Below are 109,616 nucleotides of genomic sequence, written 5' to 3' on the forward strand. Positions count from 1 at the left end.
ATCCGCACCTCGCCCGACCACGGCACCGGTTTCGACATCGCCGGCAAGGGGGTGGCGCGGGCCGACAGCCTGATCGCGGCCATCCGTCTGGCCGGACAGATGGCGGCGACGCGCGCGGCGCTGTAAGCAGCGCGTGTGACCGATCTCCCCAGCCTCCGCGAAACCCTCGACGCCCACGGGCTGTCGGCCAAGAAGAGCTTCGGTCAGCATTTCCTGCTGGACCTGAACGTGACGCGGAAGATCGTCCGTCTGGCCGGCCCGTTCGAGGGTCGCGCGGTCATTGAAGTCGGCCCCGGACCTGGCGGCCTGACTCGCGCCCTGCTTGAGAGCGACGCCGGCAAGGTGGTGCTGGTCGAGAAGGATCCCCGCTTCCTCCCCCTGCTGGCCGAGCTGGACGACAGTTCGGGGCGGTTGACCGTGGTCGAGGCCGACGCGCTGAAAGTGCGCGAGGCCGAACTGGTCGAGGGGCCGGCGCATGTCGTCTCCAACCTGCCCTACAACGTCGGCACGCCGCTGCTGATCAAATGGCTTACGGGCCCGTGGACGCCCCACGCCCTGACCCTGATGTTCCAGAAGGAAGTGGCCGAGCGGATTGTCGCCGCCCCGGGCGACGACGCCTATGGCCGGCTGGCGGTGATCAGCCAGGCGGTGTGCGAGGCGCGTCTGGTCATGCACCTGCCCGCCGCCGCCTTCACCCCGCCGCCCAAGGTGGCGAGCGCGGTGGTGCATCTGGTCCCCCGCGCGGATCGCCCGGACGCGGAGACGTTGAAGCGGCTGGAACGGGTCACGGCGGCGGCGTTCGGGCAGAGGCGCAAGATGCTGCGGTCGAGCCTGAAGACGCTGGGCGGGGCGGCGCTCTGCGAGGCGGCGGGGATCGAGCCGGACGCGCGGGCGGAGGTGGTGGACGGGGCGGGGTTTTTGAGGCTCGCAAGAGCGCTAGCCTAGTCGGTCCGAACCCTGGAAACGAGTGGCCGCGCCGCAACCGGTAAAGAGCCGCTACATCCGGGGCGCCGCGGTCATCGGGCACGCACCGACACCCGCACGAGGACCGCTTCCCTTCGCATCCGCAACGTATCTGCCCCCGAGAGTTCACAAACCATCGAAACTTGACGACTGCAGAGCTTCGTCGGAGGGTGTCGCGCAACAGGGAGACAACGAATGCGTGTTGGTCTGGCTATCGCGTCGGCATGCCTATTGGCTACTGGTTCCACCGCTCTGGCTCAGGTGCCCCCGAACTCGCTAGAGCGAAGGGTGCAGGGGTTTTATGAACAGGTCAGCCCGACCCGACTGACCGAGTACAGCATCGTCGGCTTCGCGCAGCCGCTGAATGCGGGCTCCCCTACCGTACCCCCACGTATGTATTTGATGCCCTCGTTTACGATCGCGACCGACGGGGTGCGGTTCATCAACGACGTTGGCAATACGTACACGCCGAGCGACTGCTCCGTGCAGCCGGCGCAATCCATAGTTTTCACGGTGCGGGTCAGGGCGGCCCTGCCGAACGCGACCCAGAAAGTCGCGGTCGGAGCCGCCCTCTCAGGCGAGAACCCGCAATACTTCTATCCGGACTGGCCCGTTGACGGGATGGGCAATCCCGCGATGTGGGGGCCCGGTGCGACCATGCCGGGGGTCTACGCCGCCGTCAGATCCCTGCGCGAAGGCCAGTACAAGGGCTTCCTCGATCAACAGAACCTCTGGCGAGCAACGTACGACAGATACAACGTCTCGTTCGCCACACTGAATGAACTGGCGCTTGATCTGTACGTCGACGGCGAACGGGTCGCGATCTCGGAGTACCCCGGGTCAACGGTGGGCAATAACGGCAATCTTAATCTCACCTACAGACGCCCAAGTATCTACAACTGCAATCTTGTCAGGGGCGGCAACTACGAAGTCCGGGCCCGATACAAGTTCAATGATACACTCAACAGAACAGTCAACGCCCGGTTCGACAGCAGACAATCTGTCCAGACCTTCCTGCGAGAGACGCAGAAGGCCACAGCGAAATCCAGAAGCTCGGGATGGCGGGTTCTCGGCATAGGTAGCCGGAAATCGCGGATGAAGAGTTCTCTCGATCAAACCTTGCGATTGAACGAGGACCGGGAGGTTATCGAAGGGACCAGCATCGTTACTTTCGACGCGGACGATTCGATGATCGCCGACTTCGAAAACCTGTTCTTCCCGACCCTGTCGAAGCAGCGGGCTATCGAAAATCACAGGGAGGCCGCCGTCGCTGCAGAAGCCAACGGAAACACGGCGCTGGCCGAAGCCCATCGCAAATATGCCGACGCGCTCACCAATGGTTCAGAAGATCTGGAGACGGACGCAGTAGGGGCAGCCGCAGCCCTGAACGAGGGGGACTATGCGACCTTCATGGCGAAGGGCGTCAGATTCTCGCAGAATAACGACTCACGGACAGACAACTTCAGACGGACTGTCGACTTCGAAGTCGTCACGACTGAGATGCGGACGTGGGACCAGTCGAAGACGGTCACGGTGCAGCGCGAGTCCGTCACCGCGGTACGCATTCTCGGGCATGAAATCGACGAGCCCACCTTGGGCGCCTATGCCGGGTTGCCCTATACGTTCCCGTTCGTCCGCAGCGCCTATCCTCTCAATGTCACCAACGAAACCGGCCTGCTGCTCGGTGGAATCATACCGAACAGCCCACTGGGCCAGGCTGGCCTGCAGCCTGGAATGATCATTACCGAGGTTGACGGTGTCAGCGTCAGTTCAAGAGCTGACCTGGACGATGTGATCGCCAATCGATCGCCGGGAGACCGCATCGAGGTTCGAACCCTCCAATACACCGGCATGGCGCCGCCCTACGCGCCTACGGTCACCCTGGGAAGCGAAGCCTCGCATTGGGTCACGGTCGGTTCCAGACCAAAGCTCCGGGAGGACTGAACCGCCTCCAAGGGCTGACGGCGTCTGTCTGCTTGCCCGCCGCGGTCAGCCTCTTGGCCGGCAACCGCGCACGCGTCCGGCCGGGGCCGGATTGGCTTGGAGCGCTCTGCGGCAATCGCCGGATGTGGCGTGCTCACTTACCGTGACGCACCCCATATAATTTGTCCCGCAGTCCTCAAGGAGCCAGACAGAGGCAGCCGGAGCGCGGCTCTGCAAGGCAGCAGACGTTTCAATCCGTTCGGAACCGGGGTTGGCGCATCCGACAAGCAGAACGCCAACAGCCAATGAGGCGACCGTGTTGCGCATACTCTCTCCTGACAGCAGCATGCCGACTGGTATCGGCTGCAGAATCTGATCCGGGGGGCGCCACCACAATCGCACCCCGCCGCTCATTAGTAGCGGTGGCGGACCCGAGAGCAAGACTCAGCCCTCCTGTACGACCATTCCTCACGCCGCTCCGTAGGCAAAAGAGCCGCTCCCTCGCGGGAGCGCCCTCTATTGTCAGCCTTCAAACGGCTTCTCAGGCGACAGACGATGCCCGGTTCGACGAGCGCACCGGGGCGAGCCGGTGGCGGGACCGGGCCGATGCGCTGGTCTCGGCGGTGACGGACCTGCTGATCGACGGCGCCGGGCTTGGGCCCAGTTCCAGGGTGTTGTGACCCGCGCGCCTAGACCGCCTCTTCCAGCAGGGCGTTGCGATAGGCCTCGACCCAGACGTTGCGGAACCGCTTCGAGCGTTCGGCGTGATAGATGTGCGCCAGTTCGGCATAGCTGCGGTCGAAGTCGTCGTTGACGAAGATGTAGTCGAAGTCCCCGCAGTGCTCGATCTCGCCCTTGGCGTTGGCGATGCGGCGTTCGATGACTTCTTCCGCGTCCTGCGAGCGGGTCACCAGACGGCGGCGCAGTTCCTCGAGGCTGGGCGGCAGGATGAAGACGCGGACAGCATCCTCAGGGCATTTCACAGCGATGTCGCGCGCGCCCTGCCAGTCGATGTCGAACAGGACGTCGCGGCCCTCGGACAGGGCCTTGTCGATCGGGGCGCGCGGCGAGCCGTAACGGGCGCCGTGGACATCGGCCCATTCGAGGAAGGCGTCGGCGTCGATCAGGCGCTGGAATTCAGCGTCGTCGACGAAGTGGTAGTCGCGGTCGGCGACCTCGCCCGGGCGGATGCCGCGGGTGGTCATGGAGATGGAGAGCTCAAGCCCGCCGTGGTCGGCCATCAGGCGGCGGCACAGGCTGGTCTTGCCGGCGCCTGACGGGCTGGCGACGATCAGGAGGACGCCGCGGCGGGGCGTGCGTTCATTCGACATTAGCTCGAGGCCGATTCCGGTGAGCGCGGTCGTAGCCGATTTCGAGCAGAGGGTGTTCGCCTCTCTCATGAATTCCTGCATCAGGAAGTCGAGTTTTCGGCCGGCGGGGGGTTGCTGCAACAGGGTGCGGGCCGAGGCGACGTGGGCGGTCAGCCGGTCCAGCTCCTCGCGGACGTCGGCCTTGGTCGCCAGGGCGGCGGCCTCGAGGAAGATGCGGTCCTGAAGGCCCGGCGCATCGGGGGCCAGTTCGGTCATGCGGCGGGTGAAGCGTTCGCGGATGGCGTCGGTCTGGGCGACGGCCTCGGTTTCAGCCTGCGCGGTCAGGGCGTCGATACGGTCGATGAAGTCGGTGATCACGGGGAGAAGCTGGCCGCCCTCCCGGTCGCGAGACAGCTTCAGGGCGTCCAGCGCCTGATCGATGGTGGTCGCCATGGCGGCCTCGACGGCGGCGCGGGCGTCGGCGTCGTCGGCCTCCTCCGGCGCTTCCAGCACGCCGCGCAGCGACAGCAGGCCATCGGCCGAAGGCGGCGTCGCCCCCTCCTCCGCCAGCTCGTTGGCCAGGGCGAGGTAGCGGGCGAGGATGTCCTGGTTGACCTTCAGCGAGGCGGCGCCCTGTTCGGCGCGCTTTGCCTGAATGCCCAAGGTCACCTGACCACGGTTCAGGCGGGTCTGGGCCGAGGCCTTGGCGTGGCGCTCCAGCGTGTCGAAGCCGGGCGGGCCGCGGAAGCGGACCTCCAGGTTGCGGCCGTTGACCGAGCGAGCCTCGACGGACCATGTCCAGTCGCCTTGGGCGCCGTCCGCCCGCCCGAAGCCGGTCATGCCGGAGATCTGGCTCATCGGGCGGGCGCCGGGGTCGCTTGCGGGATGGTGATGACCCGCGCGCCCGGGGGAACCGCGACACCCGCAGGAGCAGCCGCGCCCGATGCGGCGTCGGTCGGAGCGTTGGGAACGCCGGGAACCGTACCGGGCACAGCGGGCGGTGCGGCTTCCGGGGGAAGGCCGGCCTTGCGCCGCTCGATCTCGCGCCAGCGCGCGACATTCGTCAGGTGTTCGTCATAGGTGCGGGCGAAGACGTGTCCGCCAGTACCGTCGGCGACGAAGAACAGTTCGTCGCTGCGGGGCGGGTTGAGGACGGCGGCGACGGCGTCGCGGCCGGGGTTGGCGATGGGCGTCGGGGGCAGGCCGTCGATCTGGTAGGTGTTCCACGCCGTCGCGCGGTCCAGTTCCGAGCGCCGGATGCCCCGGCCCAGCGGGCGGCCGCGGGTGATGCCGTAGACGATGGTGGGATCGCTCTCGAGCCGCATGCCGGCGCGCAGGCGATTGGTGAAGACGGCGGCGACGCGCGGACGTTCGGCCGCCAGACCGGTTTCCTTCTCGACGATCGAGGCCAGCACCATGGCCTCCTCGGGCGTGCGCACGACCGTTGTCGGGCTGCGGGCGGCCCACAGGCGGGCGAGATTCTCGTCGCGGGCGCGGCGCATGCGGGCGACCACGGCATTGCGGGTCTCGCCCCGGCTGACTTCATAGGTGTCGGGCCACAGGGAACCTTCATCCGGGGTGACGTCGACGGTGCCGATCAGGATCGGCTGCCGGTTGAGAATGTCTACCGCCTGGGCCGAGGACCAGCCCTCCGGCAGGGTCACGTAGTGGCGGACGACCCGACCCTCGACCAGCAGAACGATGACGGAGCGCAGGGACGCCTTGCTGGGCACCTCATATTCACCCGCCCGCAGCTTGCGGTCAGCGCCGGTCATGGTGGCGGCGGCCTTGAACATGTCGGTGGAGCGGATCACGCCCGCCGACTTGAGCGTCGCGGCGATGGCCGAAACGCCCGCGCCGCTGGGCAGGGTGACGATGGTGGTCTCGCGACCATCGCGCGCAGCAGGCCCGGGTGCGTAGAAGACGCTCCAAGCCGCGACCAAGGCGGCGATGATGAACAGACTGAGGGTGGCCGTGGCGGCCAGGAAGGCGGTCCTGCGGCCCGATCTCCGTTCGACCCCCACCTAGCTCACCTTGCGGAAGATGACGGTGGCGTTGGTGCCGCCGAAGCCGAAGCTGTTCGACATGGCGACGTCGATCTCCATCGGCTGGCCCTTGTCGCGGACCATGTTCAGGGCGGTTTCCTGCTCGGGATTGTCGAGGTTGATCGTCGGCGGCGCGATCTGGTCACGGATGGCCAGGATGCAGAAGATGGCCTCGATAGCCCCGGCGGCGCCCAGCAGGTGGCCGGTCATGGACTTGGTCGAGGACAGGGCCACGTTGGGGGCGTGATCCCCCATCAGCTTCTCGATGGCGCCGGCCTCGATCCAGTCGGCCATGGTCGAGGTGCCGTGGGCGTTGACGTAGTCGATGTCGGAGACCTCGATGCCGGCCCGCTTCACCGCCATCTGCATGGCGCGATAGCCGCCGTTGCCGTCCTCGGCCGGGGCGGTGATGTGGTAGGCGTCGCCGCTCAGGCCATAACCGATGACCTCGGCGTAGATGGTCGCGCCGCGCGCCTTCGCGTGCTCGTACTCTTCCAGCACCACGATGCCCGCGCCCTCGCCCATGACGAAGCCGGAGTGGTCCTTGTCCCATGGCCGCGAGGCTTTCTCCGGCTGGTCATTATAGGCGGTGCACAGGGCCTTGCAGGCCAGGAAGCCGGCGATGCCGATGGGAACGATGGAGCTTTCCGCCCCGCCGGCCACCATGACGTCGGCGTCGTCCATCATGATCATCCGGGCCGCGTCGCCGATGGCGTGGGCGCCGGTGGCGCAGGCCGTGACCACCGAGTGGTTGGGGCCCTTGAGGCCGTGGCGGATCGAGATCTGGCCACTGGTCAGGTTGATCAGGGCCGAGGGGATGAAGAAGGGGCTGACGCGGCGCGGGCCCTGTTCCTTGAGGATGATGGCGGTGTCGGCGATGGGGCCCAGGCCGCCGATGCCCGACCCGACCATGACGCCGGTCCGTTCGCGCTGTTCCTCTGTCTCGGGCTTCCAGCCGGAATCGGCCAGGGCCTCGTCCGCGGCGGCGATGGCGTAGACGATGAAGTCGTCGACGCGCTTGCGGTCCTTGGGCGACATCACCTTTTCATGGTCGAAGACGCCGGGCTGGCCGGGCGCGCCGCCGCCGCGGCCGTCCACGGACGGGATTTCACCCGCGATGGTGCAGCCGTAGCCTTCGGTGTCGAAGCTGGTGATCGGGCCGATGCCCGAGCGACCCTCGAGAATGCCCTTCCAGTTGTGGTCCACGCCCCAGCCCAGGGGCGTAAGCAGACCGAGACCGGTGACGACGACGCGGCGCATGAGCGCTCCTCGCTACAGAATCCTGACCCCAAACAGTAATGGCCGCCGGGCGGCCCCGCTAGGGGCGCGCCACGGCGGCCATCAAAGCCGTATCGAAGGTGGCGGCGATCAGCCGGCCAGCTTCTCGTCGATGAACTTCACGGCGTCGCCGACCGTCTGGATGTGTTCGGCGGCGTCGTCCGGGATTTCGATGTCGAATTCTTCTTCGAAGGCCATCACCAGCTCGACGTTGTCGAGCGAGTCGGCGCCCAGATCGTCGATGAAGCTGGCTTTTTCAACGACCTTTTCCGGATCGGCGTCCAGGTGGTCGATGACGATCTTGCGGACGCGTTCCAGGGTGTCGGACATGGGAGTCTCTGCTTTTAGGGCCGCCGGGGCGGCTGTTGTCTCAGTCACTGCCGTATGACGACAGCGGCGACGGCGCAAGCCTTCAACGAAGACTCAGGCCTGTCGGTTGCGTGGCCTTTAGCACAGCCGAGCTGGCGGGAAATAGCCCCGCCAGGATCAGATCATCGCCATGCCGCCGTTCACGTGCAGCGTCTGGCCCGTGACATAGGCGGCTTCGTCCGAGGACAGATAGACGGCGGCGGCGGCGATCTCGTCGCCCGTGCCGAGGCGGCCGGACGGGATGTTCTTGAGAATGGTCTCGCGCTGGGCGTCGTTGAGGACGTCCGTCATCGGCGAGGCGATGAAGCCCGGGGCGATGCAGTTCACGGTGATGCCCCTGGAGCCCACCTCTTGGGCCAGCGACTTGGAAAACCCGATCATGCCGGCCTTGGAGGCGGCATAGTTGGTCTGGCCGGGGTTGCCGGTGACGCCGACCACCGAGGTCACGCCGATGATCCGGCCCGAGCGGCGCTTCATCATCCCCTTCATCGCGGCGCGCGACAGGCGGAAATAGCTCTCCAGATTGACCTTGATGACGTCCTGGAAGTCCTCGTCCTTCATCCGCATCAGCAGGCCGTCCTTGGTGATGCCGGCGTTAGCGATCAGGATGTCCAGCGGAGCGCCGGCGGCTTCCTCGGCGCGGGCGATCAGGCCGTCGACCGATTCGGCGTCGGACAGGTTGGCGGCGGCTGCGAAGGCGCGTTCACCGAGCTCCTTCGCCAGATCCTGCAGCACCGCCTCACGCGTGCCGGACAGGACGACGGTCGCCCCCTGTGCGTGCAGGGCGCGAGCAACAGCGCCGCCGATGCCGCCCGTCGCGCCGGTGACAAGCGCAGTCTTTCCAGTGAGATCGAACATCTTCTTTTCCTTGTGTCTCAGAACGACGTGGCGAAGGCTTCCAGCTCTTCGGGCGTATTCAGGGCGGTGCTTTCGGCGTCGGGGGCGATGCGCTTGGCCATGCCGGTCAGGACCTTGCCCGAGCCGATCTCGGCGAAGCGGGTGACGCCGCCTTCGCCCGCCATCCATTCCATGCTTTCGCGCCAGCGGACGCGGCCGGTGACCTGTTCGACCAGCAGGCGCCGGATGACCTCGGGATCGGTTTCCGGGCGAGCGGTGATATTCGCGACCACGGCGACCGAGGGCGCGACGATGGTCGCCGAGGCCAGGGCCGTGGCCATTTCATCGGCGGCAGGCTGCATGAGCGGGCAGTGGAAGGGCGCCGAAACGTTCAGCGGAATGGCCCGCGCGCCCAGCTCCTTGGCCTTCTCGATGGCGCGGTCCACGGCGGCCTTGTCGCCCGAGATGACGACATTGCCGTTGTTGTTGTCATTGGCCACGACGCAGACGCCGACCTCGGAGCCGGCCTTCGCCGCCTCTTCCGCCAGCGCGAGGTCGGTTTTCGGTCCGATCAGCGAGGCCATGGCGCCCCGGCCCACGGGCACGGCGCGCTGCATGGCCTGACCGCGCAGCTTCAGCAGGCGCGCCGTATCCGCCAGCGAGATCGCTCCAACCGCGCACAGGGCCGAATATTCGCCGAGGGAATGGCCGGCGGCGTACGTTGCCTTCGCCAGATCGAAGTCGAACTCGGTCCTCAGCACCCGCATCGCCGCCACCGAGACCGACATCAGGGCCGGCTGGGCGTTCTCGGTCAGGGTCAACTGGTCCTCGGGACCCTCGCGCATCAGCTGGCTGAGATTCTGGCCCAGGGCCTCATCGACCTCGGCGAAGACGGAGCGGGCCGAGGGGAAGGCGTCGGCCAGGGCCGCGCCCATGCCGACCGACTGGCTGCCTTGTCCCGGGAACAGGAGGGCGAGGGTCATGAGCGGGCTCCGGCGGTGTTGAATCGAGGCGGCATGGCTAGGCCGAACAGGTTGTGCGGGCAAGCCGGGCGATCAGAACAGAACGCCCGGGTTCATGATGCGGTTCGGATCGAAGGCGGCGCGTATGCCCTGCATGGCCGCGATTTCCAGCGGAGACTTGTAGCGGCGAGCCTCCTCGGTCTTCAGCCGGCCCAGCCCGTGTTCGGCCGAGATGGAGCCATCGTAGCGGGCCACTATGTCGTGGACGATCTGCGAGCCCTCGGCCCAGCGGGCGAGGAAGGCCGGAAGGTCGCCGCCGAGGGGACACAGCACGTCGTAGTGCATATTGCCGTCGCCGACATGGCCGAAGGCGCTGACCCGAGCGCCCGGATGGAAGCGCTCCACGGCTGTGGTCGCCTCCTCGAGGAAGTCGGCGATGCGCGAGACCGGCACGGACACGTCGTGCTTCCAGCCGCCGCCTTCGGGCTTCTGGGCCGCCGACTGCTCCTCGCGCACCTTCCAGAAGGCGGCGCGTTGGGCGTCGTTCTGGGAAATGGCGGCGTCGGTGATCAGGCCGGTTTCGAAGGCGTGGGTCAGCAGCCGCTCCATGGCGGCGTCGGCGGCGCCGGGTTCGCCCGAGACCAGCTCGATGAGCACGTACCAGGGCGGGGTGCTGTCCAGCGGCTCGGGGGTGTCCGGAATGTTGGCCAGGACGAAGCCCATGCCGATCCGCTTCATCAGTTCGAAGGCCTCCACGCCCCCGCCGGTCTCGGCCTTGGCTCGGGCCAGCAGGTCGATGGCGGCGGCCGGCGTCTCCAGCCCGACCATGGCGGTGGCCCGGCTGCGCATGACGGGAAACAGCTTCACGGTCGCGGCGGTGACGACCCCCAGCGTGCCCTCGGCGCCGATCAGCAGCTGTTTGAGGTCATAGCCGGTGTTGTCCTTCCGCAGCCGCTTCAGGCCGTGGAATATCTGGCCGTCCGGCAGCACGGCCTCCAGACCCAGGACCAGATCGCGCATGACGCCGTAGCGGATGACGGCGGTGCCGCCGGCGTTGGTCGAGACCACGCCGCCGATGGTCGCCGTGCCCTCGGCCGCGAGGCTGAGCGGGAACAGGCGGTCGGCGGCGGCGGCGGCCTGCTGGGCTTCCAGCAGGGTCACGCCGGCCTCGACCGTCATGGCGTCGTCCAGAGGAGTCACATCGCGGATCGCACGCAGCTTCCGCGTCGACAGCAGGACCTCGCCATAGGGAATCTGGCCACCCACCAGACCGGTGTCGCCGCCCTGAGGGGTGATGGCGACGCGGTGCTCGGCGCAGATGGCGACCAGCCGGGCCGCCTCCTCCGTCGAGCGCGGCGTCAACATCAGCGGGGTATGCCCCTGCCAGCGGTTGCGCCACTCCGTCAGCCATGGCGCGATCTCGGCCGGGTCGTCGGTCCAGCCGCCGGTTCCGGCCGCGGATTTCAGGGTTTGGAGCGCGGCGGCGGAGGGCGGGGTCATGAATCCCTTGTCTCAAAGTCATGGACGCAGCGAAAGGGTCAAGCCACGTTGGCGCGATGACCACCGCCCTGCCGTCGCCTGTTCCCGCCGTCGGCGTCGTCTGCCTGCGCGGCGACGAGGTACTGCTGATCCGGCGTGGAACGCCGCCCCGGCAAGGCGAATGGAGCCTTCCGGGCGGTCGGATCGAGCCGGGCGAACGCGCCGTCGACGCCGCCCTGCGGGAACTGCGCGAGGAAACGGGCGTCGAGGCCGAGATCACCGGCCTGATCGACGTCGTCGACGGCGTATTCCCGGAAGCACGCCGCCACTATGTGCTGATCGACTACGCCGCCCGATGGATGTCGGGCGAACCGCTCGCCGGCGATGATGCGACCGAGGCGCGATTCGTGCCGCTGGACGAGGTCGAGGCGCTGGTCAGCTGGTCGGAGACGCACCGGATCATCGCCATGGCCGCAGCGTCCCGTGATTTGGGACGCGACCCGCGTTCTGCGACGTGACAAGGTCCCCGTCCGGCGATCGGCCGGTTGGGGAACACCATCATGCACATCCGTAGTCTCGTGGCGGCGCTCGCCGCCTCGGCCGCCCTGCTTGCGCCGGCCGCCACGGCCCAGACCGACTCCATCGACTTCACCCTGACCAACGGCACCGAGCACGTGTTGACCGCCCTGTTCATCTCCCTGCCTTCGACCAATGAGTGGGAAGAGGACATCTTCGGCGCCGACGTTCTGGGCTCTGGCGAGAGCTTCGAGATCTCGATCGACGATGGTCTGCCGGAATGCGTCTACGACATCCGCGCCGACTTCTCGGACGGCGATTCGGTTCAGGTCGCGGAGGTCAATTTCTGCGAACTGCAAGGCGAGGAACTGATCATCGAGGAATAGTTCGACGCGTCAGCGTGGACTGCAGGGGCGGCTTCCGACGGGGGCCGCCCCTTTTCATTACATGGATGTCATCATGGCCATGTCCGGTTTCTGTGGCGCGCGGGTCACAGGGTGCTAACCTGAACGGGATTTGGGAGGCTTTATGGACACGTCAGTTATCTTCACCCTCGCTCTGGTCGCGCTGGCCTTCGTTCTGCTGTTCAGCGTGGTCAAGATCGTGCCCCAGGGGCGCGAGATGACCGTCGAGCGGTTCGGCAAATACACCCGCACCCTGTCGCCCGGCATCAGCATCCTAACGCCCTTCGTCGAGCGGATCGGCCGGCGCATGAACATGATGGAGCAGGTCCTGGACGTGCCCCAGCAGGAGGTCATCACCAAGGACAACGCCATGGTGAAGGTCGACGCCATTGTCTTCATCCAGGTGATGGAGGCCTCGGCCGCCGCCTATCGGGTCGAGAACCTGCCCTACGCCATCACCCAGCTGTGCATGACCAACCTGCGAACCGTGGTCGGCTCGATGGAGCTGGACGAGGTCCTGTTCCAGCGTGACTCGATCAACTCGCGGCTGCTGACCGTGATCGACGCCGCGACCGAGCCCTGGGGCGTGAAGGTCAACCGGATCGAGATCAAGGACCTGACCCCGCCGGCGGACATCACCAACGCCATGGCCCGCCAGATGAAGGCCGAGCGCGAGAAGCGCGCCGTCATCACCGAGGCCGAGGGCGAGAAACAGGCCGCCATCGCGCGCGCCGAGGGCGCCAAACAATCGGCCATCCTCCAGTCCGAGGGCCGCAAGGAAGCCGCCTTCCGCGACGCCGAGGCCCGTGAACGCGCCGCCGAGGCCGAGGCCAAGGCGACCGCCATGGTGTCGGAAGCCATCGCCCGCGGCGACGTCAACGCGATCAACTACTTCGTGGCCCAGAAATACGTCGAGGCATTCGCCGAACTGGCGCGCAACCCGACCGCCAAGACCGTCATCGTCCCCGCCGAGATGAGCGGACTGGTCGGCACCATCGCCGGCCTGGGCGAACTGGTCGGCCTGGCCCGCGAACAGCAGCAGAGCCGCACCGAAGTGCGCCGCGACGCCCCGCCGGCTCCGCCCAAGCCTCCCGCGCCCCCGCGTCCCCCGCGTCCCGCCGTTCCGAGGACCTGATCCATGGAAGCCCTGACAGACCTGCACGCCGCCCAGCCGTTCTGGATCTGGCTGGCCCTGGGCGTGATCCTGCTGGCGGTCGAGGCCGCCTTCTCGACCGAGTGGCTGTTGTGGCCGGCGGTGTCGGCGGGGATGGTGGCCGTGGTCACCGCCCTCGGCCTGCCGCTGGGCGTCGTCGGCGAGGTCGCCCTGTTCGCGGTCCTGACCGTGGCCATGACCCTGCTGTCGCGCCGCCTGATCCAGCGCGTGAACCCCAGCGACAGCCCCGACATCAACGCCCGTGACAGCCGCCTCGTCGGCCAGCGGGCGCAGGTCGTCCAGCCGTTCGTGGACGGCCGCGGACGGGTGTTCGTCTCGGGCGCCGAGTGGGTGGCCGAGATCGACGGCGCGGGGCCGCTGATCGGCGAGAGCGTGATCGTCGACCGTGTCGACGGCTCGAAGCTGAGGGTGCGGAGCGCCTAGCCCCGCATCTCCGTGATCCCGCGATTCGCCAGACCGTCTGCGCGCTCGTTCAGCTCGTGGCCGGCATGGCCCTTCACCCAGTGCCATTTGACGTCGTGCCGGGCGCGGGCCTCGTCGAGACGCCGCCACAGGTCCTCGTTCTTGACCGGCTTCTTGTCGGCCGTCTTCCAGCCGCGCGCCTTCCAGCCCCGGATCCATTCGGTGATTCCGGTCATGACGTATTTGCTGTCGGTGTGCAGATCGACGCGGCACGGCCGGGTCAGGGCCTCCAGCGCGCTGATTGCCCCCATCAGTTCCATGCGGTTGTTGGTCGTCAGCGGTTCGCCGCCCCACAGTTCCTTCTCGTGGCCGCCGCCGGTCTGAAGGATCGCACCCCAGCCGCCGGGGCCGGGATTGCCCTTGCAGGCGCCGTCGGTGTGGATGATGACGTGACTCATGGGCGCGTCCTAACAGGTTCGCTTGGCGTCGCGCCACTGAACGGCCTATATGCGGCGAGAGATTTCGACCGGGCCGACCCGGCCTGACTGAGGAGAGTTGTCCGTGGGTTCATTCAGCATCTGGCACTGGGCCATCGTCGCCATCATCGTGCTTCTGCTGTTCGGCGGTCGCGGCAAGCTGTCGGGCCTGATGGGGGACGCCGCCAAGGGCGTGAAAGCCTTCAAGGACGGCCTCAAGGACACCGACGAGGACAAGCCCCGCGACGAGCGCGCGGGCGCCCTGCCCCGCACCGACGCCGAAAAAGAAGACCTGAAGTCGTAAGCCGCATTGACGTCGGAGACCTGACGGATGGGTGGTTTGGGTCCCGGCATCGGGGGCTTGGAATATCTGGTGATCGCAATCGTGGCCCTCGTCGTCGTGGGCCCCGAACGCTTGCCTTTGCTTTTGCGGAAGCTCGGCAAGCTGGTCGCCAAGGCGCGCGGCATGGCCAACGAATTCCGCTCCAGCTTCGACGAGATGGCGCGGCAGTCCGAGCTGGACGAGCTGCGTAAGGAGGTCGAGGCGCTGCGCACGCATCAGGGCCTCCACGCCCTGGGCGCCGACGCCGACGCAGCCTTCCGGGAAATCCGCAACGATCTGAACAAGCCGCTGGATGCGCCCATGCTGTCCGCGCCTGACGAATGGCCCGACAGCCCGCCGGTCATGGCGCCGCTGGATGCGCCGGCCGTCGTCGCCGAGCCGGTGAAGAAGCCGGCCCGCAAGACACCTGCGAAGCCGAAGGCCGCCGCCAAACCCGCCGCCTCGCGCAAGGCTGCCGACGCCAAGGCCAAACCCGTCCGCGCCCGGAAGGTCGAGCCGTGAGCGCCCTGGATCGCGACGAGGATGAGATCGAGGCGTCGCGCGCGCCCCTGATGGATCACCTGATCGAGCTGCGTGGCCGGCTGGTGGTCTGCGTCATCGCCTTCGTGCTCGCCTTCCTCGTCTGTTTCTACTTCGCATCCCAGATCCAGCTGTTCCTGATCCATCCCTTCCAGGTCGCGGCGGCGCTGCATGCCGCAGCCGGACCGGACGGGCACGGCGCCTCTCCGATCGACCTGATCGAGGCGACGGCCTGGCTGAAGCCGATACCCGCGGGCGGGAAGTCGACCGTGGAACTGATCTCGACCGCGCCGCTCGAACAGCTCTTCACCAAGATGAAGATCGCCGGTTTCGGGGCCGTGGTCCTCGCCTTCCCGATGCTGGCCTATCAGCTCTACCGTTTCGTGGCGCCCGGCCTGTACCGCAACGAGAAGGGCGCCTTCCTGCCCTTCCTCCTCGCCGCCCCCCTGCTCTTCCTGCTCGGCGGCGCGCTGGTCTATTTTGTGATGCTGCCGTTCGTCATGTGGTTCTCGTTGAGCCAGCAGGTCGTCGGCGAAGGCGTGTCGGTCGCCCTGCTGCCCAAGATCTCCGAATATCTGAACCTGGTCACCGCCCTGCTGCTGGCCTTCGGCCTGTGCTTCCAGCTCCCCATCGTCATGACCCTGCTGGGACTGGCCGGCATCATCTCGTCGAAGGTCATGGCCGAGGGCCGCCGGTACGCCATCGTCGCCGTGGTCGTGGTGGCCGCTATCGTGACCCCACCCGACCCGATCAGCCAGCTGATGCTCGCAGTGCCGCTGGTGCTCCTGTATGAAATCTCGATCTGGTGCGTGCGTCTGATCGAGCTGCGTCGCAAGACGGCTGACGCCGCCGCCTGAGAGCCGGAGTGAGAGCATGACTGCACCGGTCTTTTCGCTGACGCCCCGTCCCGCGGCCGTTCTGGCGCGGCTGCAGGCCGTTCCGGGCGCGCGCTACTGGGCCGCCGGAGTGCTGGTCCTGCTGGCGCTGGCGGTCCGGCTGACGCTGTCTTCGGCCATGGGCAACGGCTATGGCTACACCTGTTTCTATCCGGCGGTGATCCTTGCCGCCTACTGGCTGGGCGCGGGTCCCGCCCTGCTGGCTACGGGCCTTTCGACGGCGATCGTCTACGCCTTCCTCGGCCCCGTGCCCCTGCACTGGAACGTCGATGGCCGCGGGCTGGTGGCGCTGGCCTTCTTCCTGGTATCGTCGCTGCTGCTGATCCACATCCTCAGCACGATCCGGGCCCAGTTCGCCCTGCTGGCCGCCACCCATGCGCGGGTCGAGGCGCTGGCCACCGGGCAGGCTGAACTGTTCCACGAGCACGCCCAGAGGACGACCGACCACCTGCAGCTGATCTCGGCCATCCTCCAGCTGCGCGCCCGCGAAGAGGCCGATCCGATGGTCTCGCGCGTCCTCACCAACGCCGCCTCGCGCACCCTGCTGATCTCCCGCGCGCACCGCGAATTCACAGGCAATCCCGACCGCCGCATTCCGTTCGAGGCCTTCGCCCACAAGCTGGTTCAGGCCTCCGCCTCCCGCGGCGGTCTGCCGGTCGAAAAGGTTCGCATCGCCGGGGGCGATCTCGACGTGCCGCTGGAGCATGCGACGGCGCTGGGACTGGTGCTGCTAGAGTATCTGACCACGCTCAAGGGATGCGCCTCGGCCACCAGCCTGGCTGTGATACTCGCCGACACCGGCGATCAGCGGACGCTGAACCTGGTGGCCACGGGCGACGGCAATGTCGCGCCGCCGCGCGACATCCCGCTGTTCGAGGCCGTGTCGGAGCAGTTGGGCGGCGAACTCCTGATCACCCGGGGCGCCACCGGCTGCGGCGTACGCATCAGCTTCCCGGCGACCATCCAGCCCGCCCTGCCATGGGAACCTGTGTCCGTCAGCCTGCACTAGAGAAAGCGTAGCCGGAACCGGCGAACGCAGCGGGTGTTTGGATGGGAACGTCCATCCGGAGCCCACGCCATGACCGCCATTTCCCGTATCGTCGCGACCAGCGCCCTCGCAGCCCTCGCCCTCGGCGCCGCGGCCTGCACGCAGCAGGAAGCCGCACCCGCCGCTGAACAGGCGGCCGCGCCGGCCGCTGCGCCTGAAACCCGCACCATCGTGGAAACCCGCGAGGTCGCCGTGCCCGTGCCCGTCGCGCCCCCGACTGTCGTGGTGGAACGCCCTGAAGTCCGCGCCGGCGACAGCACGACCGTCCGCGCGGGTCGTGACGGGATCGAGGTCGAGACGACCAACCGCTAGATCCCGAAAGACAAAAAGCAACGGCGCCGGAGGGCTTCCCCTCCGGCGCCGTTTTCGTTCAGCCTCAGCCGTCGATCAGCAGCTGTAGTACATGTCGAATTCGACGGGGTGCGGGTGCAACTGCAGACGCATCACCTCTTCCATCTTCAGCGCGATGTAGCTGTCGATGAAGTCGTCATCCATGACGCCGCCCTTCTTGAGGAAGGCGCGGTCCTTGTCGAGGTTCTCAAGAGCCTCCTTCAGGCTGCCGCAGACCTCGGGGATGTTGCCCCGCTCTTCCGGCGGCAGGTCGTACAGGTTCTTGTCGGCGGCCGCGCCCGGATCGATCCGGTTCTCGATGCCGTCCAGCCCGGCCATCAGCAGGGCCACGAAGGTCAGATAGGGGTTGCCCATCGGGTCCGGGAACCGGGCCTCGATACGCTTGGCCTTGGGCGAGTTGACGAACGGGATGCGGATGGACGCCGAGCGGTTGCGCGACGAATAGGCCAGCTTCACCGGGGCTTCATAGCCGGGAACCAGACGCTTGTAGGAGTTGGTCGTCGAGTTGGCGAAGGCGTTGATGGCCTTGGCGTGCTTGATGATGCCGCCGATGTACCACAGGCACATGTCCGACAGGCCGGCGTATTTGTCGCCCGCGAACAGCGGCTTGCCGCCGTTCCAGACCGACATATGGACGTGCATGCCCGAGCCGTTGTCGCCGAAGGTCGGCTTGGCCATGAAGGTGGCCGACTTGCCGTAGGCGGCGGCGACGTTGTGGATGACGTATTTGTACATCTGCAGACGGTCGGCCATCGTCAGCATGTCCGAGAACTTCAGGCCCAGTTCGTGCTGCGCCGGGGCGACCTCGTGGTGGTGCTTCTCGGGCTGCATGCCCAGGTCGCGCATGACGCCCAGCATCTCGCCGCGCAGATCCTGGGCGCTGTCGGTCGGGTTGACCGGGAAATAGCCGCCCTTGTGCGTCGGGCGGTGGCCCATATTGCCCTCGGAATATTCCGCACCCGTATTGGCTGGCAGTTCGATCGAATCGTAGGCGTAGCCGGTGTCATGCGGCGCCGTGCTCCAGCGCACGTCGTCGAAGATGAAGAACTCGGCTTCCGGGCCGAAGAAGACCGTGTCGCCCACGCCCGAGGACTGGACATAGGCCAGCGCCTTCTTGGCCATTGAACGGCTGTCGCGGTTGTAGGGCTCGCCCGTGTCGGGGTTCAGCACGTCGCAGAACAGGAACAGGGTCGTCTGCTGGTAGAAGGGGTCGATCCAGAAATTGTTCAGGTCCGGCTTCAGCAGCATGTCGGACTCGTTGATCGCCTTCCAGCCAGCGATCGAGGAGCCGTCGAACATCGTCCCCTCTTCGAGGAACTCGTCGTCCACCAGGTCGATGTCGAAGGTGACGTGCTGCATCCGCCCCTTGGTGTCGGTGAACCGGAGGTCGACGTATTTGACGTCCTTTTCCTTGATCTCTTTGAGGATCTTGCTGGCGCTCATGGTGGTCGACGTCCTGTGGCTCGGGGAGGTTACAAGAAACGGCCGCCCCGAGGGGACGGCCGGTGAAAGGGTCAGACGGCCTGTGCGCCCGTCTCGCCGGTGCGGATACGGATGACGTCGATGACGTCGGTGATGAAGATCTTGCCGTCGCCGATCTTGCCGGTGCGGGCGGCCGCCTGAATCGCGTCGACGACGGAATTGACCATGTCGTCCGACACCACCACCTCGATCTTGATCTTGGGCAGGAAGTCGATGACGTACTCTGCGCCGCGGTACAGCTCGGAGCACGGTCATGCCTTGCACGCCCGCGTCCTGCAGCGCTTCCTTCACTTCATCCAGCTTGAAGGGCTTGATGACGGCTTCGATCTTTTTCATTGGCGGTCCCAGGCGGGCGTTATCATGCCGCGCGCACGGGACGTAAAGGGACATTGCATTGCACAATAAGGCAAGCGCTTTTCGCTCCCCGTCGCCATCCGTGAACGGAGGACCGGCGCGATGACAGAAGGGGCTATCCCGGACTGGCGCGAAGCGCTGCCCTGGCCGAGCGAAAACGCCCACAAACACGCGCGGGGGCGGCTGGGCGTCGTCTCGGGCAAGGCCAGCCAGACCGGCGCGGCGCGGCTGGCGGCGCGGGCCGGTCTGAGGATCGGCGCGGGCGTGGTGCGTATTCTCTGTCCGCCGGATGCGACCGCCGTGATCGCCTCCGCCATCGAGGCCGTCATGCTGACCCCGTTCGGCTCGGCCGAGGCCCTGACCGAGGCGGTCGAGGGGATGGACGCCGTGGTCATCGGTCCGGCCGCCGGGGTGACCGACGCGACCCAGGCCCATGTGCGCGCCCTCGCCGGGACCGGGGCGGCGCTGGTGGTGGATGCCGACGGTCTGACGGTCTTCGAAGGCTGGCCCGCCGACCTGTTCGACGTTCTGGACCGGGACGATGTCCTGACCCCGCACGAGGGCGAGTTCAAACGGCTGTTCCCCGGCCTGCTCGACAAGGGCCGGGAGGTCGGGGCGCGCGAAGCGGCGAAGCGCGCGGGCGCCGTGGTCGTGCTCAAGGGACCCGCCACGATCATCGCGGCACCCGACGGTCGCCTGGCGATCAACGACAACGGCGTCCCATGGCTGGCGACCGCGGGAACCGGAGACGTGCTGGCGGGCATGATCGGCGGCCTGATGGCGCAGCGGATGGACAGTTTCGACGCCGCCCGCGCCGCCGTCTGGATGCATGCGGAGGCGGCGCGCGGCTTCGGGCCGGGCCTGATCGCCGAGGACCTGCCCGACCGCCTGCCCCAGGTTCTGGCCGCCCTCTATTCACAGGATCGCTGAACGGGACAAAGGGTCCGGTTCAATTCGTCATCGAACGGGCCTATCTGCACGCGAACGCCGCCGGAGCCTTTTCCCTTGCTGATCGTCCTGTCCCCGGCCAAGCGGCTGGATTTCACCGAGGCCCGGCCCGATGCGGCCGCATCTGAACGCCGCTTTCAGGACGACACCGCCAGCCTGTCGCGGACGGCGCGGGCGCGGACGGTGTCCGAGCTGCGCCAGCTGATGAGCATCTCCGACGATCTGGCCCGGCTGAACCGCGAACGCTTCCAGGCCTTCGACGCCGCCTCGACCGACGGCGTCCAGGCCGCCTTCGCCTTTGCGGGCGATGTCTATGAAGGCTTGAAGGCGCGCGAACTGGACCAGCCGTCATTGGCGTGGGCGCAGGATCATCTGCGCATCCTGTCCGGCTTCTACGGCCTGCTTCGGCCTCTCGACCGCATCCAGCCCTACCGGCTGGAGATGGGAATACGGCTCAAGACGCGGCGCGGATCCAGCCTGTACGACTTCTGGGGCGACCGTCTGTCGAAACAGCTTAACGCCGACGCCGAGGGCCAAGCCGATCCGACCCTGGTCAATCTGGCCAGTCAGGAATATTTCGGCGCGGTCGGCGCCAAGGCGCTGAAACTGCGTGTCGTGACCCCGCAGTTCCGCGAATCACGCGACGGCGAGAGCCGGATCATTTCCTTCTTCGCCAAGAAGGCCCGGGGCGGCATGGCGCGTTTCGCCATCGACGAGCGGATCGAGCGGGCGCAGGATCTGAAGGCCTTCGACCGCGACGGCTACGCTTTTGACAAGGCGGCCTCGAACGACACAGAGTGGATATTCACCAGATCGGGAAATTAAACCCGACTGTCGCCTTCGCAAACGCGAACGGCTAGGCTGACCAGACTGACGCACGGACGAGATACCCATGTTCCAATGGCCCAAACGCGGTGACGGCTCCCAGACCTCGAGCGAACCCTTCCGCGACATCGGCGACCTGAAGGGTCAGGTGGCGGTGATCTCGGGGTCGACCTCGGGCATCGGCCTGGCCTTCGCCCGCGCCATCGCCTCGCGCGGGGGCGACGTGGTGCTGAACGGGCTGGGCGACCCGTCCGAGATCGAACGCACCCGGGCTGAGATGGAGGCCAGCTGCGGCGTCCGCGTCCGCTATCACGCCGCCAACATGCTGCGGGGCGACGAGGTCGCCGACATGGTGGCCTACGGCAAGCACCAGCTGGGCCGCGTCGACATCCTGATCAACAACGCCGGCGTCCAGCACGTCGAGGCGGTCGAGAAATTCCCGGCTGACAAGTGGGAACAGATCATCGCCATCAACCTGTCCTCGACCTTCTACGCCACGCGTGCGGCCATTCCGATCATGAAGGCCCAGGGCCGTGGCCGGATCATCAACGTCGCCTCGGCCCATGGTCTGGTCGCCAGCCCGTTCAAGTCGGCCTATGTCGCGGCCAAGCACGGCGTCATCGGCCTCACCAAGACCGTTGCCCTTGAGGTCGCGCAGGACAACATCACCTGCAACGCGATCTGCCCCGGTTTCGTCGAGACGCCGATCGTCGAGAAACAGATCGCCGATCAGGCCCGCACGCGCGGTATGTCGAAAGAAGCGGTGCTGAAGGACGTCATACTTGGCTCGCAGCCGACCAAACGGTTCGTCACCACCGACGAGCTGACCGGGATGATGCTGTATCTGGCCTCGGACCTCGGCGCTTCGGCCAACGGGGCCAGTTTCTCCATCGACGGCGGCTGGACCGCCCAATAGGCACGGAGGCGAGCGCGGATGTCGAAGCGAAAGCCGACTGCCCCGCAACGCCGCCCCATCAGCCTGGCCCTTCAGGGCGGCGGCGCGCACGGCGCCTTCCAGTGGGGCGTGCTGGATCGCCTGCTGGAGGACGACCGGCTCGACATCCGCGCGGTTACAGCATCGTCCGCGGGGGCTATGAACGCTGCGGCCCTGATCAGCGGCCTGCACACCGGCGGAGCCGAAGGAGCCCGCCGCCAGCTCGACCTGCTATGGCGGGAGGTAAATCTGTCAGGCGGCCGAAACGTCTTCGGCGACTCGGCGATCTGGAGCGCGGCCGTACCTCCGGGATGGCTCAAGGACTCCAGCCTCTGGCGCTCGGCCGAGAACGCCGCAATGTCGATGAGCCCATATCAATTCAATCCCTTCAACCTCAATCCTCTCAAACGCGTTCTGGGTACGGCGATCGATTTTGAGGCGGTGCGGGCCTCCTCCATCCGGCTGTTCGTCGCCGCAACGGCGGTCCGGCAGGGCCGGGCGCGACTGTTCGAGACACCGGAGATCACGGATCAGGTCCTGCTGGCCTCGGCCTGCCTGCCACACCTGTTCCAGGCGGTCGAGATCGACGGCGAGCCCTATTGGGACGGCGGCTATCTGGCCAACCCCGCCCTGTGGCCGCTGTTCTACGCCGACACGCCCGACGACATCCTGTTGCTGCCCCTGAACCCTTTCGTGCGCGAGGAGACGCCGCGCGTGGCCGGGGACATCATGGACCGGCTCAACGAGATCGTTTTCAACGCCCCCCTCGTCGCCGAACTGAGGGCTATCGCCTTCGTCCAGGACATGATCGCGGACGGGCGGTTGAAACGCGCCGGCGAGAACCGCTACCGCCAGCTGATGTTGCACGCCATCGAGCCGGGCCCGTGGCTGGGCGCCCTGTCGCTGGGCACCAAATTCGACACAGAATGGACCTTCCTCAACGATCTCAAAGGTCGAGGGCGCGCCGCGGCAGGCGAGTGGCTGGAGCAATGCTTCCCCGATGTCGGCCAGAGGTCCAGTATCGATATCAAGGCCCGCTTCCTGGCCTAGCCCACGAATCCTGCCGCTCGTCGCAGCCGGTCGTTGATCGCCTCGCCAAGGCCCTGCGCGGGGATCGGCGAGACGGCGATGCCCGAGGGGCGTTCGCGATCCGCCTCGCGCAGGCGGCGGAACAGATTGGCGGCCGCCTCGCGCAGATCGCCCGAAGGGCTCAGACTCCAGCGCGGATCGCCGGCGCCCGGACCAAAGCCCAGCAGGATCTCCCCGTCGCGCACCGTCTGCGCCTCGATGCGTACGGGCGCGTCCGGCGCGTAGTGCAGCGTCAGCCGGCCGGGCGAGCGATGGCCCTCCCCGCCCCGATCAAGCGGCCCGACGACGGCCTCGAGTTCTTCGCGTGTCACCGACCCCGGCCGCAGCAGGGTAACCCGGCCGTCCAGCACCGAGACCACCGTGCTCTCTACCCCCACAGCGCACGCCCCGCCGTCGAGGGCGGCGCCGGCCGCGAAGCCCGTCTCCTCCACCGCGTCAGCGAAGGTGGTCGGGCTGGGTCGTCCCGAGCGGTTGGCCGAGGGCGCCACCAGCGGCCGACCGAAGGCGGAAATCAGGGCGCGGGCGCGGGCGTGGCCGGGCACCCGGACGGCGACGCTGTCCAGCCCCGCCCGGGCGAGATCGCACACACCGGTCCGGTCACGGACGGGGGCGACGATCGTCAGCGGACCGGGCCAGAAGGCCTCGGCCAGCGCTTGGGCGCGACCGTCGAACACCGCCACCGCCCCGGCCTGGACGGCGTCAGCGACGTGGGCGATCAGCGGGTTGAAGCGCGGACGGCCCTTGGCCTCGAAGATCGCCGCCACCGCGCGGGCGTCGCCCGCGTCGGCGGCCAGACCATAGACGGTCTCGGTCGGCAAGATGACCAGACCGCCGGCGCTCAGGACCGCGACGGCCTCGGCGTCGGACGCGCTCACGCGGGGCGCGCCTGAAGCGCCCGCACCGTCATTCGCTGTCCGACCAGTCCGTTCCACGGTCCCGCGTATCCAGAAAATCCGCGCGATCCAGCATCAGCGCGCCCGCCAGATGCGCCGCCCGCTTTTGATGCGCAAGTCCGGCACGCAGGCCGGCCGGCCTCACGGACGGCGCGGGATCCCCGGAATCATCCGGTGCAGCACATTGTCCCGGTCGACGAATTGGTGCTTCAGCGCGCCGATCACGTGCAGGGCGATCAGGACGTACAGCCCTTTGGCCGCCAACTCGTGCAGGTCCATCAGCTGGCCCGCGACCTCGCGGCCACCGCCGATCGGCAGAAGCGGCCATTCGAACAGGCCGAACCAGACGATATCGCGCCCGCCCGCCGACGACGCCGCCCAGCCCACCAGCGGCATGGCGATCAGGAAGACATAGAAGAGAACGTGGGTAGCCCGCGCCAGCAGCTTCTGCCAGCGCGGCATCGCGTCCGGCAGCGGAATGGCGGGATTGGCCAGCCGCCAGAAGATCCGGCCGAGGGTCAGGACGAGGATGGTCAGGCCGACCGACTTGTGGATCTGGACGAACTCGCGCGACAGCGGCCCCTCGGTCGCCTCATGCGCCGTGATCAGCAGCACCTGGGTCACGATGAGGGCGGCTGTCAGCCAGTGAAGGGTCAGCGAGACGGTGGAATAACGGTTGCGCGGTTCAGCCACGGGCAGCTCCTTCGAACCCTGTCACTCTGACCCGACCCGTCCCGTTCGCCAAGCCGCCGCTTGCATGCCCCGGCGGCAAGACGGCATGAACGTGGAACAGTTCGAACCGGATTCCCGCCATGACCTACCGCGCGCCCGTCCGCGACATCGCCTTCGCCCTGCAGGCCGTGGCCGGCATCGACCAGGTCGCCGCCACCGGCGCCTTCCCCGACTATGACGCCGAGGTGCTGGGCGCGGTGCTGGAGGCCGCGGCGCAGTTCTCCGAAGGGGTGCTGGCGCCGCTGAACCGCATCGGCGACCAGAAGGGTTCGACCTACGCCAACGGCTCGGTCACGGCCGCCCCCGGGTTCGCGGAGGCCTATCGCCAGTTCGCCGCGGGCGGCTGGACCGGCCTGTCCGCCCCCGCCCACGCCGGCGGCCAGGACCTGCCCAAGGCGCTGGAGCTGGCGGCCTATGAGACCGTCCACGCCGCCAACATGGCCTTTGGCCTGTGCCCCATGCTCTCGCTGGCCGCGATTGAGGCGCTGGAGGCCCATGGCACGCCCTCACAGAAGGAAATCTACCTGTCCCGGCTGGTATCCGGCGAATGGACCGGCGCCATGGTGCTGACCGAGCCGCAGGCGGGATCCGATCTCGGCGCCCTGACGGCCACGGCGACGCCGAATGGCGACGGGACATACGCCCTGAACGGCCAGAAGATCTTCATCACCTGGGGCGACCACGACGCCACGGACAACATCGTCCACATGGTTCTGGCCCGCCTGCCGGACGCCCCGACGGGGCCCAAGGGGATCAGCCTGTTCCTGGCCTCCAAATATCTGGTCAAGGACGATGGCTCGCTGGGCGACCGCAATAGCTTCCGGCCTGTCGGGGTCGAGCACAAGCTGGGCATCCACGCCTCCCCCACCTGCGTCATGTCCTATGAGGGCGCGACCGCGGAACTGGTCGGTCAGCCCAATCAGGGTCTGGCCCACATGTTCGTCATGATGAACGCCGCCCGCCTCGCCGTGGGCGTCGAGGGCGTCGGCATCGCCGAGCGGGCCTATCAGCATGCCCTCGCCTACGCACTGGACAGGCGTCAGGGCCGATCGGTCTGGACCGGCGAGGCCAACGCTCCGATCGTCGACCATCCCGACGTGCGCCGCACCCTGTCGGTGATGAAGGCGAAGGTCGCGGCCGCCCGCGCCATATGCCTGTCCACGGGCGTCGCCGCCGATCTGGCGAAGCATTCAGCGACCGAGGAAGAGCGCCGCCGCTGGAAGGGCCGCGAGGACCTGTTCACCCCCATCGCCAAGGCCTGGTCCACCGACGTCGGCTGCGAGGTCGCGTCGCTGGGGGTCCAGATCCACGGCGGCATGGGCTTCATCGAGGAGACCGGCGCGGCGCAATACTATCGCGACGCCCGCATCGCCCCGATCTACGAGGGCACCAATGGCATCCAGGCCATGGACCTTGTCGGCCGCAAGCTGTCGATGGACGGCGGCCAGTCCGCCCGCGACCTGATCGCTGACATGAAGGCGACGCTGGCGACACTGCCGCGCCTGTACTCGGGCAAGCCCGTGGAGCGGTTCGCCGCGGCGATCGAGGCCGTCGAGGACGCCACCCTCTGGTTGCTGGATCGAAAGGCAGCCGTCGACGGCGCCGCCGACGTGCTGGCCGCGGCCGACGCCTATCTCAAGCTGCTGGGCGACGTCACAGGCGGCTGGATGCTGGCCCAGGGCGCCCTCTACGCCCGCGACCAGCTGGACGGCGGCCAGGGCGACCCGACATGGCTGGAAGGCAAGATCAGTCTTTACGAGGTCTACGCCGCCAATGTGCTGGGCCACGCGTCGAGCCGCCTCGCGGCCGTGGGCCAGGGAGGTGAGTTGCTGGAGCGGATGCGCCCATAGGCGTCCAGCGCCGCCTCGTGCATGGCCTCGGACATGGTCGGGTGCGGATAGACGATGCCGTGGATGTCTTCCTCGGTCGCTTCCATGGCGATGGCGGTGACATAGCCCTGGATCATCTCGGTGACCTCGTGGCCGATCATGTGGGCGCCGATCAGGGCGCCGGTCTTCGCGTCGAAGATCACCTTGACGAAGCCTTCGATCTCGCCCGCGGCCACGGCCTTGCCGTTCACGCGGAAGGGGAAGCGGCCGACCTTGACCTCGCGCTTCGCCTCGCGCGCGCCCTGTTCGGTAATCCCGACCGAGGCGACCTGCGGCTGGGCGTAGGTGCAGCCGGCGATGGGCGAGTTGACGTTGGGGGTCTTGTAGCCGGCGATGTGCTCGGCGGCGTGGATGCCTTCGTGGCTGGCCTTGTGCGCCAGTGGCCGCGGTCCATGTTGACGCCCAGCGCCTCAAGACCGATGCCGTCGGTGTTGGCGGTGATGCCGACCGCCGAGATGCAGACCTCGGCCTCCAGCGTTTCGGCCTTGCCGCCGGCCTCGATGGCCACCTGCACGCCCTTGCCGTCCTTCGACACCTTCGTGACCTTGCAGCCGGTGCGGAACTTCATGCCGCGCTTCTCGAAGGCCTTCTGCGCCGCCTTGGACACTTCCTCGTCCTCGACGGGCATGATGCGGTCGACGGCCTCGACCACGGTCACCTCGGCGCCCAGCGCCCGATAGAAGCTGCCGAACTCGACGCCGATGGCGCCCGAGCCGATCACGACGATGGAGGCAGGCATCTTCTTCGGCGCCATGGCCTCGCGATAGGCCCAGATCTTTTCGCCATCGGCCTCAAGACCGATCTGCGGGATGGCCTTGGCCCGGGCGCCGACCGCCAGCATCACAGCCTTGGCCTCGACCGTGCGCGATCCGCCGGCTTTCAGCGCCACGACGACCTTCGGTGCGGCGACGCCCTTCTCCAGCTTTGCCGTGCCTTCGATCACCTCGATCTTGTTCTTCTTCATCAGATAGGTGACGCCCTTGTTCATCGTGGCGGCCACCCCGCGCGAGCGCTGGATGATGGTGTCGAAATCGAAGCCGACCTTGTCGGCGGACAGACCGTAGTCCTTCAGGTGCGACAGGCTCTCGTACTTCTCGGCCGACTTCAGCAGGGCCTTGGTCGGGATACAGCCCCAGTTCAGGCAGATGCCGCCCAGGCTCTCGCGCTCGACGATGGCGACCTTCTGGCCCAGCTGGCTGGCGCGGATGGCGGCGACATAGCCGCCCGGGCCCGAACCGATGACGATGAGGTCGAATTCAGCGNCGCTCGACGATGGCGACCTTCTGGCCCAGCTGGCTGGCGCGGATGGCGGCGACATAGCCGCCCGGGCCCGAACCGATGACGATGAGGTCGAATTCAGCGGCCATGTCAGATCAGCTTCTCGATATCGGCCTTGATGGCCTCGGGTTCGACCTGGGGGGCGTAGCGCGCGACCACGCGGCCCTCACGGTCGGTCAGGAATTTGGTGAAGTTCCACTTGATGTCGCGACTGCCCAGGAAGCCCTTCTTCTGGCTGGTCAGCCAGTCGAAGAGCGGGTGCCGGTCGGGGCCGTTGACCTCGACCTTGTCGAACATCGGGAAGTCGACGCCGTAGTTGGTGGAGCAGAAGCTGGCGATCTCGGCCGCCTTGCCGGGTTCCTGCTCGCCAAACTGGTTGCAGGGGAAACCCAGCACCTCGAACGGCTTGTCGGCGAACTCGCGATGCAGCGCCTCCAGCCCGGCGTACTGGCCGGTAAAGCCGCATTTGGAGGCCGTGTTGACGATCAGCAGGGCCTGGCCACGATACTGCTCCAGCGCCTGCTCGGCGCCATCGATGGCCGTGGCGCTGAAATCATAGACCGTGGTCACAACCCGCCTCCGCTTACGCCAGCATCGTCACAGGATCTTCGATCATCGCCTTGAAGGCCTGAAGGAATTTCGCGCCGACAGCGCCGTCCACCACGCGGTGATCGCAGGTCAGGGTGACGGTCATCACCGTGGCGACGGCCAGCTGGCCGTTCTTCACCACGGGACGCTGCTCTCCCGCGCCTACGCTCATGATCGCGCCCTGCGGCTCGTTGATGATCGAGGCGAAGGCCTTGATGCCGAACATGCCGAGGTTGGAGACCGAGAAGGTGCCGCCCTGGAATTCCTCGGGCTTCAGCTTGCGGTCGCGGGCGCGCTTGGCGAGGTCCTTCGACTCGGTCGCGATCTGCGACAGGGACTTGGTCTCCGCCGCGCGGATGATCGGAGTGATCAGGCCGCCGTCGATCGCCACCGCCATCGCCACGTCGGCGTGGTGGTGCATGGCGATGCCCTCGGGCGAATAGCTGGCGTTGGCTTCCGGCACGGCCTTCAGCGCCATGGCCGAGGCCTTGATGACGAAGTCGTTGACCGAGACCTTCACGCCCGACTTCTCGAGCATGGCGTTGACCCGGGCGGCCTTGATGACGAAGTCGTTGACCGAGACCTTCACGCCCGACTTCTCGAGCATGGCGTTGACCCGGGCGCGCGACGCCAGCAGGCCGTCGATCTCGCAATCGATGGTCAGCGGGAAGTGCGGCACGTCGCGGAAGCTGTCGGTCAGGCGCCGCGCGATGGCCTTCCGCATGCCGTCCAGCGGGATCAGGTCGTAGCTGCCGTCCGGAATGCCCATCTGGGCCAGCGACTGGACCTTGCGGACCTCACCGGCCGGAGCCGAGGCGGATGCAGCGGCCGGAGCCTGCGCCCCGCCCTTCGCGCCCTCGACGTCGCGTTTGACGATGCGGCCGTGCGGCCCGGTGCCCTTGACGGATTTCAGGTCGACGCCGTTCTGCGACGCGATGCGACGCGCCAGCGGCGAGGCGAAGACGCGTTCGCCGTCGGCCTTGGCCCGAGCGGGTGCGGATTTCGGAGCAGCGACGGCGGGCGCTGTAGCAGCCTCGACCTTGGGCGTTTCAGCCGGAGCCGCGGCGGCCTTGGGCGCCGGAGCGGCCGCGCCGCCCTCGTCCTTCAGGCGGGCGATGGGCGTATTGACCTTCACCCCTTCCGTGCCTTCGGCCACGAGGATGTCGGTGACCTCGCCCTCATCGACGGCCTCGACCTCCATGGTCGCCTTGTCGGTTTCGATCTCGGCGATGACGTCGCCGGCCTTGACCGTGTCGCCGACCTTGACGTGCCACTTGGCCAGAACGCCCTCTTCCATCGTGGGCGACAGGGCGGGCATCAGGATGTCGGTCATTACACGCTCCCCGGCTGGGAGGCCGGTTCGGCCACTGTCTGCACGTTGTCCGCCTTGATCACGTCGGACAGCCCCTGAAGGATCCGCTGATAGGCCTGCCGTTCATCGTGGCCATGCCGCACCGCATAGCCGTGCGCCATGTGTTTGGCGGCGTAGGCCAGCATCTGGCCGAACTGCTGTGGGTCGTTGAAGGCGGGCTTCACCGACATGACCGGCTCACCCTTCGACCACCACATGCGCAGGAGTTCGACAGCCTCGGGATCCGCGGCGACGCTGTCCGGCGTGGTCAGCTGGAACTCGGGATTCCCGCTCATGCCATCACCTGCTTCACAGCGGCGACGATCTTGTCCACGCCCGGCAGCGACAGGGCTTCCAGATTAGCGGCGTAGGGCAGCGGCACGTCTTCCTGATGCACCCGGACCGGCGGCGCATCCAGATAGTCGAACGCATGTTCGATGACCCGGGTCACGACCTCGGCGCCGACGCCCATCGGACCCCAGCCTTCCTCGGCCGAGACCAGACGGCTGGTCTTCTTGACGCTTTCCACGATGGTCTCGTGGTCCAGGGGACGCAGGGTGCGCAGGTCGACGACCTCGCAGGAGATCCCCTCCCCGGCCAGCTGTTCGGCGGCCTGCAGGGCGAAGCCGACCATGCGACTGTGCGCCGTGATCGTCACGTCCGTGCCTTCGCGGCGAACCTTGGCCTTGCCGATCGGGACCAGATAGTCCTCGACCTCGGGCACGTCGAACTCCAGCCCGTACATCATCTCGTGCTCGAGGAAGACGACGGGGTTGGGATCGCGGATGGCCGACTTCATCAGGCCCTTGGCGTCGGCGGCGTCATAAGGAGCCACGACCTTCAGGCCGGGCACCTGGGCGTACCATGCCGAATAGTCCTGGCTGTGCTGGGCGCCCACGCGGCTGGCGGCGCCGTTGGGACCGCGGAAGACGATGCCGGCGCGGATCTGGCCGCCCGACATGTACAGGGTCTTGGCCGCCGAGTTGATGATGTGGTCGATGGCCTGCATGGCGAAGTTGAAGGTCATGAACTCGACGATCGGCTTCAGCCCCGCCATGGCGGCGCCGACACCCAGGCCGGCGAAGCCGTGCTCGGTGATCGGGGTGTCGACGACGCGCTGGTCGCCGAACTCCTGCAGCAGTTCGCGGCTGACCTTGTAGGCGCCCTGATACTGGGCGACCTCCTCGCCGATCAGGAACACCTTGTCGTCCCGGCGCATCTCTTCGGCCATGGCGTCGCGCAGGGCGTCGCGGATGGTCGTCTTGACCAGCTTGGCGCCGGCCGGGATTTCGGGGTCGCGCAGTTCGACCTTCGGGGTCGCGGCGACAGGCGCCGCAGCCTTTTCAGGCTCGCCGGACGCTTCGACTTCGGCCTTGGGAGCCTCGGCCTTCGGAGCCGGAGCCGCAGCCCCGTCCTCGCCGGCCAGACGGGCGATCGGGGTGTTCACCTTCACGTTCTCGGAGCCCTCGGCCACGAGAATTTCCAGCACCTCGCCCTCGTCCACAGCCTCGACTTCCATCGTGGCCTTGTCGGTTTCGATCTCGGCGATGACCTGGCCGGCCGAGACGGTATCACCCGCCTTGATGTGCCATTTGGTCAGTGTGCCCTCTTCCATCGTGGGCGACAGCGCCGGCATGAGAATGTCGGTCACGGTCAGGCCTCCACGTAGACGTCGGTGTAGAGCTCGGACGGATCCGGCTCCGGGCTTTCCTGGGCGAACTGGACGGCGTCCGCCACGATGGTCTTGATCTCGGCGTCGATGGCCTTGAGGTCATCCTCGGTGGCGCCGGCCTGCTCCAGAAGGAGTTTGACATGGTCGATGGGGTCGCGGGTCTTCTTGACCTCGTCGACCTCTTCCTTGGCCCGGTATTTGGCCGGATCGGACATGGAGTGGCCGCGATAGCGGTAGGTCTTCATCTCGAGGATGTAGGGACCGCCGCCTTCACGGGCGCGCTTGACCGCGCGGGCCGTGGCCTCGCGGACCGCCAGCACGTCCATGCCGTCGACCTGCTCGCCGGGGATGCCGAAGCTGGAGCCGCGCTCGCTGAGCTGGGTCGTGGACGACGAGCGCTCGATGCTCGTGCCCATGGCGTACTGGTTGTTCTCGATGATGTAGATGGCCGGCAGCTTCCACAGCTGGGCCATGTTGAAGCTCTCGTAGACCTGACCCTGGTTGGCCGCGCCGTCGCCGAAATAGATGAAGGCGACCGAGTCATCGCCGCGGTACCGGCCGGCGAAGGCAAGACCGGTGCCGAGCGCGACCTGCGCGCCCACGATCCCGTGGCCGCCGTAGAAGCCCGTGGCTGTGTCGAACATATGCATCGACCCGCCCTTGCCCTTGGACGAGCCGCCAATGCGGCCGGTCAGCTCGGCCATGACCTCTTTCGGGTCCATGCCCGCGCACAGCATGTGGCCGTGGTCGCGGTAGCCGGTGATGATCTTGTCGTGACCCTGTTTGACGCTCTCCTGAACGCCCACGGCCACGGCTTCCTGGCCGATGTACAGGTGGCAGAAGCCCCCGATCAGACCCATGCCGTACAGCTGGCCCGCGCGCTCCTCGAACCGCCGGATGAGCACCATCTCGCGATAGAAGCGCAGCAGGTCCTCCTTCGAGGCCTTCGGCGTATTGGGCAGTTTGGTCGCCTTGCTGGAATCAGCTTTGGCGGCGGGGGCTTTCGCCATCCGTCATCTCCCGGCTGGACCCGCCGTTGCAGGCCTCTTGTCGTTACGGAAAGGGGCTTTAGCAGCCTTCGTTCCCGAAACGCAAAGCGCACCGGTCAAGCTGTAACGAAAGTTCACGCCTTGGGCGTGGAGCCCTTGGTCGCGACCGGAGCAGACACCCGGATCACATAGTCGCGCGGATCGCTGAAGCCCAGCACGGCGCGCGCGCGCTCTTCCAGCAGATCACGCGACAGGCTGTCCGTGCGCAGATAGCGGACGCGGACCTCAAGGTCCCGCCGCTGTTCCAGAATCCCGGCCAGCTGGGCCTCGCGGCGCACCAGCATGGCGTCGCGCGCGTGACCGCTCAGCAGGCCGCGCTCGCCCGTCAGGGCCTGTACGCCCAGATAGACGATAAGCAGCGCCAGGATGGCGGAGGGGAAATACGGCTTCATGCGCTCGGGCACTGGGGGACGCTCCTTCTGAGCGTGGACTCAAGATTGAAGGAGTCTGACCGAAAATGCCTAACGAACCGTAGCTTGGCCGCAGAAACTGCGAACCGGCGCCTACCGGTTCAGCAGCATGCCGTCGCCGAAATAGGCGCCCTGATCGCCCAGCATCTCCTCGATGCGGAGCAGCTGATTGTATTTGGCCGTCCGGTCCGAGCGGGCCAGCGAGCCGGTCTTGATCTGCCCGCAGTTGGTGGCGACGGCCAGGTCGGCGATGGTCGAGTCCTCGGTCTCGCCCGAACGGTGGCTCATCACGGCGGTGTAGCCAGCGCGGTGCGCCATATCCACAGCGTCAAGAGTCTCGGACAAGGTGCCAATCTGATTGACTTTTACGAGGATCGAATTGGCCAGACCCTCGCCGATGCCGGCGGCCAGACGGGCCGGGTTGGTAACGAACAGGTCGTCGCCGACAATCTGGCAGCGGTCGCCCAGACGCTCGGTCAGCATGCGCCAGCCGTCGAAGTCGTCCTCGGCGCAGCCGTCCTCGATCGATACGATCGGGAAGCGCTCGCACAGGTCGGCCAGATAGTTGACCATGGCGTCGGCCTCGAGCGTCTTGCCCTCGCCGGCCATGACGTATTTGCCGTCCTTGAAGAATTCGGTCGCCGCGACGTCCAGACCGAGGTGGAAGTCCTCGCCGGCCAGATAACCGGCCGCCTGCCCCGCCTTGGTGATGAAGCTCAGCGCCTCCTCGGCCGAGGCCAGGTTTGGCGCGAAGCCGCCCTCGTCGCCGACGTTGGTGTTGTGACCGGCGTCCTTCAGCTGCTTCTTCAGGGCGTGGAAGATTTCCGAACCCATACGCAGGGCTTCCGAGAAGCTCTCGGCGCCGGTGGGCAGGATCATGAACTCCTGGATGTCGATCGGATTGTCGGCGTGGGCGCCGCCGTTGATGATGTTCATCATCGGGGTCGGCAGGATGCGGGCCGAGACTCCACCCAGATAGCGGTGCAGCGGCAGGCCGGACGAGATGGCGCTGGCCTTGGCGACGGCCAGCGACACGCCGAGGATGGCGTTCGCGCCCAGCCGGCCCTTGTTCTCGGTGCCGTCCAGCGCGATCAGGGCCTCGTCGATACGGCGCTGGTCCTCGGCGTCCATGCCGGACAGGGCGTCGAAGATCTCGCCGTTGACCGCGTCCACGGCCTTGCCGACGCCCTTGCCGCCCCACAGGTCCTTGTCGCCGTCGCGCAGTTCCACGGCCTCATGTGCGCCGGTGGAGGCGCCCGAGGGCACCGCCGCGCGGCCAAAGCTGCCGTCGTCGAGGATCACATCCACCTCGACCGTCGGATTGCCACGGCTGTCGAGGATCTGGCGGGCGACGATGTCGGCGATGTCGGTCATGGGAGCGCTCTGCTGTCAGGAGTTCGGCGGGGTTTAGCGCAGCCCCCGCCGAATCGCCAACCTTCAGGCCTCGGGGATCAGGAGCATCCCTCTACCAGCTGGATCGCCGGCCCGCCCACATGGACGATGCCGACCTTGCCCGTGCTCTCGATCTCGTAGCGAACGCCGCGCGCCGCCGTGTCCTGGACATAGGCGTTGGCGGTCGCCGGCCCGCCGGTGGCCCAGACGAAGATGTCCTCTGCGGGGGGCGAGGAATATTTGTGGGGCTGCGACACAGCGCTCGCGCCGTAGGCGGCCTTGATCGCTACCGCGGTATCGCCGACGCCGAAGCCGCGATCCGTCTTCAGGGTGGAAGGCGATGCGACCGAGATACGGGTCAGGACGCCGTTCTGGATCATGACCAGCAGGCCTTCCGGCGCACGCTGGGGCCGCCACTGGTCGCAGACCTCGGGCTCGGCGCCGCCCACCGACCCCGGATCGCTGTCGGCGCCCATCGCCGCCTCGACCTCGGCCCTGGTCATGCCGATGCGCAGAGGACCAAAGCCTTGGGCGGTGAGCGCGTTCGCGGCTGCCACAGGCGTCCCCGGATCGACCTGCTGCGGCGCGGGCGCGGGTTCGGGAACAGGCTGTTCGGCGGGCGGCGCATTGCAGGCCGCCAGCGACAGCAGGACGGCGGAGCCGAGGGCGGTGAAACGGATCATGGGGCGTCTCCAGCTTGGGATGCCGACAGAACGCACGAAAACGGCGCGCGAGTCATCGCGCGCCGTAACTTGGGCGTCAGAACCTGACGGCCGCGATAGGTGCCGGTCTTCAGGTCGATGTGGTGCGAGCGGCGCAGCTCGCCCGTGTCCTTGTCCTCGGTGTAGGCGTTGACGCCCAGCGAGTCGTGCGAGCGGCGCATGTTGCGACGCGAGGGCGATACTTTGCGCTTCGGAACGGCCATGTCCGTCTCAATCTTCTTAGTCGGCGCTACAAGAGCGCGAAAACAACAGCGGCGGCCCGAGAGAGCCGCCAGCGAGGGCGGGCTTATGCCTGAACCCGTCCCGAAGTTCAAGCGGGAGCTTTTGTCTTCCGATCCGAGCGCGACAGGGCATAGAAGACGCTGTCCTTCCAGACACCGCCGACGTTCCAGGTGCGCTCCCCAAAGCCCGTCCGCACGAAGCCCAGTCGCTCCAGCAGCCGAATCGAGGCGGCGTTCTCCGGATCGACGTCGGCGGTCAGGCTTTCGATGTCGCGGGTCGCAAAGACATGATCGATCGCGGCGCCCACAGCCTCGGCGGCCAGTCCCTGCCCCCAGAGATCGGGGTGCAGGATGTAGCCGACATCGGGCAGCCGCCAGAAGCCGGCCTTGCCGATCACGCGGCCGTCCAGCTCGATGACGAAGTCTGGATGATCAGGGCCGTTGGCGATCATACCGTCCAGCCATGCCGCCGTTTGCTCGAGCGTCTCGTGCGGCGGCGTCGACCACCACAGGGTCGCGCGCGGGTCTGACAGAACGGCGTGCATGCCTTCCAGATCGTCCGGGCCGGCGGAACGCAGGGTCAGGCGGGGGGTGCGGATCTCCACCGGTTCAGACCAGCTCGTGTTCCATGACGACGAAATGCAGGTCGTCACGTTTGGGGAGGCCGAAACGCGGGTCGCCGTAAGGGAACGGCAGGGTCGCCCCTGTCATGTGGTAGCCCAGCCGCTCGTACCAGCTGATCAATGTCTCGCGCTGAGGGAAGACGGAGATGCGCACGCGGCGGGCGCCGAAGCGCTCCGCCAGCGCCCGGTGGGCGGCCTCGACGAGACGACGACCCAGACCGCCGCCCTGCAGCGTCGGGCTGACCGACAGCATGCCGAAATAGCCCGTTCCCTCGCCCCGGTCGGCGATCAGAACGCAGCCGACCAATTCCTCACCACGCCAGGCCGACAGCAGGGCCTGTTCCGGATCGGCGAGGATTCCCGCCAGATCTTCGGGATCGGTGCGCTGGCCGTCCAGAAGGTCCGCCTCGGTCGTCCAGCCGGCGCGCGAGGCCTCGCCGCGATAGGCGCTCTCGATCAGGCGATGCAGGGTGGGAATCTCCGCCGCGACCGCCTCGCGGATCTTGATCTCAGTCATGGGCCAGCGTTTCGCTGACCGCCTCGCCGATCGCAAGCGAACTGGTCAGGCCGGGGCTCTCGATGCCGAACAGGGCGACCAGACCGTCGAGGCCGTGATCTTCGCGCCCTCGCAGCTGGAAATCGGGTTGAGGTTCGCCCGGCCCGTGCAGCTTGGGCCGGATGCCGGCGTAGTCAGCGGTCAGGGCGCCCTCCGGCAGGCCCGGCCAGAAGCGGCGGACATAGCGTTCGAACTCCGCCGCCTTGGACGCATCGACCGAATAGTCCTCGGTCTCGACATAGACGAGGTCGGGTCCGAACACGGCCTGACCGCCCAGATCCTTGCGGTAGTGAGTGCCCAGCGCGCCGGGAATGGGCGGCGGATAGACCAGCCGCTCGAACGGCGCCTTGCCCGTCAGGCGGAAATAGACGCCCTTGCCGAAATGGCCCGCCGGAATGCCGTCGGCGGGATAGCCGACGATGCGGCCCGCCACATCCTGCGCGCCGAGACCCGGCGCAGTGACGAGCAGGCGCGTGGTCAGGGCCGCCCCGCCCTCCCCGCCGGCCATGAGGGTGAAACCGCCGCCCGCCATCGGCTCCGCGCGTTCGAACGGCGTGGAGACGACCACCGAACCGCCCGCGTCCTCGATCTCGCCCTGCAGGGCTAGCATGTAGCCGTGGCTGTCGAACACCCCGCTCTCGGGCGACAGGATGGCCGCGTGGGCGTTCAGGCCCGGCTCCAGCGCCCGCGCCTGCGCGCCGGTCAGGTGATCCAGCGCCTCGACCTCATTGGCCACACCCTGTTCGAAGATGGCCTCGATGCGATCGACCTCGGACTCATTCGTCGCCACGACCAGCTTGCCGCATTTACGGAAGTCGACCTTGTGGCTCTCGAGGAAGGGATAGAGGACGCGGCGGCCCTGAACGCAGAACCGCGCCTTCAGAGATCCGGTCGGATAGTAGAGGCCGCCGTGGATGACCTCGGAGTTGCGCGAGGACACGCCCTGCCCGATGTGCGGCTCCTTCTCAAGGACCAACACCGAGAGACCCCGCTTCGCCAGCGCGCGGCCGCAGGCCAGACCGACCGCGCCGGCGCCCACCACCGTCGCGTCGAAATCGAAACTCACGCCTGCGGACCGTAGAGTTTGGCCGCCCTAGCCTCGAAGCAGTGCATCAGCTTGCTGACCGCCCGGTCGAAATTGGCGTGCAGGACCCCATCCAGGATCCGGGACTTGAAGGCGAAGTCGATGAAGAACTCGACCCGCGTGCCTTTGGGATCGGGGAAGAACTCCCAGCGGTTGTTCAGATACCTGAACGGCCCGCGCAGCAGACCGACCTCGACGACAGCGCGGTTCCGGTCATGCCGAACCCAGGTCGAGAATTTTTCCTTGAGGAAGGAGAAGCCGACGGCGGCCTCGGCGTCCAGAACCGACACGCCCGGCGCCTCTTCCCTCGGAGCCCATGTGCGCATCGCCGTCACCCACGGCACGAACTCGGGATAGGCGCGCACGTCGGCCACCAGCGCGGCTAGCTGCTCGGGCTTGTAGGGCAGGATTTTCGTGACGCGGTGGACGGCCAAGCGCGGCTCAGCGTCCGGTCTGCGCCAGACGCGCCGCGCGCAACCGGGCGAAGTCGTCGCCGGCGTGGTGCGAACTGCGGGTCAGGGGCGACGAGGACACCATCAGGAAGCCCTTGGCGCGGGCGATCGCCTCATAGGCCTTGAACTCTTCCGGGGTGACGAACCGTTCGATGGCGGCGTGTTTCCGGGTCGGCTGCAGGTACTGGCCGATGGTGATGAAGTCGACGCCGGCGGAACGCATGTCGTCCATCACCTGCATGACCTCTTCGCGGGTCTCGCCCAGGCCGACCATGATGCCGGACTTGGTGAACTGGTTGGGGTCGCGTTCCTTGACCATCTGCAGCAGGCGCAGGCTGTGGAAGTAGCGGGCCCCGGGCCGGATCTTCAGATACAGCCGCGGCACGGTCTCGAGGTTGTGGTTGAACACGTCCGGGGTGGCGTCGATCATCACCTCGGCCGCCCCGTCCTTGCGCAGGAAGTCGGGCGTCAGGATTTCGATCGTGGTGTTCGGGGCCTGAAGCCGGATCTGGCGCACGACCTCGGCGAAGTGGGCCGCGCCGCCGTCGGCCACGTCGTCCCTGTCCACCGAGGTGATGACCACGTGGTTCAGGCCCAGCTGGGCCACGGCCAGACCAACCTTGCCCGGCTCTTCCGGGTCCAGCGGCTTGACGTTGCAGAAGGCGCAGGCCCGCGTGCAGGTGTCGCCCATGATCATCAGGGTGGCGTGCTTCTGGCTCCAGCACTCGCCGATGTTCGGGCAGGCCGCCTCTTCGCAGACCGTGACCAGACCCTTGTCCTTCACGATGGCCCTGGTCGCATTGTACTGGCCCGAGCCGGGCGCCTTGACGCGCAGCCAGTCGGGCTTCTTGAGAACAGCCGTCTCCGGTCGGTTCTGTTTTTCCGGGTGACGCAGTTCGGCCGGCGTCTTCGTCAGGGTGTCGATCAGCGTGACCAAGGCGTCGCGGGCTCCGGACTGTGCGAAACCGCTATGTCGTCCTTCCTCGCGGCGAAGGCAAGGCAGGGGCCAGGCTCACGCAAGGTAACGTATCTTTTCAACGGAGCCTCGCCGCCCTAGTTTGCGCGTTCAGCATAACGGGCCGGACCCAACCGGGCCCCACGGAGGATGGTTTTGCGCGTACCCCTGGATACCAAGGCCGGTGAGCAGACCATTTTCGACGCCCTGATCGCGGCCCGCGAGAAGTTCGGCGACAAGGAAATCCTCGAGGACCAGGACCGCAAGCCCCTCACCTACACCGGCCTGATCCGCGCCGCCTTCGTGCTGGGCCGCAAGATCGCCGCCATGACGGAGCTGTCCGAGCGGGTGGGCATCCTGCTTCCGTCCAGCATGGGCGTCGTGGTCACCTACTACGGCCTGCACGCCCACGGGCGCGTGCCGGTGATGCTGAACTTCACCTCCGGCGAGGCCAACATCAAGGCGGCGATCAAGGCCGCGGGCGTGAAGAAAATCCTGACCGCCAAACGTTTCGTCACCCAGGCAAAGCTGGATGATCTGGTCGAGGACATTGGCACGATCGCCGAGATCGTCTGGCTGGACGACGTGCGCAAGACGATCGGCATCCAGGACAAGGTCTACGGCCTGATGGCGGGCCTGATGCCCAAGCGGTTCCGCACGAAGACCGAGCCGTCGTCGCCGGGCGTGGTCCTGTTCACCTCGGGCAGTTTCGGCGCGCCCAAGGGGGTGGTGCTCAGCCAGTGGAACCTCGTCGCCAACTGCCGTCAGGTGGCCCAGCACATCGACCTGCTGCCGGAGTGGGTGATGTTCAACCCGCTGCCGACCTTCCACTGCTTCGGCCTGACCGGCGGCGTCCTGCTGCCGATCCTGCACGGGATGAAGGCGTTTCAGTACCCGTCGCCCCTGCATGCCAAACAGATCGTCGAACTGCTGCCCGAGGTGAAGGCCTCGATCCTGTTCGCCACCGACACCTTCCTGAACCAGTACGCGCGCGTCGCCGCGGCTGATGACTTCGCCACCCTGCAGTTCGTCGTCGCCGGCGCCGAGCGCGTGCGCGACGAGACCCATCACCTGTTCAATACCCGCTTCCACGGCCTGAAGCTGCTGGAAGGCTATGGCGCCACCGAAGCGGCGCCGGTCGTGGCGGTGAACCACCCCGACCGCAACCGTCCGGGTACGGTCGGCCAGATGATGCCCGGCATGGAATGGCGCATCGATCCGGTCGAGGGCATCCCCGAGGGCGGGCGGCTTTATCTGCGCGGCCCGAACGTCATGCACGGCTATCTGTCGGCCGACGATCCGCTGTCGATCGATCCCCTGCCGGGCGGCTGGCACGATACGGGCGACATCGTCGATATCGACAAGGACGGCTACGTCTCGATCCTCGGACGGGTGAAGCGGTTTGCGAAGATCGGGGGCGAGATGGTGTCCCTGGCCGCGGTCGAGGGACTGGCCAGCGCGGTCTGGCCCGACGCGCGCCATGCCGTCGTCTCGATTCCCGACAGCCGCAAGGGCGAGAAGCTGGTGCTGGTCACCGATCGCAAGGACGCCGACGTCTCGCGCCTGGCCGAATGGGCGCGCAGCCACGGCGCCCCGGAACTGGCCGTGCCCAAGAAGATCATGCGCGTGGTCGAGGTGCCGGTCCTCGGCACCGGCAAGACCGACTACGTCGCGATCCAGCAGATGGCCGAGGTCGACAAGGCCGCCTGAGGCTTGGCTTTTATATGCAGCCGACTCGGTTGCAGACTGGCCTTCTCACCAAGGGAGGGTTCCATGTTCGACAGGTTCTCCGCGTATCAGCCTCAGCTTCTCAGCGTCCTGCGCATCATCGCAGGCCTGCTTTTCCTCTGTCACGGCACGGCCAAGGTGCTGGGCTTCCCCGCCGTCGAAGGCGTGCCGCCGCCCGGCCTGAGCCTCGCAGGGCTTTCCGGCCCGCTTGAACTGGTGCTCGGCGCCCTGCTGGTCCTGGGGCTGTTCTCGCGTCCGGCCGCCTTCCTCGCCTCGGGCTTCTGCGCCGTCGGCTACTGGGCGATCCACGGGATGCAGAACCCCTTCCCCATCCTGAACGGCGGCGAGACGATCGCGCTCTACTGCTTTGTCTTCCTGTACCTGACGGCGGCGGGCCCCGGACCGTGGAGCGTGGACGCCGCCATGCGCAAGAAGCCCTACGCCTGACCGATCCGCACGCCCGTCATCGAGATTGAACCGCCCTCGATGACGTCGTTGAAGAAGCTGACGTCGTCGTCCGGCCTGCGCTGGGCGGCGACGTACAGCAGCGGCAGATAGTGTTCGTCGGTCGGCACGCTCATCTGCGCATCCTCGGCCAGACCGACCCAGTTGATCAGCGCCGCGTCGTCGCCCCGCAGCAGGGCTGACTTGACCGCCTCGTTGAAGCCAGAGGCCCAGCCATAGGCCTCGCCGCCTGCCCGCTTCCAGGTGCGCAGATTGTGGACGAAGTCGCCCGAGCCGGCGATCACCACGCCCTCATCGCGCAGCGCAGACAGTTTCCGCGCCAGATCGAAATGCCCCTGCGCGTCCAGTCGGCGGTTCAGCGACAGCTGCACCACCGGGACGTCGGCCGCGGGCCAGACATGGGCCAGCACCGACCAGGTCCCGTGATCCAGACCCCATTGGGTGGTCTGCGTCGCTCCGGTCAGTTCGGCGACCCGCGCCGCCAGCGCCGGCGATCCCGGGGCGGGATACTGCATCGCATGCAGTTCTTCGGTGAAGCCGCCGAAATCATGGATGGTTTCCGGGCTCGCCTGCGCCGTCACGCCCAGCCCGTCGGTTTCCCAATGGGCGGAGACCATGACCACGCCCCTGGGCTTGCCGACCGAGGCGCCGACCTCGCGCCAGACGTCCGCATAGGGGCCGCCCAGGGCGTTCATGGGCGAGCCATGACCGAAGAAGATTGCGGGCTGGGACATCAAGACCTCCTGAAACGCCGGACGCTATTCCGTAACAGTGTCAGTGCTTGATATAGGTTCGACCGAAGACGCCGCAAGGGGACGGCCGATCGGACACACCCGGTCGTAGAAGGCCTGGTCGCCCGGCGTCGGCAGGCCCCGCGACAGGCGAAACCGGTGCTCGACCACCATGGCCTGCTGCTCGATGTTCAGGTCGGCCCAGCCGCAGTTCATGCCCACGGGGTACTCATAGGACGACGGCCTGTCCCCGGCCTTCAGCTTTCCCGTCAGCAGATTGACCCCCTGCTGCGCCTGCCAGACATGGGTCAGCTCATGGATGAAGGTCGCCTGCTGCTTCAGCGGCGACGAAGCCATGTCCGCCGGCAGGAACCGGCCTGGCCAAACGATCCACTCACGCCCGAACCAGCGCCCGGCGACGAAGGCCCGATCAAAGGGTTTGGGCGATGAGAGAATACGGACGGTGTCATAGATCAGGGCGTCGCCGAACGCCTCTTCCGCCAGCGCCCGCTCTCCGACCGTCAGCTCACGGATCATTGCCCGGCATAGCCTCCGGTCGGGCTGATCCACTCCCAGTGCCAGGGCTCATAGACGTAGGGGGTGAAGCCAAACCGTCCCGCGTTCTTGACCAGCCAGCGATAGGTCGGAGTGCGCGTCATATGCAGCCGGCTGGACGCCGAGGTGTTGTCGACACCGAGTCCCGACAGCTGGCCAACGTACAAATCCACCGCCGTCCCGGTCCGGTGCGGCGAGCAGACCGCCCGCCTCAGCCCGTCGCAATTGCCCGACGCCGCGCAGCGAGCCGCGTCGGCCTCGGGGTCGCGGAAGCCCGAGAAAATCTGCAGCAGCTCGGGATCATTGGCGACCTCGGGCACCTCGGCGCGCGCGGCGGCGACCAGCTGGCGATAGGCGTCCAGCACATCGCGCCGCAGCAGGCGGGTCAGGCGGTCCGCGTGCTCTTCGGATTCGACCAGATAGCCGAGCTGGTAGAGCGGCGGCGGATCGGGGCACGGGTCCTCGCGCACCCGCGCCATGATGAAGGGCCGCCGCTCCTGCCAGAGGCCGCGGAAGGTCTGGAAGGTCGCGGCGTCGAACCAGCCCGTCGGCGGAAGGCCGTGGCCGAACTGGAACTCCGCCAGCTTGCGCGCAAACACCGGCGAGCTGGGCGCGCAGTCGGTGCCCAGCTCGTGCTGGATCAGCGGCAGATAGGTTTCCCAGCCATATTCCGTCGGGCCGAACGGCGTCCATTCCATCCGCTGCCACGAGACGCTGTTGGCGAAGGCGGGGCCGGCCCATTCGATGGAGTCCGAGTCGCAGACCTCGGCCTGACCCGGCCGCCCGCGAGTCTGCGCCTCGGCTCCCGTCGCCGCGAACAGGCCGGCGGCGGTCAGCAGCAACAGGATCAGACGCATCAGCATGGGGGGATGGTGACCCCGACTGTGTGGCCACGGCAAGGCCCTTCGCGGACGCCCGCAAAGTCGGCATGGTGAGGCTACGGCCGACTCGGGCCGGATCGCCGGACCTGTCCATGACCGACGCACCCGTCGCCGCCGCCCCCGCCCGCCGTTCCAATGGCGTCCTCGCCGCCTTCTCCGGCCCCTGTCTGCCGCTGGCGGCCTTCGGCGTCGCCCTGCCGGTCACCCTGCCCGAGTTCTACGCCACCTATGTCGGGCTGGAGCTGGGCGTGGTCGCGGCGGTGTTCATGGCGGTCAGGCTGATCGACATCGTCTTCGACCCCTTCATTGGCTGGGGCATGGACCGGACGAAGACGAAATGGGGCCGTTACCGCCCGTGGATGGCGATCTCGACGCCGATCCTGATGCTGTCAGCCCTTATGATGTTCGTGGTGGTCCAGCCCGGCGCGGGGGCGGCCTACCTCTTCGGCTGGCTGCTGGTCCTCTATCTCGGCTTCTCGATCGGCACCCTCGGCCAGCTGGGCTGGGCCTCGGTATTGGCCCCGCAGTACGACCAGCGCAGCCGCGTCTACGGCTGGTGGCAGGTGTTCAACATCATCGGCGTGATCCTGATCCTGATCCTCCCGACCGTGGTGGTGAAGACCGGCCTCGGCGACTACGCCGACGGCGTGCGCATCATGGGCTGGGCTATCATGATCGCCCTGCCCGTCACCATAGGCCTGGCCATGTTCGTCGTGCCTGAGCCGGTCAACGCCGGCGCCGCCCCGCACGGCGGGCCCAAGGCCTACCTCGGCCTGTTCGGCAAGAAGACGGTGCGCAAGCTGCTGTTCGCCGACCTGCTGCTGGGCGTGGCGCCCGGCATCACGGGCTCGCTGCTGTTCTTCTTCTTCGGCCAGATCAAGGGCTACGACCACACGCAGGCCTCGCTGTTCATGCTGTTCTATTTCGTCGCCGGACTGGTCGGGGCGCCGTTCTGGGCCTGGCTGGCGACGCGGATCGGCAAGGACAAGGCTCTGGCGACGGCCAGCCTGATCTTCGCGGTCTTCTACATCGGGGCGACGCTGGTCCCGGGCGGCAGTTTCGCCCTGACGGCGGTCGCCATGTTCATCGCCGGCCTGCCCTATGCGGCCGGCCTGTTCCTGCTGCGGGCCATGATGGCCGACGCGGGCGACGAGATCCGGCTGGAGACCGGCGTGGACCGCACGGGCCTGATGTTCTCCATCCTGTCCGCCACCACCAAGATCGGCCACGTCGTGGCGCTGATCCCCTATCTGATCCTGCAACAGGTCGGCTTCCGCGCCATCCCCGGCGTCGAGGGCAACAGCGAGAGCGCCCTGCTGACTCTGCAGATCCTCTTCATCCTCGTCCCCGGCCTGCTGCTGGCCGCGGCGGCGCTGGTGCTGAAGGGCTATCCCCTGACGCCGGCCCGCCATGACGAGATCCGCAAGGCGCTCGAGGCCCGCGACGGCGCGGCGACGGATCCGGTGGCGGAGCCCGCATGACGCCCATCGACCGCCTGACCGCCATCATGGCCCGGCTGCGCGACCCGGTCGGCGGCTGTCCGTGGGACGTGGAGCAGACCTTCGCCACCATCGCCCCCTATACGCTGGAAGAGGCCTATGAGGTCGCCGACGCCATCGAGCGGGGCGACATGGACGAGCTGCGCAGCGAGCTGGGCGACCTGCTGTTCCAGGTCGTCTTCCATGCCCGCATGGCCGAGGAACAGGGGCTGTTCGCCTTCGACGATGTCGCCAACGCCATCGCCGACAAGCTGGAGCGCCGCCATCCGCACGTCTTCGGCGACGAGGCGGCGAAACCGGACGGCGCCGCCCAGAAGGCGCGCTGGGAGGATATCAAGGCCGCCGAACGGGTGGCCAAGGCCCAGCACGGCGTGCTGGACGACGTCCCCGTTTCTCTGCCCGCCCTCGCCCGCGCCGCCAAACTGACCAAACGCGCCGCCCGCGTCGGCTTCGACTGGCCCTCGACCGACGAGGTCTTCGACAAACTGGACGAGGAGGTGGCGGAGCTGCGCGTGGAGATCGCCGCAGGGGATCTGGACAAGGCGCGAGACGAGGTCGGGGACCTGCTGTTCGTGGTCGCCAATCTGGCGCGGAAACTGGGGGTCGAGCCTGAGGACGCGCTGCGCGGGGCGAATGCCAAGTTCGTCCGGCGGTTCGGGTTTATCGAGGCCGAACTGGCTAAGGACGGGCGGGGTCCGGAGCAGAGCGATCTGGCCGAAATGGACGGGCTGTGGGACGCGGCGAAGGCGCACGAAAGAGGCTGACTTTATAGCCTTAGGCTGTATCGGCTGGCGTCGCAAGTTGCCGCCGGACAAGCTGGCCCTCCGTCTCCTCCCTGTGGCGTAGCCATGGGGAGGGGGACCACGAAGTGGTGGAGGGGTAATGACGGCGCTGCTGACGATCGAGAGGGCCCGCGAACTTCGTCGGCGCATGACGCCACCCGAGGCGCGGTTATGGGTCTGCCTGCGGGGCAAACGACTGGCGGGTCTCAAGTTTCGCCGCCAGCATCCGATCGGCCCCTATGTCCTGGACTTCTACTGCGCGGCAGCAAAGCTGGCGGTGGAGGTGGACGGATCGAGCCACGAACGGTCGGAGCAGATCGCGCATGATGCGCGCCGGACAGCCTGGCTGCGCGAACAGGGCGTAAGGATCGTCCGGCTCGCCGCCGAGGATGTCCGGGTGCATCTGGATTGGGTCGTGGACTTCATCAAGCGAACGGCCCTTGAGCGGTGCGGCGGCTGATACCCCTCCACCGCTTCGCGGTCCCCCTCCCCATTCGCTTCGCGAACAGGGAGGAGACTAGGTCGCCGTCTGAAACTGCCGCTCAAACCGCCCGAGCGCCGCCGGGTGAAGCCGCACCACCACATGCGTCCGACCCTCGTCGTCCGTCTCGCGGCCTGTCACTCGCCCGTTCTCGTACAGCCAGGCCAGCGCCTCGCCCTGTGAGGGCAGCAGCACCAGTTCCGTCTCCGGATCGTCGTCGATCAGGCTCGCGATGGTGTCGCGCAGGGGTTCGATCCCCTCCCCGGTCCAGGCCGAGACAGCGACCGCCTTGCCCTGCGCCCGCAGACGTTCGGCCTGACCCAGTACGGCGTCGCGCACGTCCTCGGCCAGCAGGTCGGTCTTGTTCCAGACCTCCAGCACGCGTCGCGTCTTGCCCTCGGGCGTCGGGATCTGCTTCAGCACCGCCTCGACGTCCTTCGACTGGGCGTCGCTGTCCGGGCTGGCGATGTCGCGGACATGCAGGATCAGGTCGGCCTCACCCACCTCTTCCAGCGTGGCGCGGAAGCTCTCGACCAGTTCGTGCGGCAGGTCCGAGATGAAGCCGACGGTGTCGGCCACGATCGCGGGCCGGCCCTGCGGCAGGCGGATGGTGCGCTGGGTCGTGTCCAGGGTGGCGAACAGCAGGTCCTTGGCGAACACTTCGGACCCCGTCAGCCGGTTGAACAGCGTCGACTTGCCGGCATTAGTGTAGCCGACCAGGGCGATGGTCGGGAACGGGACCTTCTGGCGCTGCTTCCGGTGCAGGCCGCGGGTGCGGCGCACCTCGTCCAGCTCGACCTTCAGGCGGTCCAGTTCGATCTGGGTTTCGCCGGGGCCGCCGGTCGAGCCGGTGCCGCCGCGTTGCCGCTCAAGGTGGGTCCAGGTCCGGACCAGCCGCGACTTCTCATAGTCCAGCCGCGCCAGTTCGACCTGCAGCCGGCCTTCCTTGGTCCGCGCCCGGCGGCCGAAGATTTCGAGGATCAGGCCCGTGCGGTCGATGACCTTGCAGTCCCAGGCCTTCTCCAGATTGCGCTGCTGCACCGGCGACAGGTCATCGTCGACGACCACCGCCTCAGCCTCGGCGGCGCGGACAAGCGCGGCCAGCTCCTCGACCTTGCCGGTCCCGAACAGGGTGGCGGGCGTGGGCTTGCGGATGCGCACGATCTCCTCGGCGCGCACGTCGAGGTCCAGCGCCCGGGCAAGGCCGACGGCCTCTTCCAGACGCTCTTCAGCCAGCCGCGAGCTTTCGCTGCGGCCGTCCGGGTGAATGACGACGGCCCGGATCAGCGGGACGGCGTGGTCGATGTGTTTGGTGGTCAGGTCTCGGGCTTTCTCTACGCCGTCATCCTCGGGCTTGACCCGAGGATCGGATGTTGTGGTGCTGATCGACAGATAGGAAGTCGACGACCGTTGGGCCATCCCTGACGCACAGGCGCACCACGTCCGGCCCTCGGGTCAAACCCGAGGGTGACGGTCGAAGGGGATAGAGCGATCAGTCCTCGTCGGCTTCCGGCTCGTACAGCTGTACGGGCGCGGACGGCATGATGGTCGAGATGGCGTGCTTGTAGACGAGCTGCGACTGGCCATCGCGGCGCAGCAGCACACAGAAGTTGTCGAACCAGGTCACGATGCCCTGCAGCTTGACGCCATTGACCAGGAAGATGGTCAGCGGCGTCTTCGTCTTGCGGACGCTGTTGAGGAAGGTGTCCTGAAGGTTCTTGGACTTGTCTTGCGACATGGCAGGTTCAGCCTGTTCTTGTTTGTTTTCGGGCCTTGGGAGCGGCGCTGGCGCGGATCGAGTGTCCGGCCGCTCCAACATAGGCATCGGCGGCGGCCGATCAATCTCATTCCTTGCATCCCGACATTCGTCGGGTTGAGCGGTGGATCGGTCAGATAGCGTCGCGGATCGCCTGATCAAGATACAGGGTGCGCAACCGGGTGGCGATCGGGCCCGGCTTGCCGTTGCCGATCTTCGTCCCGTCGATCGACACCGCCGGCATCACGAAGCCGCTGGCCGAGGTGTAGAAGGCTTCCTTCGCCCGCTTGGCCTCGTCGACGCTGAAGGCCCGCTCCTCGAACTCCAGCCCCTCTTCCGCGATCAGCCGCATCACCGCTGCGCGTGTGATGCCGCGCAGAATGTTGGACTGGGAATCCCGGGTCCGCAGCTTGCCGCTCTCGTCGACGATCCAGGCGTTGGTGGACGAGCCCTCGGTGACCAGACCCATCTCGTCGACCATCCAGGCCTCGGCGGCGCCCTTCTCCTTGGCCGCCTGTTTGGCGAGGACGTTGGGCAGCAGGCCCACGGTCTTGATGTCGCATCGGCCCCAGCGGATGTCGGGATGGGTGACCACCGCCACCCCCTTCTTCGCCGCCGCATTGCCTTTCGACAGCGGCAGGGAGCGGGCGGTGACGATGACACTGGGCGGCGTGCCCTCGGGCGGGAACGGGTGGTCGCGCCGGGCCGTGCCGCGCGTGACCTGCAGATAGACCAACCCCTCGTTCACGCGGTTGCGCCGAACCGTCTCGTTGAGCACGCGGGCCAGCGCCTGCGCCGTCATCGGGATGGGGATGCGCAGCTCGTTCAGGCTGCGGTGCAGGCGCGTCATGTGCCCGTCGAAGTCGGCCATGCGGCCGTCGAACACGGACCAGACCTCATAGACGCCGTCGGCGAACTGGAAGCCGCGGTCCTCGACATGAATCACGGCCTGCCCGTGCGGCTGGTACTGGCCGTTGACGTAGGCGACGCGGCTCATTCCTCGATGACCTCTTCGATGTCTTCCTCGCCGCCGCGCGCCGGGGAGACGCCCAGCGACTTCAGCTTCCGGTGCAGGGCTGACCGCTCCATGCCGATGAAGGCCGCGGTGCGCGAGATGTTTCCGCCGAAGCGCATGATCTGCGCCGCCAGATATTCCCGCTCGAACACCTCGCGCGCCTCCCGCAGCGGCAGGGCGATGATGCGTTCGCCGCCCAGGGTGCCGGTGGAGTTGGCGTTGGTCGCCTCCTGAGGCAGCATGTCGGCGCTGATCGGCTCGTTGACGTCGCCGGTGGCCAGGATCAGCAGCCGCTCGACGTTGTTGCGCAACTGGCGGACGTTGCCCGGCCAGGGATGGACCTGCAGCACGGCGATGGCGTCGTCGCCGATCCTGCGGCGGGGCAGGCCCTGCGACGACGAAAGGGTGTCGATGAAATAGTCGATCAGCTCCTGGATGTCCTCGCGCCGCTCGGACAGGGCCGGGACACGAATAGGCACCACGTTCAGGCGGTGGAACAGGTCCTCGCGGAACCGGCCCTCGGCGATCTCCTGTTTCAGGTCGCGCGAGGTCGAGGTGACCACACGGATGTCGACCTGGACGTCCTGCTCGCCGCCCACGCGGCGGAAGCGTTGTTCGACCAGCACGCGCAGCACCCGGCTCTGGCTCTCGCGCGGCATGTCGCCGACATCGTCCAGATAGAGGGTGCCGTTGTGGGCGCGTTCGAACACGCCGATCTTGCGCGGACGCCCGTCGACGCCCTCCTCGCCGAACAATTCGATGTCCAGCCGCTCAGGCGTCATGCCCGCGGCGGCGATGGCGACGAACTCGCCCTTGGCCCGGGCGCTGGCTTCGTGGATCTGGCGCGCCACCAGTTCCTTGCCCGAGCCCGGAGGGCCCGAGATCAGCACGCGGCTGTTGGCCGGCGCCACCTTGGCGATGGTGCTGCGCAGGGCCTGGGCTGCGGCGGAGCGGCCGATGAAGCCCGTCGGCGCCGCCACCTGGGCGCGCAGCCGCCGGTTCTCGCGCTTCAGCGAGCTGGTCTCCAGCGCGCGTTGAACCACGACCACCAGCCGGTCGGACTTGAACGGCTTTTCGATGAAGTCATAGGCCCCGCGCTGCAGCGCCGTGACCGCCGTCTCGATATTGCCGTGGCCCGAGATCATCACCACCGGCAGGTCGGGATCCAGCTCCTTGATCACATCGAGCAGCTCCAGTCCGTCCAGACCGCCGCCCTGCATCCAGATGTCCAGCAACGCCAGCGACGGCTTCCGGGCCCGGATCGCGGCCAGGGCCTCGTCGGAGTTGGACGCCGTGCGTACGGCGTGGCCCTCGTCCTCGAGCAGGCCTGAAACCAGCTCGCGGATGTCGGCCTCGTCGTCGACGACCAGAATATCGGCTCCCGTGGATCTCATGACGCCTCGCTATTCGGCGGCCGGCAGGATCGGAGCCCGGGACGCTTTCGCGCCCTTCGCCCCGGCCGCGCCGGCCGATTCAGGTTGGGATTTCAGGGGGAAGATCAGGCACACGCGGGCGCCCGACAGGTTTTCTGCGTCAGCCAGCTTCAGCTCGCCGCCGTGTTCTTCACAAATGCGTTTGACGATCGCCAGCCCCAGGCCTGTGCCCTTCTCGCGCGTCGTCACATAGGGCTCGGTCAGGCGATCCCGGTCCTTGGCGGGCAGGCCCATGCCATCGTCCTCAATGACGAAGGTCGCCGTCCCGTCCTCCACGACCAGACGCGCCGAAATGCCGGGACGGTCGCCGTCCTCCGGCCGGGGTGCGATAGCCCGCCGCGCAGCCACGGCCTCGCCCGCGTTCTTGAGGATATTGGTCAGGGCCTGACCGACCATCGGGCGGTCGGCGTGCAGGGTGACCTTGGGCAGCGGCTCGACCAGCTCCACGCCGATCTCCGCCTCGGCCACCCGCTGGGCGAACACCGCCTCGCGGAGCAGCTCGGCCGGATCGGCCGCGGTGAAGCGGGGCGCGGGCATGCGGGCGAAGGACGAGAACTCGTCGACCATCCGGCCGATGTCGCCGACCTGGCGGATGATGGTCTCGGTGCAGCGGTCGAACACCTCGACGTCGTCCATCACCTGCCCACGATAGCGCCGCCGAAGCCGCTCGGCTGACAGCTGGATCGGGGTCAGGGGGTTCTTGATCTCGTGCGCGATCCGCCGCGCCACGTCGCGCCAGGCGGCATTACGCTGGGCCGTGACCAGCCGGGTGATGTCGTCGAAGGTCAGCACCATCTCGCCGCCGACCCCGCCCTCGATGCGGACGCGCAGACGGCGGGTCTCGCCCTCCAGGCTGACGTCGATCTCTTCCTCGATATGCGCCTCGGCCCGGCCGGCCAGTTCGCTGAGCTCGGGCGACACCTCGCCCAGCGGGCGGCCGATGATGTCTGGACTGCGGATGGCCAGCAGCTCCACGGCGCTGTCGTTGATAGCCGAGACGCGCCGTTGCCGGTCCAGACCGATCACCCCGGCGGATACGCCCGACAGCACAGTCTCGATGAACCGGCTGCGGCCCGTCGCCTCCTCGCTGGCGGCCCGCAGCGCGGCCTGCTGCGCCTCGAGGTCGCCGGTCATGCGGTTGAAAGCCGCCGACAGGGTCTTGATCTCGCCCGGTCCGTCCTCGCCGTCGACGCGCGCCGTCAGATCACCGGCTGCGACCCGGTCGGCAGCCTCGACCAGCCGCCCGATCGGCGCCGAGATGGCGCTGGCAGCGCCCATTCCCAGCCAGATTGCGCCGACCAGAACCAGCAAGGCCGTCTCGATGTAACTTAATGCGAAGGCGGCCTGAATGCGCTGCCGGCTGTCCTGCGCCTCGCGGTAGGCAATGATCGACTCCTCGCCGTTGCGCATCTGGGCGATCAGGCCGTCCTTGAGCGGTCTGACCAGATACAGATAGGCGTCGCCATAGGCCGGCAAGGCGATCAGGGATCGCACGGTGTCAGGCTTCTCGGTCACCTGCTGGGGTGGTTCACCACCCTCGGCCGCAGCCTCCAGAACCGCCCGCGGCGGCGCGACATAGGGCGGTGCGCCGGGCCCCTCGCCGCTGGCGAGAACCTCGCCCTCCGGGCCAAGAATGTAGATGGCGGGATAACCGAACAGGTCGGCGATCTGGGTCAGCGCGTCGGAAAACTGGATCCGGTTCTCGAACAGCGGCCGGGCGCCGACCAGTTGGTCGGAGATCACGCGAAGGTCGCCGTCCATCTCGTCCGACACGTCGTTCAGATAGGCATCGCCAATCAGGGCGCCGTTCTCGACCGCCGACTGGACGTTGCCGCTGAACCACTGATCCACGCCGCGGTTCACCAGCACCCCGAACACCAGCGCGATCACCACCGCCGGAACCAGCGCCACCAGAGAGAACAGGGTCACGAAGCGCAGGTGCAGCCGCGCGCCCGCATCTGTACGTCGCCGGAACAGGGACAGCGCTCGCCGCCCCACTGCCACAGCCAGACTGCCGATCAGCAGCAGATTGGCGCTCAGGATGATCAGCACCGCCTGGCTGATAGAGGCCCGCGCGCCCTCGCCGGCCCCGCCGGGGGCCACGGCGACCAGCCAGATGGCTGCGATGGTGACGAGGAACGCCAGGGCATAGGCGACGAGGAAGACCGTACGCCGTCGCTCTTCAGACCAGCCGGCGAACCAGCGAACCGCGCCGCGTCGATCTGCGGTGGGTCCGGGTTCTGCGTCGGCGGTCGGTGTATCCGTCATGCCACGCGAGCTTTGACCACCTGTGGCGAAATATCAACAGCGTGGTTGCCCGAATGCGTCACTGAACGCCACAGCGTTGTCAGCTCCTGCTCTACCTCCTCGGGGCTTTCGAGCCTGCAGAGTCGGGATTTCGCCGCGCGCCGCTCCACCGGTTCAGCCGGCCAGGGCGCCTGTTCGACATACCAGCCAAGATGTTTTCGGAACATCTTCAGGCCCAGCGGCAGGCCGTAGAAGGCGACTGACGCCCGCAGGTGTTCGATGACGATATCCAGCCGCTCTTCGCGTCCGGGTTCCAGCAGCACCGTTCCGTCCGCCAGCGCCCGCTCCATGTGCGCCGCCAGCCAGGGCCGGCCATAGACCCCGCGGCCCAGCATCAGGGCGTCTGCCCCGGACTGGCGCATGGCCTCGCGCGCATCATCGGCGGTCAGGATGTCGCCGTTGACGATGACGGGAATGCCCACCGCCGCCTTTACCTCGCCCACCGCCGTCCAGTCGGCGACGCCGGTGTAGAACTGCTGCCGGGTTCGTCCGTGGACGGTGACCGCCTTGATCCCGATTTCCTCGGCCCGCTTCGCCAGCAGGGGCGCGTTGCGGTGCGCATCGTCCCAGCCCAGCCGCATCTTGACCGTCACCGGCCGCGTCGTCGCCTCGACCGCAGCCTGCATCAGCCGGCAGGCCAGTTCGGGCGTCCGCATCAGGGCCGAGCCGCAGGCCGAGCCGGTTACTTCCTTGGCGGGACATCCGAAATTCAGGTCGACGATGTCGGCGCCGGCCTTCTCGGCCATGCGAGCGCCCTCGGCCATCGCGGCCGGATCTCGGCCCACAAGCTGGATCACGGTCAGAGGGAGGCCCTCGCCTACGGCGGCGCGGCGGACGACATCCGGGCGGGCCCGGGCCAATTCGGCGGCCGCCACCATCTCGGTCGCGACATAGGCGGCGCCCAGCCGCGAGGCCAACCGCCGGAACGGCAGGTCGGTGATCCCGGTCATGGGCGCGGTCAGCACCCGTCCGGGCACCCACACGTCGCCGATCTGTATGCCTGCAGCAGCCATAAGGCCCTTTCCGCGCCGTCGACGCCTCTCGTCAAGCGCAACCGCGGCGATTAGAAGGCCGGGATGACCACGCCCGCACCCGCCTTCGCCGCCATCGTGGTCGCCGCCGGCTCCGGCTCCCGCGCCCCTGCTGAAGGCAGGGGCCGAAGATGTCCTGGTGGTCGTTGCCCCCGGCTCGGACGCGGAAGCACGCGACGCCCTCGACGGTCTTTCCGGCTGGCGACTGACGCCGGGCGGAGACACCCGCGCCGCCTCGGTGCGCAACGGCCTGCAGGCGCTGGGCGGCGCTGGAGACCGGCCTGTCCTTATCCACGACGCCGCCCGTCCGTTCCTCGACGACGCCGTCATCCATCGCCTGATCGCGGCGCTCGACGACGCCGACGGGGCCCTGCCCGCCCTGCCCGTCGCCGACAGCCTGCGCCGCGCGGCCGACGGCCTGGTATCAGGCGCCGTAGAGCGCGACGGCCTGTGGCGCGCCCAGACCCCGCAGGCGTTCCGCTATCAGGCCATCGTCGACGCCTACGCCGCCTGGCCCGCTGGCGAGACCGCCACCGACGAAGCGGCAGTGCTGGAACGCGCCGGCGGCCGTGTCCGCATCGTCGAGGGCGATACACGGCTGATGAAACTGACCTTCCCCGAGGATTTCGCCATGGCCGAAGCGCTCATCCCCCGCCAGATCCGCGTGGGTCAGGGCTTTGACGCCCACCGCTGGGGGCCAGGAACATCCGTCTGGCTGTGCGGCGTCGAAATTCCGCACGACCAGACCCTGATCGGCCATTCCGACGCTGACGCCGGCCTGCACGCGCTCACGGACGCCCTGCTCGGCGCCATGGGCGACGGGGACATTGGCGATCACTTTCCGCCGACCGATCCGCAATGGAAGGGTGCGGCGTCCGACCTGTTCCTGATCCACGCCGTCGAACGGCTGACCGCGCGCGGCGGCCGGCTCGTCAACGTCGACGTCACCCTGATCTGTGAGCGGCCCAAGGTGAAGCCGCACCGTCAGGCGATGCGCGAACGGCTGGCCGACATCCTGTCGCTTCCGCTCGACGCCGTCAGCGTCAAGGCCAGCACGACAGAGGCCATGGGCTTCACCGGTCGCGGCGAAGGCCTCGCCGCCCAGGCGCTGGCGACGATCGAACTGCCCGCCTAGAGCGGCCGTTCCGCCGGCGGGAACATGCTGCGCCACAGCGAGCCGAACAGATTGACGTAGTCGTCGGTCCACGGCCTCACCGTCGTTGGCAGAGGCTGTTTCCACCGGGCGTCAGCGCGGAAGTCGGCCAGCCCCTCGGGCGTCGGCGACAGGATGAGGGCCTCCGTCGAGGCTTCGGCCATCTCGGGGGTCGAGTCCCCCTCGTAGTAGATCTGGTGCAGGCTGGACTTGCCGAGCGCCTGCGCCGCCGCGATGGCCGGCAGGGTGATGTCGAGGTTGCGGTTCGACAGGTGCAGCACCACCACCCCCTTCGGCTTGAGCAGCTTCAGATAGCCCTCGATGGCCTCGGCCGTCAGAAGGTGGGTCGGGACCGCGTCCGACGAGAAGGCGTCGATGATCAGCAGGTCGTACGAACCCGCCGGCTGCTTCGCCAGGGTAAGCCGCGCGTCGCCGAGAACCGTGTCGATCGGCCCGGCGGCGCAGTCGGAGATATAGCTGAACCATTCAGGATCGCGCGACAGCCGGTCGACCATCGGGTCGATCTCGAAGAAGGTCATCGAGTCCTCGGCGCGCTTGTAGGTCGCCATGGCGCCCGAGCCCTGACCGACCACGCCGATCCGGGCGGGGCCCCGCGCCTCGACCATCTCGGCCGCCTGGCCGATCGGCGTGGCGGGGGCGTAATACAGGGTCGGCACGCAGTCGAACCGCGGGTCCCGCGCCTGTGCCCCGTGCAGGGTCGTGCCGTGCATCAGCACATGCACGTCGCCGCCCAGTCGAGGGTCGGGCGAATTGGCCACCCGCATCACGCCGAAGAAGCTGCGGCCGGAATAGCTCCAGTCATAGCCCCTCGCGATCCACTGCGACGACAGGGTGATGGCCAGCAGGATGGCTGTGAAAGCCAGCGCCCGCCCGCGCACCAGAAAGGCGCAGATGGCGACCGGCAACAGCATGATCATCGCCAACTGCCCCATCTCGAAGGGCGAGGTGGCGTAGAAGGCGGCTCGCGCGCCGTCGTTGCTGTTCAACCACAGGGACAACAGCACTGGCGACGCCGCCACGACAAGGGCGGCCACGACGACCCCCGTCTGCGTGCCGTTCAACGGCCCCTTGCCCCACGGCCGGGCCAGGCCGACCAGCACCAGAACCAGCGGATACTCCCAGACCATGTTGAAAATGACCGGCGCGATCAGGGCAGTGAACGCTCCGCCCACGACGCCGCCCAGCGACATCAGCAGATAGAATTCCGTCAGCCGATCCGGCGCCGGCCGCCGCGCCGCCAGCAACTGGTGACACATCAGGGCGGCGAAGAAGAACGCTGCCAGGTGGATAGCGAAGGCGATATTCCAGTTGGCCGAGCGGAAGGCGACCGTCAGAACGCAGACCGCGCCGATCGCCGCCTGGATCGGCAAGGTCGCGTTTAGCGGAATCCAGGGCTTGTTCTGGAAGGCGATGACGAAAGTCAGCAGATACAGGGCCAGCGGCACGACCCACAGGAAGGGAGCCGAGGCTACATCGGTCGACAGGTGCGAGGTCACGCCCAGCATCAGGCTGGACGGCGCCGCAGCCAGCAGCACGAGAATGACCTTTTCGCGCAGCGTCATCGGCGGACTGGCGGCGAGCCGGGCGGGCTCGGCCGTGCGGTCCAGCCGCCGGCTCCAGACCACGAAGGCCAGCGCCACGACCATCAGCATGAAAGCGACATAGCCGCCGCTCCAGCCCCACCGTTGCCCGGACAGGGTCGCCAGCGGCTCGATCAGGATCGGGTAGGACAGCAGCGCCAGGAAGCTGCCGAGGTTGGAGGCCGCGTACAGCACATATGGGTTCTGGCCATCGGCGTATCCCGCGCGAACCCGGGCATACCAGGCCTGCAGCAGCGGGGCCGTCGCCGACAGCACCGCGAAAGGCGCGCCGACCGACAGCGCCAGGGTCCCCAACAGCCAGCCGACCGGCGCCGACGGGTCAGGGTCTCCCAGCCAGCCGTTGATATGCAGCGGCAGGAACAGGGCGGCGGCGACCAGCAGCGCCAGATGGATCGCCACCTGTGTCTTGATCGAGCCGACCTTCTGCAGGAGGTGGGCGTAGCCGTAGCCGGCCAGCAGCGCGGTCTGGAAGAAGACCATCGCCGTGTTCCACACCGCCGGCGATCCACCCAGCATCGGCAGGACCAGCTTCGTCACCATCGGCTGGACCACGAACACCAGCGAAGCCGAGGTGAAGATGGCCAGGGCGAACAGCAGCGGCGTCAGCCTGTCGGGCGCGCGCGTGTCGATAGCCGTGTCCCCGGTGGTGTCACTCATGCCCGCCCCGTATGCTGGCGCCGTTATCAGGCGCTTTGCCCTACCCTGGACCGACTCGCCGCCCCTTCGGAAGGCCCCTCGCCGCATGTTCCCCGACGATATTGACGCACTGGCCCTGCGGGTCGTCGAAGCAGCCGTCGGCCGCGGACTCATGATCGCTACGGCCGAGAGCTGCACGGGCGGACTGGTCGCCGGCGCCCTGACGGCGGTGGCGGGCTCGTCGGCCGCGCTGGACCGGGGGTTCGTGACCTACAGCAACGCCGCCAAGAGCGAGATGCTGGGCGTTCCCGCCGCTCTCATCGATGCCAAGGGAGCCGTCTCGGAAGCCGTCGCCCGCGCCATGGCCATGGGGGCGGTGGACCGCTCGACGGCGCTGGTGTCGATAGCCGTCACCGGCATCGCAGGTCCGGGCGGAGGCTCCGACGATAAGCCCGTCGGCCTCGTCCATTTCGCCGCTTCGGGGCCCGCCGGCGTGGTCCACGCCGAGCGCCGCTTCGGCGACCTCGGCCGCGAGGCCATCCGCCTCGAAAGCGTGCGCGTCGCCCTGCGCATGCTTCTGGACCGGATCGGCGCATGATCGTCGACGCCCGCGGCCACCGCTGCCCGACTCCCAGCCTGAAGCTTCAGAAGGCGATGCGCGAGACACCTGCGGGCGCGCGTCTGACCCTGCTGGCGACCGATCCGATGGCGCGCATCGACGTGCCCCATCTGATGACCGGCCTGGGAGGGAGGGTCGTCTCGATCGACGAAGCCGACGGCGTCCTGACTATCGTGGTCGAGACGCCCGGCGCTCCGACAGATTGACGACGCTTTCCGGGAGGGGCGTGTCCGGCTCGATCTCCGGCGCGCCGATCGACCGCGCCGCGATCTCCATCTCGGTGGTGAAGGCGCCCCCGTAGAAGATGGCGTTGACGTTCCACGACAGCCAGATCAGCAACACGACCACCGCGCCGACCGAACCATAGGTCGCCCCCAGCGGCGCGATCTGCTCGACATAGATGGCGCAAAGCCAGGACGAAATCGTCGACATCACCGTCGCCACGACTCCGCCGGCGATGGAGGGGACCCAGGCCACCGGCGTCCGGTGGGACATGGCGTAGCGGTAGAGCATGGTCAGGCCGATCGCGAGACCCAGCGCCGGCCACAGACCATCGAGCGGCAGGCCGCTGGAGGCGGGCGCCTCTCCCGGGCCGGCATGTTCCAGCAGCCGCGAGGTGACCACCGCACCGGACACCACGGTGAACAGCAGAAAGGCCGCCAGGGCCACGAAGAAGGCCAGCAGGTTGAACTTGAAGAAGCCGTGGGGCTCCTTCTCGTCATGGATCAGGTTAAGCCCCGCCAGCAGGGCCTTGAAGCCGCGATGCGCAGCGTATCCGCCGATGACGAGGGCGAAGAAGCTCTGGGCCGACACTGTCCGCGCCGAGGCGTTGGCCAGCCGCTCGATCTCCGCCCGGAAGATGGCCCGCGCCGCCGTGGGCATGACGTCGGCCAGGGCCGCCGCCTGCTCGCTGACCTGGGCGATAGACAGCACCGCCTTGTAGAAGCCGATCAGGATGGCGATGGCCGGAAACACCGCCAACAGGGCGAAGAAGGACACTCCGCCCGTGTACAGCATCACGTCGCGGCCCCAGCTGCGCGTGAACGCCTTGACCGCCAGCCGGCCCCACAACATGGGCGTGGCCCAGCGCGCGGCGACTTCAATGTCCGATTTGGCCTGCAATCCGGTCCCCACAACCGCCTCAAGCGCGCACTTCTAGCGTAATTCGGCCGGGGGGAAAGCGTTGGTCGGAAAGCCATCGCAGACCCGTTGCTTCCAACGGCCTGCGGTCGCTATGGTCCGCCGCCATGAAACCGCGCCAGGGGGCTGGGGCGGTTGGAGATTCCGATCTTGGGTTCCGATCCGCGCATTCTGGTCGTCGCCCCTGACGACGACCTGGTCGGCCCGCTGTGTCAGGGGCTGGACGCTCTCGGCTGGCGCACCGTCACGGCCCGCTCGCTCGCGGGGGCCGTCCAGACCCTGATCGACTGGCCGCTGGAGGCGGTGATCCTCGACGCCCGAATGCCCGACGCGACGCGGGGCGTCGAAGCCCTGCGTCAGACCGTCACCCCGCGCCGCCTGCCCGTTCTCGCCATCGGCGCGGACGCCGCCGGCTGGGAACCCGGGGTAGCCGACATCGCCATGTCCGCTCCGCCCCACGCGGCCCAGGCGGCGCTGCGTCTGGAGAATCTGATCCGCTCCGCCATCGCCGAGGAAGAGGTCAGCCTGCGCGAGGCCACCTTCGCTGCGCGCGGCCAGCCCCTGCCACTGTCCGATACCGATGCGACTCCGCTACGCGTCCTGGCGGCGGGCAAGCCCGACCGGCATTTCCTCGCCCTGTCCAACGCCCTGACCGCTCGCGGCTGCGAGGTCGTGGCGGCCCCGACGCCCTACACGGCCTTCGACTACCTGCACGAAAAGCCCTTCGACGCCGCCGTCCTCTGGGGCGCCGAAGACCACACCCCGGCCCTGTCGATCGCCTCGGGCATGAAGCGGAATACGCGCCTGTATCACATCCCGGCGGTGCTCTATCTGCGCGGCTCCGGCGAGATCAATCTGGCCGAGCTCTACAATCGTGGCTTCGCCGACGTCGCCGCCGCTGACACGCCCGAGGAAGAAACGGCCGAGCGCATCACCGCCCTGGCGCGCGCCCACCGCCGTCACGTCGCCATCCGCAAGGCGCTGGAAAGCGCACGCGGTTCGGACCTGACCGATCCCGCCACCGGCCTGTTCACGCCCCAGCTGTTCGCCAGCCATCTGGCCCGCGTCGCCGAGGGCGCCCGCCTGCGCCGCCGGCCGCTTTCGGTGGCGGTGCTGCGCGTGTCCGAAACCGAGGCCGTCGCCGAGGCCCGCAAGGGCGGCTGGCTCGACCGCGCCCTGCCGCAGATCGGCGCCATGGTCTCGCGCCTGATCCGCACCGAGGACACGGCGGCGCGCCTGTCTCCAGACGTCTTCGCCCTCGCCCTGCCTGCCACCCACGGGCCGTCCGGACGCATCGCCGCCGACCGGATCGCCGCCGTCATCGGCTGCACCGCCTTCGACGCGGGTCCCGACCGCTCGCCCTTCGTCGTCGAGTTCGAGGTTGGCGTGGCCGAGGTCGGATCGGGCGAGTCCCCCGCCGCGGTGCTTGAGCGCGCCTCGGGCAATGTCAGGTCGCAGGCCTGACGCCCATTTGACAATCTTATTTGTCTAATGCAGGTTCGCGTCATGACGGCGCGTCCCTCCGCCCTGCTCGACAACCTGGACACCGCCCTTCTGGCGCTGGCGCCCATACGCCGCCGCATCCTCGCCGCCCTGATCGAGCCAGCCTCCGCCGCCGGCCTGTCGGAAAAGCTGGGGCTGCCCCGCCAGAACATCGGCCACCATCTCCGCGCGCTCGAGGCGGCGGGCCTGATCCGGCTGGCCGAAGAGCGGCGCAAGCGAGGCTTCACTGAACGCCTCTTCGTCGCCGCCCAAAGCTACGTCTTCGACCCGGCCATGATGCAGGGGCCGCCCGACCCGGACGCGGTCGAGGCCCAGGATCGCCACGCCGCCGACCATCTGATCTCCACCGCCTCGACAATCGTCCGCGACGTCGCCCGCATGCGTCAGGACGCCGCCGCCGAGGGCTCGCGCCTGCTGACCCTGACGGTCGAGGCCGATGTCACCTTCGCCACGCCCGGCGATTTCGAAACCTTCACCGACGAGGTCAGCGCCGCCGTCGCGGCACTCGCCCGCAAATACTCTGCTCCTTCGGGCCGCCGTTACCGGCTCACCGCCGCCGCCCATCCGGCGACGCCCCGACCCGCTCCAGCCAGGAACTGACCGCCATGACCGACGCCGCCAAGCCCGTGGAAGACCACGTCCTCGTCGAGGTCACCGTGCCCGCACCCGCCGATGCGGTCTGGGCGGCCCTGCGCGATCCGAAACAGATCGCCAACTGGTTCGGCTGGGACACTGACGCCCTGAAGGACGAGATCGACTTCATCTTCGTCACGCACGCCGAGGCCGACGAAGCGCGCCGCACCGTCACCTTCGTCGGCGTCAACGACCGCTATGAGGTCGAGGCGCGCGGCGACACCAGCGTCGTCCGCGTGGTCCGCTCCGCCCCCGTCGGTGAATGGACCGACGTGTTCGACGGCATGATCGAGGGCTGGATTTCCTTCACCCAGCAGCTGGCCTTCGCCTTCGCCCGCCATCCCGGCCAGACGCGCCGCACGATCTTCTTCTCGGGCCCGCCTCATGCTGATCAGTTGGGCCGCTCGGTGCTGGGCCTCGACGCCGCCCCGGCGCCGGGCGAGCCCTATACGATGCCGCTGGGCCCCGACGATGCGTCCGGACAGGTCTGGTTCGTCTCGCGCCACCAGATCGGCGTCACGGTCGACGCCTGGGGCGACGGCCTGCTGGTCGTGGCGGAAAGCCCGCCCAAGGCGGACAAGCGTCCGCGCGGCGCGACCATGCTGACCCTGACCACCTACGGCCTGTCAGACACCGCCTTTTCCGATCTGGAGAGCCGCTGGAAGGGCTGGTGGGAGACGCATTTTGAAAACGCCGCCCCGCACGAGGGCTAGAGCCGCCGGTACATGATGTGCAGACCGACCAGCCCCTCACGGGGATGGTCGAACGCCTCGGGCGCGGTGCCGATGATCTCGAACCCCAGCGATCGCCACAGGCTCACGGCCGCATGGTTCGCCTCCACCACGGCGTTGAACTGCATGGCGTGATAGCCGGCTTCCGCTGCAGCCCGGACGACCGCCTCGCCCAGCGCGCTTCCCACGCCGCGTCCGCGGGCCTCGGCCGCGACCATGAAGCTGGCGTTGGCGATGTGGGCGCCGGGTCCCAGCTGGTTCGGGCCGAACTTCGCCGTGCCCAGCACCGCTTCGGCCTCGTCGACCGCGACCAGAACCACCCACGACGGCGGGTTCCACAAAGCCTTGCCGAACGGCTCGGTCAGGTCGCGCGGATAGGTGTAGGTCTCGCCGGCGGCCGCCGTCGCCTTCACGATCGGCCAGATCGCCGGCCAATCCGCCTCCGTCGCCTCGCGCACCCGGACCGTCACGCCGCATCGGCCACCCGGGCCAGATCGGCGGTGATGCGTTCGGCGACCTTCAGCCGGTCGGCCGCCGTATCCCACTCGCCCTTCACGACGATCTTCTGGTCGGGCCGGATCTTCCAGAAGGCGTGGTTCTTCTGGATCAGACCGACCAGCCCCATCGGATTGGGGAAGGCGTGGTTGCGCAGCGTCAGCACGGCGCCCTTGGGCCCGATGTCGATGCGCTCAATACAGGCCGTCTTGCAGTTGGCCTTGATGCCGACGATGCGCAGCAGTTGCTTCGCCTCGTCCGGTAGCGGCCCGAACCGGTCGATCAACTCGGCGGCCAGCGCCTCGCGCGTTTCCGAGTTCTCGGCGTCTGACAGACGGCGATACAAACTTAGACGTACGTTCAGATCCGGGACGTAATCCTCTGGAATCAATACGGCCGCGCCGACGTTGATCGCCGGCGACCAGCCGCGGTCGACCACGCCGCCGCCCTCGCCTGCCTGACGCAGTTCGGCGACGGCGTCCTCCAGCATCTGCTGGTACAGCTCGACCCCGACCTCGCGGATATGGCCCGACTGTTCGTCGCCGAGCAGGTTGCCGCCGCCGCGCTGGTCCAGATCGTGACTGGCCAGCTGGAAACCGGCGCCCAGATTGTCCAGCGACTGCAGCACCTGCAGCCGCCGCTCCGACGACAGGCTCATCGGCTTCTCGGGCGGGGTGGTCAGATAGGCGAAGGCCCGCGCCTTGGCCCGGCCGATCCGGCCGCGAATCTGGTGCAGCTGGGCCAGGCCGAACATGTCGGCCTTGTGCACGATCAGGGTGTTGGCCGTCGGCACGTCCAGCCCGCTCTCGACGATGGTCGTCGACAGCAGCAGGTCGTAGCTGCCGTCGTAGAAGGCGCTCATCACGTCTTCCAGCTGGGTCGGCGACATCTGACCGTGACCGACCACGAACTTGATCTCGGGCACCTGCTCGCGCAGGAATTTTTCGATGTCGGGCAAGTCGCTCAGGCGCGGCACGACGTAGTAGGCCTGACCGCCGCGATATTTCTCGCGCAGCAGGGCCTCTCGCACCAGCACCGGATCCCACGGCGTCACATAGGTCCGCACCGCCAGACGGTCTACCGGCGGGGTGGCGATGATCGACATCTCGCGGATGCCCGACAGCGCCATCTGCAGCGTCCGCGGAATGGGCGTCGCCGTCAGGGTCAGCAAGTGAACGTCGGCCCGCAGGGACTTCAGCTTCTCCTTGTGCTTGACCCCGAAGTGCTGCTCCTCGTCGACGATCACCAGCCCGAGGTCCTTGAACCCGACCTGTTCGCTCAGCACCGCATGGGTGCCGACGACGATCTCGAACGAGCCGTCCTTAAGGCCCGCGCGTGTTTCCGCCGCGTCCTTGGCCGTCACCATCCGCGACAGGTGCCGGACCGTGACCGGCCAGCCGGCGAACCGTTCGCTGAAGGTCTTGAAATGTTGCCGCGCCAGCAGGGTCGTCGGACAGACGATGGCCACCTGCTGTCCCGTCATCGCCACCACGAACGCAGCCCTCAGCGCCACCTCGGTCTTGCCGAAGCCGACGTCGCCGCAGATCAGGCGATCCATCGGCGTGCCCTTGCCGAGATCCTCCAGCACGTCGCCGATGGCGTTCAGCTGGTCGTCCGTCTCCTCGTAGGGGAAGCGGGCGCAGAACTCGTCGAACAGCCCCTGTGGCGGCGTGATCGCCTCCGAGGTCCGCAGCGACCGCTTGGCCGCCAGGGCGATGAGTCCCTCGGCCATGTCGCGCAGGCGAGCCTTGGCCTTGGCCTTGCGCGCCTGCCAGCCCGCCCCGCCCAGCCGGTCCAGCTGCGCCCCGTCGGCGTCGGACCCGTAACGGGTGAGCAGGTCGATATTCTCGACCGGCAGATACAGCTTGCTGTCGCCCGCGTAGAGCAGTTCCAGACAGTCGTGCGGCGCCTGCTGGATATCCAGCGTCTTCAGACCCTCATAGCGCCCGATGCCGTGATCCAGATGGACCACCAGATCGCCCGTCGTCAGGGCCGAAGCCTCGGCCAGGAAGTTCGACGCCCGCCGCTTCTTTCGCGGTCGCGCCAGACGGTCGCCGAGAATGTCGGTCTCGGAAATGACGGCGACCTCATCGGTCTCGAACCCGTGCTCCACCGGCAGGACGCCGCGCAGATAAAGGTCCTTCGGCGCCTTCTGCACGTCGGCCCAGTCGCGCACGGCGACCACATGCTCCAGACCGTGATCGGCCAGCATGGCGGCCAGACGCTCGGACGAACCCTCGGTCCACGACGCGAACAGCACACGCTTGCCTGCCGCCTTCACCGCCTCGGCGTGACGCGCCACGGCCTCGAACAGATTGACGCTGTCCTGCGCCCGCTCGGCGGCAAAGCTGCGTCCCAAACGGCCGCCAGCGTCCTCGCCCGGTCCATGGAACGGCGACATCCGCCACACCCTCCGGCCGGCCAGGGCGCTGTTCCAGTCGCCCTCGTCGAGATACAGCCGCTCGGGCGGCAGGGCGCGATAGGCCGACCCGCCCGCCTTCCGGCCCATCGCCGCATCGCGCCGCGCCTCATAGGCGTCGCGCGTCAGGGTCCAGCGTTCGGCCCGCGCCGCCTCGACCTGATTGTCCAGGAACAGGCTGGCCTCGTCCGGCAGATAGTCGAACAGCGTCTCCAGCCGGTCGTAGAGCAGCGGCAGCCAGTGCTCCATGCCCTGCCGCCGCGCGCCCTCGCTGATGGCGGCGTACAGCGGATCGTCGCCCGCGGCGCCGAACAGGCTCAGATAGCCGGTGCGGAACCGGGAAATGCTCTCGGGGTCCAGCAGGGCCTCGGACACTGGCGCCAGCGACACCTCGCGCCGCTGTCCGGTCGACCGCTGCGTCGCCGGATCGAAGGTACGGATCGACTCCAGCTCCGAGCCGAACATGTCCAGCCGCACCGGCTCGTCAAAGCCCGGCGGATAAACGTCGATCACCCCGCCGCGCACCGCGAACTCGCCGCGCTCGGACACCGTCGAGGCGCGCATATAGCCGTTGGCCGCGAAATACCGCTCCAGCGCCGCCGTATCGAGATCTAGCCCGACGGTCGTCTCGAACCCGGCCCCGCAAGTGACCTCGCGCGGCGGCGTCCGCTGGATCGCCGCACCGACCGTGGTCACGACCAGCGTCGGCTTGCGGTCGCCCTTCTGTCGCTGGGCCAGTTTCGTCAGCGCCGCCATACGCTCGGCCGACACAGACGAAGACGGGCTCAACCGATCGTAGGGCAGGCAATCCCAGGCGGGAAACTCGATGACCTCGATGTCCCGGGCGAAGAAGCCGAACGCCTGAACGAACTCGCCCATGCGCGCATAGTCGCGCGCGACGAAGACGGCGACGCCGCCGTCCGCCTTCAGCCGCTCGGCGACCGTCAGCGCGTCCAGACCCTCGGGGGCCCCGCCCAGTTCCTGATCGCCCCGCTTGGGCAGCACGGCGTCCATCAACCGGCGCCCTCGGCCACGGCGGCGGCGACGTGGTCGCGCATGAAGTCGCGGATCTTGCCCATCACCGGGGTCTCATGCTCGTCAGGGGTCGGCACGGTCAGCGACGGACCGACGCTGTCCACGAAGGGACCCAGCACCAGATCGGCTTCACGAAAGCCTCGGCGCCACGCGCGGAAGCGCGCGCGGGCGAGACGGGTCTGCTCACGGTCATCGGTCATGAAGCGGGGGATATAGCGGGGCAGGAGCCCCGCCGCCACCGTGCTCAGGCCGGCCAGATCGCCTTTCCGCGATTGGTCAGGGCGATACGCTCCGCCAGCCCCAGAGCGCCGCCATTGATCAGTCGGGTGACGCGGGCCACGTCGTCGGCGTCCGCTGGTGTGTTCAGCCCTCGCGTGCGCCAGTAGTCGATCGCGCAATGCACCGAGCCCGCCGGTGTCGTCACCTGATCCGGATCCGCCTCGTAGGTCGCGCCGGTGCGGGCGTAGTTGGCCCGCCCAGTCAGCTGAATCAGCCCCCTTCCCCGATAGCGCCAACCGTCCCCGGGCTGGGTGTTTCCCAGATTGGCCGCGCCCCAGGCGCCGCCATAGACCGCGTTGGCGATGGCCTGCTGGTCCGCCGGTCGCCCCGGCGCCCGGCCCAGCGCCTCGCACTGCGCCCGTGAAATCCGCGCCGAGGAAAAGGTCTGCTTGAGGCCGTCGACCGAGTAGTTCAGGTTCTCGGCGATCGGGCGGAAACCACTCTCATGACTGACCTGCGCAAAGAAATGGATCAGCCGCAGACGGGTGGTCAGGCCCCCCTCATCGGCGTACTGCGCGATCAGCGCGCCCGTACCCGCCGGCGCCCTGCCATCCGACATGTACCCGGCCAGGGCCTGAAAGGTGTTTGGCCCCAGTTGGCCGTCCGCGGGCCCGGGGTCGTATCCCTTGGCGCGTAGATTGTTCTGCAGATCCTGGACCGACATGCGCCTGCCCTCCGCCCTCGCCGACATCGACGCCTGCAAGATAGCGCCGACGATTCAGAAATACAATCTTAGGATGTATTCCTGACGATGCGCCCCGAGATTCTCTTCCCGTTGTTCGCCGAAGTCTCGACCCTCAAGGGCGTCGGGCCGAAGGTCCTGCCGCTGGTCCAGAAACTGGCCGGCCCGCTGGTGCGCGACGTGGCCTTCCTGTCCCCGGCCGGCCTTGTCGTACGGCGCCCCATGACCGCCGCCGACGCCGTTGAGGGTCAGGTCGGCATCTTCGAGATCAGCATCGACCGTCTGATCGTGCCGTCAAAGCCCGGCGCGCCGATCAAGGTGCGCGCCACCGACGCCACCGGCTTCGTCCACCTGATCTGGTTCGGCGGTTCGGCCCAGCACATCGACCGCCTGTTGCCCCGCGGGCAGACCCGGCTGGTGACCGGCAAGGTCGAGCGGTTCAACAACGAGGTGCAGATCGTCCACCCGGACATCTTCACCCCCCAACAGGCCGGCGACATCCCGGCCATCGAGCCCGTCTATCCGGCCACACAGGGCCTGACCTCCCGCGTCATTCGCAAACTGGTGCAGGCCTCGCTTCAGCACGCTCCCGACCTGCCCGAATGGCAGGATCCTGCATGGGTCGCGAAAACCCGCTGGCCCGGCTGGCGCGCCGCCCTGCAGCGCCTCCACGCCCCCGAAGCCGAGCCCGATCTGGAGCCCGACGCCCCGGCCCGCCAGCGGCTGGCCTATGACGAACTGTTCGCCCACCAGCTGGCGCTCGCCCGCCGCCGGCGCGCGCGTCAGATCACCCCGGCCCCGGTCATCCACCCCGGCGACGCCTCCACCCGCCTGCTGGCCTCCCTGCCCTTCCAGCTCACCGGCGCCCAGGATCAGGCCATCGCCGAAATCCGCCGCGACCTGGCCTCGGGCGAACAGATGGGCCGGCTGCTGCAGGGGGACGTCGGCTCGGGCAAGACCGCCGTCGCCGCGCTGGCCCTGGCCGACGCCGCCGCGTCGGGCTTCCAGTCCGCCCTGATGGCGCCGACCGAAATACTGGCCCGCCAGCATTTCCAGCGCATCGCGCCCATGATGGAAGCCGCGGGCGTCAGCGCCGTCCTCCTGACCGGCCGGGACACGCCCGCCGAGCGCCGCACGCGCCTCGCCGCCCTCGCTTCGGGCGAGGCGCAGGTCGCCATTGGCACCCACGCCCTGTTCCAGGACGCCGTCCGCTTCGACCGTCTGGCCTTGGCGGTCATCGACGAACAGCACCGCTTCGGCGTCAACGAGCGCCAGCGCCTTCAGGCCAAGGGCGACCCCCGCACCGGCGGCGTCCACCTGCTGACAATGTCGGCCACCCCCATCCCGCGCACGCTGGAACTGACGCAGTACGGCGAACTGGAGGTGTCACGCCTGACCGAGAAGCCGCCGGGCCGCACCCCGGTGACCACGGCCGTCCTGCCGCTGGCCCGGATCGGCGAGGTGGCGAAACGGCTGAAGGCCGCCATCGACGGCGGCGCCCAGGCCTACTGGATCTGCCCGCTGGTGGCCGAGAGCGAGGCCAGCGATCTGGCCGCCGCAGAAGCCCGCGCCGCCGACCTGCGCCGCATCCTGAAGGTTGAGGTCGGTCTCGCCCATGGCCAAATGCCCGGGGCCGAACGCGAGGCCGTGATGGCGGACTTTGCCGACGGCCGCATCCCGCTGCTGGTGGCCACCACCGTGGTCGAGGTCGGGGTCGACGTGCCCAACGCCACCATCATGGTCATCGAACACGCCGACCGTTTCGGCCTGGCCCAGCTCCACCAGCTGCGCGGACGCGTCGGCCGCGGGGCCAAGGCCAGCGCCTGCATCCTGCTGTACGGCGGCGGCGACGACGGCCTCGGCGAGACGGCGAAGACCCGGCTGGAGACCCTGCGCCGCACCGAGGACGGCTTCGAGATCGCCGAGGAAGATTTCCGCCTGCGGGGCGGCGGGGATCCGCTGGGGCTCAAACAGAGCGGATTCCCGGCCTACCGTTTCGCCGATCCGATCCGGCATCGCGCCCTGATGCTGACCGCGGCAGACGACGCGCGTCTGGTGCTCGGCCGCGACCCGGACCTCACCAGCCCGCGCGGCGAGGCGGTCAAGGTGCTGGAGGCCCTGTTCGACTGGCGCAACGACCGCCCGGGGATCGACTAGGCGGCCGGCCGCGCCTGCCACGCCGTCAGCCGCGCCTGAACATCGGCTTCAATATCGCCGTAGAACAGATTGTACGGACGAGATTTTCTTCGATCCGCCCAGCTGCCGGTCTCGCGGAAGGACTCGGTCGTCGGCTCCGAGTGCCGCAACAGGCCGTCCCGGCACTGTGTCTCGATCTCCCGCGCCATCAGCGCCGGTCGCGCGCCCCATTCCAGGCCCGTGGCGTTGGTCGCGCCCTTGTGGAACCGCGCCTCGACCGTGGCCATGTCGGTCGAACCCGTGACCGGGTTGACGCACAGGGCCGGCCGACCCGCCAGCTCGACCAGCCGCCCGCGCGCATCCCAGACCAGAGCCCTGCGCAACCTGCGCCGCGCCGCGCCGTCATTGCTCACGCCCACAGGCGACCAGCCCACGACGCAGCCGACCTGGTCCCGGCGCGCGCAGGCTGGAACCTGCGGCGAAAGGCCGTCGACCGCAGCCACCGTGTCGATCAGATAGGCCGCGACCAGCCGTCGACGCAGCGCCGGATCGGAAGCCACCCGCTCGCGCACCAACCGTTCGACGATGTCGCCGCCCTGCTCCACCCCGGCCAGCACGATCGGACCAGTCGGATGGTTGGCGATCCAGACATCGAACGCCGCCGCCGCATCGCCATAGGCGAAAGCCCGCGCCTCCCGTGCGTCCTCGCGGAGCGTCAGGCGGGTATAGAGGCTGCTCTGCCGGTAGCGCGGCGCGCTGATCGCGCCGGCCCGAGCGAACGGCCCGGCGTAGTTGGGCAGAACCACCCGGCTCAGATACGTATCGGCGCCGCGGTTTCCGATCGGTCCGTTCCACTCCCTGCCGCCGTCATAGGTGGTCGAATGGACGAAGAAGATCGCCGCCGGCCCCGCCCCCGGCGTCCGCGTCTCGCGCAGCGCCCAGGCCGCCGGTGCGCCGTAGTCGGGCGCGGGCGGCGGCGTATAGGTCTGGAACGGCACCTGCGGATCCAGCCCGGCCTTGAGGATGTCTCCCCGCCAGACCGCGACGGCGGTCACCAGCAACAGAACGATCGTCAGGCCGATCCAGCCGACCCACTGGCGAAAGGTCAGCCTGCGCAAACTCATCGATACGGGTCCGCCGTAGAGAGGAAGTCCTGCACATAGCGGCGCACGCCCTCTTCCAGAGGCGTGGACTGCCCGCTGAAGCCCGCCTCGCGCACACGCTCCATCCGCGCCTCGGTGAAATACTGGTACTTGTCGCGGATGCTCTCGGGCGTATCGACATATTCGATCCGCGGCGTCTTGCCCGCCGCCGCGAAGGTGGCGTTGGCCAGATCGAGGAAGGACCGCGCCTGACCCGAACCGGCGTTGAACACCCCCGAGACCTCGGGCGTCTCCAGCAGCCACTCGACCATGTCGACCACATCGTCGACGAAGACGAAGTCGCGCATCTGGCCGCCGTCGGCGTAGTTCGGATTATGCGAGCGGAACAGGGTGACCGGCTGATCGGCCTGAACCTTCGGCCAGATCTGCGCCACGACCGACTTCATCCCGCCCTTGTGGTACTCGTTCGGTCCATAGACATTGAAAAATTTCAGACCCGCCCATTGCGTGGGCGCCGTGCGTGACTGGGCCTGTCGCGCTGCATACTGATCGAACAGATATTTTGAATAACCGTAGGCGTTTAGCGGCCTGAGTGCAGTCAGGGAGCGAAGATCGTCCTGATCCTCGAACCCGAGGCCGCCATCGCCGTATGTCGCCGCCGAAGAGGCGTAGATCAGCCGGGCGTCGCGCAAGGCGCACCAGGCCCAGAGGTCGCGGGAAAGGCTGAAGTTCGTGCGCAGGATAAGGTCCGAATCGGGCTCGGTCGTCGAGGAAATGGCGCCCATATGCACCACGGCCTCAATGCGCTCCGCGTTGCGCTCCAGCTGGTCGAACAGCTCTTCCGGCTCCCAGAAGTCGGCGATCGGATGTTTGGCCAGGTTCTTCCACTTGCCCAGATCGGCCGTCTCCAGCCGGTCGCAGACGACGATGTCCCGCCGGCCCTCGGCGCACAGGCGCGCGACGATGTTCGAGCCGATGAAACCGGCCCCGCCCGTCACCACGATCATGCGCCGGATCATGCTTCGCCCTTCATTTTCTCGACCGTCTTCGTGGTCGAATAGCCGTCCTCGAACGTGGCCAGCCTGACCTCGCCGCCCCAGCTCTCGACCAGATCGCCGCCGACCACGCCCTCACGCGTATAGTCCGCGCCCTTGATCAGCACGTCGGGCCGCAGCCGCTCGATCAGGGCCAGCGGCGTGGGATCGTCAAAGGCCGTCACCCGGTCCACTGATTGCAGGCCGCCGATGACCACCGCCCGGCTGTCCAGATCGTTGATCGGCCGCCCCTCGCCCTTCAGCCGGCGCACCGAGGCGTCCGTGTTCAGCGCCACCACCAGCCGGTCGCACCAGCCGCGCGCCTGCGCCAGATAGGCCACGTGGCCCCGGTGCAGGATGTCGAAGCAGCCGTTGGTGAAGCCGACCTTCAGCCCCTGACGCTTCCAGCCCTCGACCACATGCGCCAGTTCCTCCAGCGGCATGACCTTGGCGTGGGCCCCGGCGGCGTGCTGGCTCATCTCGGCGTCGATCAGTTCGGCCGGCGTGACCACCGCCGTCCCCGCCTTCCCGACCACCACGCCCGAGGCCAGGATCGCAAACTCGACCGCCGTCTCCAGCGATGCGCCCGCGCCCAGCGCAAGACCAAGCGCCGCCAGTCCCGTGTCGCCGGCGCCCGAGACGTCGAACACCTCCCGCGCCCGACCGGGGAAATGTTTGGCTGCCTCGCCTCGCCGCATCAGGCTCATGCCCTTGCCGGCCCGCGTCACCACCACGGCCTTGGCCGTCGTCGCGTGCAGAAGCGCCTTCAGCGCCGCCTCGACCTCGGCGTCGCTCTCGACCGGCAGTCCGGTGGCGGCGGCCAGTTCGCTGGCGTTGGGCTTGATCAGATCGACCGCGCCATAACGGGCGAAGTCGCGACCCTTGGGATCGACCACGACCGGCGCACCGCTCTTCTGCGCCGCCGACAGGGCCTGGGCGATCACCAGATCGCTGACCACGCCCTTCGAGTAATCTGACAACAGATATACAGAAGCGCCCGTAAAGGCCTCGCTTTCATCGCCCATCAGCGCCGCCGCCTCCTCGTCCAGGCGCAGCAGCTGCTGGCCGGCGGCGACGAAGCGGGTCTTGACGATGGTGGCCACGCCGGCCCGCCGTTCGACGGCGTCCTCTATGCCCGGTTCCGCCGCGATCAGGGCGGTCAGCTCGTCGCCGGCCGCATCCTGCCCCGCCACGGCTCCGAGCCGCGCTGTGCCGCCCAGCGCCGCGACGTTGCGCGCCACATTGCCCACCCCGCCCGGCATGGCGATGGTCCGGCGCGTGCGCAGCACGGGGATGGGCGCTTCCGGCGAGATCCGGCTGACCTCGCCATAGACATAGCGGTCCAGCATCAGGTCGCCGACACAGGCGACCTTCAGCCCGCGCACCCTCTCTAGCAGCGCCTGCAGTTGTCCGAGATCGAGCGTGCGGTCAGCCATATCCTTGGCCTATCGGATTCAGGCGGCCTTCGCCATCCGCGCCTTGGTCAGGTCGTCATAGGCGATCAGGTCGGCGGCAAGGGCCTCGAACTGGTCCAGCGGCACCATGTTCGGCCCGTCCGACGGCGCATTGTCGGGGTCCTGATGCGTTTCCATGAAGACCGCGTCCACGCCCACGGCCACGGCGGCCCGCGCCAGAACCGGCACGAACTCGCGCTGCCCGCCCGAGGAGGTGCCCTGCCCGCCCGGCTGCTGCACCGAATGGGTCGCGTCGAACACCACCGGACAGCCGATCTCGCGCAGCACCGGCAGGGCGCGCATGTCCGACACCAGGGTGTTGTAGCCGAAGCTGGCGCCGCGCTCGCAGGCCATGACGTTGGGGTTACCCGCCCCGACCACCTTGGCGATGACGTTCTTCATGTCCCAGGGGGCCAGGAACTGGCCCTTCTTGATGTTGATTACCCTGCCGGTCGCGGCGGCGGCCAGCAGCAGGTCGGTCTGGCGGCTCAGGAAGGCAGGGATCTGCAGCACGTCGACGGCCTGGGCGGCGATGCGGCAATGCTCCTCGGTGTGCACGTCGGTGAGCACCGGCAGACCCGTGACCTCGCGGATTTCCGCGAAGATCGGCAGCGAGCCTTCAAGGCCGAAACCGCGCGCGGCGGTGGCGCTGGTCCGGTTCGCCTTGTCGAAACTGGTCTTGTAGATGATGCCGACATTCAGCCGCTCGCCGATCTCCTTCAGCGCATGGGCCATCTCCAGCGCGTGCTGGCGGCTTTCCAGCTGGCAGGGGCCGGCGATGAAGACGATCCGCTGACCGCCGCCGATGGTGACGGGCCGCGTCAGGCCTTCCTTGATGTCGATGACGGCGTTTGGCTTGGACAAGGCAGGCTTCCCGGATTTGCGGCTTGGAGACGCACGGTCGATGCCGCACTCATGCGGCCATCAGGTGGCGTCGGACGTATAGGTTCGCAAGCTATCACGGAGCCCGACCGCATGACCACCAAGGCCGACGACCGTCCTGTCATCCTCTGGTTCCGTCAGGACCTTCGTCTGGCCGACAATCCGGCCCTGACCCATGCTCTGGAGACCGGGCGGCCGATCGTTCCCGTCTACATCCTCGATCAGGGCGCGGCCGTCCGGCCGATGGGCGCCGCCTCGCTCTGGTGGCTGGACAAGTCCCTGCGCGCCCTCGAGGCCTCGCTGCGAGAGCGCGGTTCTCGTCTGATCCTGCGCCGCGGCGACAGCGAGGCGGAACTGCTCCGGCTGGTCGCGGATACCGGCGCCGACGCCGTCTATATGAACCGTCTGTTCGAACCGGACGCCTTCGCCCGCGACGCCGATATCGCCCACACCCTCAAGACCGAGGGCGTTGACTCGACCGGGCAGCGTGCTGAACGGCGCGGGCCAGCCGTACAAGGTTTTTACGCCCTTCATGAAGGCCTTGCTCGCCACAGCCTCGCCGCCGCCCCGGGCAGCCGGCCCGCGTGTGCTTGTAAGCCCGTCCACCCTTGCGTCCGATGACATCGACGCTTGGGCGCTGCATCCCGCGCGGCCCGACTGGTCCGGCGGCTTCGACTGGAGCCCGGGCGAGGCGGGAGCGTCCGCCGCCCTGGCCGCTTTCGTCGCCCATGGCCTCAAAACCTATTCCATCGGCCGCGATCGCCCCGCCGAGCCGGCGACCAGCCGCCTGTCGCCGCACCTGCACTTCGGCGAGATCAGTCCGTGGCGGCCGATCGACGCCGTACGCGCGGCGGCCGCCGACGGTCTGGCCCCGTCCGCCGAGGCGGAAAAGTTCGTCGCAGAGATCGGCTGGCGCGAGTTCTCGGCCCACCTGCTGCACGCCTTTCCTCATATGACCGATACGGCGTTCCGGCCCGAATATGACGCCATGCCGTGGCGCGACGACCCGGACGGCCTCGAGGCATGGAAGCAGGGCCGGACCGGCTATCCCATCGTCGACGCCGGCATGCGCGAGCTCTGGACGACAGGATTCATGCACAACCGGGTCCGCATGATCGTCGCCTCCTTCCTGATCAAACACCTGCTGATCGACTGGCGCGAAGGTGAGCGGTGGTTCTGGAACACCCTTGTGGACGCCGACCTCGCCTCCAATGTTCAGAATTGGCAGTGGGTCGCTGGATCCGGAGCCGATGCTTCACCGTACTTCCGAATCTTCAATCCGGTCATACAAACTCAGCCGATTGCCCGACCGCTGGCTCCACGCGCCATGGACAGCGCCGGCGGACATCGCTGCGGGGATTCATGACTATCCGGATCCGATCGTTGATCACGCCGAGGCCCGCCAGCGGGCGCTGGACGCCCTCAAGTCCGTCATCGCTGGCCGCGAGGCCGAAGGGGATTGACGCCCCTCGGCCGCCTGTCGGAGAGTTCCGCCCATGACGTCGGTCACCGCCGAGCGGCATGAGGCAGGCGCCCGCACCCCCCGCGGGTTCTCATTCCTGCTGCGCCTTCTGACCTCCAACTGGACCTTTGGCCGCCTGACTGTCCTGCTGCCCAACGGAAAGGTGCATCAGCTGGATGGCTCACAGCCCGGCGTATCTGCGATCTTCGATATCAGGGACTACCGCTTCGCCCGCCGCGTTCTGGCCTCGGGCGATATCGGCTTCGCGGAAGGCTATATGGCCGGGGAGTGGGAAAGCCCGCACCTCGCGGCCCTGCTGGAATCCTTCGCCAACAACTACGATCACATCCGTCGTCTGGTGGACGGCCACCCGGCCATGAAGGCGGTCCACTGGTTTTCCCACCGGATGAACCGAAACAGCCGCAAGGGCTCGCGGAAGAACATCCACGCCCACTATGACCTGGGCAACGCCTTCTATGCGTCCTGGCTGGACCCATCGATGACCTATTCCTCGGCCCGGTTCACGCGGGCCGGCATGGCGCTCGAAGCCGCGCAACGCGAGAAATACGCGTCCCTTGCCCGCCTGATGGACCTGCAATCCGGCCAGTCGGTACTCGAGATCGGCTGCGGCTGGGGCGGTTTTGCAGAGTTCGCCGCCGGGGAAGCCGGCGCCCGCGTGACGGCGGTCACCATCTCGCAGGAGCAGTACGACTTCGCCCGCCAGCGCATGTTCAACGCCGGTCTGTCGGACCGCGTCGATATCCAGCTGATCGACTATCGCGATGTCGAGGGGACCTTCGACCGGGTCGCATCCATCGAGATGTTCGAGGCCGTCGGCATCGAGTACTGGCCCGCCTATTTCGGCAAGATCCACGATGTGCTGAAGCCCGGCGGCAAGGCGGGCCTGCAGATCATCACCATCGATGATGACCTGTTTGGCGGCTACAACAAGCGCACCGACTTCATCCAGAAATACATCTTCCCGGGCGGCATGCTTCCGTCGGAGAAGGAGTTGAAGCCGGTCATCGACCGCGCCGGCCTCGACTGGCGCGTCATCGAGCGGTTCGGTCAGGACTATGCCGAGACCCTCAAGCTTTGGGACGAACGCTTCCAGACGGCCTGGGGCGACATCCGCCGCATGGGCGGATTCGATGAACGGTTCCGGCGACTGTGGCGCTTCTATCTGGCGTACTGCGAGGCGGGCTTCCGCTCGGCCCGGACCGACGTGATACAACTGGTCCTCGCGCGCGACTGACGGGCGTGCCGGACGCCTCCATGACCGACGCCTCGCCCCTGATCTCGACCGAAGACCTCGCCGCCCGCCTGGGCGACCCGGACCTCCGTCTCGTCGACGCCAGCTGGCATCTGGACGGCCGCGACGGCCGGCCCGACTTCGAGACGACCCGTCTCCCCGGCGCGGTCTTCTTCGATCTGGATGCGAGTTCGGACACGGCCAGCGCCCTGCCTCACATGCTGCCGTCTCCCGTCGCCTTCGCCGCGCGTATGGGCAGTCTGGGAATTTCGGATCGGGACGCCATCGTCGTCTACGACACGGTCGGCATCCGGTCCTCCGCCCGGGCCTGGTGGATGTTCCGCGTCATGGGCGCAGGACATGTGCGCGTGCTGGACGGCGGCTTGCCGAAATGGAGGGCCGAGCATCGGACAGTGGAACACGGCCCGGCCGTTCCCCGCGATCCCGCTGTCTTCTCGCTGCGCCTCGACGCCGGGGCCGCGGCCGCACTCGCCGATGTCCGGGATGCCTTGGCGAGCGGCGTGCAGGTGCTCGACGCCCGGTCTGCCGGCCGTTTCCACGCCCGTGAGGCCGAACCCCGCGCCGGCCTGCGCTCTGGACATATGCCGGGCGCGCTGAACCTGCCCTTCCCGGCCCTGCTTGAGGCGGACGGCACGATGAAACGGAGCCCGGCGCTCGAACAGGCGTTCCGCGACGCTGGCGTCGACCCGGATCGGCCCGTCATCACGACCTGCGGATCGGGCGTCACCGCCGCCATCCTCAGCCTTGGACTGGCCGTGCTGGGAAAGCCCTCCCGCCTCTATGACGGCAGCTGGGCCGAATGGGGCGGCCGGTCAGACACCGACATCGCCCCCTGAACGCCGTCTCAGACCGGCGGCGCGACCGGCTCCGGTCCCGCAACGTCCGCAGGCACGTCGACCTCGCCACGCGAGACCACGGTGGCCGCTACAAGGTCGCCCGTGACGTTCAGCGTGGTCCGGCACATGTCGAGGAAGCGGTCGACGCCGAGTATCAGGCCGATGCCCTCGGCCGGCACCCCGACCATGGTGAGGATCAGGGCGATGACCGGCAGCGAACCGGCCGGCACGCCCGCCGTGCCGATGCCGCCCAGGATGCAGACCAGCATCACCACCAGCTGCTGCTGCAGGTTCAGGTCGACGCCGAAGAACTGGGCCAGGAACAGGACCGTCACGCCCTCGAAAAGGGCGGTCCCGTTCTGGTTCGCCGTCGCGCCCACCGTCAGCACGAAGCGCGAGATGCGGCGCGGCAGCATCAGCTTTTCTTCCGCCGCCTTGATGGCGATCGGCAGGGTGGCGTTGGACGAGGCCGTCGAGAACGCCACCACGAAGGGTTCGCGAACGCCGTTGGCGAACTTCAGCGGGTTCATGCCGCCGAAAATCCAGACCAGCAGCGGATAGACGATGAACATGTGGATCGCCATCGCGCCTATGGCGACGCCGGCATAGGCGCCCAGCCGCACCAGCAGGTCCCAGCCGAACACAGCCGACAGGTTGAACATCAGGGCCGCGATCGCGAATGGAGCCAGTTTGATGACGAGGTTGATCAGCTTCATCATCACTTCCAGCAGCCCCTGCAGGGCGCTCTGGAGCGCGTCCGTGGCCGGGCTCTTGGCCATGACCATGCCGATGCCGAAGATCAGGGCGAAGACCATCACCGGCAGAATCTGGTTCTCCGCCGCGGCCGTGACGACGTTCGACGGGATCATGTCGAGGAAGAACTGACCGGCCTCGATCGACTTGGGCGCATTGCCCACGATAGCCGAGGCCCCCTCGGCGCCCTGCGCCAGCAACTGCTGGGCCAGCACCGGATCCACGCCGTCACCGGGACGGAAGAGATTGACCATGCCCAGGCCGATGCCGACGGCGATGGCGGAAACGACAATTGTGAACATCAGCGTCTTGAAGCCCACGCGGCCCAGCGACTTCAGATCGCCCATCTCGGCGACGCCGACCGCCAAGGCTGCGAACAGCAGCGGCAGAACCAGCATGAACAGCAGGCGCAGGAAGATCTGTCCGACCGCCTGGATGATGTCCATCACCTCGGGGATGACGGTCTGGCCGGTCAGGTTGACGTAAAGCCCGCCTCCCAAGCCCACCACGAAGCCCAGCAGCATCCAGAGATAGAGCGGCACGCCGCCCTTTTTCGTCGTTTCCATGCGTCCCCCGGCTCCCCGGCCGTTGTCGTTATCTGATGGGCAGGGCGTAGATCAGACCGCCCGGCGTTGCATTCCATTGTGCGTTAAGCCCACGCGTCAGGTCGAGCGATGAATCCGCCCCGACATTCCGCGCGAAGATTTCGCCATAGTTTCCCTCGGCTTCGATCGCCGACTTCGCCCAATCCCTGCGCAATCCCAACATGGCTCCGAAGTCGCCCTCGGTTCCCAGCAGCCGCCGTACCCGGGGATCGCGCGAATCCTCGGCCATGTCGCCCGCGTTGTCCTGCGTCACGCCCAGTTCCTCCGCCAGGATCACGGCGTTCAGGGTCCAGCGCACGATCGATGTCCAGACCTCGTCCCCGCGCTTGACCACCGGCCCCAGCGGCTCCTTGGAGATCACGTCCGGCAGCAGCGTGTGTTGCTCCGGGTTCGACAGGGTGGTGCGGGCGGCCGCCAGCGCCGAGATGTCCGCGCTGAAGGCGTCACAGTCCTCACGCCCGTAGGCCGCGCGCGCTGCTTCCTCGTTGGCGGTGATGACGGGGGTGTATTCCAGTCCCCTCGCCCGGAACCAGTCGGCGACGTTCAGCTCCGAGGTCGAGGCCCGCTGCACGCAGATCCGCGCGCCGTTCAGCTCCGCCGCGCTGGCCAGATCCAGAGATCGCCGCACCAGGAAGCCCTGACCGTCGTAATAGTTGATCCCGGCGAAACGCACGCCTTCGCGGGCTTCCCGCGTCAGCGTCCAGGACGTCGAACGCCACAGCACGTCGATGCGTCCGCTGCGCAGCGCCTCGAACCGCTGACTGCTGGTCAGGGGAACGAACCGCACCGCATTGGCGTCGCCCAGCACCGCCGCCGCCAGCGAACGGCAGAAGTCGGCGTCGAAGCCGCGCCACTGGCCGCGGTTGTCTGTGTAGGCGAAGCCGACCAGGCCCTCGTGCACGCCGCAATTCAACCGGCCCCGCCGCTGGATCGCAGCGAGAGTCGGGCTGGCGAAATCGGGGGCCACGGTGTTCGTCCGGGTTCCGGCGTCCACGCTGTCGGCCGCCCCGGCCTGCCGCTCGCCCCGCCCGCAGGCGGCAAGCGTCAGCATTGCGACTGCGATCGCTGCGGTCGCTATCCGGCGCGCCGTGAAACCTGCACTCATACCGCCTCGCCGAAGTCTCTCAGACCTTGCGCCCCGCCTCGCTTTAGAGGCCTTTGGACGTCGAACCGCAAGCCTTCCCCCACTCCAGTTCCGCGCCCCGAATGTCCGACCGCAGCGACCGCACCCGACTGATCGCCTCCGCCACCCGGCGCGGCCGAGGCCGCCGTCCGGTCGCCCCGCCGGTCGAACGGGCCTCGACGCTCCTCAACGACGCGCCCGCGGACATGCGCGACGCGACGCCAGGCCCCGTCTACGGCATTGAGGATCTGGGCGCCGCCCGCGAACTCCGCACGGCCTTGGCGGATCTCGAAGGCGGAACCGACGCCTACCTTGTCCCTTCCGGCCTCGCCGCCGTCACCGTGCCCCTGACCGCCCTGCTCAGGCCCGGCGACGAGATTGTGACCACCGACGCCCTCTACGGCCCCACCCGCCGCTTCCTGATGCGACATATGAAGGCGCGGGGCGTCACGACAGTCTTCCACGCGCCCGACGCCTCGACCGCCGACATCCTCGCCGGCCTGACAGACCGCACGCGGGTCCTGCTGATCGAATCGCCCGGCTCATTGACGTTCGAGATGCTGGACGTCCCCGCCCTCGCCGCCGCCTGTCGCGCGCGCGGCGTCCGCACGGTCATGGACAACACCTGGGCCGCCGGTCTGGCCTTCCCGCCTCTGGCGCACGGAGTCGACGTCAGCGTCCAGGCGGTGACCAAATATGTCGGCGGCCATTCCGACCTGCTGATGGGCTCCATCGCTGTCGCCGACCCGGCCGTGGGGCGCGCCATTTACGAGACGATCGAAGACCTCGGCTGGCGGGTCTCCCCTGACGACGCCTGGCTGGCCCTTCGCGGCATCCGCACCCTTCCCCTCCGCTACGAGGAGCAGGCCCGGTCGGCCATGACCGTCGCGACCTGGCTCCAGGCCCGCCCCGAGGTCGCTGAAGTCCTCTATCCCGCCTTGCCCGGCTCGGTCGGACACGATCTCTGGCGGCGCGACTACACCGGCGCCGCCTCCCTGTTCGCAGTCGTCATGCAGGGCGGCGACGAGACCGCAGCCCACGCCCTGATGTCGGCGCTGGAACTGTTCGGACTTGGTTATTCATGGGGCGGCTTCGAAAGCCTGATCACCCATGAGACAGGTCAACTCCCCGGCCGCCGCAATCCGCCCGCCCTGCCCGGCCAGTTGTTGCGCCTTCACGTCGGCCTCGAAGCGCCGGCCGATCTGATTGCAGACCTTGAGGCCGGTCTCGCAGCGTGGCGCGCCGCCGTCAGTTGAGCTTCACCCGCGCCGCCTTCAGCTTCGCCTTCAATGCGTCCCGCGCTTTCAACTGACTGTCGGCCAGCGCCGCCGCCTCCCGCTCCAGCGCTGCCCGCCGCTCCTCCAGCGCTTCGGCCTCGCGCACCTGTCCTGCCTCCAGTTCGGCCAGCTCCTCCTCCAGCAGCTCGACCCGGGCCACATCCTTCACACTGGGGCCGCGCGTCTTCACCGCCTTTGGCGCCCTGGTCTTCTCCACCTTGCCGATATCCACCGACAGCCCGCGCTCGATCAGTTCACCCGGCGCCTGCAGCGCAGCTTCCCTGTCCGGCCCCTCCACCGCCTCCACAGCAGAGCCGTCCTTGAACAGGTCCCGTTTCACGCCCCAAGCTTCCAGCGCCCTGGCCCGCGACGTTGCCGCCACGGTCCAGGAATGGAAGCCGTCGGAATAGGAGAAGACCTTCAGAGCGCGCGCCATGCGTCCTGAACGGCCACGCTGCGCCGCGGTTCAGTCCAGTACGATCCACGTCGGCGCATGATCGCTGGCCCGCTCTCGCCCGCGCACTTCGCGATCCACGCCCGCGTCGCTCAGCCGTCCGGCGACCGCCGGGCTCAGCAGCAGATGATCGATCCGCAGTCCGGCCTCCCGCTCCCACGCCTGCCGGAAATACTGCCAGAAGGTCCACGGCGGCGGGTCATGCGGAAACCGCTCCCGGATCGCATCCGTCCAGCCCTGCTCCAGCAGCCGCGCATACGCCGCCCGGCTTTCGGGCTGCAGCAGGGCGTCCTTCTTCCACGACCGGCTGTTGTAGATGTCCGCCTCGGTCGGCACGACATTGTAATCGCCCGCCAGCACCACCGGCGCCCCGCTCTCCAGCAGGTCCGCCGCGTGAGCGATCAGCCGCTCGAACCACGCCAGCTTGTAGTCGAACTTCGGCCCCGGCTGCGGATTGCCGTTGGGCAGATACAGGGAGGCGATCAGCACCCCGTCCACCGCCGCCTCGATATAGCGGCTCTGTACATCCGCCTCGTCGCCGGGCAGCCAGCGCCGCGTCACCACCGGCTCGGACCGCGACAGGATCGCCACCCCGTTCCAGCGATGCTCGCCCTTCCAGACGGCGTAATAGCCGGCGTCGCGGATGGCCGCCGCCGGGAACTGCGCGTCGGTCGCCTTCAGCTCCTGCAGGCAGGCCACATCCGGCCGCGCCTCTTCCAGCCACGCCAGCAGGTTGGGCAGCCGCGTATTGACGCCGTTGATGTTGAAAGTGGCGATCCGCATCGCCGCTGAATGCACGGGCGGCGGCGTGGTTCAGGGTTGGCGCGCCCAGCAGGACTCGAACCTGCAACATCCCGCTTAGAAGGCGGGTGCTCTATCCGGTTGAGCTATGGGCGCCCGGGGCTCAAGTAGCGCGAAGCGCGGTGACCGAACAACATCGCGGCTCAAGTAGCGGGAAGCGCGCTAGCCGGCACTTGAAATCAGTGCGTCCAGGGCTGCTTGCGGAAGGTGGCGAAATTGTCGGCGTAGGCCTTCAGGATCACCGGCGGATCCTGCGGCTCCTGCAGACGGAACGGAATGCCGTGCCGCTCGGCGTAGGCCACCGCCTCCTCCGCCGTGTCGAAGGTCAGACGCACCTGACCGTTCATGTCCGACGAGCTGGTCCAGCCCATCAGCGGATCGATCGTCCGCGCCGACGCCGGCTCGAACTCCAGACGCCACTCTCTCGATTTGGCCTTGCCGGACTGCATGGCGGTCTTGGCGGGGCGGTAGATGCGGGCGAGTGCCATGGGATGTCTCTTCAGCGGCGTGACGCCGTAATACAATGCATTGGCCGGAGCTCAAGCGAGAACCGGCCGCGGTCGGTGTTCGTAGACGCCCGACCGCGTCTCGTCGCAGGCGCCTCGCCCCGATTTTCCGATGTGCTACATTTGTAGCAGATCGTTATGAAAAAGGGGGCGGAGCGCCTATGAAATCGCAACTTCTGGCCGGTGGCTTCGCCCTGGCGATGGTGATCGGCGCCGCCCCTGCCCGCGCTGACGACCAGACCGATCGCGCGGCCGCCCTGTTCGCGCCGTTCGACAAATCCGACGCCCCGGGATGCGCCGTCTCTGCGACACAGTCCGGAAACGTCGTCTTCCAGCGGGCCTTCGGTCAGGCCGCCGTCGAGACCGGGACGCCGAACACAACCGCGACCGCATTCCACATCGCCTCGCTGTCGAAACAGTTCACGGCCTTCGCCATCCTGCTGCTTGAGGCCGACGGCCGCCTGTCGCTGCAGGACGACGTCCGTCGCTTCGTGCCCGAACTGCACGACTATCCGCACGTCATCACCCTCGACCACCTGCTCCATCACACCAGCGGCCTCCGCGACGAATGGATGATGATGCTGCAGGGACGCATGCCCGAGGACGGCGTCTCGCAGAGCGACATCCTGCGCACGCTCTACGCCCAGCGGGAGCTGAATTTCGTTCCCGGCGCGCGATACGCCTACGCCAACTCCGACTACACCCTGCTCGCCCTCGTCGTGGAGCGGGCGTCAGGCCAGTCCTTCAACGACTTCCTCACCCGGCAGGTCTTCGCCCCCCTCGGGATGAACCACACCTGGGTCCAGGACAACTGGCGTCAGGTACGGCCGGACGTCGCCCAGCTCTACGGGCCCGGACCCGGCGGGCTGGAACGTCGGGTCTTCTCTTGGTCCGGCTACGGCGCCGGCAACATCCGCACGACGGCCGAAGACATGGCCCGATGGATGCTCAATCTCGAAGCGCCCAAGGTGGGGACGCCGGGTCTGATCGCCCGAATGGCGGACGGCGTCCGCGACCCCCTGAGCGTACCGGCCGTCTACGGTCGGGGACTTGAGGTCGGACGCCATCGTGGCGCCCGGACCCTGGAGCACGGCGGGATCGCGCCGGGGGCCGCCGCCTATATGCTGGTCCTGCCGGATCAGGATTTCGGCGTCTCGGTGATGTGCAACACGGAGACCAACGACACACGCCAGCTGGCCCGGCAACTGGCGGACCTTTACGTCGGCGACACCCTGCCCGCCGAGACCGCCCCGACGCCGCACGTCGTGGCCGAAGGACAGTTGCAGCGCTACGCCGGCGTCTACCGGGAGATCGGGGGCGCGATATTTGACGTTTCCGTCCGCGACGGCGCCCTTGTCTTGCAGGGCGAGGACGTCCTGACCGCGGTCAGCGACAACCGCTTCCGCCTGACGACCTTCCCGGTCAGCTTCAGCTTCCCGGGTCCGGCAGACGGCCGCCCGGCGCAGGTGCTTCATGTTCATGACCCGGATCAGGACCGCGTCGCGGTTCGCATCGAGAAGGTCGCGGTCGAGGATCTCAACCCGCAGATGATGTCGGCCTACGTGGGTCGCTACTACAGCCCGGAGCTGGCATCAGTGCTGACCGTCGAGCAGCGCGGAGACCAACTGTGGCTGACGGGATCGGCTTTCGAGACGCAGGTGATGCAGCCGCCCCAGATGTTCCGGCAGCCCGACGCCTTCTTCACCCAGTCCACGATCGGCGCTGTCGAGTTCCGGCGGGGCGGCGATGGCGAGATCACGGAATTGGCCGTCACCAATCCGCGTGTGGTCGCGCTGCGCTTCCTTCGCCTGAAGAACCCGCCGCAGCTCTGAAAAAAGGTGATGGTCGGAGTGAGAGGATTCGAACCTCCGACCCTCTGGTCCCAAACCAGATGCGCTACCAGGCTGCGCTACACTCCGGCGGCGGGATTTGACACACTCCCGCGAAGAAGGGATGGCGGACCCTGTCGCCCGCCTTGGCCCCGATCTCGTCGGCGCGCCCGGCGCGCAGTTCCAGCACGCCGCTGGCGGGTCCGTTCGACGGAATGATCGCCTCGGACTGGGGCGTGGCGTTTTTCGCGATCGAGACGATCCGGCCGCGCGGATCGATGTAGATGATGTCCAGCGGGCTGGGCGTATTGCGCATCCAGAAGCCGCGCTCGGCCACGTCCGGGAACTGGAACAGCATGCCGCGGTCGTCGGCCAGCGGGTCACGGAACATCAGCCCGCGCTGGCGCTCGGCCTCGTCGTCGGCGATCTCGACCATGAACTTGTGCTCGCCGGTCGACGTGGTGATGGTCAGGGGTTCCAGCGGATTTCCATTCGCGTCCTTCGGCGTTCCCGCCCCCGCGCATGCGGCCAGCACGGCGCCAGCGAACAGGACGGCCAGTATTCCACGACGTAGCATCACGCATCCACCCTCATCGGGGCGGAGATTATCCGCCCGGCCTGATTTCCGCGACCACCAGACCCTTGGGGCCTTCGGCGAATCGCACCGCGACGGTCTCGCCCGGCAGGAGATCATCCAGCCCGCAGCGCCGCAACGTCTCGACATGGACGAAGATATCGCCCGGCGCGCCGTCGCGCACCACGAAACCGTAGCCCTTGGTGCGATTGAACCATTTGACGACGGCGGCCTCCATGGGAGCGCCCGATCCGGTCTCGCCCCCGGCGATCCGGGCCGCCTCATGCTGTCTCAGCCCGTCATAACCGGTGCGTTTCGGCGCCGGAGCCAGGTCCGGATCGCCTTCGCCCAGTTCGTGGACTTCGGTGACCTGCCAGCCCTTGGGCCGGCGCGCGCAGTCGCAGGTGATCGGCGCGCCCTCGGGCGCCGTATCCCGCCCGGCGTCGCGCAGGCTGGAGACGTGCAGCAGTACGTCCTTCATGTCGGTGAGACTGGGATCGTCAGGCACAATGAAGCCGTACCCCTTGCCGGGATCGAACCACTTCACCCGGCCAGCGATGCGCACCGCCTCGACCGTCCCAACGCCCTCGTAGTCAGACACAGCCTTCCCCCTGCCCGCGACCCGTGCGGACAGCGCTTATTTAACACGGTTCTGTGAAGGCCGGAAAAGTAAAAAACTCCGGTTTCCCAAGAATGGGACAGATTTGAGATCACGTGGATCGTTCGGCGCCGTCCAGAAGCGCGTGAATCCGCTGGGTCAGTTCGGGCGCACGGTAGGGTTTTCCGATCAGGTCCAGTCCGCCTCGATGATCGGCCCGGTCGCCCCAGCCGGTCGTCAGCAGCACAGGAACCCCGGGTTGAAGTCGGCGCACCTCGGCGGCCAGGGCCAGGCCGTCCATTGCACCGGGCATAACGATGTCCGTGAACAGCAGATCGAACCCCAGACCTTCCATGACCATCGCCATGGCTTCGTCCGCATCGGCCGCCTGATGGACCTCGAACCCCGCGTCCTCGAGCAGGGTCGCGCCCATGAGCCGCACATCCGCATTGTCCTCGACCATGAGGATGGACGCGCGGGCCTCCTCGACGGGTCGATCGCGCGACGCAGCGGGGGCGGACTCTTCGGACATTTCAATCAACCGGCTTCCCCGTCGCCCGCACGCCGGACACGATCTTCAACGCACCAGACCCTGAAAGGCTCGGCGTGGCGATGCAGATAACAAAAAAGGGGAAGCTCCGCGCTGGCAGTCCCTAGGGGAGTCGAACCCCTCTTTTCAGGTTGAAAACCTGACGTCCTAACCGATAGACGAAGGGACCGCTGCGCGGGGGGCGTGCAACCCCCTCGCCGCCCATTTGCGCAGGCTTTACGCCATACGCGGATCGGCCACGTCCTCGATCTCGAATTGAACGCCCTTGCGGCCGTTCCAGTCGTCGGCCTTCAGCCGCCCGACGACGCTCAGCCCGCCCTGCCCCGACAACAGCGACTGGCCGCCCGGCAGGTCGGCGCAGCGCCAGCTGATCGCCTTGACCGAGGCCCCGTCCGCCCCGACCAGCCGGCAGCGCACATGGCCGCCGTTCATGGCCACGGCGTCGCGCACCGCGACATGTTCGAGCGCGAACAGCGGCTCGGGATTGGCCGGACCGAACGGGGCCAACTGCTCGAACTGTTCGAAGAGACCCCGCGTCGCCGCGCCCGGATCGATCAGGGCGTCGATCTCGACCAGATCCAGCGCATCCGCCGCCGCCTGCTCGCCCGCCATCCGCTCGTTGAGAAAGTCGCGCAGCCGCCCGATGTCGTCAGCCCGCACCGTCAGTCCGGCCGCCATGGCGTGGCCGCCCCCGGCCATCAGCACGCCGCTCTCCCACGCCGCCTGCACCGCCTGGCCCAGATTCATGCCCGGCTGCGACCGGCCCGAGCCCTTGCCCACGCCGTTCACCGCATCAACGCCGATCACCACCACCGGCTTGCGCCAGCGCTCGCGCAGCCGTCCGGCCACGATCCCGACCACGCCCGGATGCCAGTCGTCGCCCTCGATCACCACCACGGCCGAGCCGTCGGCGTGGGCGCCGGTCGCCTCGACCATGCGGGTGGCCTGATCGGTGACCTGTTTCTCGACCTCGCGCCGGGCGATGTTCAGGGCGTCCAGCTCCTGCGCCAGCGCCGCCGCCTCAACGGGATCGTCGGTCGACAGCAGGCGCGCGCCGAGATCGGACTTGCCGATCCGCCCGCCCGCATTGATGCGCGGTCCCAGAATGAAGCCCGCATGGTTCGACTTGGCCGGGCCGGGTTCAGTTCCCGCCGCCGCCAGCAGCGCCCGCAGCCCCGGATTGGCCCAATCGGACATCCGCCGCAGCCCCAGACTGGTCAGCGCCCGGTTGAAGCCGGTCAGGCCCGTGACGTCGCAGATCGCGCCCATGGCCGCCAGATCCAGCCACTGGCGGATGTCCGGCTGCTCGCGTCCCTCGAACAGGCCGCGGCCCCGCGCCTCGCGGTTCAACGCGGCCAGCAGCACAAACACCACCCCGGCCGCGGCGAGGTTCCCCTGCCCCGAGTTGCAGCCCGGTCGATTGGGGTTGACCACAGCGGCGCAGACCGGCGGATGCTCGCGCATCATATGGTGGTCGATGACCACGACCTTCAGCCCGATCGCCGCCGCATGGGCCACCGCCTCATTGGCCGCCGCGCCACAGTCGACTGTGATGACCAGATCGGCGCCCGACGCTTTGAGCGTATCGAACGCCTTCGCGCTGGGGCCATACCCCTCTGTCATCCGGTCCGGCACATAGATCGGCAGGTCCGCGCCCATGGCCCGGAACCAGCGCACCAGCAGGGCCGCGCTCGAGGCGCCGTCCACATCATAGTCGGCGAAGACATGGATCGACGCCTGCGCCTGCAGCGCGTCGAGAATGGCCCCGGCCGCCGCGTCCATGTCCATGAAGCTGGACGGATCGGGGAACAGCGCCTTCAGCGTCGGCTGCAGAAAGTCCGCGCCCTGATCCGCACGCACGCCGCGCGCGGCCAGCGCCCGCGCCAGCGGCTCTTCCAGACCGAGCGTCTGCATGTGCGACCGGATCAGCCCCGCCTCGGCGGGCCTCTGGCGCCAGGCGCGGCCGGACAGGGAGCGGGAGACGCCCAGAAACGCAGGCGCGCCGCCCCCGTCGGCCATCAGAGGGGCCGGATCGTGCGGATGCGCTGCACCGTGCGGGTCGAGGAATCCATCACCAGCGTGTGGGTCGAGACGAAACCGTCGGCGACCCGGACACCGTCCAGCATGGCGCCTTTGGTCACGCCGGTGGCGGCGAAGATGGCGTCCTTCGACACCAGTTCGTGCAGGTCGTATTTGCGGTCGAAGTCGGTGACGCCCGTCTTGCGCGCCCGTTCCCGCTCGTCGTCGTTGCGGAAGATCAGCCGGCCCTGGAAATGGCCGCCCACGCATTTCAGCGCCGAGGCCGCCAGCACGCCTTCCGGCGCCCCGCCCGAGCCCAGATACAGATCGATGCCTGTCTCGGGCTCGGCCGTGTGGATCACCCCCGCCACGTCGCCGTCGGTGATCAGCAGCACCCGGGCCCCGACCTCGCGCAGCGCCGCGATCAGATCGGCATGGCGCGGCCGGTCCATGACGCAGACGGTGATGTCTTCCGGCTTCACGCCCTTGGCCGAGGCCAACGAGCGGACATTGTCCTGGGGCTTCATGTCCAGATCGACCGTGCCGGGCGCGAAGCCCGGGCCGATGGCGATCTTGTCCATATAGGTGTCGGGCGCGTGCAGCATGCCGCCGCCCGGCGACATCGACAGCACGCACAGGGCGTTGGCCATGGCCTTGGCTGCCGGTGCCGACCTTCTCGCCGATGTACAGCATCGGCGCCTCGTCGCGCTCGCCCTCGCCGATGACGATCTTGCCGTCAATGTCGAGGCTGTTCAGCGCTGTCCGCATGGCGTCCACGGCCAGCTGGTCGGCCTGCTTCTCGTCGCCGCGGCCGATCTGGGCGTAGCTGGCGATGGCGGCCAGTTCGGTCACCCGGGCCGCGTCAGCGGCGAGCGTGGATGCGTAGGGAGCCGAAGCGGCCATAAGCGTTCTCCTCAGAGGATGATCCCCGGATTCTGCCGTCCGGGCGACTGTTCTATTGGACCGGACGACGATCCACGGGCGGCGGCGCGCGGCCGCGTTCGCGGGTGCGCGCCAGGAATCGTTCCATCTCGGCCTCGGTCTCGGCCGTCACCGGCGCAACCGGAACCGCATTGACCCGCGCCTGCACCTCGGCGGCGTAGGCGGCGGGGTCGCCCGTCTCCTGCCAGTCGATGCGCGAGACCTCGCCGGCCAGACCCGCATTGGTCACCCGCAGCGTATTGACCTGCGTCGCGATCGCGACCGGCGCCGGCAACGGCTCGAGGCTTTTCGGAAAATCGGCCCACTGCGGATACTCGCGATTCGCATCGACGAGGGCCTGAACCCGCGGCGCGATCGGCGAGGTCGCATCCGTTTCAGGGTCAAACGCGCTGGTGACACAGGCCGACAGCCCGCCTGTCAGCAGGACCGCCGCCGTCATCGCTGCGATTTTCGGGATTGGCGCGTTCATATCAGGGGCGGTCATATGCCATGATCGCCACAGGCGGAAGGGCGCGCGGCCCTTGCGACCGATCCAGACGACACCCGGAGCCCTTCCCGCATGGCCAAGCGTCCGACCCCTCCGCCCGCAGACGCCGCCCCGCGTCCGCCGCGCAAGTCCGGCCGCCCGACATCGGCCAAGCCGCCCCGCCCCCGCGCCGCAAAGGCCGCCGCGGCGGCTCCCGAACAGCGACCCCCGCAGCCGGAACCCGCGCCCGAATCCCCATCCGCGGACCAGCCCGCCGACGCCTTCGCCTTCCCCGGCGAGGAACAGCGGCAAATGCTCGAAACCCTGTCCATGAATCTGGCGAAGGCCGCGATGACGGCCCAGTCGGCCATCGCCGAGGCGGCCCTGTCGCAGGCCGACCGCCCCGCCGCCCTGTCGCCGGACCCGTTCAACGTCGGCCCGGCCATGAACTCGGTCATGACCAGCCTGGCCTCGCGCCCCGACAAGCTGTTCGCCGCCCAGGCCGACCTGTTCAACCGCTACATGGACCTGTGGGCCTCCACGACACGCCGCGCCGCCGGGGAAGAGACGCCCGCCGGACCGTCGAAAGACAAGCGCTTCAAGGACCCCGCCTGGTCTGAAAACCCGGCCTTCGACGTGATGCGCCAGTCCTATCTGGTCACCTCGGACTGGATGAACGGCCTGGTCTCCAGTGTCGAGGACGTCGATCCCCTGACCAAACGCCGGGCCGAGTTCTTCACCAAACTGCTGACCGACGCCTTCTCGCCCTCCAACTTCCTCGCCTCCAACCCGGCCGCCCTGAAGGCCCTCGCCGAGACCAACGGCGAATCGCTGGTGAAGGGGATGCAGAACTTCGCCGCCGACATGGAGCGCGGCGCCGGCAAGCTGAAGATCAGCCAGGCCGACTACGGCCGGTTCGAGGTCGGGGTGAACGTCGCCACCGCCCCCGGTCAGGTCGTCTGGCGCGACGAGCTGTTCGAACTGATCCAGTTCGATCCCGCCACCGACAAACAGCGCGCCACCCCGCTGCTGATCTTCCCGCCGTGGATCAACAAATTCTACATTCTGGACCTCCAGCCCGAGAACTCGATGATCCGCTGGCTGTCCAGCCAGGGCTTTACCGTCTTCGTCTGCTCCTGGGTCAATCCGGACGTCGACAAGGCCGATTTCGGCTTCGACGACTACCTCCAGAAAGGCATCTACCGCGCCGTCGAAAAGGCGCTGGAGCAGTCGCAGGCAAAACACATCAACACCGTCGGCTACTGCATCGGCGGGACCCTGATGGGCGCGGCCCTGGCCCATATGGCGGCGAAGAAGGACGACCGCGTCACCGCCAACACCTTCTTCGCGGCCCAGCACGACTTCGCCGAGGCGGGCGACCTGCTGCTGTTCACCGACGAGCACTGGCTGAATGAGATCGAGCAGCAGATGGACGCCGCCGGCGGGGTCCTGCCCGGCGCGGCCATGGCGGAAACGTTCAACGCCCTGCGCGCCAACGACCTGATCTGGTCGTTCTTCGTTTCCAACTATCTGATGGGCAAGTCGCCGCCCGCCTTCGACCTGCTGTTCTGGAACGCCGACCAGACCCGCATGCCCAGGAAGCTGCACATGGATTACCTCCGTTCCATGTACGGCCAGAACCGCCTCTCAAGGGGCGAGTTCACCATCGGCGGGCTCAAGGTCGACCTGTCGAAGGTGACCATCCCGCTGTATTTCCAGGCCAGCCGCGAGGACCACATCGCGCCGATGAACTCGGTCTACCGCTCGGCCCGCGCCTTCTCGAACGCCGACGTGACGCTGACGCTGGCCGGATCGGGCCATATCGCCGGGGTGGTCAATCCGCCCTCGGCCAACAAATACCAGCACTGGATCAACCCCTCCCTTCCCGCCACTCTCGGCGAGTGGCAGGCGAAGGCCGTGGAACACCCCGGCAGCTGGTGGAACCACTGGGCTGACTGGCTGCATGACAAATCGGGCGGCTGGGTTCCCGCCCGCGACCCCAAAAAAGGCCCGCTTGCTCCGATAGAACCGGCGCCGGGGTCGTATGTGAAAGTGAAGTCTTGAAGCGTCTCGAACCGAACCTGCTGCTGGCGATCACCACCGGCTGCGCCCTGCTGCTGGTCGTCATCACCGCCACCGTCTACGGCCCGCCCGCCAGTCTGATCCGCAATCCTTTGCTGGCCATCATTTGCGCCGGCGGTTTCGTGCTGCTGAACCCGGTGATGCTGCGGATTATGAAGATCGCCCCGCGCCCGCCGCTGATCCACCCGGACAGCCGGAGCACGGCCGCCTGGGCCACCATCTTCCCGATGCTGGTCATCGCAGCCGCCGCCATACCGGTCTTCATGCCCGGCCCGGACTACGGCCTGCTGGTCATCATCGCCTCGGTCTGGTTCGGCGCGACGGTCGAGTCAGCGATCAAGGCCAGTCGTCAAGCCGGCTGAAATTTCAGCGCCACGCCGTTGTTGCAATAGCGTTTTCCGGTCGGCCGGGGCCCGTCGTCGAAGATATGGCCCTGATGTCCCAGGCAGCGGGCGCAATGATATTCCACCCGCGGAAAGCCGATCTCGAAGTCGGTCCTGGTCCCGATATTGGCGGCGATGACATCGTAGAAACTCGGCCAGCCCGTCCCACTGTCGAACTTCCACTGCGACCGGAACAGCGGCAGATCGCAGCCGCGACAGACGAAGGTCCCGCGTCGGTGTTCTCCGTTCAGCGGACTGGTCCCCGGCCGTTCGGTCGCCGCATGGCGAAGCACGTCGTAGCTCGCCCGCGGCAGCCGCTCGCGCCACTGCGCATCGGTAATCCGCCGGAACGGAGAGTTCGCATACTGCCGCTCGGAGGCGTCGGCCGCCCCCGGCGAACAGGCGGACACGGCCACCGCACCGGCGGTCAGCAAAAGATGGCGGCGATTCAGGACCTGGGTCATGCCCCAGATACGTCGGAAGTCCCGCCCGGGTTTCAACCGGGCAGACCCCTCCAGCCAAAGGCTTTTTCACACACCTGGGCCACGAACGCCTCGCCGGCCGCCAGCTGCCCCTGCGGCACCGACGAGCCGAGGTTGTCCTCATCGCTGTCGACGCTCACATAGCTGCGGTCGTGCACGTTCATACGCACCTCGACATCGAGATGATGGCGGCCCACCACCTGACGGGTCGCGGGATCGCGCCAGGTGGCCACGCCGATCAGGTGATCGGAATGGGCGGCCGCGTCCTTCACGGTGGCGAAATCGGCGTCGATCGTCAGATCCAGCGGCGGTCCGGACCGCGAGCAACGCACCGCGCCATAGGCGAGCTGGTCGTGCAGTATGCTCAGCGAAGGCCCTTCGGCGATCGAACCCAATCCCGACCAGCCCGAGAACCCCGCCATGCGGATGTTCGCGCCTTCGCTGTAGGCCGGGGGCAGCGGAATCTCCGGCTGACTGAAGTCTACGGTCGAGCATCCGCCAAGGCCGATCGCAAGGACCAGCAATTTCGCAAGATGCGGCTTCCCCAAGTAATGCATGGATTACCTCCCTCGCCCCCGGGGCCACGCTGCGGCGGGGCCATCGCCCCCGCAAGCGTGCTGCGACAAGGCAGCGACGAAGTTCGCGGACGATCAGGACAGCCCGGTCGCCTCGTCCAGTCCCAGCATCAGGTTCAGGTTCTGCACCGCCGCGCCCGACGCCCCCTTGCCGAGGTTGTCCAGCAGGGCGACCAGACGCACCTGCTCCCCGCCCCGGTCGCCGAACACATGCAGCCGAATCCGGTTGGTGCCGTTCAGCCCCTCGGGGTCGATCCCCGTCATGGCTTCGGTCGTCTCCAGCTCGGCCACCTCGACGAACCGGCAGCCCGCATAGGCCTCCGCCAGCGCGCCATGGACCACCTCGACCGACGGCGACTTCGGCAGGGCCGCCAGCTGCAGGGGGACCTCGACCAGCATCCCCTGCCGGTACGCCCCTACCGCCGGGGCGAACAGCACCGGCCGCTCCAGCCCGGTGTGCAGCGTCATCTCCGGCACATGCTTGTGCTTCAGCGACAGGCCATAGGCGCGGAACGCCTCGGCGCCGGCCTCGAACTCGGCGATCATCGCCTTGCCGCCGCCCGAGTATCCCGACACCGCATTGACCGTCACGGGCCAGCCCGCCGGCACGATCCCCGCCGACACCAAGGGCCGCACCAGGCCGATGAAGCCCGTCGGATAGCAGCCCGGGTTCGACACCCGCGTCGAGGCCGCGATCTTCTCCCGCTGTCCCGGCGCCATCTCGGCGAAGCCGTAGGTCCAGGCCGGATCGACGCGGTACGCCGTCGAGGCGTCGATCACCCGCACCCCGGGGTTCTCGATCATCGCCACGGCTTCCTTCGCGGCGTCATCCGGCAGGCACAGGATCACCGCGTCAGCGGCGTTCAGCGCCTCGCGCCGCGCCTCGACGTCGCGGCGGCGGTCGCCCAGCAGGATCAGCTCCAGATCGCCGCGCGCTTCCAGCCGCTCGCGGATCTCCAGCCCCGTGGTGCCGGCCTCGCCGTCGATGAAGATTGAAGCACTCATAACCACCACCGGAGTTCGACGCCGAACAGCAGCCCGATGGCCACCAGCGACGAAATCAAAACGACGAAGACCGTCCAGCCGATCATCGCCCAGAAGAAGATCGGGCGACTACGCCGATCGGCGAATTCGCCACCCGGAAGGCGGAACAACCGGATCTCGCCCGTCGCCGTAGCGCGCCTCAGTTCAAGCGAAAGCCAGACCACAACGCCTAGGGAAATGAAGCCAAGAATGAGGCTGGGGCCTGAGGGCACGAAAATCTCCAAAGAAAAAGGGCGCTCCGGTTTCCCGAAGCGCCCCCATCCATACCGTAGTGAAACGGCTTAGCGCTTCGAGAACTGGAAGGACTTGCGGGCCTTGGCGCGGCCGTACTTCTTGCGCTCGACGACGCGGCTGTCGCGGGTCAGGAAGCCGTGCGGCTTCCGTGGCGGATSGCGCCGGCCTGGCCCGACAGGCCCGAGCCCTGCACGGTGCAGTCGACGTCGAACTGGGTCAGGCGGTCGGTCACTTCCAGCGGCTGGGCGATCATCATGCGCAGGATTTCGCGGGCGAAATACTGCATCTGATCCTTGCCGTTGATGGTGATCTTGCCCGAGCCGGGCTTGATCCACACGCGGGCGATCGCGTTCTTGCGCTTGCCGGTCGAATAGGCGCGGCCCTGGGCGTCCAGCTTCTGGACGTAGACCGGGTGCTCTTCGCCCGCGCCGGGGCTCTGCATGGTCTTCAGGGCGTCGAAGCCCGTCAGGGTTTCGGTCGGTGCGGTTTCCACGGCGGGCGTKTCAGCAGTCACGTCGGTCATGCTCAGACGCTCCGGGTGTTCTTGGCGGACGCCGACTTGAAGTCGATCGTTTCCGGCTGTTGGGCTTCATGGGTGTGCGCMGCGCCGGCGAACAGGCGCAGGTGCGTCATCTGCAGGCGAGCCAGCGGGCTCTCCTTGGGCAGCATGCGCTCGACAGCTTTTTCAAGCACGCGCTCGGGGAAGCGGCCGTTCAGGACCTTYTCCGGGGTCGTCTGCTTGAYGCCGCCCGGGTGGCCGGTGTGGCGGTAGTAGATCTTGTCGGTGTTCTTCTTGCCGGTGAACACCACCTTGTCGACGTTGGTGACGACGACATAGTCGCCGCAATCGACGTGCGGGGTGTAGTCGCCGCGGTGCTTGCCGCGCAGACGGTTGGCGATGAAGGTCGCGAGACGGCCCACCACGACGCCTTCGGCGTCGATGTGGATCCACTTCTTCGTGACCTCGGCCGGCTTCAGCGCGACCGTGGTGCTCTTCAGCATGTTCGGGGTTCCCGGGAATAGACGAACGGAGTGCCCCTCCCGATGGCCGGGATGAGCGGAAGGCGCGCTGATAGAGGAAGGGGGACGGGGGGTCAATGGCAGTCGATTGACCACTCATGGTTTATCTAACTGATTTACATAGACAAATCTATTACGGTATTAAAATACCGCATATTTTGACACTCAAGTCTCCTGCCCGTCTCCGATGGGGAGGTGGCGCGGCGCCTCTTGGGCCGTGACGGAGGGGGCCGCGCCGCTTCTACCCCTCCACCGCTTCGCGGTCCCCCTCCCCATTCGCTGCGCGAACAGGGAGGAGACAATGCGAGCAATCCGCGATGACACGCGCCCGCCCCCGCGCTAAACCGCCGCAAAACCCCCAGGAGCCTTTCCCATGACCGTCGCCGCCCGCCTCGCCGAACTCGGCATCTCCCTGCCGGAACCCGCCAAGGCGGTCGCCAACTATGTGCCCTTCGTCCAGACCGGCAATCTGGTCCACATTTCTGGCCAACTGTCGAACGACGCCTCGGGCGGCCTCAAGGGCACGGTCGGCGCCGACGTCTCGCAGGAGGACGCGGTCAAGGGCGCCCGCATGTGCGGCGTCAACCTGCTGGCCCAGATCTCGGCCGCCCTCGACGGCGACCTCGAGCGCGTCGTGCGCGTCGTCAAACTGGGCGGCTTCGTCCAGGCCGCCGGCGACTTCGAGGCCATTCCCGCCGTCATCAACGGCTGTTCCGACCTGATGGTCGAGGTCTTCGGCGACAAGGGCCGCCACGCCCGCTCGGCCGTCGGCGTCTACAAACTGCCCCTCGGCTTCGCCGTCGAGGTGGACGCCATCGTGGAAGTTCGCTGATCCCATGTTCCGTGCATCCCGGCGAAAGCCGGGACCCAGTTCTGTCCAGCTTGATGCCTGCGCTTCAGGATCGGCGACCGCGCACGCCATATTGGACCGCTCGCCCAAACCACTGGGTCCCGGCTTTCGCCGGGATGCACGGATTTGAGTTTCCAGATCCAGGTCCATAACGCCGTCGCCGACATAGGCCGCGAAGCCTGGGACGCCTGCGCGTCCGCCTCCGGCGACCCGTTCGTCTCCTTCGACTTCCTCGACGCCTGCGAGGCGTCCGGCAGCGCGGTCCCGCGGCAGGGCTGGGCCGGTCGTCACCTCTCCCTGCGCGACGAGACCGACCGCGTCATCGGCGTCATGCCCCTCTGGCTCAAGGGCAACAGCCAGGGCGAATACGTCTTCGACCACAGCTGGGCCGACGCCTATGAGCGCGCCGGCGGCCGCTACTATCCCAAGCTTCTGGCCGCCGTGCCCTTTACCCCCGTCACCGGCCCCCGCTTCCTCGCCCACCCCGACGCAGACGCGGCCACGGTGCGGCAGGCCCTGCTGCAGGGCGCCCTGGCCCTGACCGAACGGCTCGGCGTATCGTCCCTGCACGTCAACTTCCCCACCCGCCCCGATTGGGACGCCATGGGCGAGGCCGGCCTGCTGCAGCGGCAGGACATGCAGTACGTCTGGCGCAACGGCGGCTATGCGACCTTCGACGACTTCCTGTCCGCCCTGTCCTCGAACCGCCGCAAGACCATCCGCCGCGAACGCCGCGAGGCGCAGGCCGGCCTCGACATCCGGGTCCTGACCGGCGCCGACATCACGGAAGCTCACTGGGACGCCTTCTTCGCCTTCTACATGGACACGGGCGAGCGGAAGTGGGGTCGTCCCTATCTGACGCGGGACTTCTTCACCCGCATCGGCGCGACCATGGCCGACCGCATCGCGCTGGTGATGGCCTTCCGCGACGGCGACGCCATCGCCGGCGCCCTGAACCTGATCGGCGCCGACGCCCTGTACGGCCGCCAGTGGGGCGCGCTGGAGGAGGTCCCCTTCCTCCATTTCGAGCTTTGCTACTATCAGGCCATCGAATTCGCGATCTCGCGCGGCCTGTCCCGCGTCGAGGCTGGCGCGCAGGGCGAGCACAAGATCGCGCGCGGGTACCTGCCCTCCCCCGTCCATTCGGCCCACTTCATCGCCGACCCCGCCCTGCGCGAACCGGTGGCCCGCTACCTCGACGGCGAGCGTCAGGCGGTGGAGGCCGAGATCGCGGTCATGACCGACGAGCTGTCGCCCTTCCGCAAGGTTTAGTCGACGCGCCTGGGCCGGTCATCGCCGATGAACCAGCCGGCGATCCAGCTGACGATGCCGGTGACGATCGCCGCGCCGACGCCCGCCATCAGACCATCGACCACGAACCCGCTCAGCAGCATCGCCACCAGCCCGATCACCGCCGCGTTCACCACCAGCAGGAACAGGCCGAACGTCAGGATGGTCAGCGGGAAGGTCAGGATCGTCAGGATCGGCCGCACGATGGCGTTGGCCACGCCCAGCAGGACCGCCGCCAGCAACAGCGACGGCGTATCGGTGAACCCGACCCCGGGCACCACCTGCGCCGCCAGCCAAAGGGCCAGGCAGGTGACGAGAAACTGGACGATGAAACGCAGCATGGACGCCTCCCGATTGAACCGTGACCATAACGCAAAATCCGCCGCCGGGCTCCCCACGTCTCCCGCCCTTCGCTAGGCTGCCGATAGACCCGGAGCGCGCGATGACCCTGAAGGCCCCCTACGACCCCGACAACATCTTCGCGAAGATCCTGCGTGGCGAGATCCCCTCGGTGAAGGTGTGGGAGGACGACGACATCCTGGCCTTCATGGACGTCTTCCCCCAGTCGGAAGGCCATGTCCTGCTGATCTCGAAGACCTCGACCGCCCGGACCCTGCTGGAGATCGAGCCCGACGCCCTCGCCCGCCTGACCGAGGCCACGCGGCGCACGGCCCGCGCCGTCGAAAAGGCGCTCCAGCCGGATGGCTTCCAGATCATGCAGTTCAACGGCGAAGCGGGCGGCCAGACCGTCTTCCACCTCCATTTCCACATCGTCCCGCGCTGGGCCGGCCGCCAGATGAAGGGCCACGGTCACGCGCCGATGGCGGATATGGAAACCCTGCGCGGCCTCGCCGACCGGATCGCAGCGGCGCTCGACTAGTCCGCGCGGAACTGCAGCTCGGCCAGCTTGGCGTACAGCCCGCCCTGCGCCATCAGCGCCCGGTGCGTGCCCTCCTGCACGACCTTGCCGTCTTCCATCACCACGATGCGGTCGGCGCGCAGGACGGTGGCCAGACGGTGGGCGATGACGATGGTCGTGCGGTTCTCCATCGCCTGATCCAGCGCGGCCTGCACCAGACGCTCGTTCTCGGCGTCCAGCGCCGAGGTCGCCTCGTCCAGCAGCAGGATCGGCGCGTCACGCACCAGCGCCCGCGCAATGGCCATGCGCTGCCGCTGTCCGCCCGACAGGCTTTTGCCGCGCTCGCCCAGCGGCGTGTCAAAGCCTTCCGGCAAGGCCTCGACGAAGGTCAGCGCCTGAGCCTCGATGGCGGCCGAGCGGATCGCAACCTCATCGGCCTCCTCGCGCCCGAAGCGGATATTCTCGCTGGCCGAGCCCGAGAACAGCGGCGCCTCCTGCGACACCCAGGCGAACCGGCCGCGCACGGCGACCGGGTCGGCCTCGCGCACGTCGATCCCGTCGACCGACACCACGCCCGACTGCGGATCATAGAAGCGCAGCAACAGCCGGAAGACCGTGCTCTTGCCCGCGCCCGACGGCCCGACCAGAGCCACCGTCTCGCCCGGCCGCACCGTCAGCGAAAATCCCTTCAGCGCCGGCAGGTCGGGCCGCCCCGGATAGGCGAACTGCACCGCCGACATCGACACCTCGCCCGTTGGCGGCTCCGGCAGGACCCGCGGCGTCTCCGGCGCCCGGATGGCCGCCTCGCTGCGCATCAGCTCGTCGATCCGCTCCATGGCGCCCGCCGCCTTCTGCACATCGCCCCAGCTCTCGCCCAGCGCGCCGACGGCGCCGGCGGCGAACACCGACAGCAGCACGAACTGCAGCAGGGCTCCCGGCGTCATCCGCCCGGCGATCACGTCCTGCGCGCCCAGCCACAGCACCAGCGTCACGCCGCCGAACATCACCACGATGATCATGGCGGTCATCAGCGCCCGCGCCTTCATCCTCACCAGCGAGACGCCGAATGCGTCCTCGACGGCCTTGCCGAACCGGTCGATGGCGCTGGCCTCGCGGCCGAAGGCCTGCACGGTCTCGATCGCATCGACGCTCTCGCCGGCGAAACCGACGGCGTTGGCGAACCGGTCCTGCGAAGCCACGGTCAGCTTCCGCACCCGCCGCCCGAACAGGAAGATCGGCCCCAGCAGCAGCGGCACGATCAGCAGCACCATCCCCGTCAACTTCGGGCTGACCACGAACAACAGCACCGTCCCCCCGATCAGCGTCAGGAAGTTGCGAAGGGCATAGGACACCGAGGTGGTCAGCAGCGTCTCGACCAGGGCGATGTCGGTCGTCAGACGCGACAGCACCTCTCCGGTGCGCATGGAGGCGTAGAAGGCCGGGTCCAGCGTCAGGATGCGCGTGAACAGGCCCTTGCGCAGGTCGGCGATGACCCGCTCGCCCGTCTTGGTCACGAAATAATAGCGGACGGCGGTCGCCAGCCCGAGGAAGAGGGCGTTCACCCCCAGCAGCAGGAACCACAGGTTCAGCTCCGACCCGCCGTTGTCGAATCCGTTGTCGATGGCGCCCCGCGCCGAGGCCGTCAGGGCCAGCGAGGCGGCGGTGGACAGGATCAGCCAGATCCCCGCCATCGCCATATGGCCCTTGTGCCGCATCGCATAGGGAAGCAACCGACCCAGCGGGCGAACGTCCCGGCGCTTCTCGCGCCGCTTGCCCGCCTCGCCCAGCTGTTCGATCAGAACGGCCCCCGCGCCGGGGCGTCCCCGGATGTCAGCGGCGTCTGCGGTGGCGGTTGCATCTGTCATGGCGCGCGCCTCTTGCCCCGGAACGGCCCCCGGTGTAAACGCCGCCGCTCATTCCCGCCCTTCGCTGGCGGGTTTNGCGGTGGCGGTTGCATCTGTCATGGCGCGCGCCTCTTGCCCCGGAACGGCCCCCGGTGTAAACGCCGCCGCTCATTCCCGCCCTTCGCTGGCGGGTTTTCTCATTTTCGCGCTCCGACGGTCGGCATCGTCATCGCGCAGAGACCGGACCAGGACCATGAAGGCGGATACGCATCCCGACTACCACTTCATCACCGTTACGATGACTGATGGCACCACCTATCAGACGCGCTCGACCTACCAGAAGGAAGGCGCCGTCCTGAACCTGGACATCGATCCGCTGACCCACCCGGCCTGGACCGGCGGCAACCAGCACATGCTGGACCGCGGCGGCCGCGTTTCGCGCTTCAACAACAAGTTCGCCGGCTTCATCAAGAAGTAGGCCGCTGNGGGCGTCTTTCAGAGCCAGGTCGATGTTGGGCTCTTACCCACCCGGCCTGGACCGGCGGCAACCAGCACATGCTGGACCGCGGCGGCCGCGTTTCGCGCTTCAACAACAAGTTCGCCGGCTTCATCAAGAAGTAGGCCGCTGTCGGGGCGGGCTTTCCAGCCACACCCTGAGGCAAGACGACAACAAAGGCGTCGGTCCCCGGACCGGCGCCTTTCTGTTTGGCCGGAACGCCGATAACATGGCGGCGTTGGCCTTTTCGGGGGGCGTGGACACGGTGTCCCGCATCGAAACCGGCGTAGAGACCTTGCGATGAATCGACGGCAACTCGGATTGGGCGCGGCCGTAACGGCGTTTGCGTCAGCCATGGGTCAGGCTGCCCTTGCCCAGACCCGCGATCCCTCGGCCGTGGCCTTCTATGACCGGTTCAACGACCAGCTGGCCGCCCTGCCCGCCGGCATCCAGCCCGACGTCCGCGCCTTTTACGAGCTGAACGGCTGGCGTCCCGTCTGGAACGCCGAACGTCTGCGCGCGCTTCAGGCCGCCGCCGGCCGCGCCGAGCGTCACGGTCTGGCCCAGTCCGACTATTTCAACTTCGAAACCCTGGCCGCGGACCGCAACTCCGCTGAAATGCGCACCACCGCCGCCGCCATGGGCTACGCCCGCGTGCTGGCCGAAGGCCGCGTCCGTCCCGAGACGGTCGAGGACCTGTGGGAGATGCAGAAGAACCGCGTCGACCTGCCCGTCGGCCTCAACGACGCCTTGGCCCAGAACCGTCTGGTCGACTGGTTCGAGGGACTGGCGCCCACCGACATCGGCTATTCCAACCTGTCCGCCGGCTACGTCCGTTATCGCCGCCTGATCCGCGAGGGCGGCTGGCCGGTCTTCCGTCAGGGCCCGACGATCGAGCCCGGCGCCAGCGACGCCCGCATTCCCGCCCTCATCCAGCGCCTCGTCGCCGAAGGGGACCTGCCTGCGGCCGACGGCGCGCGCCTGACCCAGCAGGGCATCGTCTACGGCTCCGAACTCCAGGCCGCCGTGCGCGGCTTCCAGGTCCGGCACGGCCTCGTCGCCGACGGCCGTATCGGCACCGGCAGCCAGCGCTCGCTGTCCGCCTCGGCCGAGGACCGCGCCCGCCAGATCGCCCTGAACCTCGAACGCCGCCGCTGGCTGAAGCGCGAGGTCTCGCCAGAGCGGATCGAGGTCAACACCGCCGCCGCCATCATGGTCTACTGGAAGGACGGTCGCCCCGTTCACTCCAACCGGGTCGTCTGCGGCTCGCCCACCAACCAGACGCCCAGCCTCGAGAAGCCGTTCGCTTCCGTGGTCGCCAATCCGCCCTGGTATGTCCCGGCCTCGATCGCCCGCAACGAAATCCTTCCGCGCGGCCCCGGCTATCTGGCCAGCCAGAACATGTACATCTCGAACGGCACGGTCATCCAGCGGGCCGGTCCGACAGCGGCGCTCGGCTATGTGAAGTTCGAACTGCGCGACAGCTACGCCATCTTCCTGCACGACACCCCGTCGAAGGCGGCCTTCAACCTGTCCACCCGCCAGCGTTCGCACGGCTGCGTCCGCGTGCAGAACGCGGTCGAGTTCGCTCGCCTGCTTCTGTCCCCCGATCCGGATCTGCTGGCCCAGTTCGACACCGCCCAGGACACCCGCGAGACCAAGCGAATCTCCACGGGTCGCGAGATCAGCGTGCGCCTGCTGTACTGGACCGCCTTCGTCGACGGTCAGGGCCGGGTCGCCTTCCGCGAGGACGTCTACAGCCGCGACGCCAAACTGGCCGAAGCGCTGGGCATCGCCCTCAGCCTGCCCAAGCCCGTCGATGACGGCGCCCGCGTCGCCAACGACGTCGGGCCATAGGGTCTAGCTTCCGAACGCCGCCGTCAGCCGGTCCAGCTGGCTCTGCACCGGATTGATCGCGTCCTCCTCGGGCGCGTCCAGATACATGCGCCGGTCCAGATGCAGGACCCGGTCGTACAGCTTCTCGGCCCGGACCAGATATTCGACCAGGGCGATCGGCAGTTCGTTGTTCGTCGGCTCCGTCTCCGGCTTGCGGTCGGTCAGCCGGTAGCGCGCCTCGCAGGCCGCCAGCGCCGTCATGTCGCCCTCGCGCACGGCCCGCTGCACCAGCAGCCAGGACGCGATCTGCATCAGCCGGGTGGTCAGCTTCATGCTCTCGCCGGCGTAGGCCAGGGCCGTGGCCCGCGACAGCAGCTTGGATTCGCGGCGGCCGTCCCCGTCCAGATAGGCGGCGGTGTCCTCGACCAGTTCCATGCCTTCGCGGAAGGTGCGGTCGAACAGCTCCGAGCGCGCGAAGTCGTCGACGACGGCGGCGCGGCTGCGGCCGGCGGACGGAATGATGTCGGCGTCGGTGGGCATGAAGTCGGTCAAACTCATAAGGGAACGCGCATCCGTATCACGACCGGCACGGTTTCGCGCGGCGCATCAAATCACTGCAACGGTTGTGCCAACAGGTTGATTCAGGGCCGGAAGTTGAACATGGCGTCGGCGGCGTTGCGCTGGGACGACTTGCCCTCGATGGCCGCCTTCGAGCGGGCGATCTCGGCCTCAAGCCCCGCGATACGCTGCTTCAGGTCCTCGACCGAATAGCCGTCCAGGTCCTCGCGCGTCAGGGCGATCAGCGGCGCGCCGCGCGCCGGACGGGGCTCCAGATCATCGAACATCGCCGCCTCCTTCGTGGCCAAGGGATACGCAACCTCGTATCAAAACGCCCGGAGACGGACGATTGCAAGAACGGGATGTACGGATGCGGGTCATCGAGATCGCAGGCGGATCGGGTCCGGCGGAGGCCCTGACCCTCGCGGAACGGCCCGATCCCGTGGCGGGGCCGGGTCAGATCCGCATCCGCGTGCGCGCCGCCGGGATCAACCGGCCCGACATCCTGCAGCGCCTCGGCCGCTATCCCGCCCCGCCCGGCGCCCCGGACATCCTCGGCCTCGAGGTCGCCGGGGAAATCGACCAGATCGGCGAGGGCGCCCCCCGCTGGAGGCTCGGCGACAGGGTCTGCGCCCTCCTCGGCGGCGGGGGTTACGCGGATTGCGCCATCGTCGACGCCCGCCACGCCCTGCCCGTCCCCGATGGCGTCGACCTGATCCGGGCCGCTGCCCTGCCCGAGACCCTCTGCACCGTCTTCGCCAATGTCTTCGAGGCCGGCGACCTGAAGGCCGGCGAAATCCTGCTGATCCATGGCGCGACCAGCGGCATCGGCGTCACGGCCATCCAGATGGCGAAGGCGGCCGGCGCCAAGGTCATCGCCACGTCTCGCGGCGCCGAAAAGACCGCCGCCGCCCTGCGTCTGGGCGCGGACCTCAGTCTCGACGCCCATGCCGATGACATGGAAGCCGCCATTGCAGGCTTCGGCGGCGCCGATGTGGTGCTGGATATGGTCGGCGCCGACTACGCCGCCCTCAATCAGGCGGCGCTCAAGCAATTCGGCCGCTGGGTCGTGATCGCCACCCAGTCGGGATCGGCGGCGCAGATCGATCTGGCGCGGCTGATGATGAAGCGGATCGTGCTGACCGGCTCGACCCTTCGCGCCCGCCCCGCCGACGAAAAGGCCCGGCTGATCGCCGCCGTGGAAGCGACAGCCTGGCCCTGGGTCGCCTCCGGCGCGGTTCGCCCGCCGGTCGAGGCGACCTTCCCGCTGGAACAGGCGTCGGCCGCCCACCTCGCGCTGGAGGCAGGCGGCCACGTCGGCAAGATCGTGCTGACGACCTAGCGGCGTCCGCCGCGGACCGGGCGCATGGAGGAGATCCGGTCGTTCATGCCCGAGTTGCGCAGGTTGCGGACGTCATTGCTGATGATCACGCACTGGCCCCGGAAATAGGCGTCCGTGCAGACCTCCCAGTCGCCGCGCAGCTGCAATGAACTGATGGCGTCGTTGAAGCCGGTGCTCGCCAGATTCGCGACCTCGTCATCGAACCGGAAGCTGGCGCCGCGGAAATCGGCGTCGCGATAGACCATCGCCGAGCCACGGCCGCCGCCGCCGCCGCCCGGCCGGCCGGGACCGTTGCCGCCGCCGGGCCGATCCTCGTACTGACCCCGGTTCGGGCCGCAGACGAGCAGGCCGTCGTTGTTGCGTATCTCGTAGTCCGAACAACGGTTCAGCTCGATGGACGTACCGCGGATCTGGCCGCGGTTGGTCCGGCAGTCCGCATACAGCCGGCCGCGGTTGGTGTATTCGCCGCTGCAGCTCTGGCGATAGTCGCCGCGCGGCGCGACCCGCGTCCCGTAATCCTGCGCCGGAGCGGCTCCGCCCGAAACGACCGCCATGGCGGCCAGCATCTCGATCAACATGGTCGTCCCTCCCGAAGGTTTTGTCGGGCGCCCGATGCGTCCGTGACCCCACCGTGAAGCTTGCTGGATGAACCGTGGCTGTACGGCATTGTAGGCAACCGTTTTCTTTTCAGCCGAACAGGCCTATATCGCCATCATCAACGCCCGGTCGAAAGGCCGGGCGCCGTCGTATCCAGAGCCCGGATTCCGGGCCTGAAAACCAAACCGGAATGCGTTCATGACCGACATCCTCATGCCCAAGGCCACCGCGGTCTGGCTGGTCGACAACACCTCCCTGACGTTCGAGCAGATCGCCGACTTCTGCGGCMTCGCCGACGGCGACGTTGCCCGCGACATCCGCGGCGCCGATCCGCTGGTCAACGGCCAGCTGACCCGCGAGGAACTGGACAAGGCCCAGAACGACGACAGCTACCGCATGCAGGCCGTGGTCAGCCGCCACGCCGAGCTGATGAAGGGCGGCAAGCCCGCGCCGAAATACACGCCCGTCTCGCGCCGTCAGGACCGTCCGGACGCCATCGCCTGGTTCGTTCGCAACCACCCCGAGGTGACCGACGCCCAGATCGCCAAGATGCTCGGCACCACCAAGTCGACCATCGAGAGCGTGCGCAACCGCACCCACTGGAACAGCGCCAACATCAAGCCGGTCGACCCGGTGACCCTCGGCCTCGTCGGCCAGCTGGCCCTGGACGAACTGGTCCGCAAGGCCGCCGACAAGAAGGCGAAGGACGACGCCAAGAAGGGCGGCGCCACCCTGCAGCCCGTCGACGCCCCTGCCGAACCGGCCGAGGAGGAGTTCGTCCCCGAGGCCCGCGAACGCCGCGGGGCCGAGCCCACCGCCGCTTCGGTGTTCGGCGACAAGGACTAGACAAAAAACGGCCCCGGAGATCGCTCTCCGGGGCCGATGTCTTTGTCGGGAGGCCGCCTCGCTATCCGGCGCGGGCCTCCAGACTGGTGATCTGTTCCTTAAGTCGCAGCTTCTGCTGCTTCAGCTCCCTGACGTGAAGCGAGTCCGTGGCCGGGTGGATCATCTCTCTCCGGATGGTCTCATCCAGATTGCGGTGACGGTTTCCCAGTTCGCGGATACGAGCTTCGATGGTCATGGCTTGCGCCTCCATGTCTAAGGGACCAGTACAGTCAGCGCCGGGTCTGACCTGTGAACGGAGCCGTACGGAACCTTTCCGGCGCATCCTCCAACAGATTGATCGTGGGAATTTCCGGAGCGTCCGGCGTCACTTACGGCGTCCGCGTGTTGGACGCCCTGCGCGAGCTCGGGGTCGAAAGTCACCTGGTCGTGACCCGCGCCGCCCTGCTGACCCTGTCGCAGGAGACCGATATTTCCGCCGACGATCTGATGAGCCGCGCCGACGTGACGCACCGGCTCAACGACGTCGGTGCCTCGATCGCCTCGGGCTCGTTCAGAACCATGGGCATGATCGTCGCCCCGTGTTCGGTCCGCACCATGAGCGAGATCGCCACCGGCGTGACCTCCACCCTGCTGACCCGCGCCGCCGACGTGGTGCTGAAGGAGCGCCGGCCTCTCGTCCTGATGGTCCGCGAGACTCCGCTGCACCTCGGCCACCTGCGCACCATGACAGCCCTGGCCGAGATGGGCGCCGTCATCGCACCGCCCCTGCCCGCCTTCTATGCGAAGCCGACCAGCATCGCCGACATCGTCGACCAGTCCGTCGGCCGGGCGCTGGACGTGTTCGGCCTCGACTGGTCCGCCGTCCGCCGCTGGGACGGGCTGAAGGGCGCGGCCGCCGAATGAGTCTCCGGGACTGGTCGCTGACCATCTGGGCCGCCGACGGGGTCGCCGAGGCCTGTCTGGAGCTTCAGGACTCGGCCGGCCAGAACATTCCCCTGCTTCTCTGGGCCGCCTGGTGCGCCTCCGAAGGACGCGTCCCGGATGAAGACGCCCTGGAAGCCGCCGGCGACACCGCCCGCGCCTGGCAGGAAACCGCCATCGCCCCTCTGCGCGCCGTCCGCCGCGCCCTGAACCCCCGCGCTCCCGATCTGGCCGACGCCGACCGCGAGGCCGTGCGGGCGCAGGTCAAGGCCGTGGAGCTTGAGGCTGAACTCCGCCTTCTGACCGCGCTGGAGGCCCTGGCCCCTGCCCCGTGCGGGCCGGCGCAGCCGCTGCTCGCCGCCATGGTCGCCGCCGCCCGGGTCTGGTCGCCGATGACGCCGCGCGCCGGGCTGGTCCGTCTCGCCGAGCGCCTTCCGGCCTGATGCGACGCACAGTATAAGCAGGCGTCCGGGGTCCCCAGTATGAATGACGACGAACCGTTTCTGACCGAGGAAGAGCAGGCGCTCCACGCCCGCCTCAAGCTGCTCCAGCTCGAGCACGCCGACCTCGACGCCTCGATCGAGGCCCTCGGCCGCATGCCCGTACCCGATCAGCTGATGATCGCCCGTCTGAAGCGGAAGAAGCTGCTGCTGCGCGACGAGATCACCAAGATCGAAGACCGGATCCTGCCCGACATCATCGCCTGAGCCGGCCTATCGGCCCTTCTTGCGCACCCACATGGCCGCGTCGGCCTCTGCCAGCCAGACCTCGGGATCGGTGTGGCCGTTGAAGGCGCGCACACCGAACGAACCGCCCAGATGGGTCGACTTGCCGTTCCAGGTGAATTCCTCGGCCGCCAGGGCGTCGGCCAGCCGCTGCGCCTTCTCGCGGCCGCCGTTCAGGCCCGCGTTCAGCATCAGCAGACCGAACTCGTCCCCGCCCAGCCGGCCCACGGCGTCCGATTCGCGCAGATTGGCGGTCAGCAGATTGGCGATATGAACCAGGGCCGCGTCGCCCGCCGCGTGGCCCAGGCTGTCGTTGACGCCCTTGAACCCGTCCAGATCGAGATACAGCAGCACCGCGGGCGTGCCGTGGCGCTGGCAGAAGGCCATGGCGCTCTTCAACTGGGCGATGAATCCGCGCCGGTTCAGCACCGGCGTCAGCACGTCGTGATCCGCCGCAGCCTCGGCCGCTTCGGCGCGTCGGCGCAGGGCCTCGATCTCCGCGCGCAGGCGCTCGATCTCGTCGTAAGGGTCGATGACGGCCGCGTTGCTCACGAGCGAAGAGGGCTCCCCCGGCCGGCGACTCACTACGCCAGGCCAAGGGTCAGCCTAACGCCGTCGGTTGCGGGCGCAACGCGAGTCCTGTATCGCGCCGCTTTCCCGCGAAAGAGCATGCACCCATGCCGACCCAGACACCCGTGGCGATCATCATGGGCAGCCGCTCGGACTGGCCGACCATGAAACACGCCGCCGACGCGCTGGATCGCCTCGGCGTGGCCTGGGACGCGAAGGTCGTCAGCGCCCACCGCACGCCGCAGCGGCTGTTCGATTTCGCCACCGGCGCAAAGGCCGCGGGCTTCAAGGTCATCATCGCCGGCGCCGGCGGCGCGGCCCACCTTCCGGGCATGGCCGCCTCCATGACCGAACTGCCGGTGCTGGGCGTTCCGGTCGAGTCCAGGGCGCTCAAGGGCCTCGATAGCCTGCTGTCTATCGTCCAGATGCCCGGCGGCATTCCGGTCGCCACCCTCGCGGTCGGCGAGCCCGGAGCAAAGAACGCCGGCATCCTCGCCGCCCAGATTCTGGCCCTGGCCGATCCGGTGCTGGCCGGACGTCTGACGGCCTTCCGCGAAGCCCAGACCGAGGCGGTCCACGAGACGGTCGAGGACTGAGTGACCCCTCTGGCTCCCGGCTCGACCCTCGGCATTCTCGGCGGCGGCCAGCTGGGACGCGTGTCCCAGGGCCAGATCGTCGCCCCCTATGACGACCTGAACGCACTCGGCGTTCTGGGTCAGACCTCGCAAGCGGTCACCTTCGAGTTCGAGAACGTCCCCGCGACCTCGGTCGAGCGGCTGGTCCGGGGCGGCGCCGTCGTGGCCCCCGGCCCCAAGGCCCTCGCCGTGGCGCAGGACCGCGTCGACGAAAAAACCTTCCTCAACGGCGTCGGCGCGACCACCGTAGACTTCGCCGCCGTCGACAGCCTCGACGATCTGCTGAACGGGATTGAACGCCTCGGCCTGCCCGCCCTGCTGAAAACCCGTCGCGACGGCTATGACGGCAAGGGTCAGGTCTGGGTCCGCTCGGCCGCCATGGCGGCGGACGCATGGCACGCCATCGGCGAACGGCCCGCCATTCTGGAAGCCCGCGCCGACTTCACCCGCGAACTGTCCGTCATCGCCGCCCGCGGCCGCGACGGCGCGATCGCCGTCTATCCGCTGGGCGAGAACATCCACAAGGGCGGCGTCCTCAAGACCACCCTCGCGCCCGCTGCCGTCGATGCGAAGACGGACAAGCGCGCCCGCGCCATCGCGAAATCGGTGCTGGAAGGCCTCGATTACGTCGGCGTCCTCGGCGTCGAACTGTTCGACCTCGGAGACAGCCGTCTGCTGGTCAACGAGATCGCCCCCCGCGTCCACAACACTGGCCACTGGACCCAGGACGGCTGCGTCTGCGACCAGTTCGAACAGCACATCCGCGCCATCGCCGGCTGGCCGCTGGGCCCGACCACCGCCCACGCCCGGGTCGAGATGACCAATCTGCTGGGCGACGAGGTCGACCAGTGGACGAAGCTGTCCAGCAAGGACGACGCCCGTTTGCACCTCTACGGCAAGGCCGAGGCCCGACCCGGCCGCAAGATGGGCCATGTGAACCGGGTGAAGCCGCTCATTTGATCGTCGTCATTCCGGGCGGAGAGGCGCAGCCTCGGAGACCCGGAACCCAGCGGTGCCGCGACGGCGGCGAAACACTGTCGGCTCGAAAAGTTCGCGCGGTCAGCGCCGGCGCTCCGCTGGGTTCCGGCTCTTCGCTGCGCTTCGCCCGGAATGACGAAAGAGAAGCGGGCTAGCTCTTCGCCCCATACCGCATCCGGCTCAGCGCCTCGCTGACCTTCCTCAGCGGCGCATCGAAATCCTTGCCGGCCTTCCATTTCTCGAAGGCCATGACGTTCTCGATCCGGGCGGCGACGAAGGCTTCGGCTGCGTCCTTGCCGTCGAACCAGCGCATCGTCAGGGCAGGAATGAGAATCCCCGACAGGATCGCCCGCTTGGAATAGTGGTT

At 68.0% G+C, this 109,616-nt stretch carries 113 protein-coding genes, 3 tRNA genes and 10 pseudogenes (2 of these 126 cut by a window edge); 50 read left to right on the forward strand and 76 right to left on the reverse strand.

The window, feature by feature from the left end; all coding sequences use genetic code 11:
- The 3 genes from pdxA to ASD25_RS22145 form a co-directional block, all read left to right on the forward strand.
- Positions 1-126 carry the 3' portion of a 4-hydroxythreonine-4-phosphate dehydrogenase PdxA gene (pdxA, locus tag ASD25_RS22135; RefSeq protein ID WP_056620521.1) on the forward strand. The gene continues 876 nt to the left of window position 1, outside the view, so the window shows 126 of its 1,002 coding nt (coding positions 877-1,002); its start codon lies off the left edge, out of view; the stop codon is at positions 124-126.
- Positions 127-135: 9 nt separating this feature from the next.
- Entirely contained in the window at positions 136-945 is an 810-nt protein-coding gene (gene rsmA / locus ASD25_RS22140; RefSeq protein WP_056620523.1) for a 16S rRNA (adenine(1518)-N(6)/adenine(1519)-N(6))-dimethyltransferase RsmA, read from the forward strand.
- A 213-nt stretch (positions 946-1,158) separates the two neighbouring features.
- Positions 1,159-2,907: a PDZ domain-containing protein gene (locus ASD25_RS22145; RefSeq protein WP_082572557.1), complete on the forward strand. Its 1,749-nt coding sequence runs from the start codon at positions 1,159-1,161 to the stop codon at positions 2,905-2,907.
- A gap of 668 nt (positions 2,908-3,575) precedes the next feature.
- Here the strand turns inward: ASD25_RS22145 and gmk are convergent.
- The 8 genes and pseudogenes from gmk to ASD25_RS22185 form a co-directional block, all read right to left on the reverse strand.
- The gene (gmk, locus tag ASD25_RS31350; RefSeq protein WP_056621363.1) at positions 3,576-4,217 is read right to left on the reverse strand and encodes a guanylate kinase; all 642 of its coding nucleotides are present in this window, start codon (positions 4,215-4,217) and stop codon (positions 3,576-3,578) included.
- Positions 4,218-5,054 (reverse strand): annotated as a pseudogene (locus ASD25_RS31355) (YicC family protein); the annotation flags it as partial. It lies immediately after the preceding gene.
- Positions 5,051-6,220 carry an endolytic transglycosylase MltG gene (mltG, locus tag ASD25_RS22160; protein WP_082572559.1) on the reverse strand — a complete coding sequence of 390 codons (1,170 nt, stop codon included), beginning with the start codon at positions 6,218-6,220 and terminating at the stop codon, positions 5,051-5,053. The gene mltG and the pseudogene ASD25_RS31355, both read right to left, overlap by 4 nt.
- Positions 6,221-7,501 (reverse strand): beta-ketoacyl-ACP synthase II, encoded by a 1,281-nt coding sequence (gene fabF, locus ASD25_RS22165; RefSeq protein WP_056620527.1) that lies wholly within the window; start codon positions 7,499-7,501, stop codon positions 6,221-6,223.
- A gap of 108 nt (positions 7,502-7,609) precedes the next feature.
- Positions 7,610-7,849 (reverse strand): acyl carrier protein, encoded by a 240-nt coding sequence (locus tag ASD25_RS22170; protein ID WP_055830235.1) that lies wholly within the window; start codon positions 7,847-7,849, stop codon positions 7,610-7,612.
- 156 nt (positions 7,850-8,005) lie between these two features.
- On the reverse strand, positions 8,006-8,746 hold the full coding sequence (gene fabG / locus ASD25_RS22175) for a 3-oxoacyl-[acyl-carrier-protein] reductase (RefSeq protein ID WP_056620529.1): 741 nt from the start codon (positions 8,744-8,746) through the stop codon (positions 8,006-8,008).
- A gap of 17 nt (positions 8,747-8,763) precedes the next feature.
- Entirely contained in the window at positions 8,764-9,708 is a 945-nt protein-coding gene (gene fabD, locus ASD25_RS22180; RefSeq protein WP_056620530.1) for an ACP S-malonyltransferase, read from the reverse strand.
- Between the two features lie 72 nt (positions 9,709-9,780).
- Positions 9,781-11,187: an FAD-binding oxidoreductase gene (locus ASD25_RS22185; RefSeq protein ID WP_056620532.1), complete on the reverse strand. Its 1,407-nt coding sequence runs from the start codon at positions 11,185-11,187 to the stop codon at positions 9,781-9,783.
- Positions 11,188-11,243: 56 nt separating this feature from the next.
- Here ASD25_RS22185 and ASD25_RS22190 point away from each other — a divergent pair, with 56 nt between their 5' ends.
- The 4 genes from ASD25_RS22190 to ASD25_RS22205 all read left to right on the forward strand — a co-directional run bounded on the left by ASD25_RS22190 (position 11,244) and on the right by ASD25_RS22205 (position 13,683).
- Positions 11,244-11,684: an NUDIX hydrolase gene (locus tag ASD25_RS22190; protein WP_056620534.1), complete on the forward strand. Its 441-nt coding sequence runs from the start codon at positions 11,244-11,246 to the stop codon at positions 11,682-11,684.
- Between the two features lie 42 nt (positions 11,685-11,726).
- Positions 11,727-12,068 (forward strand): hypothetical protein, encoded by a 342-nt coding sequence (locus ASD25_RS22195; RefSeq protein WP_056620536.1) that lies wholly within the window; start codon positions 11,727-11,729, stop codon positions 12,066-12,068.
- Between the two features lie 142 nt (positions 12,069-12,210).
- Positions 12,211-13,221: an SPFH domain-containing protein gene (locus tag ASD25_RS22200; RefSeq protein WP_056620538.1), complete on the forward strand. Its 1,011-nt coding sequence runs from the start codon at positions 12,211-12,213 to the stop codon at positions 13,219-13,221.
- 3 nt (positions 13,222-13,224) lie between these two features.
- Positions 13,225-13,683, forward strand: a complete 459-nt coding sequence (locus ASD25_RS22205) for an NfeD family protein (protein WP_056620540.1) — start codon at positions 13,225-13,227, stop codon at positions 13,681-13,683.
- Here the strand turns inward: ASD25_RS22205 and rnhA are convergent.
- Entirely contained in the window at positions 13,680-14,120 is a 441-nt protein-coding gene (gene rnhA, locus ASD25_RS22210; RefSeq protein ID WP_056620542.1) for a ribonuclease HI, read from the reverse strand. The two genes, ASD25_RS22205 and rnhA, sit on opposite strands and share 4 nt — an antisense overlap.
- Before the next feature lie 103 nt (positions 14,121-14,223).
- Between rnhA and ASD25_RS22215 the strand changes: the two genes are divergently transcribed.
- The 5 genes from ASD25_RS22215 (at position 14,224) to ASD25_RS22235 (ending at position 17,256) form a co-directional block, all read left to right on the forward strand.
- Positions 14,224-14,442 (forward strand): twin-arginine translocase TatA/TatE family subunit, encoded by a 219-nt coding sequence (locus ASD25_RS22215; protein ID WP_056620546.1) that lies wholly within the window; start codon positions 14,224-14,226, stop codon positions 14,440-14,442.
- 27 nt (positions 14,443-14,469) lie between these two features.
- Complete coding sequence (gene tatB, locus ASD25_RS22220) at positions 14,470-14,982, forward strand: Sec-independent protein translocase protein TatB (protein WP_056620549.1); 513 nt, start codon at positions 14,470-14,472, stop codon at positions 14,980-14,982.
- Complete coding sequence (gene tatC / locus ASD25_RS22225; RefSeq protein WP_056620551.1) at positions 14,979-15,857, forward strand: twin-arginine translocase subunit TatC; 879 nt, start codon at positions 14,979-14,981, stop codon at positions 15,855-15,857. The genes tatB and tatC overlap by 4 nt, the downstream gene beginning before the upstream one ends.
- Positions 15,858-15,873: 16 nt before the next feature.
- Positions 15,874-16,905 (forward strand): histidine kinase dimerization/phosphoacceptor domain -containing protein, encoded by a 1,032-nt coding sequence (locus ASD25_RS22230; RefSeq protein WP_056620554.1) that lies wholly within the window; start codon positions 15,874-15,876, stop codon positions 16,903-16,905.
- Positions 16,906-16,974: 69 nt separating this feature from the next.
- Positions 16,975-17,256 (forward strand): hypothetical protein, encoded by a 282-nt coding sequence (locus tag ASD25_RS22235; protein ID WP_056620556.1) that lies wholly within the window; start codon positions 16,975-16,977, stop codon positions 17,254-17,256.
- Between the two features lie 75 nt (positions 17,257-17,331).
- Here the strand turns inward: ASD25_RS22235 and glnA are convergent, their stop codons facing one another.
- The gene (gene glnA / locus ASD25_RS22240) at positions 17,332-18,738 is read right to left on the reverse strand and encodes a type I glutamate--ammonia ligase (RefSeq protein WP_056620559.1); all 1,407 of its coding nucleotides are present in this window, start codon (positions 18,736-18,738) and stop codon (positions 17,332-17,334) included.
- A gap of 71 nt (positions 18,739-18,809) precedes the next feature.
- A pseudogene (locus ASD25_RS22245) lies at positions 18,810-19,113 on the reverse strand (P-II family nitrogen regulator).
- Between the two features lie 120 nt (positions 19,114-19,233).
- On the opposite strand from ASD25_RS22245, the gene ASD25_RS22250 reads away from it, so the two are divergent.
- The 4 genes from ASD25_RS22250 (at position 19,234) to ASD25_RS22265 (ending at position 22,888) form a co-directional block, all read left to right on the forward strand.
- Positions 19,234-20,061, forward strand: coding sequence for an NAD(P)H-hydrate dehydratase (locus tag ASD25_RS22250; RefSeq protein WP_056620561.1), 828 nt, complete (start codon positions 19,234-19,236; stop codon positions 20,059-20,061).
- Between the two features lie 75 nt (positions 20,062-20,136).
- Positions 20,137-20,904: a peroxide stress protein YaaA gene (gene yaaA, locus ASD25_RS22255; RefSeq protein ID WP_056620563.1), complete on the forward strand. Its 768-nt coding sequence runs from the start codon at positions 20,137-20,139 to the stop codon at positions 20,902-20,904.
- Positions 20,905-20,971: 67 nt separating this feature from the next.
- The gene (locus ASD25_RS22260) at positions 20,972-21,820 is read left to right on the forward strand and encodes a 3-hydroxybutyrate dehydrogenase (RefSeq protein ID WP_056620565.1); all 849 of its coding nucleotides are present in this window, start codon (positions 20,972-20,974) and stop codon (positions 21,818-21,820) included.
- 18 nt (positions 21,821-21,838) lie between these two features.
- A complete protein-coding gene (locus ASD25_RS22265; protein ID WP_056620566.1) occupies positions 21,839-22,888 on the forward strand; it encodes a patatin-like phospholipase family protein in 1,050 nt (349 codons plus the stop codon).
- Here ASD25_RS22265 and ASD25_RS22270 read toward each other — a convergent pair.
- Both ASD25_RS22270 and ASD25_RS22275 read right to left on the reverse strand, forming a co-directional pair.
- A complete protein-coding gene (locus ASD25_RS22270; RefSeq protein ID WP_056620568.1) occupies positions 22,885-23,802 on the reverse strand; it encodes an L-threonylcarbamoyladenylate synthase in 918 nt (305 codons plus the stop codon). The genes ASD25_RS22265 and ASD25_RS22270 overlap by 4 nt on opposite strands.
- A gap of 159 nt (positions 23,803-23,961) precedes the next feature.
- On the reverse strand, positions 23,962-24,513 hold the full coding sequence (locus tag ASD25_RS22275; protein WP_056620570.1) for a cytochrome b: 552 nt from the start codon (positions 24,511-24,513) through the stop codon (positions 23,962-23,964).
- Between the two features lie 119 nt (positions 24,514-24,632).
- On the opposite strand from ASD25_RS22275, the gene ASD25_RS22280 reads away from it, so the two are divergent.
- Positions 24,633-26,402 (forward strand): acyl-CoA dehydrogenase, encoded by a 1,770-nt coding sequence (locus ASD25_RS22280; RefSeq protein WP_056620575.1) that lies wholly within the window; start codon positions 24,633-24,635, stop codon positions 26,400-26,402.
- On the opposite strand, the pseudogene ASD25_RS22285 reads toward ASD25_RS22280, so the two are convergent.
- From ASD25_RS22285 to lipA, 16 genes and pseudogenes are all read right to left on the reverse strand, one after another.
- Positions 26,390-27,703 (reverse strand): annotated as a pseudogene (locus ASD25_RS22285) (dihydrolipoyl dehydrogenase); the annotation flags it as partial. The gene ASD25_RS22280 and the pseudogene ASD25_RS22285 sit on opposite strands and share 13 nt — an antisense overlap.
- Before the next feature lies 1 nt (position 27,704).
- Positions 27,705-27,808, reverse strand: a pseudogene (locus ASD25_RS33365) (FAD-dependent oxidoreductase); the annotation flags it as partial.
- Between the two features lies 1 nt (position 27,809).
- Positions 27,810-28,289, reverse strand: coding sequence for a glutathione peroxidase (locus ASD25_RS22290; protein WP_056620577.1), 480 nt, complete (start codon positions 28,287-28,289; stop codon positions 27,810-27,812).
- A 13-nt stretch (positions 28,290-28,302) separates the two neighbouring features.
- On the reverse strand, positions 28,303-29,640 hold the full coding sequence (locus ASD25_RS22295) for a dihydrolipoamide acetyltransferase family protein (protein WP_056620579.1): 1,338 nt from the start codon (positions 29,638-29,640) through the stop codon (positions 28,303-28,305).
- Entirely contained in the window at positions 29,640-29,954 is a 315-nt protein-coding gene (locus ASD25_RS22300; RefSeq protein ID WP_056620580.1) for a DUF5076 domain-containing protein, read from the reverse strand. The genes ASD25_RS22295 and ASD25_RS22300 overlap by 1 nt, the downstream gene beginning before the upstream one ends.
- Complete coding sequence (locus tag ASD25_RS22305; RefSeq protein ID WP_056620582.1) at positions 29,951-31,309, reverse strand: pyruvate dehydrogenase complex E1 component subunit beta; 1,359 nt, start codon at positions 31,307-31,309, stop codon at positions 29,951-29,953. Before ASD25_RS22305 ends, ASD25_RS22300 begins: the two co-directional genes overlap by 4 nt.
- 2 nt (positions 31,310-31,311) lie before the next feature.
- The gene (gene pdhA / locus ASD25_RS22310; protein WP_056620584.1) at positions 31,312-32,340 is read right to left on the reverse strand and encodes a pyruvate dehydrogenase (acetyl-transferring) E1 component subunit alpha; all 1,029 of its coding nucleotides are present in this window, start codon (positions 32,338-32,340) and stop codon (positions 31,312-31,314) included.
- A gap of 113 nt (positions 32,341-32,453) precedes the next feature.
- A complete protein-coding gene (locus ASD25_RS22315) occupies positions 32,454-32,771 on the reverse strand; it encodes a septum formation initiator family protein (RefSeq protein WP_056620587.1) in 318 nt (105 codons plus the stop codon).
- Positions 32,772-32,882: 111 nt separating this feature from the next.
- A complete protein-coding gene (gene eno / locus ASD25_RS22320) occupies positions 32,883-34,163 on the reverse strand; it encodes a phosphopyruvate hydratase (protein WP_056620590.1) in 1,281 nt (426 codons plus the stop codon).
- Between the two features lie 77 nt (positions 34,164-34,240).
- Entirely contained in the window at positions 34,241-34,864 is a 624-nt protein-coding gene (locus tag ASD25_RS22325) for a hypothetical protein (RefSeq protein ID WP_056620592.1), read from the reverse strand.
- Between the two features lie 68 nt (positions 34,865-34,932).
- A pseudogene (gene rpmF / locus ASD25_RS22330) lies at positions 34,933-35,106 on the reverse strand (50S ribosomal protein L32); the annotation flags it as partial.
- 107 nt (positions 35,107-35,213) lie between these two features.
- On the reverse strand, positions 35,214-35,729 hold the full coding sequence (locus tag ASD25_RS22335) for a GNAT family N-acetyltransferase (protein ID WP_056620595.1): 516 nt from the start codon (positions 35,727-35,729) through the stop codon (positions 35,214-35,216).
- 4 nt (positions 35,730-35,733) lie between these two features.
- Positions 35,734-36,264 (reverse strand): GNAT family N-acetyltransferase, encoded by a 531-nt coding sequence (locus ASD25_RS22340; RefSeq protein WP_056620597.1) that lies wholly within the window; start codon positions 36,262-36,264, stop codon positions 35,734-35,736.
- Positions 36,257-37,369, reverse strand: coding sequence for an NAD(P)/FAD-dependent oxidoreductase (locus tag ASD25_RS22345; RefSeq protein WP_056620599.1), 1,113 nt, complete (start codon positions 37,367-37,369; stop codon positions 36,257-36,259). The genes ASD25_RS22340 and ASD25_RS22345 overlap by 8 nt, the downstream gene beginning before the upstream one ends.
- Positions 37,366-37,821 (reverse strand): type II toxin-antitoxin system RatA family toxin, encoded by a 456-nt coding sequence (locus tag ASD25_RS22350; RefSeq protein WP_056620601.1) that lies wholly within the window; start codon positions 37,819-37,821, stop codon positions 37,366-37,368. Before ASD25_RS22350 ends, ASD25_RS22345 begins: the two co-directional genes overlap by 4 nt.
- Positions 37,822-37,828: 7 nt before the next feature.
- Entirely contained in the window at positions 37,829-38,776 is a 948-nt protein-coding gene (gene lipA / locus ASD25_RS22355) for a lipoyl synthase (RefSeq protein WP_056620602.1), read from the reverse strand.
- Positions 38,777-38,944: 168 nt separating this feature from the next.
- Between lipA and ASD25_RS22360 the strand changes: the two genes are divergently transcribed.
- Together ASD25_RS22360 and ASD25_RS22365 are read left to right on the forward strand one after the other, a co-directional pair.
- Positions 38,945-40,504 (forward strand): AMP-binding protein, encoded by a 1,560-nt coding sequence (locus ASD25_RS22360; RefSeq protein WP_082572562.1) that lies wholly within the window; start codon positions 38,945-38,947, stop codon positions 40,502-40,504.
- Positions 40,505-40,567: 63 nt separating this feature from the next.
- On the forward strand, positions 40,568-40,969 hold the full coding sequence (locus ASD25_RS22365; protein WP_056620606.1) for a DoxX family protein: 402 nt from the start codon (positions 40,568-40,570) through the stop codon (positions 40,967-40,969).
- Here ASD25_RS22365 and ygiD read toward each other — a convergent pair.
- Genes ygiD through ASD25_RS22380 form a run of 3 tightly spaced genes read right to left on the reverse strand, consistent with a single transcriptional unit; the run spans position 40,960 to position 43,136 of the window.
- The gene (ygiD, locus tag ASD25_RS22370; protein ID WP_082572563.1) at positions 40,960-41,721 is read right to left on the reverse strand and encodes a 4,5-DOPA dioxygenase extradiol; all 762 of its coding nucleotides are present in this window, start codon (positions 41,719-41,721) and stop codon (positions 40,960-40,962) included. The two genes, ASD25_RS22365 and ygiD, sit on opposite strands and share 10 nt — an antisense overlap.
- A 24-nt stretch (positions 41,722-41,745) precedes the next feature.
- On the reverse strand, positions 41,746-42,255 hold the full coding sequence (locus ASD25_RS22375) for a hypothetical protein (protein WP_056620608.1): 510 nt from the start codon (positions 42,253-42,255) through the stop codon (positions 41,746-41,748).
- Positions 42,252-43,136: a D-alanyl-D-alanine carboxypeptidase family protein gene (locus tag ASD25_RS22380; protein ID WP_235562843.1), complete on the reverse strand. Its 885-nt coding sequence runs from the start codon at positions 43,134-43,136 to the stop codon at positions 42,252-42,254. The genes ASD25_RS22375 and ASD25_RS22380 overlap by 4 nt, the downstream gene beginning before the upstream one ends.
- Positions 43,137-43,246: 110 nt before the next feature.
- Here ASD25_RS22380 and ASD25_RS22385 point away from each other — a divergent pair, with 110 nt between their 5' ends.
- From ASD25_RS22385 to ASD25_RS22395, 3 genes are all read left to right on the forward strand, one after another.
- A complete protein-coding gene (locus tag ASD25_RS22385) occupies positions 43,247-44,635 on the forward strand; it encodes an MFS transporter (RefSeq protein WP_200943691.1) in 1,389 nt (462 codons plus the stop codon).
- Positions 44,632-45,417, forward strand: coding sequence for a nucleoside triphosphate pyrophosphohydrolase (gene mazG / locus ASD25_RS22390; RefSeq protein WP_056620611.1), 786 nt, complete (start codon positions 44,632-44,634; stop codon positions 45,415-45,417). Before ASD25_RS22385 ends, mazG begins: the two co-directional genes overlap by 4 nt.
- Before the next feature lie 118 nt (positions 45,418-45,535).
- The gene (locus ASD25_RS22395) at positions 45,536-45,895 is read left to right on the forward strand and encodes an endonuclease domain-containing protein (RefSeq protein ID WP_056620613.1); all 360 of its coding nucleotides are present in this window, start codon (positions 45,536-45,538) and stop codon (positions 45,893-45,895) included.
- Between the two features lie 57 nt (positions 45,896-45,952).
- Here ASD25_RS22395 and hflX read toward each other — a convergent pair whose 3' ends face one another.
- The 6 genes from hflX to dusB all read right to left on the reverse strand — a co-directional run bounded on the left by hflX (position 45,953) and on the right by dusB (position 53,440).
- Positions 45,953-47,236: a GTPase HflX gene (gene hflX, locus ASD25_RS22400; protein ID WP_056621371.1), complete on the reverse strand. Its 1,284-nt coding sequence runs from the start codon at positions 47,234-47,236 to the stop codon at positions 45,953-45,955.
- Positions 47,237-47,408: 172 nt separating this feature from the next.
- On the reverse strand, positions 47,409-47,654 hold the full coding sequence (gene hfq / locus ASD25_RS22405) for an RNA chaperone Hfq (RefSeq protein WP_055830158.1): 246 nt from the start codon (positions 47,652-47,654) through the stop codon (positions 47,409-47,411).
- A gap of 151 nt (positions 47,655-47,805) precedes the next feature.
- On the reverse strand, positions 47,806-48,669 hold the full coding sequence (locus ASD25_RS22410; protein WP_056620615.1) for a D-amino-acid transaminase: 864 nt from the start codon (positions 48,667-48,669) through the stop codon (positions 47,806-47,808).
- Positions 48,666-50,081, reverse strand: coding sequence for a sigma-54 dependent transcriptional regulator (locus ASD25_RS22415; RefSeq protein ID WP_056620617.1), 1,416 nt, complete (start codon positions 50,079-50,081; stop codon positions 48,666-48,668). The genes ASD25_RS22410 and ASD25_RS22415 overlap by 4 nt, the downstream gene beginning before the upstream one ends.
- Before the next feature lie 9 nt (positions 50,082-50,090).
- Positions 50,091-52,388 (reverse strand): PAS domain-containing sensor histidine kinase, encoded by a 2,298-nt coding sequence (locus ASD25_RS22420; RefSeq protein ID WP_056620619.1) that lies wholly within the window; start codon positions 52,386-52,388, stop codon positions 50,091-50,093.
- The gene (gene dusB, locus ASD25_RS22425; protein ID WP_056620621.1) at positions 52,385-53,440 is read right to left on the reverse strand and encodes a tRNA dihydrouridine synthase DusB; all 1,056 of its coding nucleotides are present in this window, start codon (positions 53,438-53,440) and stop codon (positions 52,385-52,387) included. Before dusB ends, ASD25_RS22420 begins: the two co-directional genes overlap by 4 nt.
- Before the next feature lie 63 nt (positions 53,441-53,503).
- Between dusB and ASD25_RS22430 the strand changes: the two are divergent.
- Positions 53,504-54,593 (forward strand): annotated as a pseudogene (locus tag ASD25_RS22430) (bifunctional 2-C-methyl-D-erythritol 4-phosphate cytidylyltransferase/2-C-methyl-D-erythritol 2,4-cyclodiphosphate synthase).
- Here the strand turns inward: ASD25_RS22430 and ASD25_RS22435 are convergent.
- Positions 54,590-56,890 (reverse strand): spermidine synthase, encoded by a 2,301-nt coding sequence (locus tag ASD25_RS22435; RefSeq protein WP_056620622.1) that lies wholly within the window; start codon positions 56,888-56,890, stop codon positions 54,590-54,592. The pseudogene ASD25_RS22430 and the gene ASD25_RS22435 sit on opposite strands and share 4 nt — an antisense overlap.
- A gap of 85 nt (positions 56,891-56,975) precedes the next feature.
- Here ASD25_RS22435 and ASD25_RS22440 point away from each other — a divergent pair, with 85 nt between their 5' ends.
- Both ASD25_RS22440 and ASD25_RS22445 read left to right on the forward strand, forming a co-directional pair.
- On the forward strand, positions 56,976-57,467 hold the full coding sequence (locus tag ASD25_RS22440) for a CinA family protein (RefSeq protein WP_056620624.1): 492 nt from the start codon (positions 56,976-56,978) through the stop codon (positions 57,465-57,467).
- Entirely contained in the window at positions 57,464-57,694 is a 231-nt protein-coding gene (locus tag ASD25_RS22445; RefSeq protein ID WP_056620626.1) for a sulfurtransferase TusA family protein, read from the forward strand. Before ASD25_RS22440 ends, ASD25_RS22445 begins: the two co-directional genes overlap by 4 nt.
- Here ASD25_RS22445 and ASD25_RS22450 read toward each other — a convergent pair.
- A complete protein-coding gene (locus ASD25_RS22450; protein ID WP_056621373.1) occupies positions 57,657-58,562 on the reverse strand; it encodes a YihY/virulence factor BrkB family protein in 906 nt (301 codons plus the stop codon). The genes ASD25_RS22445 and ASD25_RS22450 overlap by 38 nt on opposite strands.
- 216 nt (positions 58,563-58,778) lie before the next feature.
- On the opposite strand from ASD25_RS22450, the gene ASD25_RS22455 reads away from it, so the two are divergent.
- The 3 genes from ASD25_RS22455 to ASD25_RS22465 are packed head-to-tail and all read left to right on the forward strand — an operon-like array spanning position 58,779 to position 61,477.
- Positions 58,779-60,092, forward strand: coding sequence for a diguanylate cyclase domain-containing protein (locus ASD25_RS22455; RefSeq protein ID WP_056621375.1), 1,314 nt, complete (start codon positions 58,779-58,781; stop codon positions 60,090-60,092).
- Between the two features lie 42 nt (positions 60,093-60,134).
- The gene (locus ASD25_RS22460) at positions 60,135-60,731 is read left to right on the forward strand and encodes a winged helix-turn-helix domain-containing protein (protein ID WP_082572611.1); all 597 of its coding nucleotides are present in this window, start codon (positions 60,135-60,137) and stop codon (positions 60,729-60,731) included.
- A gap of 5 nt (positions 60,732-60,736) precedes the next feature.
- On the forward strand, positions 60,737-61,477 hold the full coding sequence (locus tag ASD25_RS22465; protein ID WP_056620630.1) for an SRPBCC domain-containing protein: 741 nt from the start codon (positions 60,737-60,739) through the stop codon (positions 61,475-61,477).
- Here the strand turns inward: ASD25_RS22465 and ASD25_RS22470 are convergent.
- Genes ASD25_RS22470 through ASD25_RS22485 form a run of 4 tightly spaced genes read right to left on the reverse strand, consistent with a single transcriptional unit; the run spans position 61,474 to position 66,387 of the window.
- The gene (locus ASD25_RS22470; RefSeq protein WP_200943693.1) at positions 61,474-61,953 is read right to left on the reverse strand and encodes a GNAT family N-acetyltransferase; all 480 of its coding nucleotides are present in this window, start codon (positions 61,951-61,953) and stop codon (positions 61,474-61,476) included. The genes ASD25_RS22465 and ASD25_RS22470 overlap by 4 nt on opposite strands.
- A gap of 8 nt (positions 61,954-61,961) precedes the next feature.
- Complete coding sequence (gene mfd, locus ASD25_RS22475) at positions 61,962-65,423, reverse strand: transcription-repair coupling factor (RefSeq protein WP_056620632.1); 3,462 nt, start codon at positions 65,421-65,423, stop codon at positions 61,962-61,964.
- On the reverse strand, positions 65,423-65,644 hold the full coding sequence (locus ASD25_RS22480; RefSeq protein ID WP_056621377.1) for a succinate dehydrogenase assembly factor 2: 222 nt from the start codon (positions 65,642-65,644) through the stop codon (positions 65,423-65,425). The genes mfd and ASD25_RS22480 overlap by 1 nt, the downstream gene beginning before the upstream one ends.
- Positions 65,645-65,688: 44 nt before the next feature.
- Positions 65,689-66,387 carry a peptidoglycan-binding protein gene (locus tag ASD25_RS22485; RefSeq protein ID WP_056620634.1) on the reverse strand — a complete coding sequence of 233 codons (699 nt, stop codon included), beginning with the start codon at positions 66,385-66,387 and terminating at the stop codon, positions 65,689-65,691.
- Between the two features lie 87 nt (positions 66,388-66,474).
- Here ASD25_RS22485 and recG point away from each other — a divergent pair, with 87 nt between their 5' ends.
- On the forward strand, positions 66,475-68,562 hold the full coding sequence (recG, locus tag ASD25_RS22490) for an ATP-dependent DNA helicase RecG (RefSeq protein WP_056620636.1): 2,088 nt from the start codon (positions 66,475-66,477) through the stop codon (positions 68,560-68,562).
- On the opposite strand, the gene ASD25_RS22495 is transcribed toward recG, so the two are convergent.
- From ASD25_RS22495 to kdsA, 4 genes are read right to left on the reverse strand one after another with little or no spacing between them, the layout of a single operon-like run.
- Positions 68,559-69,665: a DUF3089 domain-containing protein gene (locus ASD25_RS22495; protein ID WP_056620639.1), complete on the reverse strand. Its 1,107-nt coding sequence runs from the start codon at positions 69,663-69,665 to the stop codon at positions 68,559-68,561. The two genes, recG and ASD25_RS22495, sit on opposite strands and share 4 nt — an antisense overlap.
- Complete coding sequence (gene rfaD / locus ASD25_RS22500) at positions 69,662-70,663, reverse strand: ADP-glyceromanno-heptose 6-epimerase (RefSeq protein WP_056620642.1); 1,002 nt, start codon at positions 70,661-70,663, stop codon at positions 69,662-69,664. Before rfaD ends, ASD25_RS22495 begins: the two co-directional genes overlap by 4 nt.
- Positions 70,660-72,114, reverse strand: coding sequence for a D-glycero-beta-D-manno-heptose 1-phosphate adenylyltransferase (gene rfaE2 / locus ASD25_RS22505; RefSeq protein WP_056620644.1), 1,455 nt, complete (start codon positions 72,112-72,114; stop codon positions 70,660-70,662). Before rfaE2 ends, rfaD begins: the two co-directional genes overlap by 4 nt.
- A gap of 18 nt (positions 72,115-72,132) precedes the next feature.
- Positions 72,133-72,996, reverse strand: a complete 864-nt coding sequence (gene kdsA / locus ASD25_RS22510; protein ID WP_200943694.1) for a 3-deoxy-8-phosphooctulonate synthase — start codon at positions 72,994-72,996, stop codon at positions 72,133-72,135.
- Positions 72,997-73,107: 111 nt separating this feature from the next.
- Here kdsA and ASD25_RS33370 point away from each other — a divergent pair, with 111 nt between their 5' ends.
- From ASD25_RS33370 to ASD25_RS22525, 4 genes and pseudogenes are all read left to right on the forward strand, one after another.
- The gene (locus ASD25_RS33370) at positions 73,108-73,635 is read left to right on the forward strand and encodes a deoxyribodipyrimidine photo-lyase (protein WP_369816664.1); all 528 of its coding nucleotides are present in this window, start codon (positions 73,108-73,110) and stop codon (positions 73,633-73,635) included.
- A gap of 331 nt (positions 73,636-73,966) precedes the next feature.
- A pseudogene (locus ASD25_RS33375) lies at positions 73,967-74,477 on the forward strand (FAD-binding domain-containing protein).
- A gap of 33 nt (positions 74,478-74,510) precedes the next feature.
- A complete protein-coding gene (locus tag ASD25_RS22520; protein ID WP_056620646.1) occupies positions 74,511-75,731 on the forward strand; it encodes a cyclopropane-fatty-acyl-phospholipid synthase family protein in 1,221 nt (406 codons plus the stop codon).
- Between the two features lie 20 nt (positions 75,732-75,751).
- Positions 75,752-76,585, forward strand: coding sequence for a sulfurtransferase (locus ASD25_RS22525; RefSeq protein ID WP_056621380.1), 834 nt, complete (start codon positions 75,752-75,754; stop codon positions 76,583-76,585).
- An 8-nt stretch (positions 76,586-76,593) separates the two neighbouring features.
- Here the strand turns inward: ASD25_RS22525 and ASD25_RS22530 are convergent, their stop codons facing one another.
- Entirely contained in the window at positions 76,594-77,904 is a 1,311-nt protein-coding gene (locus ASD25_RS22530; protein WP_056620649.1) for a dicarboxylate/amino acid:cation symporter, read from the reverse strand.
- A 28-nt stretch (positions 77,905-77,932) separates the two neighbouring features.
- Entirely contained in the window at positions 77,933-78,994 is a 1,062-nt protein-coding gene (locus ASD25_RS22535; RefSeq protein ID WP_235562845.1) for an amino acid ABC transporter substrate-binding protein, read from the reverse strand.
- Between the two features lie 155 nt (positions 78,995-79,149).
- Here ASD25_RS22535 and metC point away from each other — a divergent pair, with 155 nt between their 5' ends.
- Entirely contained in the window at positions 79,150-80,322 is a 1,173-nt protein-coding gene (metC, locus tag ASD25_RS22540; protein WP_056620653.1) for a cystathionine beta-lyase, read from the forward strand.
- Here metC and ASD25_RS22545 read toward each other — a convergent pair.
- From ASD25_RS22545 to ASD25_RS22560, 4 genes are all read right to left on the reverse strand, one after another.
- Positions 80,315-80,779 (reverse strand): hypothetical protein, encoded by a 465-nt coding sequence (locus ASD25_RS22545; protein ID WP_056620655.1) that lies wholly within the window; start codon positions 80,777-80,779, stop codon positions 80,315-80,317. The two genes, metC and ASD25_RS22545, sit on opposite strands and share 8 nt — an antisense overlap.
- Positions 80,780-80,809: 30 nt before the next feature.
- On the reverse strand, positions 80,810-81,580 hold the full coding sequence (locus tag ASD25_RS22550; RefSeq protein WP_056620657.1) for an exodeoxyribonuclease III: 771 nt from the start codon (positions 81,578-81,580) through the stop codon (positions 80,810-80,812).
- Between the two features lie 37 nt (positions 81,581-81,617).
- Positions 81,618-81,694, reverse strand: a tRNA-Arg gene (locus tag ASD25_RS22555).
- A gap of 83 nt (positions 81,695-81,777) precedes the next feature.
- Complete coding sequence (locus ASD25_RS22560; protein ID WP_056621382.1) at positions 81,778-82,086, reverse strand: ETC complex I subunit; 309 nt, start codon at positions 82,084-82,086, stop codon at positions 81,778-81,780.
- Between the two features lie 179 nt (positions 82,087-82,265).
- Here ASD25_RS22560 and ASD25_RS22565 point away from each other — a divergent pair, with 179 nt between their 5' ends.
- Positions 82,266-83,936 carry a serine hydrolase gene (locus ASD25_RS22565; protein WP_056620658.1) on the forward strand — a complete coding sequence of 557 codons (1,671 nt, stop codon included), beginning with the start codon at positions 82,266-82,268 and terminating at the stop codon, positions 83,934-83,936.
- Positions 83,937-83,946: 10 nt separating this feature from the next.
- Here the strand turns inward: ASD25_RS22565 and ASD25_RS22570 are convergent.
- The 8 genes and pseudogenes from ASD25_RS22570 to ASD25_RS22605 all read right to left on the reverse strand — a co-directional run bounded on the left by ASD25_RS22570 (position 83,947) and on the right by ASD25_RS22605 (position 89,100).
- Positions 83,947-84,023 (reverse strand) — tRNA-Pro (locus ASD25_RS22570).
- Positions 84,001-84,510, reverse strand: coding sequence for a DUF192 domain-containing protein (locus tag ASD25_RS22575; protein WP_056621384.1), 510 nt, complete (start codon positions 84,508-84,510; stop codon positions 84,001-84,003). The genes ASD25_RS22570 and ASD25_RS22575 overlap by 23 nt, the downstream gene beginning before the upstream one ends.
- 28 nt (positions 84,511-84,538) lie before the next feature.
- Positions 84,539-85,108, reverse strand: a complete 570-nt coding sequence (locus ASD25_RS22580; RefSeq protein WP_056620660.1) for a cold-shock protein — start codon at positions 85,106-85,108, stop codon at positions 84,539-84,541.
- Positions 85,109-85,217: 109 nt separating this feature from the next.
- Positions 85,218-85,637, reverse strand: coding sequence for a response regulator (locus ASD25_RS22585; RefSeq protein ID WP_056620662.1), 420 nt, complete (start codon positions 85,635-85,637; stop codon positions 85,218-85,220).
- 112 nt (positions 85,638-85,749) lie between these two features.
- Positions 85,750-85,824 (reverse strand) — tRNA-Glu (locus ASD25_RS22590).
- A 47-nt stretch (positions 85,825-85,871) separates the two neighbouring features.
- Positions 85,872-87,674, reverse strand: coding sequence for a single-stranded-DNA-specific exonuclease RecJ (gene recJ, locus ASD25_RS22595; RefSeq protein WP_056620664.1), 1,803 nt, complete (start codon positions 87,672-87,674; stop codon positions 85,872-85,874).
- Positions 87,674-88,577, reverse strand: a pseudogene (gene glpX / locus ASD25_RS22600) (class II fructose-bisphosphatase). Before glpX ends, recJ begins: the two are co-directional and overlap by 1 nt.
- Positions 88,578-88,629: 52 nt before the next feature.
- Positions 88,630-89,100 (reverse strand): hypothetical protein, encoded by a 471-nt coding sequence (locus tag ASD25_RS22605; RefSeq protein ID WP_235562846.1) that lies wholly within the window; start codon positions 89,098-89,100, stop codon positions 88,630-88,632.
- Between the two features lie 75 nt (positions 89,101-89,175).
- On the opposite strand from ASD25_RS22605, the gene phaC reads away from it, so the two are divergent.
- Positions 89,176-91,146 (forward strand): class I poly(R)-hydroxyalkanoic acid synthase, encoded by a 1,971-nt coding sequence (phaC, locus tag ASD25_RS22610; protein ID WP_056620669.1) that lies wholly within the window; start codon positions 89,176-89,178, stop codon positions 91,144-91,146.
- On the forward strand, positions 91,143-91,526 hold the full coding sequence (locus ASD25_RS22615) for a hypothetical protein (RefSeq protein WP_056620671.1): 384 nt from the start codon (positions 91,143-91,145) through the stop codon (positions 91,524-91,526). The genes phaC and ASD25_RS22615 overlap by 4 nt, the downstream gene beginning before the upstream one ends.
- Here the strand turns inward: ASD25_RS22615 and msrB are convergent.
- The 6 genes and pseudogenes from msrB to rplM all read right to left on the reverse strand — a co-directional run bounded on the left by msrB (position 91,514) and on the right by rplM (position 94,884).
- Entirely contained in the window at positions 91,514-92,011 is a 498-nt protein-coding gene (msrB, locus tag ASD25_RS22620; protein WP_056620673.1) for a peptide-methionine (R)-S-oxide reductase MsrB, read from the reverse strand. The genes ASD25_RS22615 and msrB overlap by 13 nt on opposite strands.
- 32 nt (positions 92,012-92,043) lie before the next feature.
- Positions 92,044-92,553 (reverse strand): hypothetical protein, encoded by a 510-nt coding sequence (locus ASD25_RS22625; protein ID WP_056620675.1) that lies wholly within the window; start codon positions 92,551-92,553, stop codon positions 92,044-92,046.
- A 126-nt stretch (positions 92,554-92,679) separates the two neighbouring features.
- On the reverse strand, positions 92,680-93,615 hold the full coding sequence (gene argC / locus ASD25_RS22630; protein WP_369816666.1) for an N-acetyl-gamma-glutamyl-phosphate reductase: 936 nt from the start codon (positions 93,613-93,615) through the stop codon (positions 92,680-92,682).
- Entirely contained in the window at positions 93,606-93,860 is a 255-nt protein-coding gene (locus ASD25_RS22635) for a hypothetical protein (RefSeq protein ID WP_156389423.1), read from the reverse strand. The genes argC and ASD25_RS22635 overlap by 10 nt, the downstream gene beginning before the upstream one ends.
- A gap of 69 nt (positions 93,861-93,929) precedes the next feature.
- Positions 93,930-94,405 (reverse strand): annotated as a pseudogene (locus tag ASD25_RS22640) (30S ribosomal protein S9).
- Positions 94,406-94,407: 2 nt separating this feature from the next.
- Positions 94,408-94,884, reverse strand: coding sequence for a 50S ribosomal protein L13 (rplM, locus tag ASD25_RS22645; RefSeq protein WP_056620680.1), 477 nt, complete (start codon positions 94,882-94,884; stop codon positions 94,408-94,410).
- A gap of 391 nt (positions 94,885-95,275) precedes the next feature.
- On the opposite strand from rplM, the gene ASD25_RS22650 reads away from it, so the two are divergent.
- Positions 95,276-95,734: a RidA family protein gene (locus ASD25_RS22650; RefSeq protein WP_056620682.1), complete on the forward strand. Its 459-nt coding sequence runs from the start codon at positions 95,276-95,278 to the stop codon at positions 95,732-95,734.
- 144 nt (positions 95,735-95,878) lie between these two features.
- Positions 95,879-97,024: a GNAT family N-acetyltransferase gene (locus ASD25_RS22655; RefSeq protein WP_056620684.1), complete on the forward strand. Its 1,146-nt coding sequence runs from the start codon at positions 95,879-95,881 to the stop codon at positions 97,022-97,024.
- On the opposite strand, the gene ASD25_RS22660 is transcribed toward ASD25_RS22655, so the two are convergent.
- The gene (locus ASD25_RS22660) at positions 97,021-97,383 is read right to left on the reverse strand and encodes a phage holin family protein (protein WP_056620686.1); all 363 of its coding nucleotides are present in this window, start codon (positions 97,381-97,383) and stop codon (positions 97,021-97,023) included. The two genes, ASD25_RS22655 and ASD25_RS22660, sit on opposite strands and share 4 nt — an antisense overlap.
- Positions 97,384-97,484: 101 nt before the next feature.
- Between ASD25_RS22660 and ASD25_RS22665 the strand changes: the two genes are divergently transcribed.
- Complete coding sequence (locus ASD25_RS22665) at positions 97,485-97,922, forward strand: HIT family protein (protein WP_056620689.1); 438 nt, start codon at positions 97,485-97,487, stop codon at positions 97,920-97,922.
- On the opposite strand, the gene ASD25_RS22670 is transcribed toward ASD25_RS22665, so the two are convergent.
- Positions 97,919-99,766, reverse strand: coding sequence for an ABC transporter transmembrane domain-containing protein (locus ASD25_RS22670; RefSeq protein ID WP_056620690.1), 1,848 nt, complete (start codon positions 99,764-99,766; stop codon positions 97,919-97,921). The genes ASD25_RS22665 and ASD25_RS22670 overlap by 4 nt on opposite strands.
- 232 nt (positions 99,767-99,998) lie before the next feature.
- Here ASD25_RS22670 and rpmE (ASD25_RS22675) point away from each other — a divergent pair, with 232 nt between their 5' ends.
- The 3 genes and pseudogenes from rpmE (ASD25_RS22675) to ASD25_RS22680 all read left to right on the forward strand — a co-directional run bounded on the left by rpmE (ASD25_RS22675) (position 99,999) and on the right by ASD25_RS22680 (position 102,098).
- The gene (gene rpmE / locus ASD25_RS22675; protein WP_055830066.1) at positions 99,999-100,223 is read left to right on the forward strand and encodes a 50S ribosomal protein L31; all 225 of its coding nucleotides are present in this window, start codon (positions 99,999-100,001) and stop codon (positions 100,221-100,223) included.
- Positions 100,224-100,231: 8 nt separating this feature from the next.
- Positions 100,232-100,366: pseudogene (gene rpmE / locus ASD25_RS32340) on the forward strand (50S ribosomal protein L31); the annotation flags it as partial.
- A 229-nt stretch (positions 100,367-100,595) separates the two neighbouring features.
- A complete protein-coding gene (locus ASD25_RS22680; protein WP_235562847.1) occupies positions 100,596-102,098 on the forward strand; it encodes a murein L,D-transpeptidase in 1,503 nt (500 codons plus the stop codon).
- Between the two features lie 3 nt (positions 102,099-102,101).
- Here ASD25_RS22680 and ASD25_RS22685 read toward each other — a convergent pair whose 3' ends face one another.
- Together ASD25_RS22685 and ASD25_RS22690 are read right to left on the reverse strand one after the other, a co-directional pair.
- Positions 102,102-102,617 (reverse strand): DUF1465 family protein, encoded by a 516-nt coding sequence (locus ASD25_RS22685; RefSeq protein WP_056621387.1) that lies wholly within the window; start codon positions 102,615-102,617, stop codon positions 102,102-102,104.
- A 101-nt stretch (positions 102,618-102,718) separates the two neighbouring features.
- Complete coding sequence (locus ASD25_RS22690) at positions 102,719-102,922, reverse strand: DUF1192 domain-containing protein (protein ID WP_056621389.1); 204 nt, start codon at positions 102,920-102,922, stop codon at positions 102,719-102,721.
- 83 nt (positions 102,923-103,005) lie between these two features.
- Between ASD25_RS22690 and ASD25_RS22695 the strand changes: the two genes are divergently transcribed.
- Positions 103,006-103,977 (forward strand): NAD(P)H-quinone oxidoreductase, encoded by a 972-nt coding sequence (locus ASD25_RS22695; RefSeq protein WP_056620693.1) that lies wholly within the window; start codon positions 103,006-103,008, stop codon positions 103,975-103,977.
- Here ASD25_RS22695 and ASD25_RS22700 read toward each other — a convergent pair.
- Complete coding sequence (locus ASD25_RS22700; protein WP_056620695.1) at positions 103,974-104,555, reverse strand: beta/gamma crystallin-related protein; 582 nt, start codon at positions 104,553-104,555, stop codon at positions 103,974-103,976. The two genes, ASD25_RS22695 and ASD25_RS22700, sit on opposite strands and share 4 nt — an antisense overlap.
- A gap of 217 nt (positions 104,556-104,772) precedes the next feature.
- On the opposite strand from ASD25_RS22700, the gene ASD25_RS22705 reads away from it, so the two are divergent.
- A complete protein-coding gene (locus ASD25_RS22705; protein WP_056620697.1) occupies positions 104,773-105,420 on the forward strand; it encodes a cell cycle transcriptional regulator TrcR in 648 nt (215 codons plus the stop codon).
- A gap of 61 nt (positions 105,421-105,481) precedes the next feature.
- Here ASD25_RS22705 and ASD25_RS22710 read toward each other — a convergent pair whose 3' ends face one another.
- Positions 105,482-105,655 (reverse strand): YdcH family protein, encoded by a 174-nt coding sequence (locus ASD25_RS22710; protein WP_056620699.1) that lies wholly within the window; start codon positions 105,653-105,655, stop codon positions 105,482-105,484.
- Between the two features lie 53 nt (positions 105,656-105,708).
- Between ASD25_RS22710 and ASD25_RS22715 the strand changes: the two genes are divergently transcribed.
- The 3 genes from ASD25_RS22715 to ASD25_RS22725 are packed head-to-tail and all read left to right on the forward strand — an operon-like array spanning position 105,709 to position 107,048.
- A complete protein-coding gene (locus tag ASD25_RS22715; RefSeq protein WP_056620701.1) occupies positions 105,709-106,323 on the forward strand; it encodes a UbiX family flavin prenyltransferase in 615 nt (204 codons plus the stop codon).
- Positions 106,320-106,784, forward strand: a complete 465-nt coding sequence (locus ASD25_RS22720) for a TIGR02444 family protein (RefSeq protein ID WP_056620702.1) — start codon at positions 106,320-106,322, stop codon at positions 106,782-106,784. Before ASD25_RS22715 ends, ASD25_RS22720 begins: the two co-directional genes overlap by 4 nt.
- Before the next feature lie 39 nt (positions 106,785-106,823).
- Complete coding sequence (locus ASD25_RS22725) at positions 106,824-107,048, forward strand: YdcH family protein (protein WP_056620704.1); 225 nt, start codon at positions 106,824-106,826, stop codon at positions 107,046-107,048.
- Between the two features lie 6 nt (positions 107,049-107,054).
- Here the strand turns inward: ASD25_RS22725 and ASD25_RS22730 are convergent, their stop codons facing one another.
- The gene (locus ASD25_RS22730; protein WP_056620706.1) at positions 107,055-107,618 is read right to left on the reverse strand and encodes a GGDEF domain-containing protein; all 564 of its coding nucleotides are present in this window, start codon (positions 107,616-107,618) and stop codon (positions 107,055-107,057) included.
- 125 nt (positions 107,619-107,743) lie between these two features.
- Here ASD25_RS22730 and purE point away from each other — a divergent pair, with 125 nt between their 5' ends.
- Both purE and ASD25_RS22740 read left to right on the forward strand, forming a co-directional pair.
- On the forward strand, positions 107,744-108,232 hold the full coding sequence (purE, locus tag ASD25_RS22735; RefSeq protein ID WP_056620708.1) for a 5-(carboxyamino)imidazole ribonucleotide mutase: 489 nt from the start codon (positions 107,744-107,746) through the stop codon (positions 108,230-108,232).
- Positions 108,233-109,231, forward strand: coding sequence for a 5-(carboxyamino)imidazole ribonucleotide synthase (locus ASD25_RS22740; protein ID WP_056620710.1), 999 nt, complete (start codon positions 108,233-108,235; stop codon positions 109,229-109,231). It begins immediately after the preceding gene.
- A 169-nt stretch (positions 109,232-109,400) separates the two neighbouring features.
- Here ASD25_RS22740 and ASD25_RS22745 read toward each other — a convergent pair whose 3' ends face one another.
- On the reverse strand, positions 109,401-109,616 hold the end of the coding sequence (locus ASD25_RS22745) for a COQ9 family protein (protein WP_056620711.1). 459 nt of this gene lie beyond the right edge of the window; the window shows 216 of its 675 coding nt (coding positions 460-675); its start codon lies beyond the right edge, outside the window; its stop codon occupies positions 109,401-109,403.

This window comes from Brevundimonas sp. Root1423 (assembly GCF_001426805.1).

What these genes read in the sequence shown, in the direction of transcription:
- ASD25_RS22145 (WP_082572557.1), top strand. Translation starts at nt 1,159, where the DNA reads ATGCGTGTTGGTCTGGCTATCGCGTCGGCATGCCTATTGGCTACTGGT.
- gmk (WP_056621363.1), bottom strand. Translation starts at nt 4,217, where the DNA reads ATGTCGAATGAACGCACGCCCCGCCGCGGCGTCCTCCTGATCGTCGCC.
- fabF (WP_056620527.1), bottom strand. Translation starts at nt 7,501, where the DNA reads ATGCGCCGCGTCGTCGTCACCGGTCTCGGTCTGCTTACGCCCCTGGGC.
- ASD25_RS22170 (WP_055830235.1), bottom strand. Translation starts at nt 7,849, where the DNA reads ATGTCCGACACCCTGGAACGCGTCCGCAAGATCGTCATCGACCACCTG.
- fabG (WP_056620529.1), bottom strand. Translation starts at nt 8,746, where the DNA reads ATGTTCGATCTCACTGGAAAGACTGCGCTTGTCACCGGCGCGACGGGC.
- fabD (WP_056620530.1), bottom strand. Translation starts at nt 9,708, where the DNA reads ATGACCCTCGCCCTCCTGTTCCCGGGACAAGGCAGCCAGTCGGTCGGC.
- ASD25_RS22185 (WP_056620532.1), bottom strand. Translation starts at nt 11,187, where the DNA reads ATGACCCCGCCCTCCGCCGCCGCGCTCCAAACCCTGAAATCCGCGGCC.
- ASD25_RS22190 (WP_056620534.1), top strand. Translation starts at nt 11,244, where the DNA reads ATGACCACCGCCCTGCCGTCGCCTGTTCCCGCCGTCGGCGTCGTCTGC.
- ASD25_RS22195 (WP_056620536.1), top strand. Translation starts at nt 11,727, where the DNA reads ATGCACATCCGTAGTCTCGTGGCGGCGCTCGCCGCCTCGGCCGCCCTG.
- ASD25_RS22200 (WP_056620538.1), top strand. Translation starts at nt 12,211, where the DNA reads ATGGACACGTCAGTTATCTTCACCCTCGCTCTGGTCGCGCTGGCCTTC.
- ASD25_RS22205 (WP_056620540.1), top strand. Translation starts at nt 13,225, where the DNA reads ATGGAAGCCCTGACAGACCTGCACGCCGCCCAGCCGTTCTGGATCTGG.
- rnhA (WP_056620542.1), bottom strand. Translation starts at nt 14,120, where the DNA reads ATGAGTCACGTCATCATCCACACCGACGGCGCCTGCAAGGGCAATCCC.
- tatB (WP_056620549.1), top strand. Translation starts at nt 14,470, where the DNA reads ATGGGTGGTTTGGGTCCCGGCATCGGGGGCTTGGAATATCTGGTGATC.
- ASD25_RS22230 (WP_056620554.1), top strand. Translation starts at nt 15,874, where the DNA reads ATGACTGCACCGGTCTTTTCGCTGACGCCCCGTCCCGCGGCCGTTCTG.
- ASD25_RS22235 (WP_056620556.1), top strand. Translation starts at nt 16,975, where the DNA reads ATGACCGCCATTTCCCGTATCGTCGCGACCAGCGCCCTCGCAGCCCTC.
- glnA (WP_056620559.1), bottom strand. Translation starts at nt 18,738, where the DNA reads ATGAGCGCCAGCAAGATCCTCAAAGAGATCAAGGAAAAGGACGTCAAA.
- ASD25_RS22250 (WP_056620561.1), top strand. Translation starts at nt 19,234, where the DNA reads ATGACAGAAGGGGCTATCCCGGACTGGCGCGAAGCGCTGCCCTGGCCG.
- ASD25_RS22260 (WP_056620565.1), top strand. Translation starts at nt 20,972, where the DNA reads ATGTTCCAATGGCCCAAACGCGGTGACGGCTCCCAGACCTCGAGCGAA.
- ASD25_RS22265 (WP_056620566.1), top strand. Translation starts at nt 21,839, where the DNA reads ATGTCGAAGCGAAAGCCGACTGCCCCGCAACGCCGCCCCATCAGCCTG.
- ASD25_RS22280 (WP_056620575.1), top strand. Translation starts at nt 24,633, where the DNA reads ATGACCTACCGCGCGCCCGTCCGCGACATCGCCTTCGCCCTGCAGGCC.
- ASD25_RS22295 (WP_056620579.1), bottom strand. Translation starts at nt 29,640, where the DNA reads ATGACCGACATCCTGATGCCCGCCCTGTCGCCCACGATGGAAGAGGGC.
- ASD25_RS22300 (WP_056620580.1), bottom strand. Translation starts at nt 29,954, where the DNA reads ATGAGCGGGAATCCCGAGTTCCAGCTGACCACGCCGGACAGCGTCGCC.
- pdhA (WP_056620584.1), bottom strand. Translation starts at nt 32,340, where the DNA reads ATGGCGAAAGCCCCCGCCGCCAAAGCTGATTCCAGCAAGGCGACCAAA.
- ASD25_RS22315 (WP_056620587.1), bottom strand. Translation starts at nt 32,771, where the DNA reads ATGAAGCCGTATTTCCCCTCCGCCATCCTGGCGCTGCTTATCGTCTAT.
- eno (WP_056620590.1), bottom strand. Translation starts at nt 34,163, where the DNA reads ATGACCGACATCGCCGACATCGTCGCCCGCCAGATCCTCGACAGCCGT.
- ASD25_RS22325 (WP_056620592.1), bottom strand. Translation starts at nt 34,864, where the DNA reads ATGATCCGTTTCACCGCCCTCGGCTCCGCCGTCCTGCTGTCGCTGGCG.
- ASD25_RS22340 (WP_056620597.1), bottom strand. Translation starts at nt 36,264, where the DNA reads ATGACTGAGATCAAGATCCGCGAGGCGGTCGCGGCGGAGATTCCCACC.
- ASD25_RS22360 (WP_082572562.1), top strand. Translation starts at nt 38,945, where the DNA reads ATGGTTTTGCGCGTACCCCTGGATACCAAGGCCGGTGAGCAGACCATT.
- ASD25_RS22365 (WP_056620606.1), top strand. Translation starts at nt 40,568, where the DNA reads ATGTTCGACAGGTTCTCCGCGTATCAGCCTCAGCTTCTCAGCGTCCTG.
- ygiD (WP_082572563.1), bottom strand. Translation starts at nt 41,721, where the DNA reads ATGTCCCAGCCCGCAATCTTCTTCGGTCATGGCTCGCCCATGAACGCC.
- ASD25_RS22375 (WP_056620608.1), bottom strand. Translation starts at nt 42,255, where the DNA reads ATGATCCGTGAGCTGACGGTCGGAGAGCGGGCGCTGGCGGAAGAGGCG.
- ASD25_RS22380 (WP_235562843.1), bottom strand. Translation starts at nt 43,136, where the DNA reads ATGCTGATGCGTCTGATCCTGTTGCTGCTGACCGCCGCCGGCCTGTTC.
- ASD25_RS22385 (WP_200943691.1), top strand. Translation starts at nt 43,247, where the DNA reads ATGACCGACGCACCCGTCGCCGCCGCCCCCGCCCGCCGTTCCAATGGC.
- mazG (WP_056620611.1), top strand. Translation starts at nt 44,632, where the DNA reads ATGACGCCCATCGACCGCCTGACCGCCATCATGGCCCGGCTGCGCGAC.
- ASD25_RS22395 (WP_056620613.1), top strand. Translation starts at nt 45,536, where the DNA reads ATGACGGCGCTGCTGACGATCGAGAGGGCCCGCGAACTTCGTCGGCGC.
- hfq (WP_055830158.1), bottom strand. Translation starts at nt 47,654, where the DNA reads ATGTCGCAAGACAAGTCCAAGAACCTTCAGGACACCTTCCTCAACAGC.
- ASD25_RS22410 (WP_056620615.1), bottom strand. Translation starts at nt 48,669, where the DNA reads ATGAGCCGCGTCGCCTACGTCAACGGCCAGTACCAGCCGCACGGGCAG.
- ASD25_RS22415 (WP_056620617.1), bottom strand. Translation starts at nt 50,081, where the DNA reads ATGAGATCCACGGGAGCCGATATTCTGGTCGTCGACGACGAGGCCGAC.
- ASD25_RS22420 (WP_056620619.1), bottom strand. Translation starts at nt 52,388, where the DNA reads ATGACGGATACACCGACCGCCGACGCAGAACCCGGACCCACCGCAGAT.
- dusB (WP_056620621.1), bottom strand. Translation starts at nt 53,440, where the DNA reads ATGGCTGCTGCAGGCATACAGATCGGCGACGTGTGGGTGCCCGGACGG.
- ASD25_RS22435 (WP_056620622.1), bottom strand. Translation starts at nt 56,890, where the DNA reads ATGAGTGACACCACCGGGGACACGGCTATCGACACGCGCGCGCCCGAC.
- ASD25_RS22440 (WP_056620624.1), top strand. Translation starts at nt 56,976, where the DNA reads ATGTTCCCCGACGATATTGACGCACTGGCCCTGCGGGTCGTCGAAGCA.
- ASD25_RS22445 (WP_056620626.1), top strand. Translation starts at nt 57,464, where the DNA reads ATGATCGTCGACGCCCGCGGCCACCGCTGCCCGACTCCCAGCCTGAAG.
- ASD25_RS22450 (WP_056621373.1), bottom strand. Translation starts at nt 58,562, where the DNA reads ATGTTGTGGGGCCGGCTGGCGGTCAAGGCGTTCACGCGCAGCTGGGGC.
- ASD25_RS22460 (WP_082572611.1), top strand. Translation starts at nt 60,135, where the DNA reads ATGACGGCGCGTCCCTCCGCCCTGCTCGACAACCTGGACACCGCCCTT.
- ASD25_RS22465 (WP_056620630.1), top strand. Translation starts at nt 60,737, where the DNA reads ATGACCGACGCCGCCAAGCCCGTGGAAGACCACGTCCTCGTCGAGGTC.
- mfd (WP_056620632.1), bottom strand. Translation starts at nt 65,423, where the DNA reads ATGGACGCCGTGCTGCCCAAGCGGGGCGATCAGGAACTGGGCGGGGCC.
- ASD25_RS22480 (WP_056621377.1), bottom strand. Translation starts at nt 65,644, where the DNA reads ATGACCGATGACCGTGAGCAGACCCGTCTCGCCCGCGCGCGCTTCCGC.
- ASD25_RS22485 (WP_056620634.1), bottom strand. Translation starts at nt 66,387, where the DNA reads ATGTCGGTCCAGGATCTGCAGAACAATCTACGCGCCAAGGGATACGAC.
- recG (WP_056620636.1), top strand. Translation starts at nt 66,475, where the DNA reads ATGCGCCCCGAGATTCTCTTCCCGTTGTTCGCCGAAGTCTCGACCCTC.
- ASD25_RS22495 (WP_056620639.1), bottom strand. Translation starts at nt 69,665, where the DNA reads ATGAGTTTGCGCAGGCTGACCTTTCGCCAGTGGGTCGGCTGGATCGGC.
- rfaD (WP_056620642.1), bottom strand. Translation starts at nt 70,663, where the DNA reads ATGATCCGGCGCATGATCGTGGTGACGGGCGGGGCCGGTTTCATCGGC.
- rfaE2 (WP_056620644.1), bottom strand. Translation starts at nt 72,114, where the DNA reads ATGGCTGACCGCACGCTCGATCTCGGACAACTGCAGGCGCTGCTAGAG.
- ASD25_RS33370 (WP_369816664.1), top strand. Translation starts at nt 73,108, where the DNA reads ATGACCACCAAGGCCGACGACCGTCCTGTCATCCTCTGGTTCCGTCAG.
- ASD25_RS22520 (WP_056620646.1), top strand. Translation starts at nt 74,511, where the DNA reads ATGACGTCGGTCACCGCCGAGCGGCATGAGGCAGGCGCCCGCACCCCC.
- ASD25_RS22525 (WP_056621380.1), top strand. Translation starts at nt 75,752, where the DNA reads ATGACCGACGCCTCGCCCCTGATCTCGACCGAAGACCTCGCCGCCCGC.
- ASD25_RS22530 (WP_056620649.1), bottom strand. Translation starts at nt 77,904, where the DNA reads ATGGAAACGACGAAAAAGGGCGGCGTGCCGCTCTATCTCTGGATGCTG.
- ASD25_RS22535 (WP_235562845.1), bottom strand. Translation starts at nt 78,994, where the DNA reads ATGCTGACGCTTGCCGCCTGCGGGCGGGGCGAGCGGCAGGCCGGGGCG.
- metC (WP_056620653.1), top strand. Translation starts at nt 79,150, where the DNA reads ATGTCCGACCGCAGCGACCGCACCCGACTGATCGCCTCCGCCACCCGG.
- ASD25_RS22545 (WP_056620655.1), bottom strand. Translation starts at nt 80,779, where the DNA reads ATGGCGCGCGCTCTGAAGGTCTTCTCCTATTCCGACGGCTTCCATTCC.
- ASD25_RS22550 (WP_056620657.1), bottom strand. Translation starts at nt 81,580, where the DNA reads ATGCGGATCGCCACTTTCAACATCAACGGCGTCAATACGCGGCTGCCC.
- ASD25_RS22560 (WP_056621382.1), bottom strand. Translation starts at nt 82,086, where the DNA reads ATGGCACTCGCCCGCATCTACCGCCCCGCCAAGACCGCCATGCAGTCC.
- ASD25_RS22565 (WP_056620658.1), top strand. Translation starts at nt 82,266, where the DNA reads ATGAAATCGCAACTTCTGGCCGGTGGCTTCGCCCTGGCGATGGTGATC.
- ASD25_RS22575 (WP_056621384.1), bottom strand. Translation starts at nt 84,510, where the DNA reads ATGCTACGTCGTGGAATACTGGCCGTCCTGTTCGCTGGCGCCGTGCTG.
- ASD25_RS22585 (WP_056620662.1), bottom strand. Translation starts at nt 85,637, where the DNA reads ATGTCCGAAGAGTCCGCCCCCGCTGCGTCGCGCGATCGACCCGTCGAG.
- recJ (WP_056620664.1), bottom strand. Translation starts at nt 87,674, where the DNA reads ATGGCCGACGGGGGCGGCGCGCCTGCGTTTCTGGGCGTCTCCCGCTCC.
- ASD25_RS22605 (WP_235562846.1), bottom strand. Translation starts at nt 89,100, where the DNA reads ATGACCGCCCCTGATATGAACGCGCCAATCCCGAAAATCGCAGCGATG.
- phaC (WP_056620669.1), top strand. Translation starts at nt 89,176, where the DNA reads ATGGCCAAGCGTCCGACCCCTCCGCCCGCAGACGCCGCCCCGCGTCCG.
- msrB (WP_056620673.1), bottom strand. Translation starts at nt 92,011, where the DNA reads ATGACCCAGGTCCTGAATCGCCGCCATCTTTTGCTGACCGCCGGTGCG.
- ASD25_RS22650 (WP_056620682.1), top strand. Translation starts at nt 95,276, where the DNA reads ATGACCGTCGCCGCCCGCCTCGCCGAACTCGGCATCTCCCTGCCGGAA.
- ASD25_RS22660 (WP_056620686.1), bottom strand. Translation starts at nt 97,383, where the DNA reads ATGCTGCGTTTCATCGTCCAGTTTCTCGTCACCTGCCTGGCCCTTTGG.
- ASD25_RS22665 (WP_056620689.1), top strand. Translation starts at nt 97,485, where the DNA reads ATGACCCTGAAGGCCCCCTACGACCCCGACAACATCTTCGCGAAGATC.
- ASD25_RS22670 (WP_056620690.1), bottom strand. Translation starts at nt 99,766, where the DNA reads ATGACAGATGCAACCGCCACCGCAGACGCCGCTGACATCCGGGGACGC.
- rpmE (WP_055830066.1), top strand. Translation starts at nt 99,999, where the DNA reads ATGAAGGCGGATACGCATCCCGACTACCACTTCATCACCGTTACGATG.
- ASD25_RS22680 (WP_235562847.1), top strand. Translation starts at nt 100,596, where the DNA reads ATGGGTCAGGCTGCCCTTGCCCAGACCCGCGATCCCTCGGCCGTGGCC.
- ASD25_RS22685 (WP_056621387.1), bottom strand. Translation starts at nt 102,617, where the DNA reads ATGCCCACCGACGCCGACATCATTCCGTCCGCCGGCCGCAGCCGCGCC.
- ASD25_RS22690 (WP_056621389.1), bottom strand. Translation starts at nt 102,922, where the DNA reads ATGTTCGATGATCTGGAGCCCCGTCCGGCGCGCGGCGCGCCGCTGATC.
- ASD25_RS22695 (WP_056620693.1), top strand. Translation starts at nt 103,006, where the DNA reads ATGCGGGTCATCGAGATCGCAGGCGGATCGGGTCCGGCGGAGGCCCTG.
- ASD25_RS22700 (WP_056620695.1), bottom strand. Translation starts at nt 104,555, where the DNA reads ATGTTGATCGAGATGCTGGCCGCCATGGCGGTCGTTTCGGGCGGAGCC.
- ASD25_RS22710 (WP_056620699.1), bottom strand. Translation starts at nt 105,655, where the DNA reads ATGACCATCGAAGCTCGTATCCGCGAACTGGGAAACCGTCACCGCAAT.
- ASD25_RS22720 (WP_056620702.1), top strand. Translation starts at nt 106,320, where the DNA reads ATGAGTCTCCGGGACTGGTCGCTGACCATCTGGGCCGCCGACGGGGTC.
- ASD25_RS22725 (WP_056620704.1), top strand. Translation starts at nt 106,824, where the DNA reads ATGAATGACGACGAACCGTTTCTGACCGAGGAAGAGCAGGCGCTCCAC.
- purE (WP_056620708.1), top strand. Translation starts at nt 107,744, where the DNA reads ATGCCGACCCAGACACCCGTGGCGATCATCATGGGCAGCCGCTCGGAC.